The organism is Entomospira culicis, assembly GCF_028748145.1.
Lineage (GTDB): Bacteria > Spirochaetota > Spirochaetia > WRBN01 > WRBN01 > Entomospira > Entomospira culicis.
This window is the reverse complement of sequence record NZ_CP118181.1, coordinates 749,731-864,538: the sequence shown is the minus strand read 5'-3', so window position 1 is coordinate 864,538 and position 114,808 is coordinate 749,731. Positions and strand designations below refer to the sequence as shown.

122 protein-coding genes and 1 other RNA gene (2 of these 123 running past the window's edge) are annotated in these 114,808 nt (G+C 43.1%); 82 read left to right on the top strand and 41 right to left on the bottom strand.

The window, feature by feature from the left end; genetic code table 11:
- The 5 genes from asnS to PVA46_RS04120 all read left to right on the top strand — a co-directional run.
- Positions 1-75, top strand: the end of a protein-coding gene (asnS, locus tag PVA46_RS04140) for an asparagine--tRNA ligase (RefSeq protein WP_167695497.1). 1,320 nt of this gene lie to the left of the window's left edge; 75 of the gene's 1,395 nt are visible here — the last part of the coding sequence; its start codon lies off the left edge, out of view; the stop codon is at positions 73-75.
- 111 nt (positions 76-186) lie between these two features.
- Entirely contained in the window at positions 187-726 is a 540-nt protein-coding gene (locus PVA46_RS04135) for an NTF2 fold immunity protein (RefSeq protein WP_167695496.1), read from the top strand.
- A gap of 23 nt (positions 727-749) precedes the next feature.
- Positions 750-1,109: a hypothetical protein gene (locus tag PVA46_RS04130; RefSeq protein WP_167695495.1), complete on the top strand. Its 360-nt coding sequence runs from the start codon at positions 750-752 to the stop codon at positions 1,107-1,109.
- Between the two features lie 58 nt (positions 1,110-1,167).
- The gene (locus PVA46_RS04125) at positions 1,168-2,055 is read left to right on the top strand and encodes a hypothetical protein (RefSeq protein WP_167695494.1); all 888 of its coding nucleotides are present in this window, start codon (positions 1,168-1,170) and stop codon (positions 2,053-2,055) included.
- Positions 2,056-2,095: 40 nt separating this feature from the next.
- Positions 2,096-2,380, top strand: a complete 285-nt coding sequence (locus PVA46_RS04120) for a hypothetical protein (RefSeq protein ID WP_167695493.1) — start codon at positions 2,096-2,098, stop codon at positions 2,378-2,380.
- Positions 2,381-2,682: 302 nt separating this feature from the next.
- On the opposite strand, the gene PVA46_RS04115 is transcribed toward PVA46_RS04120, so the two are convergent.
- The 5 genes from PVA46_RS04115 to PVA46_RS04095 all read right to left on the bottom strand — a co-directional run bounded on the left by PVA46_RS04115 (position 2,683) and on the right by PVA46_RS04095 (position 6,383).
- Positions 2,683-3,465: an endonuclease/exonuclease/phosphatase family protein gene (locus tag PVA46_RS04115; RefSeq protein ID WP_167695492.1), complete on the bottom strand. Its 783-nt coding sequence runs from the start codon at positions 3,463-3,465 to the stop codon at positions 2,683-2,685.
- 101 nt (positions 3,466-3,566) lie between these two features.
- A complete protein-coding gene (locus PVA46_RS04110; RefSeq protein WP_167695491.1) occupies positions 3,567-4,784 on the bottom strand; it encodes an NAD(P)/FAD-dependent oxidoreductase in 1,218 nt (405 codons plus the stop codon).
- Positions 4,785-4,812: 28 nt separating this feature from the next.
- Positions 4,813-5,361, bottom strand: coding sequence for a YeeE/YedE thiosulfate transporter family protein (locus PVA46_RS04105; RefSeq protein ID WP_167695490.1), 549 nt, complete (start codon positions 5,359-5,361; stop codon positions 4,813-4,815).
- An 86-nt stretch (positions 5,362-5,447) separates the two neighbouring features.
- Positions 5,448-5,675, bottom strand: coding sequence for a sulfurtransferase TusA family protein (locus PVA46_RS04100; RefSeq protein ID WP_167695489.1), 228 nt, complete (start codon positions 5,673-5,675; stop codon positions 5,448-5,450).
- A gap of 15 nt (positions 5,676-5,690) precedes the next feature.
- The gene (locus PVA46_RS04095) at positions 5,691-6,383 is read right to left on the bottom strand and encodes a YeeE/YedE thiosulfate transporter family protein (RefSeq protein WP_167695488.1); all 693 of its coding nucleotides are present in this window, start codon (positions 6,381-6,383) and stop codon (positions 5,691-5,693) included.
- A gap of 337 nt (positions 6,384-6,720) precedes the next feature.
- Here PVA46_RS04095 and PVA46_RS04090 point away from each other — a divergent pair, with 337 nt between their 5' ends.
- From PVA46_RS04090 to PVA46_RS04060, 7 genes are all read left to right on the top strand, one after another.
- Positions 6,721-7,968 (top strand): hypothetical protein, encoded by a 1,248-nt coding sequence (locus PVA46_RS04090; RefSeq protein ID WP_167695487.1) that lies wholly within the window; start codon positions 6,721-6,723, stop codon positions 7,966-7,968.
- Between the two features lie 50 nt (positions 7,969-8,018).
- Positions 8,019-9,143, top strand: a complete 1,125-nt coding sequence (locus tag PVA46_RS04085; protein WP_167695486.1) for an ABC transporter ATP-binding protein — start codon at positions 8,019-8,021, stop codon at positions 9,141-9,143.
- The gene (locus tag PVA46_RS04080) at positions 9,143-10,123 is read left to right on the top strand and encodes a LacI family DNA-binding transcriptional regulator (RefSeq protein WP_167695485.1); all 981 of its coding nucleotides are present in this window, start codon (positions 9,143-9,145) and stop codon (positions 10,121-10,123) included. The genes PVA46_RS04085 and PVA46_RS04080 overlap by 1 nt, the downstream gene beginning before the upstream one ends.
- Positions 10,124-10,192: 69 nt before the next feature.
- Complete coding sequence (locus tag PVA46_RS04075; protein ID WP_167695484.1) at positions 10,193-12,346, top strand: glycoside hydrolase family 3 N-terminal domain-containing protein; 2,154 nt, start codon at positions 10,193-10,195, stop codon at positions 12,344-12,346.
- Positions 12,347-12,404: 58 nt separating this feature from the next.
- On the top strand, positions 12,405-14,546 hold the full coding sequence (locus PVA46_RS04070) for a glycoside hydrolase family 3 N-terminal domain-containing protein (RefSeq protein WP_167695483.1): 2,142 nt from the start codon (positions 12,405-12,407) through the stop codon (positions 14,544-14,546).
- Positions 14,547-14,558: 12 nt separating this feature from the next.
- Positions 14,559-15,119 carry a sugar O-acetyltransferase gene (locus PVA46_RS04065; RefSeq protein WP_167695482.1) on the top strand — a complete coding sequence of 187 codons (561 nt, stop codon included), beginning with the start codon at positions 14,559-14,561 and terminating at the stop codon, positions 15,117-15,119.
- 46 nt (positions 15,120-15,165) lie between these two features.
- A complete protein-coding gene (locus PVA46_RS04060; RefSeq protein ID WP_167695481.1) occupies positions 15,166-16,470 on the top strand; it encodes a glucoamylase family protein in 1,305 nt (434 codons plus the stop codon).
- 42 nt (positions 16,471-16,512) lie between these two features.
- Here the strand turns inward: PVA46_RS04060 and citF are convergent, their stop codons facing one another.
- Genes citF through msrA form a run of 5 tightly spaced genes read right to left on the bottom strand, consistent with a single transcriptional unit; the run spans position 16,513 to position 21,151 of the window.
- Positions 16,513-18,075: a citrate lyase subunit alpha gene (gene citF, locus PVA46_RS04055; protein ID WP_167695480.1), complete on the bottom strand. Its 1,563-nt coding sequence runs from the start codon at positions 18,073-18,075 to the stop codon at positions 16,513-16,515.
- Positions 18,068-18,970, bottom strand: coding sequence for an HpcH/HpaI aldolase/citrate lyase family protein (locus PVA46_RS04050; RefSeq protein WP_167695479.1), 903 nt, complete (start codon positions 18,968-18,970; stop codon positions 18,068-18,070). Before PVA46_RS04050 ends, citF begins: the two co-directional genes overlap by 8 nt.
- The gene (locus PVA46_RS04045) at positions 18,967-19,254 is read right to left on the bottom strand and encodes a citrate lyase subunit gamma (RefSeq protein WP_167695478.1); all 288 of its coding nucleotides are present in this window, start codon (positions 19,252-19,254) and stop codon (positions 18,967-18,969) included. The genes PVA46_RS04050 and PVA46_RS04045 overlap by 4 nt, the downstream gene beginning before the upstream one ends.
- A gap of 10 nt (positions 19,255-19,264) precedes the next feature.
- On the bottom strand, positions 19,265-20,629 hold the full coding sequence (locus PVA46_RS04040) for a 2-hydroxycarboxylate transporter family protein (RefSeq protein ID WP_167695477.1): 1,365 nt from the start codon (positions 20,627-20,629) through the stop codon (positions 19,265-19,267).
- 27 nt (positions 20,630-20,656) lie between these two features.
- Positions 20,657-21,151 carry a peptide-methionine (S)-S-oxide reductase MsrA gene (msrA, locus tag PVA46_RS04035; RefSeq protein ID WP_167695476.1) on the bottom strand — a complete coding sequence of 165 codons (495 nt, stop codon included), beginning with the start codon at positions 21,149-21,151 and terminating at the stop codon, positions 20,657-20,659.
- 140 nt (positions 21,152-21,291) lie between these two features.
- Here msrA and PVA46_RS04030 point away from each other — a divergent pair, with 140 nt between their 5' ends.
- Positions 21,292-24,474: a purple acid phosphatase family protein gene (locus tag PVA46_RS04030; RefSeq protein WP_167695475.1), complete on the top strand. Its 3,183-nt coding sequence runs from the start codon at positions 21,292-21,294 to the stop codon at positions 24,472-24,474.
- Here PVA46_RS04030 and PVA46_RS04025 read toward each other — a convergent pair whose 3' ends face one another.
- The 5 genes from PVA46_RS04025 to PVA46_RS04005 form a co-directional block, all read right to left on the bottom strand.
- Positions 24,475-25,266 (bottom strand): MurR/RpiR family transcriptional regulator, encoded by a 792-nt coding sequence (locus PVA46_RS04025; RefSeq protein ID WP_167695474.1) that lies wholly within the window; start codon positions 25,264-25,266, stop codon positions 24,475-24,477. It lies immediately after the preceding gene.
- Between the two features lie 32 nt (positions 25,267-25,298).
- Entirely contained in the window at positions 25,299-26,981 is a 1,683-nt protein-coding gene (locus PVA46_RS04020; protein WP_167695473.1) for a sugar phosphorylase, read from the bottom strand.
- Positions 26,974-29,595 carry a glycoside hydrolase family 38 N-terminal domain-containing protein gene (locus PVA46_RS04015; RefSeq protein WP_167695472.1) on the bottom strand — a complete coding sequence of 874 codons (2,622 nt, stop codon included), beginning with the start codon at positions 29,593-29,595 and terminating at the stop codon, positions 26,974-26,976. The genes PVA46_RS04020 and PVA46_RS04015 overlap by 8 nt, the downstream gene beginning before the upstream one ends.
- 27 nt (positions 29,596-29,622) lie before the next feature.
- Positions 29,623-31,590 (bottom strand): fructose-specific PTS transporter subunit EIIC, encoded by a 1,968-nt coding sequence (locus PVA46_RS04010; protein WP_167695471.1) that lies wholly within the window; start codon positions 31,588-31,590, stop codon positions 29,623-29,625.
- 114 nt (positions 31,591-31,704) lie between these two features.
- Complete coding sequence (locus PVA46_RS04005; protein WP_167695470.1) at positions 31,705-32,664, bottom strand: aromatic ring-hydroxylating oxygenase subunit alpha; 960 nt, start codon at positions 32,662-32,664, stop codon at positions 31,705-31,707.
- 134 nt (positions 32,665-32,798) lie between these two features.
- Between PVA46_RS04005 and treP the strand changes: the two genes are divergently transcribed.
- The 8 genes from treP (at position 32,799) to PVA46_RS03965 (ending at position 40,631) form a co-directional block, all read left to right on the top strand.
- Positions 32,799-34,202: a PTS system trehalose-specific EIIBC component gene (gene treP / locus PVA46_RS04000; protein WP_274360262.1), complete on the top strand. Its 1,404-nt coding sequence runs from the start codon at positions 32,799-32,801 to the stop codon at positions 34,200-34,202.
- 17 nt (positions 34,203-34,219) lie between these two features.
- Complete coding sequence (locus tag PVA46_RS03995; RefSeq protein ID WP_167695468.1) at positions 34,220-35,875, top strand: alpha,alpha-phosphotrehalase; 1,656 nt, start codon at positions 34,220-34,222, stop codon at positions 35,873-35,875.
- Positions 35,876-35,935: 60 nt separating this feature from the next.
- The gene (locus PVA46_RS03990; RefSeq protein ID WP_167695467.1) at positions 35,936-36,622 is read left to right on the top strand and encodes a hypothetical protein; all 687 of its coding nucleotides are present in this window, start codon (positions 35,936-35,938) and stop codon (positions 36,620-36,622) included.
- An 8-nt stretch (positions 36,623-36,630) separates the two neighbouring features.
- Complete coding sequence (locus tag PVA46_RS03985; protein ID WP_167695466.1) at positions 36,631-37,632, top strand: hypothetical protein; 1,002 nt, start codon at positions 36,631-36,633, stop codon at positions 37,630-37,632.
- A gap of 25 nt (positions 37,633-37,657) precedes the next feature.
- The gene (locus PVA46_RS03980) at positions 37,658-38,155 is read left to right on the top strand and encodes a hypothetical protein (protein ID WP_167695465.1); all 498 of its coding nucleotides are present in this window, start codon (positions 37,658-37,660) and stop codon (positions 38,153-38,155) included.
- A 76-nt stretch (positions 38,156-38,231) separates the two neighbouring features.
- Positions 38,232-38,564, top strand: a complete 333-nt coding sequence (locus PVA46_RS03975) for a hypothetical protein (protein WP_167695464.1) — start codon at positions 38,232-38,234, stop codon at positions 38,562-38,564.
- 68 nt (positions 38,565-38,632) lie between these two features.
- On the top strand, positions 38,633-39,118 hold the full coding sequence (locus PVA46_RS03970; protein WP_167695463.1) for a hypothetical protein: 486 nt from the start codon (positions 38,633-38,635) through the stop codon (positions 39,116-39,118).
- Positions 39,119-39,296: 178 nt separating this feature from the next.
- Positions 39,297-40,631 carry an MFS transporter gene (locus PVA46_RS03965; protein WP_167695462.1) on the top strand — a complete coding sequence of 445 codons (1,335 nt, stop codon included), beginning with the start codon at positions 39,297-39,299 and terminating at the stop codon, positions 40,629-40,631.
- Here the strand turns inward: PVA46_RS03965 and dcuC are convergent.
- Positions 40,628-41,950 (bottom strand): C4-dicarboxylate transporter DcuC, encoded by a 1,323-nt coding sequence (dcuC, locus tag PVA46_RS03960; protein ID WP_274360261.1) that lies wholly within the window; start codon positions 41,948-41,950, stop codon positions 40,628-40,630. The genes PVA46_RS03965 and dcuC overlap by 4 nt on opposite strands.
- Before the next feature lie 110 nt (positions 41,951-42,060).
- Here dcuC and PVA46_RS03955 point away from each other — a divergent pair, with 110 nt between their 5' ends.
- From PVA46_RS03955 to PVA46_RS03945, 3 genes are read left to right on the top strand one after another with little or no spacing between them, the layout of a single operon-like run.
- Positions 42,061-43,569 carry a hypothetical protein gene (locus PVA46_RS03955; protein ID WP_167695460.1) on the top strand — a complete coding sequence of 503 codons (1,509 nt, stop codon included), beginning with the start codon at positions 42,061-42,063 and terminating at the stop codon, positions 43,567-43,569.
- Between the two features lie 16 nt (positions 43,570-43,585).
- Positions 43,586-44,461 carry a patatin-like phospholipase family protein gene (locus PVA46_RS03950; RefSeq protein WP_167695459.1) on the top strand — a complete coding sequence of 292 codons (876 nt, stop codon included), beginning with the start codon at positions 43,586-43,588 and terminating at the stop codon, positions 44,459-44,461.
- Positions 44,462-44,469: 8 nt separating this feature from the next.
- A complete protein-coding gene (locus PVA46_RS03945) occupies positions 44,470-45,378 on the top strand; it encodes a patatin-like phospholipase family protein (RefSeq protein WP_167695458.1) in 909 nt (302 codons plus the stop codon).
- A 129-nt stretch (positions 45,379-45,507) separates the two neighbouring features.
- Here the strand turns inward: PVA46_RS03945 and PVA46_RS03940 are convergent, their stop codons facing one another.
- The 3 genes from PVA46_RS03940 to PVA46_RS03930 all read right to left on the bottom strand — a co-directional run bounded on the left by PVA46_RS03940 (position 45,508) and on the right by PVA46_RS03930 (position 48,087).
- Entirely contained in the window at positions 45,508-46,326 is an 819-nt protein-coding gene (locus tag PVA46_RS03940) for a MetQ/NlpA family ABC transporter substrate-binding protein (protein WP_167695457.1), read from the bottom strand.
- Between the two features lie 78 nt (positions 46,327-46,404).
- The gene (locus PVA46_RS03935) at positions 46,405-47,058 is read right to left on the bottom strand and encodes a methionine ABC transporter permease (RefSeq protein ID WP_167695456.1); all 654 of its coding nucleotides are present in this window, start codon (positions 47,056-47,058) and stop codon (positions 46,405-46,407) included.
- Between the two features lie 18 nt (positions 47,059-47,076).
- The gene (locus tag PVA46_RS03930; RefSeq protein ID WP_167695455.1) at positions 47,077-48,087 is read right to left on the bottom strand and encodes a methionine ABC transporter ATP-binding protein; all 1,011 of its coding nucleotides are present in this window, start codon (positions 48,085-48,087) and stop codon (positions 47,077-47,079) included.
- A 209-nt stretch (positions 48,088-48,296) separates the two neighbouring features.
- Between PVA46_RS03930 and PVA46_RS03925 the strand changes: the two genes are divergently transcribed.
- The gene (locus PVA46_RS03925) at positions 48,297-49,937 is read left to right on the top strand and encodes an alpha-glucoside-specific PTS transporter subunit IIBC (protein ID WP_212603845.1); all 1,641 of its coding nucleotides are present in this window, start codon (positions 48,297-48,299) and stop codon (positions 49,935-49,937) included.
- 1 nt (position 49,938) lies between these two features.
- Here PVA46_RS03925 and PVA46_RS03920 read toward each other — a convergent pair whose 3' ends face one another.
- Positions 49,939-50,547 (bottom strand): thymidine kinase, encoded by a 609-nt coding sequence (locus tag PVA46_RS03920; protein ID WP_167695454.1) that lies wholly within the window; start codon positions 50,545-50,547, stop codon positions 49,939-49,941.
- A 121-nt stretch (positions 50,548-50,668) separates the two neighbouring features.
- On the opposite strand from PVA46_RS03920, the gene PVA46_RS03915 reads away from it, so the two are divergent.
- The 7 genes from PVA46_RS03915 to radA are packed head-to-tail and all read left to right on the top strand — an operon-like array spanning position 50,669 to position 56,550.
- Positions 50,669-51,526 (top strand): phosphate ABC transporter substrate-binding protein, encoded by an 858-nt coding sequence (locus PVA46_RS03915; RefSeq protein WP_167695453.1) that lies wholly within the window; start codon positions 50,669-50,671, stop codon positions 51,524-51,526.
- On the top strand, positions 51,526-52,383 hold the full coding sequence (gene pstC / locus PVA46_RS03910; protein WP_167695452.1) for a phosphate ABC transporter permease subunit PstC: 858 nt from the start codon (positions 51,526-51,528) through the stop codon (positions 52,381-52,383). Before PVA46_RS03915 ends, pstC begins: the two co-directional genes overlap by 1 nt.
- Positions 52,380-53,183 (top strand): phosphate ABC transporter permease PstA, encoded by an 804-nt coding sequence (gene pstA / locus PVA46_RS03905; RefSeq protein WP_167695451.1) that lies wholly within the window; start codon positions 52,380-52,382, stop codon positions 53,181-53,183. Before pstC ends, pstA begins: the two co-directional genes overlap by 4 nt.
- Positions 53,176-53,925: a phosphate ABC transporter ATP-binding protein PstB gene (gene pstB, locus PVA46_RS03900; RefSeq protein WP_167695450.1), complete on the top strand. Its 750-nt coding sequence runs from the start codon at positions 53,176-53,178 to the stop codon at positions 53,923-53,925. The genes pstA and pstB overlap by 8 nt, the downstream gene beginning before the upstream one ends.
- 12 nt (positions 53,926-53,937) lie before the next feature.
- On the top strand, positions 53,938-54,618 hold the full coding sequence (gene phoU / locus PVA46_RS03895) for a phosphate signaling complex protein PhoU (RefSeq protein ID WP_167695449.1): 681 nt from the start codon (positions 53,938-53,940) through the stop codon (positions 54,616-54,618).
- A gap of 6 nt (positions 54,619-54,624) precedes the next feature.
- A complete protein-coding gene (locus tag PVA46_RS03890) occupies positions 54,625-55,149 on the top strand; it encodes an NAD(P)H-dependent oxidoreductase (RefSeq protein WP_167695448.1) in 525 nt (174 codons plus the stop codon).
- A gap of 15 nt (positions 55,150-55,164) precedes the next feature.
- Positions 55,165-56,550: a DNA repair protein RadA gene (radA, locus tag PVA46_RS03885; protein WP_167695447.1), complete on the top strand. Its 1,386-nt coding sequence runs from the start codon at positions 55,165-55,167 to the stop codon at positions 56,548-56,550.
- Here radA and ruvA read toward each other — a convergent pair.
- The 4 genes from ruvA to PVA46_RS03865 all read right to left on the bottom strand — a co-directional run bounded on the left by ruvA (position 56,534) and on the right by PVA46_RS03865 (position 59,476).
- Complete coding sequence (gene ruvA, locus PVA46_RS03880) at positions 56,534-57,115, bottom strand: Holliday junction branch migration protein RuvA (RefSeq protein ID WP_167695446.1); 582 nt, start codon at positions 57,113-57,115, stop codon at positions 56,534-56,536. The two genes, radA and ruvA, sit on opposite strands and share 17 nt — an antisense overlap.
- A gap of 12 nt (positions 57,116-57,127) precedes the next feature.
- A complete protein-coding gene (locus tag PVA46_RS03875) occupies positions 57,128-58,075 on the bottom strand; it encodes a calcium/sodium antiporter (RefSeq protein WP_167695445.1) in 948 nt (315 codons plus the stop codon).
- A gap of 28 nt (positions 58,076-58,103) precedes the next feature.
- The gene (locus tag PVA46_RS03870; RefSeq protein ID WP_167695444.1) at positions 58,104-58,682 is read right to left on the bottom strand and encodes a hypothetical protein; all 579 of its coding nucleotides are present in this window, start codon (positions 58,680-58,682) and stop codon (positions 58,104-58,106) included.
- A gap of 80 nt (positions 58,683-58,762) precedes the next feature.
- Positions 58,763-59,476 carry an NAD-dependent protein deacylase gene (locus tag PVA46_RS03865; RefSeq protein WP_167695443.1) on the bottom strand — a complete coding sequence of 238 codons (714 nt, stop codon included), beginning with the start codon at positions 59,474-59,476 and terminating at the stop codon, positions 58,763-58,765.
- 114 nt (positions 59,477-59,590) lie between these two features.
- Between PVA46_RS03865 and PVA46_RS03860 the strand changes: the two genes are divergently transcribed.
- Positions 59,591-60,934, top strand: coding sequence for a PTS transporter subunit EIIB (locus PVA46_RS03860; protein ID WP_167695442.1), 1,344 nt, complete (start codon positions 59,591-59,593; stop codon positions 60,932-60,934).
- Between the two features lies 1 nt (position 60,935).
- On the opposite strand, the gene PVA46_RS03855 is transcribed toward PVA46_RS03860, so the two are convergent.
- The 3 genes from PVA46_RS03855 to PVA46_RS03845 all read right to left on the bottom strand — a co-directional run bounded on the left by PVA46_RS03855 (position 60,936) and on the right by PVA46_RS03845 (position 63,519).
- Positions 60,936-61,514 carry a GNAT family N-acetyltransferase gene (locus PVA46_RS03855; protein WP_167695441.1) on the bottom strand — a complete coding sequence of 193 codons (579 nt, stop codon included), beginning with the start codon at positions 61,512-61,514 and terminating at the stop codon, positions 60,936-60,938.
- A 42-nt stretch (positions 61,515-61,556) separates the two neighbouring features.
- Positions 61,557-62,864 (bottom strand): NCS2 family permease, encoded by a 1,308-nt coding sequence (locus tag PVA46_RS03850; RefSeq protein WP_167695440.1) that lies wholly within the window; start codon positions 62,862-62,864, stop codon positions 61,557-61,559.
- A gap of 67 nt (positions 62,865-62,931) precedes the next feature.
- A complete protein-coding gene (locus tag PVA46_RS03845) occupies positions 62,932-63,519 on the bottom strand; it encodes a hypothetical protein (RefSeq protein WP_167695439.1) in 588 nt (195 codons plus the stop codon).
- A 160-nt stretch (positions 63,520-63,679) separates the two neighbouring features.
- Between PVA46_RS03845 and nrdE the strand changes: the two genes are divergently transcribed.
- From nrdE to PVA46_RS03830, 3 genes are all read left to right on the top strand, one after another.
- The gene (gene nrdE, locus PVA46_RS03840; RefSeq protein ID WP_167695438.1) at positions 63,680-65,797 is read left to right on the top strand and encodes a class 1b ribonucleoside-diphosphate reductase subunit alpha; all 2,118 of its coding nucleotides are present in this window, start codon (positions 63,680-63,682) and stop codon (positions 65,795-65,797) included.
- 12 nt (positions 65,798-65,809) lie between these two features.
- Positions 65,810-66,883 carry a ribonucleotide-diphosphate reductase subunit beta gene (locus tag PVA46_RS03835; RefSeq protein WP_167695437.1) on the top strand — a complete coding sequence of 358 codons (1,074 nt, stop codon included), beginning with the start codon at positions 65,810-65,812 and terminating at the stop codon, positions 66,881-66,883.
- Positions 66,884-67,058: 175 nt separating this feature from the next.
- The gene (locus PVA46_RS03830) at positions 67,059-67,502 is read left to right on the top strand and encodes a GNAT family N-acetyltransferase (protein ID WP_167695436.1); all 444 of its coding nucleotides are present in this window, start codon (positions 67,059-67,061) and stop codon (positions 67,500-67,502) included.
- A gap of 547 nt (positions 67,503-68,049) precedes the next feature.
- Here PVA46_RS03830 and PVA46_RS03825 read toward each other — a convergent pair.
- Entirely contained in the window at positions 68,050-68,538 is a 489-nt protein-coding gene (locus PVA46_RS03825) for a hypothetical protein (protein WP_167695435.1), read from the bottom strand.
- Positions 68,539-68,662: 124 nt separating this feature from the next.
- Between PVA46_RS03825 and corA the strand changes: the two genes are divergently transcribed.
- The 10 genes from corA to PVA46_RS03775 all read left to right on the top strand — a co-directional run bounded on the left by corA (position 68,663) and on the right by PVA46_RS03775 (position 80,833).
- On the top strand, positions 68,663-69,799 hold the full coding sequence (gene corA / locus PVA46_RS03820) for a magnesium/cobalt transporter CorA (RefSeq protein ID WP_167695434.1): 1,137 nt from the start codon (positions 68,663-68,665) through the stop codon (positions 69,797-69,799).
- Positions 69,790-70,719 carry a LysM peptidoglycan-binding domain-containing M23 family metallopeptidase gene (locus PVA46_RS03815; protein WP_167695433.1) on the top strand — a complete coding sequence of 310 codons (930 nt, stop codon included), beginning with the start codon at positions 69,790-69,792 and terminating at the stop codon, positions 70,717-70,719. Before corA ends, PVA46_RS03815 begins: the two co-directional genes overlap by 10 nt.
- Positions 70,720-70,940: 221 nt before the next feature.
- Positions 70,941-72,185: a M23 family metallopeptidase gene (locus tag PVA46_RS03810; protein WP_167695432.1), complete on the top strand. Its 1,245-nt coding sequence runs from the start codon at positions 70,941-70,943 to the stop codon at positions 72,183-72,185.
- Complete coding sequence (locus PVA46_RS03805; RefSeq protein WP_167695431.1) at positions 72,136-73,446, top strand: mechanosensitive ion channel family protein; 1,311 nt, start codon at positions 72,136-72,138, stop codon at positions 73,444-73,446. Before PVA46_RS03810 ends, PVA46_RS03805 begins: the two co-directional genes overlap by 50 nt.
- Complete coding sequence (locus tag PVA46_RS03800) at positions 73,439-74,551, top strand: LIC_12708 family protein (protein WP_167695430.1); 1,113 nt, start codon at positions 73,439-73,441, stop codon at positions 74,549-74,551. Before PVA46_RS03805 ends, PVA46_RS03800 begins: the two co-directional genes overlap by 8 nt.
- Entirely contained in the window at positions 74,551-75,069 is a 519-nt protein-coding gene (locus PVA46_RS03795; protein ID WP_167695429.1) for a hypothetical protein, read from the top strand. The genes PVA46_RS03800 and PVA46_RS03795 overlap by 1 nt, the downstream gene beginning before the upstream one ends.
- Before the next feature lie 18 nt (positions 75,070-75,087).
- The gene (locus PVA46_RS03790) at positions 75,088-76,023 is read left to right on the top strand and encodes an AAA family ATPase (RefSeq protein WP_167695428.1); all 936 of its coding nucleotides are present in this window, start codon (positions 75,088-75,090) and stop codon (positions 76,021-76,023) included.
- Between the two features lie 125 nt (positions 76,024-76,148).
- A complete protein-coding gene (locus PVA46_RS03785) occupies positions 76,149-77,147 on the top strand; it encodes a DUF58 domain-containing protein (protein ID WP_167695427.1) in 999 nt (332 codons plus the stop codon).
- Complete coding sequence (locus PVA46_RS03780) at positions 77,134-79,140, top strand: transglutaminase-like domain-containing protein (RefSeq protein WP_167695426.1); 2,007 nt, start codon at positions 77,134-77,136, stop codon at positions 79,138-79,140. Before PVA46_RS03785 ends, PVA46_RS03780 begins: the two co-directional genes overlap by 14 nt.
- Position 79,141: 1 nt before the next feature.
- On the top strand, positions 79,142-80,833 hold the full coding sequence (locus PVA46_RS03775; RefSeq protein ID WP_167695425.1) for a tetratricopeptide repeat protein: 1,692 nt from the start codon (positions 79,142-79,144) through the stop codon (positions 80,831-80,833).
- On the opposite strand, the gene PVA46_RS03770 is transcribed toward PVA46_RS03775, so the two are convergent.
- A complete protein-coding gene (locus PVA46_RS03770; RefSeq protein ID WP_274360329.1) occupies positions 80,816-81,700 on the bottom strand; it encodes a hypothetical protein in 885 nt (294 codons plus the stop codon). The genes PVA46_RS03775 and PVA46_RS03770 overlap by 18 nt on opposite strands.
- Before the next feature lie 77 nt (positions 81,701-81,777).
- Here PVA46_RS03770 and ssrA point away from each other — a divergent pair.
- Positions 81,778-82,171: a transfer-messenger RNA gene (gene ssrA, locus PVA46_RS03765) on the top strand.
- A gap of 89 nt (positions 82,172-82,260) precedes the next feature.
- Entirely contained in the window at positions 82,261-83,436 is a 1,176-nt protein-coding gene (locus PVA46_RS03760; protein WP_167695423.1) for a tyrosine-type recombinase/integrase, read from the top strand.
- Here PVA46_RS03760 and PVA46_RS03755 read toward each other — a convergent pair.
- From PVA46_RS03755 to PVA46_RS03745, 3 genes are all read right to left on the bottom strand, one after another.
- Positions 83,429-83,869, bottom strand: coding sequence for a Cap15 family cyclic dinucleotide receptor domain-containing protein (locus PVA46_RS03755; protein ID WP_167695422.1), 441 nt, complete (start codon positions 83,867-83,869; stop codon positions 83,429-83,431). The genes PVA46_RS03760 and PVA46_RS03755 overlap by 8 nt on opposite strands.
- 111 nt (positions 83,870-83,980) lie before the next feature.
- Positions 83,981-84,139 carry a hypothetical protein gene (locus PVA46_RS03750; RefSeq protein WP_167695421.1) on the bottom strand — a complete coding sequence of 53 codons (159 nt, stop codon included), beginning with the start codon at positions 84,137-84,139 and terminating at the stop codon, positions 83,981-83,983.
- Between the two features lie 3 nt (positions 84,140-84,142).
- Positions 84,143-84,550 (bottom strand): hypothetical protein, encoded by a 408-nt coding sequence (locus tag PVA46_RS03745; protein WP_167695420.1) that lies wholly within the window; start codon positions 84,548-84,550, stop codon positions 84,143-84,145.
- A gap of 169 nt (positions 84,551-84,719) precedes the next feature.
- Between PVA46_RS03745 and PVA46_RS03740 the strand changes: the two genes are divergently transcribed.
- The gene (locus tag PVA46_RS03740) at positions 84,720-85,373 is read left to right on the top strand and encodes an XRE family transcriptional regulator (RefSeq protein ID WP_167695419.1); all 654 of its coding nucleotides are present in this window, start codon (positions 84,720-84,722) and stop codon (positions 85,371-85,373) included.
- On the opposite strand, the gene PVA46_RS03735 is transcribed toward PVA46_RS03740, so the two are convergent.
- From PVA46_RS03735 to PVA46_RS03725, 3 genes are read right to left on the bottom strand one after another with little or no spacing between them, the layout of a single operon-like run.
- Positions 85,370-85,723: a hypothetical protein gene (locus PVA46_RS03735; protein ID WP_167695418.1), complete on the bottom strand. Its 354-nt coding sequence runs from the start codon at positions 85,721-85,723 to the stop codon at positions 85,370-85,372. The two genes, PVA46_RS03740 and PVA46_RS03735, sit on opposite strands and share 4 nt — an antisense overlap.
- A gap of 15 nt (positions 85,724-85,738) precedes the next feature.
- A complete protein-coding gene (locus PVA46_RS03730) occupies positions 85,739-86,098 on the bottom strand; it encodes a hypothetical protein (protein ID WP_167695417.1) in 360 nt (119 codons plus the stop codon).
- A complete protein-coding gene (locus PVA46_RS03725; RefSeq protein ID WP_167695416.1) occupies positions 86,099-86,776 on the bottom strand; it encodes a PH domain-containing protein in 678 nt (225 codons plus the stop codon).
- A gap of 192 nt (positions 86,777-86,968) precedes the next feature.
- On the opposite strand from PVA46_RS03725, the gene PVA46_RS03720 reads away from it, so the two are divergent.
- The 15 genes from PVA46_RS03720 to PVA46_RS03650 all read left to right on the top strand — a co-directional run bounded on the left by PVA46_RS03720 (position 86,969) and on the right by PVA46_RS03650 (position 97,560).
- Positions 86,969-88,090 carry a YqaJ viral recombinase family nuclease gene (locus PVA46_RS03720; protein ID WP_167695415.1) on the top strand — a complete coding sequence of 374 codons (1,122 nt, stop codon included), beginning with the start codon at positions 86,969-86,971 and terminating at the stop codon, positions 88,088-88,090.
- Between the two features lie 59 nt (positions 88,091-88,149).
- The gene (locus tag PVA46_RS03715) at positions 88,150-89,019 is read left to right on the top strand and encodes a recombinase RecT (protein WP_167695414.1); all 870 of its coding nucleotides are present in this window, start codon (positions 88,150-88,152) and stop codon (positions 89,017-89,019) included.
- Positions 89,020-89,076: 57 nt separating this feature from the next.
- Entirely contained in the window at positions 89,077-89,769 is a 693-nt protein-coding gene (locus PVA46_RS03710; RefSeq protein ID WP_167695413.1) for a hypothetical protein, read from the top strand.
- Between the two features lie 12 nt (positions 89,770-89,781).
- Positions 89,782-90,489, top strand: coding sequence for an ATP-binding protein (locus tag PVA46_RS03705; protein WP_167695412.1), 708 nt, complete (start codon positions 89,782-89,784; stop codon positions 90,487-90,489).
- Between the two features lie 48 nt (positions 90,490-90,537).
- Positions 90,538-90,948: a hypothetical protein gene (locus tag PVA46_RS03700; RefSeq protein ID WP_167695411.1), complete on the top strand. Its 411-nt coding sequence runs from the start codon at positions 90,538-90,540 to the stop codon at positions 90,946-90,948.
- A gap of 315 nt (positions 90,949-91,263) precedes the next feature.
- Complete coding sequence (locus PVA46_RS03695; protein WP_167695410.1) at positions 91,264-91,521, top strand: hypothetical protein; 258 nt, start codon at positions 91,264-91,266, stop codon at positions 91,519-91,521.
- A gap of 35 nt (positions 91,522-91,556) precedes the next feature.
- Entirely contained in the window at positions 91,557-91,958 is a 402-nt protein-coding gene (locus PVA46_RS03690) for a hypothetical protein (protein WP_167695409.1), read from the top strand.
- Positions 91,958-92,377: a hypothetical protein gene (locus PVA46_RS03685; RefSeq protein ID WP_167695408.1), complete on the top strand. Its 420-nt coding sequence runs from the start codon at positions 91,958-91,960 to the stop codon at positions 92,375-92,377. The genes PVA46_RS03690 and PVA46_RS03685 overlap by 1 nt, the downstream gene beginning before the upstream one ends.
- Before the next feature lie 3 nt (positions 92,378-92,380).
- Positions 92,381-93,352, top strand: coding sequence for a hypothetical protein (locus tag PVA46_RS03680; RefSeq protein WP_167695407.1), 972 nt, complete (start codon positions 92,381-92,383; stop codon positions 93,350-93,352).
- Between the two features lie 118 nt (positions 93,353-93,470).
- On the top strand, positions 93,471-93,920 hold the full coding sequence (locus PVA46_RS03675) for a hypothetical protein (protein ID WP_167695406.1): 450 nt from the start codon (positions 93,471-93,473) through the stop codon (positions 93,918-93,920).
- Positions 93,913-94,497 carry a hypothetical protein gene (locus PVA46_RS03670; RefSeq protein WP_167695405.1) on the top strand — a complete coding sequence of 195 codons (585 nt, stop codon included), beginning with the start codon at positions 93,913-93,915 and terminating at the stop codon, positions 94,495-94,497. Before PVA46_RS03675 ends, PVA46_RS03670 begins: the two co-directional genes overlap by 8 nt.
- An 86-nt stretch (positions 94,498-94,583) precedes the next feature.
- Complete coding sequence (locus PVA46_RS03665) at positions 94,584-95,870, top strand: hypothetical protein (protein ID WP_167695404.1); 1,287 nt, start codon at positions 94,584-94,586, stop codon at positions 95,868-95,870.
- A gap of 329 nt (positions 95,871-96,199) precedes the next feature.
- Positions 96,200-96,790 (top strand): hypothetical protein, encoded by a 591-nt coding sequence (locus tag PVA46_RS03660; protein WP_167695403.1) that lies wholly within the window; start codon positions 96,200-96,202, stop codon positions 96,788-96,790.
- A 2-nt stretch (positions 96,791-96,792) separates the two neighbouring features.
- Positions 96,793-97,014 carry a hypothetical protein gene (locus tag PVA46_RS03655; protein WP_167695402.1) on the top strand — a complete coding sequence of 74 codons (222 nt, stop codon included), beginning with the start codon at positions 96,793-96,795 and terminating at the stop codon, positions 97,012-97,014.
- A gap of 60 nt (positions 97,015-97,074) precedes the next feature.
- On the top strand, positions 97,075-97,560 hold the full coding sequence (locus tag PVA46_RS03650) for a hypothetical protein (RefSeq protein WP_167695401.1): 486 nt from the start codon (positions 97,075-97,077) through the stop codon (positions 97,558-97,560).
- Between the two features lie 63 nt (positions 97,561-97,623).
- Here the strand turns inward: PVA46_RS03650 and PVA46_RS03645 are convergent, their stop codons facing one another.
- Positions 97,624-97,989 carry a hypothetical protein gene (locus PVA46_RS03645; RefSeq protein ID WP_167695400.1) on the bottom strand — a complete coding sequence of 122 codons (366 nt, stop codon included), beginning with the start codon at positions 97,987-97,989 and terminating at the stop codon, positions 97,624-97,626.
- A 1-nt stretch (position 97,990) separates the two neighbouring features.
- Complete coding sequence (locus PVA46_RS03640) at positions 97,991-98,377, bottom strand: hypothetical protein (protein ID WP_167695399.1); 387 nt, start codon at positions 98,375-98,377, stop codon at positions 97,991-97,993.
- Between the two features lie 165 nt (positions 98,378-98,542).
- Between PVA46_RS03640 and PVA46_RS03635 the strand changes: the two genes are divergently transcribed.
- The 10 genes from PVA46_RS03635 (at position 98,543) to PVA46_RS03590 (ending at position 104,870) form a co-directional block, all read left to right on the top strand.
- Positions 98,543-99,352, top strand: a complete 810-nt coding sequence (locus tag PVA46_RS03635; protein ID WP_167695398.1) for a hypothetical protein — start codon at positions 98,543-98,545, stop codon at positions 99,350-99,352.
- A 78-nt stretch (positions 99,353-99,430) separates the two neighbouring features.
- Complete coding sequence (locus tag PVA46_RS03630) at positions 99,431-99,721, top strand: hypothetical protein (RefSeq protein ID WP_167695397.1); 291 nt, start codon at positions 99,431-99,433, stop codon at positions 99,719-99,721.
- Between the two features lie 27 nt (positions 99,722-99,748).
- Positions 99,749-100,594 carry a hypothetical protein gene (locus PVA46_RS03625; protein WP_167695396.1) on the top strand — a complete coding sequence of 282 codons (846 nt, stop codon included), beginning with the start codon at positions 99,749-99,751 and terminating at the stop codon, positions 100,592-100,594.
- Positions 100,591-101,079, top strand: coding sequence for a hypothetical protein (locus tag PVA46_RS03620; protein ID WP_167695395.1), 489 nt, complete (start codon positions 100,591-100,593; stop codon positions 101,077-101,079). Before PVA46_RS03625 ends, PVA46_RS03620 begins: the two co-directional genes overlap by 4 nt.
- 79 nt (positions 101,080-101,158) lie before the next feature.
- Positions 101,159-101,881, top strand: coding sequence for a hypothetical protein (locus PVA46_RS03615; protein ID WP_167695394.1), 723 nt, complete (start codon positions 101,159-101,161; stop codon positions 101,879-101,881).
- Between the two features lie 378 nt (positions 101,882-102,259).
- Positions 102,260-103,609, top strand: coding sequence for a hypothetical protein (locus PVA46_RS03610; RefSeq protein ID WP_167695393.1), 1,350 nt, complete (start codon positions 102,260-102,262; stop codon positions 103,607-103,609).
- A 50-nt stretch (positions 103,610-103,659) separates the two neighbouring features.
- On the top strand, positions 103,660-104,061 hold the full coding sequence (locus tag PVA46_RS03605; RefSeq protein WP_167695392.1) for a DUF261 family protein: 402 nt from the start codon (positions 103,660-103,662) through the stop codon (positions 104,059-104,061).
- On the top strand, positions 104,054-104,314 hold the full coding sequence (locus tag PVA46_RS03600) for a hypothetical protein (protein ID WP_167695391.1): 261 nt from the start codon (positions 104,054-104,056) through the stop codon (positions 104,312-104,314). Before PVA46_RS03605 ends, PVA46_RS03600 begins: the two co-directional genes overlap by 8 nt.
- A 129-nt stretch (positions 104,315-104,443) precedes the next feature.
- A complete protein-coding gene (locus PVA46_RS03595; protein WP_167695390.1) occupies positions 104,444-104,719 on the top strand; it encodes a hypothetical protein in 276 nt (91 codons plus the stop codon).
- On the top strand, positions 104,661-104,870 hold the full coding sequence (locus PVA46_RS03590; protein ID WP_167695389.1) for a hypothetical protein: 210 nt from the start codon (positions 104,661-104,663) through the stop codon (positions 104,868-104,870). The genes PVA46_RS03595 and PVA46_RS03590 overlap by 59 nt, the downstream gene beginning before the upstream one ends.
- Positions 104,871-105,071: 201 nt before the next feature.
- On the opposite strand, the gene PVA46_RS03585 is transcribed toward PVA46_RS03590, so the two are convergent.
- The 3 genes from PVA46_RS03585 to PVA46_RS03575 form a co-directional block, all read right to left on the bottom strand.
- A complete protein-coding gene (locus PVA46_RS03585) occupies positions 105,072-105,566 on the bottom strand; it encodes a hypothetical protein (RefSeq protein ID WP_167695388.1) in 495 nt (164 codons plus the stop codon).
- Positions 105,553-106,827: a hypothetical protein gene (locus PVA46_RS03580; RefSeq protein ID WP_167695387.1), complete on the bottom strand. Its 1,275-nt coding sequence runs from the start codon at positions 106,825-106,827 to the stop codon at positions 105,553-105,555. The genes PVA46_RS03585 and PVA46_RS03580 overlap by 14 nt, the downstream gene beginning before the upstream one ends.
- Positions 106,828-107,102: 275 nt before the next feature.
- Complete coding sequence (locus PVA46_RS03575) at positions 107,103-107,276, bottom strand: hypothetical protein (protein WP_274360328.1); 174 nt, start codon at positions 107,274-107,276, stop codon at positions 107,103-107,105.
- Between the two features lie 125 nt (positions 107,277-107,401).
- Here PVA46_RS03575 and PVA46_RS03570 point away from each other — a divergent pair, with 125 nt between their 5' ends.
- From PVA46_RS03570 to PVA46_RS03545, 6 genes are all read left to right on the top strand, one after another.
- A complete protein-coding gene (locus tag PVA46_RS03570) occupies positions 107,402-108,010 on the top strand; it encodes a phage minor head protein (protein WP_167695386.1) in 609 nt (202 codons plus the stop codon).
- Positions 108,011-108,119: 109 nt separating this feature from the next.
- Positions 108,120-109,175 (top strand): hypothetical protein, encoded by a 1,056-nt coding sequence (locus PVA46_RS03565; protein WP_167695385.1) that lies wholly within the window; start codon positions 108,120-108,122, stop codon positions 109,173-109,175.
- A 44-nt stretch (positions 109,176-109,219) separates the two neighbouring features.
- Entirely contained in the window at positions 109,220-109,897 is a 678-nt protein-coding gene (locus PVA46_RS03560; RefSeq protein ID WP_167695384.1) for a hypothetical protein, read from the top strand.
- 54 nt (positions 109,898-109,951) lie between these two features.
- The gene (locus PVA46_RS03555; protein ID WP_167695383.1) at positions 109,952-110,263 is read left to right on the top strand and encodes a hypothetical protein; all 312 of its coding nucleotides are present in this window, start codon (positions 109,952-109,954) and stop codon (positions 110,261-110,263) included.
- A gap of 95 nt (positions 110,264-110,358) precedes the next feature.
- Positions 110,359-111,465: a hypothetical protein gene (locus PVA46_RS03550; RefSeq protein ID WP_167695382.1), complete on the top strand. Its 1,107-nt coding sequence runs from the start codon at positions 110,359-110,361 to the stop codon at positions 111,463-111,465.
- Between the two features lie 407 nt (positions 111,466-111,872).
- Complete coding sequence (locus PVA46_RS03545; RefSeq protein ID WP_167695381.1) at positions 111,873-112,256, top strand: hypothetical protein; 384 nt, start codon at positions 111,873-111,875, stop codon at positions 112,254-112,256.
- A gap of 33 nt (positions 112,257-112,289) precedes the next feature.
- Here the strand turns inward: PVA46_RS03545 and PVA46_RS03540 are convergent, their stop codons facing one another.
- Positions 112,290-112,532 carry a helix-turn-helix domain-containing protein gene (locus PVA46_RS03540; RefSeq protein ID WP_167695380.1) on the bottom strand — a complete coding sequence of 81 codons (243 nt, stop codon included), beginning with the start codon at positions 112,530-112,532 and terminating at the stop codon, positions 112,290-112,292.
- Between the two features lie 313 nt (positions 112,533-112,845).
- On the opposite strand from PVA46_RS03540, the gene hydE reads away from it, so the two are divergent.
- Both hydE and hydG read left to right on the top strand, forming a co-directional pair.
- Entirely contained in the window at positions 112,846-113,961 is a 1,116-nt protein-coding gene (hydE, locus tag PVA46_RS03535; protein ID WP_167695379.1) for a [FeFe] hydrogenase H-cluster radical SAM maturase HydE, read from the top strand.
- A 2-nt stretch (positions 113,962-113,963) separates the two neighbouring features.
- Positions 113,964-114,808, top strand: partial view of a [FeFe] hydrogenase H-cluster radical SAM maturase HydG gene (gene hydG, locus PVA46_RS03530; RefSeq protein WP_167695378.1) — the 5' portion only. The gene runs 517 nt beyond the window's last position; the window shows 845 of its 1,362 coding nt (coding positions 1-845); its start codon is at positions 113,964-113,966; its stop codon lies off the right edge, out of view.

The window sequence follows — 114,808 nt, the reverse complement described above, 5'->3', positions numbered from 1 at the left end:
ATGTGGGTAACGGGCATGAGCAATATCCGCGACGTGATTCCGTTTCCACGCACCGTAAAACATTGCCAGTTCTAACGTCACATTCATAAAAAAGATCGATGATATTGATGCTTGCCTAGATGGTGAGCATCATTTTCTATTCACGCTATATTATAATGTAAAGGGAGAGGGTGTAAGGGGAGAGGAATGAAAAAGATTTTATGTTTATTTTTAGTGGTAATGGTTAGTATGGGTATATTTGCGCAAGATACCTACCATCCCTATCGCTTAGAAAAAGATGTGGTGGCTAAGGAGCTAGCGCTGTTGTACTTGCGTCATTTTGGTATGGCTATTGAGAATGAGGATGACCCAGATACCTTTGAAGTGATTCTCGATATGGACGAGGAGATCTGGTTTTTTTACTACGAAGGCTTCGAGATGCTACAACTGCATAGCCATGACGCGCGTATCTTGCGGATGGCGGTGTTAGAGGGGAGCGAGTACGAGGCGCAGGTAAAACGCGATGGCTACCTCTATGATCAACCGTTGGCGTTAGCCGTTGCTAGATTAATTTGGGTGGATGTTTATGGTCAACGCGTACTCAACCAAGAACCGTTTCGTGCTAGCCAGCAAGCAAAAATCTGGCTGATTCGTGGTAGTTTACCCACAGGCATGGACGGTGGCGTGCCTTACCTTCGTCTTCGCCAGAGTGATGGTATGATTCTTGGCCATAGGCACGATCAATAGTATGTTGAGAGAAGGGGTATATCATGAAAAAGAGTAGAATACTGATTTTACTGGGCGGTCTCTGTTTAATCCTAGCTTACATTCTATTTAAGGAAAGAGAAGATACACGCGCACTCAAGGTGATATCGCGAGAAGAGGCAAAACGACAAGAGAGTCTCGAACTTTTCCTCTTGCGTGGGTCAGAACTACCCAGCGATATTACCCATGCTTGGCAGGAGCGTCTCACCCAGCTAAGTTCCATCTATAGTAACGAAAAAGGCAGGCACTATAGAAGAATCGCGTTGCATCTCATTGCGCTCAATGGTATGATACTGGTTATTGCTTTTCGGCGCCGGCTTGGCACAAAATTTGGAGATAAAACATGCAAAAGGAATATTGGTTAGTAAATAAATAATAATAAGTTTTATTCATGCCGATATATTATCATGTGAGGAGGAGAAGATGAAAAGAAGTCGTATTTATTGGGTTTTTGGGTTGATGGTTTTATTGATCGGTTGTCAAAAAAGAGTTGTAAATGAACAAGTTAAAGAGGAGATCAAACCTATAGAGATGGTAGTTGATAAAGCAGAGACTATTGTTGTAGATACCTCCATGACAGAGGGACAAATTTTCCTCAATGAGGATGAGATGTTGCTCGCCCTGCAGGGCAGTTGGCTTTGGGTGGATGCACCTAGTAAAGAGATTAATGATTATGCTTGGTTATGGAATACCTCTGCGTACTTTGAGGAGTATAGTTACGGTTTTGTGGTACGCTATTTATTAACCCCAACTTCCATGTTTATAACAAAGTATTTTGGTAAAGTAATGGATTTAGACATGAGTAAATTAGAGATAGATTTAGCTAATAATACCCTTGTTATTGGCTCTTATTATGATGATGAGTATCGCTTGATTTTTCATTTTTTAAGTAAAGAACGCGTGGAGGTGAGTGAACATGGTACGCTTCCTAGTTTATCAACACTTGTAGTTTACGAAGGTCCAACAATTTATGTACCTAATGCAGAAAGTCCAGAAGATATTCTTGTATATGGTTCTGTTCTTCCGTATATTTCTTGGGTATTTTATGACTTAGTAGATGATAATGATGTACGCGCTGAAAGTCCTAATGAGATTAAAGCGCGTCTGAGACTAGAAAATTTTAAATTTAGTATATTTAATCGTTGGTCAAAGGATTTGTCGATAACCAGTTTTATTTTTGATAAAGTAGATGGATTTGCGCATGATGAAAACTATAATGTCTATGATAAGGAGGGTAATTTTTTAATGAATCCCCAGATGATTAGGGAAAATGAAGAACATAACTTACCATATGCTTCTAATATGCAATAAATAAATTAAGTAATATCTTTTATGTATAGAGGATAATCAGATGTTAGAAGAACTTACATATGTTAGCGGGGGATTTTATCTCTTTAGTTTACTTGGCGTGATCAATTTTTATCTTGTTCCGCAAAATTTATATGCCCTCTTTTGGTCTAAGGGTAGGTACGCCAAGGCAACCTTAGAGGCGATGCCTTCTGCTATTACGCGCTATCTGGTGGGTGTGGTGTTGATGGTTGTCGGCTTTCTCTTTTGGATTTTCCATATTGTGATTGGCTTTGAGCTGTATAGCACCACCGTTACTCTCTTCCGTGAGGTATTTTATGCACGATAACGCATCGGAAATTGTTCTGCAGGTGATGGGCGTTGCGGGGCTATTCTTTATTTTCTTTTTAATTTATACTCTTTATCAGAAATTGTATGATAAAGACAAAAAAACATCTCATATTGAGTTTAATCCCGATTTTTTTATTGATGGCACGCTTAGCCCACTTAGGTTATACCTATCGAGGTAATAGACTCACGCCCTTAGCTAAAAACGAGCGCGCTCTGCAAGTTCGGAATAATCTTCTTGCAGTGGGGGTTTTTTTTATTCAAATATTTTTGAGAGAGTTACATGGGCTCTCTCTATTGGGGTTAATAGTTCAGATCAATGTGGACACTTACCGGGTAGTGATCGGAGAGGGAGGTGCCATCGCCTTGTTCGATCCAACGCTCGGGTTTTGTGAAGATGAGGTTCGGATCAATGAAGATATAGTCAATTTTGATAGGATTACCAAGGGTGTGAAACTCGTGGTAGGTGATACCCAGATTCGCTGTAGCATCAACAAGAAAATTATCGCTGGTGAGAAGTTCTACCTCGATGCTATCGGGCGTGGTGTTAAAGTCGCCTAGCAGGATCGCAGGATGGTTGCCGAGATAGTTGTCTAGTTTAATGCGAGATTTAATTAAAGCAATCGATTCTAGGCGTACGTTCTCTACGTTGTGCTCCAAGTGAACATTGTAAAGACGGAAGATTTTCTTACTTTCGAGCTCTTGAAGATAGAGGAGCGTACAGGTACGTGGGCAACACTCGCTCTGCCCAGGAAAGCGACTTGCAGGAATTTCTGGCGTAGGAGAGAGCCAAAAGATCTCCATTTTAATAAGGTTGAATCGATCTTTACGATAGGCAACACAAGTTTGTTCGCCACTAAGATCAACCTCGCGACCAGATCCGAGGATATAATAATCAACAAGGTGCTCTTTAAGCCAGAGAACCACATGGGGTAAGACCTCTTGAAAGGCGATGATATCGGGTGCTTTTTGTAAGATGGTACGCAGGATTAGCTCTTTTCTGTATTTAAATTGATGCTGCCCATCATTGGGCGTGTCGTAGCGTAAATTAAAGGAGACCACGTGCATAGCATACCTCTTTTTCAATGTAAGATTCCTCTATAGTATAAGCCAATTAATAAAAAAAAGCTAGAGGGTTTTGGATAAAAGTGAAAAAAAAGGAGCCATAACTCGACTCCTTTTGCATCTTATTGAATGATATTCTCTAGTGTAGAGCTGGAGATATCTTGACTGAAATGCTTGATTTTATTCTCTTCTAAATAGTAGATTGCTGGGAGATCCTTTGCGCCTAAGCGTCGGGCTAAGCCATCCGATTTGTAGGTGTCTACGCAGGTTACACGGATGTTAGGTTGCTTGGCGCCAAATGCTTCCATCAGTTGTAAATACGATCGGCTGGTGGCATCAGCACCGTTGTAGAGATAGACCAATGATGGTTTACCATGGTTGAGGATCTGCTCTTCATAAACCTCCCCTTCTGCGAGATATTTTTCGCAAGAGTAGCCAGCGATTGCGCCATCCCCTACAGCCGTAGCCACTTGTTTGAGGAATTTTTCACAGACATCACCTGCTGCAAAGACCCCCGCAACATTGGTCTCCATGCGGTCATTTACCAAGATATTTCCACGGGGAGTGAGCGCAATTTTATCCTTAAATAGTTCAGTGTTAGGCAGATAGCCGATAAAGAGAAAGCAACTATCGACAGGCGTGGGAATGAGCTCTTGTGTCTTGGTGTTTTTCAGCACGACAGTCTCAAGGCGCTCCTTGCCCTCATAGGCATGGACGGTGCTATTCCAGATAAATTCCATTTTGGGATTACTCATCGCGGCAGCCTTGGCGATCTCGTTGCAATCCATAATGCCCTCATCGTGCATCACGCTAACGATAACTTTGGTAGCAAACTTGGTGAGGAAAATGCCCTCTTCAATGGCTGAATCCCCACTGCCCACCACCATGACCGTCTTGTCGGTATTGGCAGCCGCATCGCAGGTAGCACAAAAAGATATTCCCTTATCATATAAAAAGATATCTTCATTGAGCGCGCCCGTTAGGCGCGGTTTTCCACCCGTGGTTAGGATGACGGCTTTAGCGACAAAGCGATTACGGAAGGTCTCTACAATTTTTTCTTCGCCAGAGAAGTCAACCGATTGGACGGCTGTTCCTTTGAATTTAACCCCGAATTTTTTGGCTTGCCGATGGAAGAGATCCATCAACTCATGCCCATCGGTGCCATCGGGAAACCCTGGGTAATTTTCGATCTCGCTGGTGTAAGTAGCCAAGCCACCCATCAGCGATTTCTCAATTAAGAGCGTATTTAGCCTTGCTCGTCCACAGTAAATGCCGGCGGTAAGACCCGCCGCGCCACCACCAATGATGATCACATCATAATGTTCAACTTTTTTATCCATTTTTTATCAATCCTCTTTTAAACGTCTATTACATGAAGAATTTGGTGAGCAATTTGCTACCAATATAGGCGCCAACCAACATAAAAGCGGCGAAAACCCAGCCAGAGAGCGACCAAGATCCCAGTGCGGTAAAGAGCGCCCCAATATTACACCCGTTGGCAAGACGCGCGCCATAACCCATCATGAGACCACCAAGAATGGCAGCCACCACTTGACGAAGTGCCTTAATTTGCTTGAGTTTAAATTGAGAAGCAAGTAGGGTAGAGAGGAGTGCTCCAAACATGATGCCTAAGTTACGGATACTACCGCCGTCGTTGAGAAAGCCACCTTCTAGCGTCTTTTGACGTGAGGCAGAGGCAAAATATCCCCAATCCGAAACATCCCCACCCACCAGTTGAAACAACCATGCACCCCAGTTGGCAAATGCACCGGTAACACCCCAGCCACTTTTAAAAATGGCAAAGTGCGCAATCTGAAAGAGACTCAATAAGACGGCTCCAGCAACATAAGTAAGAGGCTCAGAGAGTAGCTTCTTGTAAAATTCATTCTTGGCAAGGTTCTTAAAAAAATTATTCATCGTGTAACGTACTCCTATCGTTAGGTTTTTGGAGGAAGGAGGATAATCCTTAAGATACCCTCCCTCTTTATTTGCGTTAAGAAGAACTATTTCGTCTTCTCAATGACGATGTCCCATTCGCCATCGTCCACATCGTCAATCTCGACGTTGTAGCCTTGGGTACGTGCCCATTCTGGCACATTTTTTACCGCACAGCTGTGGTCAATATGAACAATAAGCACATCGCCTACAGCCATACCTTCCATCTTTTTTTGCGTCTTGATAAGCGGCACAGGACAAGCCTCGCCCATACAGTCTAGTTCATGTTCTTGCATGATTCTCTCCTTTCGTTACTCTCTACTGCCTAACTTTTTTTCTTGCCACTTTACAGCAGCCATATATATCATCAAAATGATACCAAATTGAATCACCACCGCCCAGAACCAGCCTACCGCATGAGGTAGATAGATACGCGGGGCATTGACGTTGAATTTGTCCCAGAATGCGCCCATATCGTGTGCGCCCCAGAGCGAACCAACCACGAAGAAGAAGAGCGAAAGCATCTGCATAACAAAGCCTTCGCCCACACGCATGACGGTACCCGAAGCACAGCCACCGGCGATAACCATCCCAATGCCAAAGACAACGCCACCGACCATCATGGGAAGACCAATCGGGTTGACTCCTGCCATGTCTAACGCACCACCTGCACCAATCTTGATGCCTGCAAATCCAATCGATGTAATAGCGATAGCAACGAGAACCGCACGGGTAATAGAGGTACCCCCACTAATACATGGATCGCGAAAAGAGGCGGTAAAGCAGAATCGGGATCGTTGTAAAATGTAACCGAAAGCCAAGCCAAAGACCCAGTACGTGGCTAATTCAGAAGATTTTCCTTGAAAAAAGATCCCCAAAGCAATGAGTACACCCACGAGCAAAATACCAAAAGGAATCTGACTCTTTTTTGGTTTTTTTGGCGCGCGCGAACGCGAAATGCGAGAGGTTGGGGGAGCGCTTGTAGCTTCTTGGCTAGTAGACATAAATAAACTTCTCCTTGTCATTAAAGTTATTCAAACTTTAGCATTTTTTAGGAAAATAATCAATACTATTTGACGTATAATAAAATTAAGAATTTTACAAATTTTGTGATTATTTTATTTTATTTCTTATTTTTTATGAAAAATTATCCATAAAAGACAAAATAATTAAATATTTATATCAATAATTAATTTTCTAAAAGATTCAGTAATAACACTTATAATGTAGTTATTTTCAGGGAAAATTGTTATGGCTTTGAGTGTTCTTCTCTCTCTTCTCTTTTTTGAAGGACTTGTCTTATTATAGATTTTAAGCTATAATTTTTTTGGGAGCGAGAGAATGAGATTAAAGGTAAGGAATTTTTTTCGTTGGCGCTGGGTTTTTACGGTACTCTTCTGCTGGTGGGTTATTTTGCCAGCATTACGTTATGGCGTGGGTCGTTTGACGCATCGGGGTGCGCCGATAGAAGGCTATCTCCTCTCGATAGGCAGAGAGAGTATGTCCTTTCCCTTTGATTTGCGGATGTTCAACCTAGCCGAAGCCACGCAACAGGACTTCGAGATTAAGGGTAGGGAGAGGCTTAATCTAATTAGACATAAATTTGAGGAGCGTTATCTTTGGGATACGGCGTACCAGCGTTATCTTATGTATCAGCGTGGCGAAGAGCGGGTAGTTGTCGACTTAGAAGGTGGCGAGCAGGCGATCTTTGCGGTACCCGATACGCCGATGGTACAGTTGCTCTCGATGGAGCGCTGGCTCTTGGCAACGATGCGTGAGGGGGAGTTGCATCTCTTTATTTATGATGCACGCGAAGAGGTGGTGCTTGAGACCTTTACGTTGCCTTGGTTTGAGGAGACTCCACCAACGGTGGCTTCGCTGGCATTTTTTTATCAGGAGGATCTCCAACGGATCTTCATTCTGCATAAAAATCAACTTTATTTATACGATAGAACCACGCAAACATGGCAAGATTTTCCCTATCACCTTGTTGCTAAGCACCTGATGAAAGAGCATCAATTTAGCTTGAGTCAGGGTTATCTTGGGGTATACACGCAGGATAATGGGTTGGCATTCTTACACTTAGATACACGGAACATCCGCAATGTTTCGTTTGATATTGAGCAGAAAGATTTGGTGCAAGCGGTGTGGATTAATGAGGATTATTTTATTCTTATTTATGAAGATAAGAAAAAATTAGATCTTTTGACAGATACGTTACTAGCCGATTGGCATCGAATCTTTCGCATGGAACTCTATACCTTTACTGGCGAGAAGATCTTTATGCGCCGTGCCATGACATTAGGGCGCGCTGCTCCTAATAATAAATACTCTCACTATGTACCAGTTGTCTATCACCCCACAGCGTTAGCGAGCGATGTACTCATAGAAATTCATCACTCCAAAATTTATAAAAATCCTAAAAATCGCTCTTATCAATTATTTATAGAAGATGATCGATCCCTTTTCCCTTTCCTTGGCTTTGCTTTTATTCTATTACTGATTACGCTCCTCTTTTGGAATAACTACCTATACGATAAAAAGATGGCAAAGATTAAAAAAATGCTTGACAACGGCTCTCTTCCATGAAATAATAATAGTAAGAGAATCGTTTTTCTTAGAGGGAGAGGGTGAAAAAAATGGGTAGTATTAGATTTGAGCATATTTATAAAAAGTATCCCAATGGCGAGTTGCCGGCGGTAAAGGATTTCAATTTAGCGGTCAAAGATGGTGAATTTATCGTCTTTGTCGGGCCTTCGGGTTGTGGAAAGTCGACCACTCTGCGCATGCTGGCGGGGCTAGAAGAGATCACTTCGGGCGATCTCTACATCGACGATGTCCGCATTAACGATAAAGAACCCAAGGATCGTGATATCGCAATGGTCTTTCAAAGTTACGCGCTCTATCCTCACATGAATGTCTATGAAAATATGGCCTTCGCGCTCAAGTTACGCAAAGTTCCTAAGGATGAGATCGAAAAACGCGTACAAAATGCTGCCGAAATCCTCGCGCTCACGGAATATCTCAAGCGCAAGCCTAAGGATCTCTCGGGCGGTCAGCGACAACGTGTGGCGTTGGGGCGGGCGATGGTGCGCGATGCCAAGATCTTCTTAATGGACGAGCCGTTGAGTAATTTGGATGCCAAGCTGCGTGTCGCGATGCGATCGGAGTTGATCAAATTGCATGATCGTCTCAAGACGACCACTATTTATGTCACGCACGATCAGGTCGAAGCGATGACCATGGCCAATCGTATTGTCCTCATGAAGGACGGCGTGATTCAGCAGATCGGCACGCCTTGGGAGATTTATCACCGTCCGGCCAACACCTTTGTCGCAGGATTTATCGGCTCTCCGGCGATGAACATTCTCCCAGCAACTCTCCAAGCCGATGGCATGCAGGTGGGCGATCTCTCCATCTCTTTGGAGAGCGAGGTGATGAAGATCATCAAAGATGCCATGCCTAGCGAGACTTCCATGCAGTTGGGTATTCGTCCAGAAGATATCAAACTGACACTCAATGCTGATGCTAATCTCGATGATATCGTTACCTTTGAGGGAAAGATCGATTTTGTTGAACTCTTAGGTGCCGAGCAGATTGTTCACTTACAACTAGCTGGGCAAGAAATCCTCGTAAAAGTGGAGAGTGCCTGGCCCGTGACCGCTGGATCTCTCACTAAATTCTATGTAGATAAGCACTACTTGCACCTCTTTATGGCCAGCGACGGCAGTTCTATTATCCATCACATCACGATGCGAGATTAATGCAGATGAAAGAGAAGGCGTTAGTGGGCATCAAGGCAATTGCGCAAGAGGCGGGGGTTGCTATCTCGACCGTCTCTTGTGCGCTGAATAATACGGGCAACCTCTCCACGGCTACGCGCGAGCGTGTCTTGGCGATTGCGCGTCGGCACCACTATCAGCCTAGTTTTGTGGCGAAGAGCCTCAAGCGTCAGCAGACGGGAGTGATTGCGCTCTTACTTGCAAGCTTTGATGGCGAATTTTACAGCGATTTAATTATGGGTGTAGAGAGTAGTCTGCGTGAGGCGGGTTTGGAGCTAATGATCTGCCATGGATCGGGGGCGCAACGGGTGCTTAGTGAGGGGCTTTTTGATGGTCTTATTATTTTAGATGGGCAATTTTCCAATGAAATGATTTTGCGTTTAGTCGAGCGTGGCAAGAAGATTGTGGTGTTGGATCGCCCTTTTCCTCACGCTAGTGTTTCGCAAATATGCTTAAATAATGCGCAGGGCTGTGGGTTTGTCTGGCAAGATTTAATGAAACTCGAAACGGAACGTTTCATTTGCATTACAGGACCTTTGGGCAATTACGATGGTGATCAGCGACGGCTTGCTATAGAAAATTTGAGCAGAGAGCACGCGTTAGCTGTAGATTGGTATGAGGGGAATTTCTCTAAAGAGAGTGGATACCTTGTCGCAAAAGAGATCTTCGGCAAAGTTTCTTCTGGTCTCAAAGTGATCTTTGCCTTTAACGACAATATGGCGTTGGGCGTTTATGAATACATGCGCGAACAGAGCCTCTTTTTTGGGGAAGATGCCGTATTGATTGGGTTTGATGGTCTACAAATTAATCAATACCTCCAGCCCTCCTTGGCGAGCATTGGGTACGATCGACGCTTTTGGGGATATCAGGCAGGCAAGAGTCTTCTCGACCTGCTTGCGGGTAAAGAGTCCATCTCTTTAGAAATCGATACCTATTTGGTTTCGGGAGCATCATGGATTTAGTGTGTAAAATATAGATATATATCATGAAAAAATTGCTAAAAGAAAAACGTTTTTCTAGGAGATAAAGAGATGACACAAGCTGAAATTAAAGCGCTTTTTACGCAGATGACCTTGGCGGAGAAAATTGGGCAGTTGACGCAATTACCCGGACACTTTTACTCAAATGATGGCGAGATTACTGGGCCGATCGCCGAGTTAGGCATTAGCGAGGAGATTGTCCATCAGTGTGGTTCGACGTTGGGCATTTCTGGGGCAGCCGAGGTGATGCGCGTACAGAAAGAGTACTTGGCGAAGAGTCGCCTAAAAATTCCGTTACTCTTTATGGCAGATGTGGTGCACGGTTATCGCACAATTTTTCCGATTCCATTGGCGATGGGTGCATCGTGGAATCTGGAGTTGGCACAGGAGAGTGCGCGCGTGGCTGCTGCGGAGGCGGATGTTGCGGGCGTGCATGTTACCTTTGCTCCGATGGTCGACTTGGTGCGCGATCCCCGGTGGGGACGCGTGATGGAGAGTACGGGGGAGGATTCTTATCTTAATGAAATGTTTGCCCAAGCGATGGTGCGTGGGTTTCAAGGGGAGCATCTGGAGAGTGGTCGGGTGGCAGCGTGTGTCAAGCACTTTGCTGCTTATGGCGCAGCCGAGGCGGGGCGCGATTATAATACGGTTGATATGTCGCGTTTGATGTTGCGCAACCAATATCTTCCTGCGTACAAGGCAGCGATCGACGCGGGAGTTAAGTTGATTATGACCTCGTTTAACACGGTGGAGGGCGTGCCTGCCACGGTGAATCGTTGGTTACTGCGCGATCTTTTGCGCAAAGAGTGGCACTTTGAGGGCACGGTCATTTCAGATTACACTTCGTTGGCGGAGGTGGTTAACCATGGTCTGGCGAGCGATCTGAAAGATGTCGCAGAACTTGGGTTGAACGCGGGATTGGATATCGAGATGAGTTCGCCCAGTTATGTAAAATACTTGGCGCAGTTGGTGGATGCTGGCAAGGTGCGCTTGGCGGATATCGACGAGGCAGTGATGCGCGTGCTTACCTTAAAGAATGAGTTAGGGCTCTTTGAGAATCCTTATCGTGGAGCAAATGTTGAGCTGGAGAGCAAGCTTCATTTTAGCGCCGAACATCAAGCGGTGGCGTTGGCACAGGCGGAGGAATCGTTGGTGTTGCTAAAGAATGAGTCGAACATTTTGCCACTATCTAAAGAGAAAAAAGTCATTTTGATTGGTCCTAAAGCAACGGCGCGCGATCATATTGGCGCGTGGTGTTGGAAGGGCGATAAGCGCGAGACACCTACTATCGAGGAGGCGCTCTTACCTTACTTCCCTAATATGAAGACGGTAGAGGCTACAACGATGGATGAGGATATCGGTATTGCCGATGCGGTGGCACAAGCGAAGGATGTGGATGTGATTATCCTTGCGATTGGCGAGAAGCGATCGTTTAGTGGTGAGGCGCGATCGAAAGCAGATATCACATTGACAGATATGCAGTTAAGATTGATTACGGCACTCAAGCAATTAAACAAACCTATGATTGCGCTGGTGATGAATGGGCGCCCACTCGATCTGCATGGAGTGATAGAGCATGTCGATGCGCTGATGGTCTGTTGGCATGCTGGCACACAGGCGGCTAAGGCGATCGCCAAGACGCTGATGGGGATGAGTGTTCCATCGGGTAAATTGAGCATGACTTTTCCTCACAGCGTAGGGCAGATTCCCGTCTACTATAATGCACTGAATACGGGTAGACCGCTTAAGAATTTCGCGCCGGTGGTGGGCTACTCGGAGGATTACCTCTCGAAATATCTCGATATTCCCAATGCTCCACGCTATCCCTTTGGCTTTGGTTTGAGTTATACGACTTTTGCTTATAGCGATATCACGTTGAGTAAGGCAGCATTTAGCAAGGGAGAGTCAATTACCGCGAGCCTAACCGTTACCAATACGGGGAATTTTGCAGGTAAAGAGGTGGTACAACTCTACATCCGCGACTGTGTGGCGAGCGTATCGCGACCAGTCAAGGAGCTTAAAGGCTTTCAGAAGATCTTCTTAGCCGTGGGCGAGAGCAAGGAGCTTCACTTTACGATTAACGAAGAGATGCTTCGCTACTACCATGCCGACGAGAGTTTTTCCAGCGACGCAGGCGATTTTACGCTCTTTATTGGTACCTCCAGCGATGACGATGCGCGTAAGATTGATTTTTCTTTGGTATAAATCGCGTGAATAAGAAAGGGTGGGGAGAAATTTTTACTTATCACAAAGGAGTATAGTGATGACGCAAGAGGCATTAATTGATTTGTTGAAGCAGATGACGCTAGCAGAGAAAGTGGCGCAGATGTTGCAGTTACCGCCAAGTTTTTTCGATGAGAGTGGCGAGATTACTGGCCCAATGAACGAGCTTGGTATTGATCAAGCTACGGTGGAGAGCGCGGGATCGACATTAGGAATTATGGGGGCGAAACGCCTTAAACGTATTCAGCAGGAGTACTTGGCGAAGAGTCGCTTAAAAATTCCTTTGCTCTTTATGCATGATGTGATCCACGGTTTACGGACGGGGTTTCCCATTCCCTTGGCGATGGGTGCTTCATGGAACGTAGATTTAGCGCGCGAGTCGGCGCGGATCGCTGCCTATGAATCGGCGGTCTCGGGCATTCACTTAACCTTCTCCCCGATGGTTGATTTGGTGCGCGATGCACGTTGGGGACGCGTGATGGAGAGCACCGGGGAGGATGGCTATCTTAATAGTGCATTTGCCAAGGCATTTGTGGAGGGTTACCAGGGCAAGGCGTTAGAAAAATATCGTATTGCTGCCTGTGTTAAGCACTTTGCCGCTTATGGGGCAGCGGAGGCGGGGCGCGATTATAATACGGTCGATATGTCGAGGTGGATGTTGCGCGAGTATTATCTACCGGCGTATAAGGTGGCAATCGATGCGGGTGCAAAGATGGTGATGAGCGCTTTTAACACGATTGACGGCGTGCCTGCCACGGTGAACGATTGGTTAATGAAGGATTTACTGCGCGAGGAATGGGGTTTTGATGGCTTGTTGATTTCTGATTGGGGGGCGCTTTGGGAGGCGGTGGTACATGGCCAGTGTCAGGATAAGAAAGAGGCTGCTCATCGCGCGATAGAGGCAACATTAGATATCGAGATGTGTTCAAGTTGCTATCCCCAGCATCTTTCAACCTTAGTATCGGAAGGAAAAATTAAAGAAGAGCAGATCGATCATGCGGTGCTTCGTATTTTAACGTTAAAGAATGAGTTGGGACTCTTTGAAAATCCTTATCGCGATGCAGATGAGGCGTTAGAGTCGACGGTCTTGCTCTCTGCGGAACACCGTAAAGTCTCTTTAGAACAAGCGCAAGAGTCGATCGTGATGTTAAAGAATGATGCGGACATTTTGCCCCTTCAGGCAACGCAAAAGATCGCGCTAATTGGCCCTAAGGCAACCACGCACGATCTGGTTGGTGCATGGAATTGTGGTGTCTTGCCCGAGGAGGCAGTTACGATTGAGGCGGGCATGCGAGCGCTCTTTCCTCAGATAGAGGTGATGGATGCGGTAAGTTGGGCGGATGAGCTAGACCTTGCTGGCGCGGTGGCGATGGCTTCACGTGCCGATGTGGTGGTGTTGGCACTGGGCGAAGAGGCTAGCATGAGCGGTGAGGCGAAGAGTCGCACGGTAATTGGTCTCTCCGATACGCAACTGAAGCTGATTACTGCGGTAAAGGCGACGGGTACGCCGATTGTCGCATTGATAAGTACGGGGCGCCCGCTCGATTTAAGTGCGATTGTGGAGGATGTTGATGCGATCCTGATTACGTGGTTCTTGGGTAGTGAGGCAGGTAACGCTATCGCGCGTACGCTTATTGGGCAGAATAATCCATCGGGAAAACTACCCATGAGCTTTCCGCGCAGTGTCGGGCAACTTCCGCTCTACTATAATGCGTTCAAAACGGGGCGACCTTCGGAGGATCAATTTGAAATTTATCGCTCCAACTACATCGACGAACGCATCTCGGCGCTCTATCCCTTTGGTTACGGCATTGGTTACAGTCCGTTCCACTACAGCGATATCACCTTAAGCAGTAATACTTTAGATAAGAATAGATCGATTACAGCACGTGTAACGGTTACGAATCAAGGAGAGCATCGTGGTAAGGAGGTGGTTCAGCTCTATCTTACCGATCTCTTTGGTCGCGTCGTACGTCCGATGAAGGAGTTGAAGGGATTTGTCAAGATTGAGCTAGAGGCTGGGATGAGTCAAGAGCTGAATTTTGAGATTAGCGAAGCGATGTTGCGTTTTTATGATAATCGCGGTCATTATGCCAGCGAGTCGGGCGACTTTACGCTCTTTATTGGTGCTTCTAGCGCCGATGATGCGCGTAAGGTTAATTTTTCTTTGGTTGAGGAGTAAAAGGAGGACAAAATGAAGAGTCAATGGCAGAAGATTGCCGATGGCGAGCTGTACGACCCTAACGATCCTGCATTGATCGAGGGGCGGGCGCAATGTAAGGCGAAGTTGCATCAATTAAACCATCAATCGCCAGAGTTACCGCAGTTACCGATTTTAGAAACGCTTCTTGCCAAGGCAGATGCGAAGACCTATCTGGTTGCGCCCTTTTATTGTGATTATGGGCATAATATTCGGGTGGGGAGCAACTTTTTTGCCAATAGTGGCTGTGTCATGCTGGATGGTGCGCCGATTACGATTGGCGACAATGTGATGATCGCACCTAATGTGGGGCTTCACACCGCGACGCATCCCCTCGATGCCAAGACGCGTATGAGTGGGCTAGAGTATGCTTTTCCTATCACCATCGAAGATAATGTCTGGATTGGTGCCGGGAGTGTGATTTTACCGGGGGTTACCTTAGGGAAGAATTGCGTGGTGGGTGCAGGCAGTGTGGTTACAAAGTCGGTACCGGCGAACATGCTGGTGGTGGGTAATCCTGCACGTGTTGTGCGAGAGATTGATAATAATAACTAAATATTTAAATGGTTATTTTATTTTGATATTTATCAAGGAGAAGGTGATGAAAAAATTGTGGATATTCGGGCTAGGCGTTGCCCTGTTTGTAAGCTGTGGTGCGAAGGATGATTCTCATTCTAGCAGTGAGGATCTCTTAATAAGTGATCGGGTGAGTACGCTTCATCCTTTATTACGCGAGGAGAAGCGAGGAAATTTTCGCTATTTTGAGGATTTTACCAATTGGGACGAGAGTAGTGCAGGCTATGGATTGGTGTTAGATCGGGCGAAGGCGAAGGGTGGTGATGAAATTATCGCCAGTATTGCCACGACAGGGCTGGGTTTGACGGCGCTGGTGGTGGGTGCCGATGCAGGGTATATCGCTTTTGATGAGGCCAAGGATAAGGCAGAGAAGATCATCCGTAGTGTCATGGTGATGCCTCGCGTGGAGGGGTGGTACTTTCACTTTGTCCATATTGATACGGGTGAGCGCGAGTGGAATTCGGAGATTTCTAATATTGATACCTCCTTTTTGGTGGCGGGCGCGTTGATTGCTGGGGAGTATTTTGGTGGAGCGGTGGCCGACTTGGCGCAAGAGCTTTATGGGCAAGTCAATTGGGATTGGTTTATTAACAAAGAGCGCGATATGTTCTACATGGCCTATAGTCCCGAGAGTGGTTTTATGGGTGCGTGGGATTTTTATGCTGAACAGTTGATTCTCTATGTTTTGGGCGTGGCCAGTCCTACGCATCCTATCGACCCGATTGTGTACACGACCTTTATCCGCAACGAGCGCGCTTATGGGGAGAATGAACCGTTTATTCACTCTTGGTTTGGTTCCCACTTTACGCATCAGTTTAGCCATGCGTATGTCGATTTTAGAAATAAGCGCGACGCCGATGGGGTGGATTGGTTTGAGAATTCGGTCTTGGCGACAAAAACTACCATTGCGTATAGTCGCGATAATGCGCATTTGTACAAGGGCTGGGATATCGGCTTTGGGCAGAGCGCTGGCGACATTGAGGGTGGCTATAGCGGTTTGATGGGGTTTCCTCCCACGGGCTTTGACGATACTGCTCATCAGAATGATGGCACCTTACCAACAGGCGCGGTGGTGGCATCGATTGTCTTTGATGATGAGGCAACATTCAAGGCGATGAGCTATTATGCGACGATAGCGAGGTTGAATAGTCCCTATGGATTACGATCGAGCTTTAATGCCACGACGGGTTGGGTATCGCCTTATAGCTTGGGCTTGGATTTGGGGTTTAATCTGATGATGATTGCCAATTATGAGAATAACCTGATTTGGGACTTAACCAATCGCATTCCGGCTTTTCAAGAGGGATTACGCAAGTTATCTATTAAGTAAAGAGGAAAAAAGGAGGCTCAAAGGCGAGCCTCTTTATTTGGATTAGGATTTAAGTTGATAGATGAGATCGAGCACAGAACCGTCGCGATATTCCACGATGCCCACGATGCGATCAGAGAATTGCGGACGATCGGGCTTACCGGTTAGCTGTTCAATTTCGGCTTTAAGTTGATGGATCTCTTTAAGGGCAATGCCTGCTTCCAAAAATTTCTCTTTGAGATCTTGGCGGCGCGGATTTACTGCCACCCCACGATCGGTAACGACCACGTCAACGCTCTCCCCCGGAGTACAGATTGTGGTAACCGACTCGACGATAATCGGGATACGCTTACGAATGCTCGGAGCAATGGCGACGGTCATTTTTGCACCAGCAGCGGTATCGGGAGCCCCACCAAGTGCGCCCATAATATAGCCTAGGCTATCGGTGAGTGAGTTAATGTTAAAATTAACGTCAATCTCCGTTGCCCCCAACATCATCATATCTAATTGGTGCGCAACACATCCTTTATTATGGGGATTGGCGTACATACTGGCACTCATTTCCAAGTGATTTGCTGGGTTTTTTGCTAGGGATCGCGCTGCCACTGCATCGAAACTTTGCGTGTCTAACAGGGTTTTAAAGAGTCCCGCTTCCAGCGCATCTACTAGCTGACTGGTAATTCCGCCACTAGCAAAACTTCCAGTAATGCCATGTTCTTTCATATACTCTCCAAGATAGGAGAGCACGGCTAAGGACGCCCCACCAGCGCCCGCCTGAAACGAGAAACCCTCTTTGACTAAGCCACTGGCAATCAATACCTCTGTAACTCTTCTTGCTAAAACAAGATCGTTGGGATTTTTAGTCATAGCTGTTGCGCCTGTTGCGATGAGGTTTGGATCGCCAATGGCATCAACAACGACGACATAGTCGACTAAGGTTTGGTTAATCGAGATAAATCCTGAGAGGGGATAGGGAACTAAATTATCTGTGATAGCGATAACTGTTTTCGCATAGTGCGCATCTGCTACGGGATAACCCATCGCACCGAAGGCATTTTTGCCAAATCGCCCGCTCATGTTGCCCATTTCGTCACAAATGGGGGCGCTAATAAAGGCGACATCGATATTGCTTTGCCCATATTCAATGGCTCTGGCACGCCCCCCGTGGGTACGAAAGATGATCGGGTTTGACAAAAAGCCATGTTTACTGACCTCTTTGCCTATCATCCCTCGGATACCAGAGGTCTCTAGCGCGCTAATCGTACCATCTTTAAAGTAGGTAAGGAGCGTTTCATTTTTGTCGGTAAAGAAACTAGAGACAGCAAGACGTAAGTTTTTAATGCCCAGCTTGGCGATTTCTTGCATGACAAGGGCAGGCACGAAGTCGCCACCACGTAGATGATGATGAAAGCTAATGGTCATGCCATCTTGCAGGTTACTACTTTGAATCGCCTCTTGAATGCTTGCGCGAAGCTTACTTATGCCCGGACGAAAGATCGACTTTGCAGGCATCGTTCTGGTGAGCGCTGGTGCGTCGCTAAAGAGCGTAGTGTAGGGAGTTACACGACCATAACCAGAAATTTCAGTGGGTAAGATGCGCCCACAGGCGTTTGTCAATTTATTCATGGCTAGTCTCCTTCATTTCGATGCCTGCTAAGGTGAGGATACGCATTGCTTTAGCAATGACGGGAATATCAATCATTTGCCCATCTAAACTCAATACACCTCCAGAGATGACATCATGTTGGTTGGCAATATGCATGATGCGTTTGGCCTCTTCAATGTCTTTCGTGCTGGGTGTCCAGACCTGATGGAGGAGGTAAATTTGATTAGGATGAAGGCAACTCTTCCCTGTGAAACCTAGAGCAAAGGCATCGTTAGCTTCGGCAAGAAAGCCCGCGTCATCGTCGAGCTTGGTGTAGCTGGTGTCGATGCACTCTATATTGAAGGTACTGGCAAGCAAAACCATCTGGGCGCGAGCGTGAGCCAAGGCGATGTCGCTACGAGAGACGCCAAGTGTTCGCACAAAATCTTCGGCGCCTAAAGTTATGCCCATGATGCGTGGCGATGCCTGAATGATCTCGGTTGCCATCACGATGGCCTTTGGGGTCTCGAAGGTAGCGAGAATTTCTACAGAGCCGATGGGGCGTTGATATTTCTCTTCTAAACGGGACAATTGTTGATCGATGTAGAGGATATCTTGGGCGCATTCGATCATGGGTGGCCGTAAATATTGTACTCCACTTTTGACGACGACTTCAAGATCATCGAGAAAAAATGGCGTGTGGATGGCATTGGTGCGGATAAAAATCGAGAGATGAGAAAAATCTAACTCGCTGAGCGCAAAGTAAAGGAGATCGCGCGCTTGTGCTTTTTGGTGAAGGGGCACGCTATCTTCGAGATCAAAAATAAGAGCATCTGCACCCAGCTGAGGCGCGGTGTAGAACATTTTGGCTTTATTAGCTGGACAAAAGAGAAAACTTCGACGCAGAGGCTTCTTTTTACTTAGGTATTTACTCATGAGATAACTCCTCTTGCTTGGTCTACGGCACTCTTGACTCGTGCCCGAATCATAAAGTCTAAGGCGCCAAAATCCTGCGCTTTGACCATCGCATGTTCTACTTGCATAGCGCTTAGTTGCTCCAAAATCGCCTGCCTAATGTGTCTACCAAAGAGCGTAGCAAATTGGGCTTCTAGCGTGAGCTGAATGCCTCCAATGTTGGTGAGTTCCACTTCGATATAAATATCACTAGCCTTTTTATTTTCGTTGATATCGGAAAAACCAGCTTGTCCAAGTTGTTGCATGTTTGCGCTCCTAGGATTGTAAATTCATAAAGATAGAGGCGAGAATCAGTACGATGCCACCCCCTAAACGGCTAGAAATTTGCGCAAAACTCATTAATGACATGCGTTTTGCCGCCCCTAATACTGCTAGGTCGCCAGAACCGCCACGGTTTGCCATACATAATCCTGCCGAAATTGCACTCTCCACAAAGTAGAATTTAAAGATCATTCCGCCTAGTCCTGCGCCTAATACCGCGCCAGTTACCACGAAGAGTGAAATAACGAGTGTTCCTACATTAAGTACGGAGAGCAGGTGCCCAATATCGGTGTCTGCCAATCCTACGGCAACCATCAAGAGTAAAAGGAAACGACCAGAAACAAAGTCTTGTAGACGTTTGGTGGCATTGCGTAATTCGACATTAATGAGACCAAAGCCGTTGGCAAGGGCAACAAAGAGGACGGTGTAGGCTAGGTTATGGATTTTGAAACCCATGATATCGGGTAGAATTTTTCGGCTAAAGAGTAATCCTAAAATATAAAAGGAGAGTGCAAGCAGTAAGCCTGCTCCCAGTTGCGCAAGCGTGGGAATACTCTTTTCGTCTTTTTTTGTGCTAGCGGTTTCGGTTTGATTGGATTTGAGCAGTTCGCCGTTACCCGTTAGGCTGGGGAATTTATTACCAACTTGATGCAGCAGCGCCCCAAAAATAATCGCAAAAATATTGGCGATAGTAAGGATTGCGATCGCTTGACTATAATACTCAGACTGTTTGGCTTGGGTAAATGAAAGTAACTCTGGTGAGTTGGCTAAGATTGTACCGGCTTTAATGGCTTTGTCGCCTTGAATTTCGGCGTAAATTTGACTCAAGGGAATCGCGCCCGCACCATTGCCACCGCCCATAATTGGTAAGACATATTGTGCGACGATCTCGCTGGGGCTAAATCCAAAGAGCATACCTATGAGCGAACCCAAGATAACCGCGCCAACAAGACCTAAGAGAATTGTGGGGATATAGCCAGCAATAGCTTTGAGGAGGATGGAGCGATTAACGGCTAAAATACTACCAGTAATCAAAACCGCAATAAAAAAATTGAGAAAATCAACTTCATCGAGATAGTGTTCGGCAATTTCTTTACTCCCTGCTGGCATGAGGTTGTAATAAAGAAGAATCGCTGATCCTAGAAAAGCTAAAACTGCTCCGCCACCAATCCAGGTGTTCCAGATGGGGATACGCTCGCCAATTTCGCCCAAAATAATACCAACAACTAACAAGAATGCCGTACCGCCAATTAATCCCATGGGTAGGATTCCACTATACGCACTACCTAAGACGATGGCTGCGATGACTAAAAAGTATGGCGCGGGCATGCCATAAATTGAGAATGGTTTTTTTTCCATAGCTTCCTCTTTTTGCTAAAATTTTATTTAGGATAATTTATCAAAAATATTTCGATGAATGTGGCAATAAGGAGAGGCGTGGTGTTTGGCGTAGTACTTTTGATGGTATTCCTCGGCGCGATAAAAAGGCATAGCGGGTGAGAGCTGGGTGGCGACGTGGTATTTATGCTTTTTTAGGAGATTGATGATAGCTTGGGCGGTAGCGTGTTCGGTCTCATTTTGGTAGAAGATGACACTTTTATACTGCTCGCCGATGTCAGGACCTTGTCCATCTTCTTGGCTAAAGTCATGAATTTCAAAGAAATACTTGAGGATAGCTTCATACGAAATTTGGTCTGCATTATAAGTAACCTTGAGGGTCTCTTTGTGGGCGGTGGTGCCATATTTTACAATATCATAGTGAGCTTGTTCTTCGTTGTCGCCCATGTAGCCGACTTCGGTTTGCATGACTCCTGCTAGTTGATCGAAGAGCGCCTGCGAGCCCCAAAAGCATCCGCAAGCTAGATATGCTTGTTGTTCCATACTTCACATTATAAAATATCCCAAAGAAAATGTAAAGAGAAATTTAGTTAATATTTAGAAGAATAATTAAATTTAATAAAAATGATTGACAGATAGAAAGTATCATGATAAAATAAAATAGAGTAAAGGGGAGTAATGCAATGCGATGGATGCGTATGTTGGGGAGTCTTTTATTGGTGTTGAGTGTTGTTTCTTGTAGTAAATCTACGAGTAAAAGTTATCTGGCAACGGTTGATATTTTTGGCGCGAGTGATGCCACTAAATTAGAACGGCTTGACGGTGAAGCGCTAATCTATGATGTCGATCGGAGTGATCCACACTTTTATCGCTTTTTAGTAACGGCATCGGGCGATAAGCAGACGCTTCGTGTGGTGGATGAGCAAATTACCTCGATTGGCGCATTTAAAGAGGCGAAAACCTTTGTTATCACTCCCCAGTACCATCATGTCTATTTACAAAAGGCGATGCCTGCCACGCATTATCTCTACCCTAACGCGGAGACGGGAACGCTTGCTTTTGTCGCGGTTAAGGCGACAGGAACGGGGATTAATTTTTTCTATTCTAATGAAATAGACGATGTCGAAATTCCCTTTGGCAACGCGATTGCCGATGTGCCCTTAGGCGCGCTTCTTACCCCTGATGGCGTGAGTGGCGAAGGCATGTATGAAATTCATTTGCGTTCTAACGATCCAGCTTGGGGCGAGGTTAGCTTTGCCGCGCGTCATGACATGGGCGATGGTTTTTATAACGAAGGACGATCGCATACCTGGGCAACGATGTTTATGGAAGATAGCGATCTTGCGGGGGATACAGCGGTACGTTCGCCAAAACTTGCGCGTTACTCGATGCCTGCCATGCCTGCACCTGTCGATTTGGGCGATGGCGCGTATCTTTATACGGTCGATCTCTTTAATTACAATGAAGATAATTTGCCCATGTTGTATGATGCTTCCAAGAAAAAGCGTGCACCTTTGGTTGTTCAGCGATCGATTAACCGCACCAACGGGAATTATCGCATGCAGTTGCGTAGCGACAATCCTGCACTATCCCTCGTGATGTACGAAGGCAAGAGTCCAGCGCAGGTGGGTGCGTTTGGCGATGGCAGCTTTGTCCTTACGCCCGATTACGCACATGTCTACTTTGTGGGTGCTATCGCCAACGACTTTATCAGCTCCACGATTAATCCTATCAATCCACGTATCACTTATTATATGTCGGCAACCGATGATGGGCGGGTGAAACTTTCGGCGATAAAAGATAATCCTCTACCCATAACGCTCTTCTACACTAGCCCCAGCACGCAAGTCGATTTTGCTATTACGGAAGATAACGGCATAGCCAGCGAGATGGGGCTTATGCAGGCTTCTGCATTGCTCCCGAAGGGCGCATCGGCGAAGGGCAAGCACCTCGTATCGATCACTACGCATGCGATTATCGCCCCTGCTAGCGATATCTATTTTAAAGCACGCACAGAAATTAACGAGAGAGATAGCGACCCAACTACACTCTTTGGTATCGAGGCGCATGATGATATAACTGTTGCGCTCAAGCATGCGAGCTTTTATATGCCTCCATATGGCAAGGCGATGGTGGATCGTTCGACCTTGTGGCACTATACCCCTGCTATCCGTGAGCATGAAGGGCAAGTTGGGCATGGTGCATTTGGGTCGGCAAAGCAAGGCAACGCGCGCCTATGGCAGAGTGTGCAGACCACGTTTAATGGTGAGTACACACGGCATCTCTTGCGTTATGATTTTTCCCTCAACGATGCTGAACGTTACCAGTCCGCCTACGTTGATTTACACCACCGTGGCGCTATCCGTATCTATCTTAATGGTGTAGATCTTACGGAATATCAAAATACGGTACAGCATGGGGTTAGCCGCCCATTCAATGAGATGAGCCAGACGACGCGTTTTATCAACTTGCCCAGTGATTTGCTTAAAAATGGCGAGAATAGTTTAACCCTTGAGCTACAGGCGCTCCCCAATGATGATATTCTTTATCTCGATGTGAAGAATTTTACGCTCTTTAATGTTCCTTACGCGCTGGAGCCAACGGTGATGCTCAACCTAAATATCCATCTGGGTGTTGATGCTTCCCAGCGTGGGTTCGCTTGGTCTAGCAGTAGCCCTAGCGCAGGCGTTCTCACCTATTGGCAGGAGGGGCAAGCGCCGATGAGCGTGCCTGCAACGCGTAAACCGATGGAGCGTTTACATGGATTTTTTACGAACCATGTTACATTGACCAATCTCGAAACGGGGGCGACCTACTACTATCAGATAGCGCATGATAACGGTAAGTCTGAAGCGTTGGTTAGTGATATTTACTCCTTTAAAACCGACGCGATGTTAGATAGCTTTGCGTTTGTCTCGGTTACAGACGCGCAGCTGGGCAAGAATGGTATGGTCGAACCTGTAGCGATTGCTTGGCATCGCACGCTGGATCATATCTTAACTAAATGGCCTGAGGCAAGTTTTCTGTTGAGTTCTGGTGATCAAATTGAGCACCCTGATCATCAAAATCAGTATAACCTCTTTTTTACCCATCCGCTGATGACTAAGATACCGATAAGTGTTACCTCGGGTAGCCACGATAAGCACGCGATCTATTTAGAACATTTTAATCTACCTGGAACTCTCACCCCGATTGGCGGTTCGCCCACGGGGGGAAATTACGCCTTTACCTATGGCAAGGTGCTCTTCATGTCGTTAGACACCACTGATCGTACGCCTGCCGATACGTCTAAGCATATTCAGTTTATGCAAGATAGCATCGAGAAATACAAGCGCGAAAATAATGGCGAAGAACCACTATGGAAGATTCTTAACTTTCACTATCTGCCTTATGCTACCACCCGTTATGCCATTCACCCTGTGTTACGAGCGCTACGTGCGGATTTATCACCTGCCCTCTCGGTGCTAGATATTGATGTGGTCTTTAACGGACACGATCATGCCTATGGTCGCACCTTGATGTTGGAAGGAGGCTACAACGCCAACGGGGGTACGCTGGAGGACGGTACGGTTGGCGCAAAACCGATTTGGGAGGGATATATTGCCAATGGAAAGAATCTCTTTGCCGAATTTACCAAGCGACGCGGACAATTTTTCCATCACACAGGGAATGCTGCCTCGTTGGGCTTTAATCCGCTCTACCCCACCGACTACCCCTATCACGCCTACACCGAGCAGAATAATCGGCCATCGGTAACACTGGTGGAGGTAACGCCAGATGCGATCACCTTGCGCGCTTATTATAGCGATGTACCGATTAGCGAAGCCTCAATGTTTGATTCCTTTATTCTCCGTAAAGCACGTTGATTAGCATAAATTTTGGATAATATCGGCAAGATAGAAGAGTTTTAGCTGAAAAGCGCTATAGGAATTTTGGTCGCGATAAGGATTACGGTCGTAGATAGGCAGTACGAGTGTCGCTTCTTGTGCGTAGGTTCCTTTGGGGTTGCCTGTGATAACGACTAAGGGAATCTTAAAGGACTGCGCCTCTTCTAGCTTTTTTTTGATGCTAGGGGTGGTCGCTGAGCGCGAAATAACGATGATGAGATCGCACTTTTTGAGGAGTGTCCAATAAATTTCGCTAGGAAGGTTCATGCTAACCGATTGAATGTTGACCCCTTGAATTTGTAGAGAATAGGCTAGATAGTCGGAGGCAAATTGTGAGAAGCCCACCGATAAAATGATGGTAAACTGGCTCTCTTTAAGCATGGTTAGAAAGGTTGTTAAGGGAGCATTTTTGAGATCTTTAACGAAGTGATCGAGGTTGGTTTTGGTAATACTTTGAATACGTGTAATCTCTTCTGTTATGGGATTTCGGTGCGTAGATTTAGGTAGCACACTCTCTTTAACCTCTTGATAAAAGAGCTCTAATGCAAGTTGCATCTCTTTGTAGCTATGGAGATTGAGTTTGGTGATGAGTCTTGAGATGGAGGCGATGGAGACCGTTGCGTGGTTGGTGAGTTCTTTCATTGTCCAGTGGACGGAGGTGGGAAGATGGGTGAAAAACGCCCGCAAAATTTCCTCTTCGCTGAAACTTAATTGCAGGCGTTTTTCTTGCTCTAGGCGCTCTAAAAGTAGATGTAGAAGATCCTCAGACATTATCTTACCTATCGACACTTTTCGCTTATCCTTTACTCTTTTATCCAGAGAAAGGCATAGGCAGGTAGTTGATTGGTGATCTTTACTTTGGGATCGAGGAGATTGATTCCTTGTGGTATTTCGTTTATAAACTGGGATATATTGGAGACGTTGCTTAGGAAATGGATGCGTTCACCGCTGGTTGTGTTGATGCGAATGAGGTGGATGATGGCGGGATTTTCCTCCTGAAGAATCTCTTGTTGTGCGTAGGGCGAAAAGGCGCTATGTTTTTTTCTTATGGTGATAAGTTTAAGGATTCCCTCAAAAATAGCTTTTTTTCGTGTATCATCTTGGAGCGAGGCGATCAGTTGGTTATACTCGAGTTTTTGGCGATTGATGCGACGGTTAATTTGTGTATCCAGAAAGCCCTGATAGTCATTGCGCGAACCAAGGAGACTATGGTAGTAAATCGCCGGAACGCCCACTATCGAAAGGAGTAAGGCATTTGCATTGAGAATTTTTGCTACATGTAAAGAGTCCTCGTCTTGATCATTAATCAGCGCATCATGATAGTTTATGTTCAACTCATAAACTGATTGCGAACCATCGCTATTGGTTTTATAGGAGACTTTTCCCCCATTGTTTAGGGTTTTTTTAACGAGCTTTTCGATCTCCTGCGTAGAGAGAATTCCTTCTACGGGGCGCATTCCAATGCCGTCATGGCTAGATAAAAAGTTGAAGTAGGTTGCCTCAGAAGAAATCGCTTGAATGTCTTTTGCCCAAGTATTGAATTTGGTGGCATTGTGAGTGGTAAACGTGTGTAAGACCAAGGGTGGTAGCGCAAATTGATAGACCATATGTGCTTCATTGTTTTCTCCAAAGTAAGAGATATTCTCTTGATGAGGGACATTTGTCTCGGTAATAATTTGAACATTAGGTGCATAATGCGTTAGTAATAAACGCCAAAATTGTACAATGGCATGGGTTTGTGGGAGATGAAGAGAAGAGGTTCCACTTTCTCGCCATAAAAAGCCAATCGCATCTAAGCGAATGGAGCTTGCCCCACGTTCGACATAGGTAAGGAGAATATCGCTCATATGCATGAGGAGGGGCGGATAGTGATAGTTGAGATCTACTTGATCTTGACTGAAGGTTGTCCATAAATCTTTCGATCCATTGTTGGTGTTAAAGGCATGAAAGAGGGGCGAGGTACGTGGTCGTACAACGCAACTATAATCGAAACCTGCCTCTTTCTCGATGAAATAGTGGCGATAAGGATGCTCTTCGGCAAGATAACCTTTGAGCCAATCGCTTGATTGAGAGATGTGGTTAACGACAAAATCAAACATGAGTCGATAACGCTTCCCTAAGGTTTGCAGATCGTGCCAGTTACCATACGCAGGATTAATAGCTAGATAGTCTACGACAGAGAACCCGTCATCACTGGTAAAGGGGAAGAAGGGTAGTAAGTGAATGTCTGATATCGTGTTAGCTGTCTGGTCTTCTAAAAACCGATTTAAGGTAAGAAACGGGGATTCATCCTTTGTATAGATACTATCAGCATAAGCAATAAGATAAATATTTTTTTCGCTGATGGCTTCACTTTTATGTATGGTTAGGTTGTCCCATTGGGCAAGATGTTCTTCTAACATTGATTGCAGATTACTGGCGGTTTTTTGTGGATAAATGAAGCATAGTTTCTCCATTAATGCATGTATCAGGGTCGATTTAGTCATGATGACTCTCCTTAGGAATGATTTTGATTGTACAAAAGCTAAAGGGTGAAATTTCTATCTGTTCGATCTCTCTTAACTCTTTTTCTAAGAGATTGCATAGATAGATTTTACCTAGCGAATGATCTATTGAGGTGATTTGCGTTTGTGCTGTTGGGTTAAAGAGTCGGATGACGATGTCTTGCGGATTCTCTTCGCTAGGTTTACAGAGATTCATGATGATAGCGTTATTGTGTAAAGTTAATAGCGTTCTCTTGTTGGGCTGATTGCTCTCTTTTAGCGGAATTTCAAAGCGATCGATACGTTCTTTCAGTGAATTGAGCGTTTGTATTTGATAACTCGTAAGAGGCTGTCGGTAGCGATGGAGGTTAGTATACAGATCGCGAATACTATGGTGTTGCCAACTCACGGCATAGTGGAATTCCATACGTTGGTGCAGTTGCGCATGGGGGGTGTATACGACAGTATTATTGATGCCACTGGCCCGTCCAGGGCGGATGGATAAATCGTCTTTGCCGAGTAATCCTACACTGCGAAATAGCGTAAGAGCGATGCTTTGCTTATCCTCTAAGAGGGAGTACTCTTTGATGCCTTGTGTAAAGATACTACACATGTTCTTTTCTTGTTGAACATAGAGCATATTTTCTAAGCCATAGATGGCTTGTGGTGCTTCTACGTAGCCTAGAGCTTGCCAATTTTCTTGATCGATTTGGGTGAGAGGACGTTCTAAAAAGCTAAAGCCTTGATCGCTGTAGCTGGCAGTGGCGGTGAGATTACTATGAATAATGGCACGTAGACGATGGTTAGATGCTGTATTGTCGATGGTGTGGGTAATTTCTAGGAGGGGATTATCTGCATAGAGGGTGAGCGTGGTGCTAGCTTGAATGGATTGATTGTCGAATGTTTGAATGGTATGGCAGAGAGTGAGTGATTGCATCTCTTTTAAGTGGATTGACTGTTGATAATGATAATCCTGAGAAAGGGTGCTCTTTGGTGAGTTAGCTGGGGCGAAGTCGTAAGAGTCCCCAGTATCCTCTTCATCTTGAAAGTGGATAAAATTGCTTAGGTGTTGATGATTTTTCTTATCAAATAGAGAGAGCGAATGATTTTGTAGTTCAATACGATAGTAAGTATTTTCTATGATTGGTTTGGAATTGTTAGCTAGTGGAGTGGCTCTTGGTTGAGTATTCTGTTCGATGAGATAGCTCGTATAGCCAATCTGGGATGGGTAATCGAGTTTGAGTAGTAATGTATGGCGGTAGTAGGGCGGAAGATGTACTTGTTGATCGCCTTGTGCGGTGCTAACGATTTTGCTACCGCCACTGATCTCTTTTACCTGGATGGTTTCAAAGGATAGTGGGTGTTGCTGAAGATCTTTGATATGAATATGACGATGTTCGCTAAAGAGGGTGAGTTTGTGATGTTGTGCACTTGCACTAGCGTGTGTAAAGAAGAGAAGAAACATCTGTTGATTTGGTGGCGATATTGCATGGCTTATCTCTTTTTTCAGGAGATTAATCGCGCCGTCGCAGAGACGCTTGGCCTGATCGAGTCGATGTATGATTTGATCATTTGTCTCATCGCTATTACAGCCACCTAAGCTATCGTGAGATTGTGCGTCAAAGAGTTTTCGCCAAATTTGATCGATGAGTGTTTTGGGATAGTCGATCTGAATGGTGCTGGCGATGACCCCTAGTGGTTCTAGTTGGTGTAGAAGAAGTTGTTCCACTTGATAGCTCTTATATTTAATGTCATAGCGTTGCGACTTAATGGTTGTATGAATGCGCGAGCGTTGGGATGCTGTAAGTTCGCCATGAATAATATTCGTGATCGGATTATTACGCCAACTCTCCTGCATGAATGTTTCGTAATCGCTCAAGATGAAGGTATACTCTTCTTGCATGCTGTTGAGTTTTTCAATGGTTTGGGGAAAGTGAGCTCTTGCCAAAACTTGATCGCCACCGGCAGGAAGCAGGAGTGCTGGCGTATCTTGGTTCATCTCTTGGAGTTTTTGAAGCATAGGGCGAAGCGTTTCTTGATAGTAGGAGGGGGTACTTTGTAAGAATTTACCAGCCCCATAGCCTAAAAAGAGATTGTTCGTGGGGATGCGTTGCGCATCGGGAGATTGCCAATAGAAATGGAGATTTTTTGCTAAATCTGCCGTACGAATTCCGCGTTGCAAAATTGCCCAATCTATTTCCATTTCTAGGAATATGGCAGGTAAGTAAGCATGTTGACCAAAGACATCAGGGAGATAACCAATATTCATGCTGTGCCCTAGATGGTTCGCGATTCTTTTGCCGTGTAGCAGGTTTCGAATGAGCGACTCGGTGTGAACAAGGAGCGTGTCGCACTGGGTGTACCAAGGGCCGATAAAAAGGCGCTTGGCTTTCACGAGAGCTTCTATACGGGATCGCTCTTGGGGGTAGAGGTATAAAAATTCTTCTATAACCGAACTTTGTCCATCAAATGTATAAGAACTAAATTTTGGATCGCTTTCTAGCAGATCTAACAGATAAGGTAAATTTCGATACAAAATAAGGTTCGAGTCCTCTAGCGTAAAGTACCACTCTCTATCCCAATGCGAGTGTGCAACAACGTGGACAGGTCTTTTCATGTAAATAGATCCTCCTTGTAATAAATTTTAGAGTTGATTCTTTTTGAATTTTTTGAGAAGATAAAATCGAACAAACACATTACTAATGGCGATAAATAAGACGCCTGCTAGTAAGCCAACCAGATAGGCCCACAAGTTTTCTACCAAAGGCCATCCCCAGATTGCCGGTAAGGGGTTCCATTGTACTGCGCCCAAAGCTACGGCGGTAGTAGCCCCGATTATGGCGCCAAGAATATTGAGTGGTATGGTAATGAGGGGATTTTTCAACATAAAGGGAATTGCTCCTTCACTTATGGCGATAAATCCTAGGATAATGGATGAGGAACCCACGATGCGTAGCTCTTCGCTGTAGACATGTCTTCCTACGAGATATTTATCGATAACAGTGGAGAGTCCAAGTCCGATGGGGGGAATTACGATAGCTAATACCCGCCCAGTAAGTGGAAAGATCGCATCGGCGGCTAAACCAATGGCAATAGCTCCGGCGGCTTTATTGATAGGTCCACCTAAATCAAATGCGGTGGCTGCGGCAATGATTGCTACCAGCATTAATTCACTGCCTGTATCAAAAGCACGAATGGATTTCTCCATCCAGCTGTTGAGGGCACCAAATACCGGGTCGACAAAGTAGAAGTTCGCAATAAAGATGATCAACACCGAGATGCCAGGAATGAGAAACATCGGCTTCATGGCGACTAAATTTTTGCTTAATTTAATATGTTGATTCAAAAAGCGTGCAACATATCCAGCAAGTAAACCTAAGAACATTGCTCCGAGGAAGCCTGAGGCGACGCCACTAATACCCCATAGGCTAAAGTGGAGTCCTGCAGCAAAGCTTCCTCCGATAAATCCCGGTACAATACCTTGGCGATCGGCAAGAGAATAGGCGGCATAGGCACCAAAAATAGGATAGATAAAGCGAAAAATCAAGCCACCAAATCGATCAAGATTACCCAGTAAAAGATAAAAGGCGTTCTCGCTTTGGAGAAATTGCCCCATATTATCGATTTGCCCCATAGCCATTGCCGTAAGCTTTGCCAACCCCATCATTAACCCCGCGGCAACAATGACGGGAATCATGTAAGAGATACCGGTCATAATGGCTTGCATCATCTCGCTTAATAAAGAGTGCTTCTTGTTTTGATCCGTATCATTCTCCATCGCCGTAGTTTCTACTCTACCATCAGGGTTGGTGAGTACGCGCGTGATTAACTCTTCAGCATGTTTGAGAGGTTGCGCCACCTTTACGGATATATAGGGAAGTCCCACAAAGCGCTCGATCTCTTTGGGGGCGATGTCGCAGGCAATAATGAGTGCATCTGCCTGTGCAATGAGAGTTTGGGTGTGCTTATCTTCTAAGCCATTAGCGCCCTGTTTTTCTACGAGTATATCTATATCGAGCGCTTTTCCTGCTTTAACGAGCGCCTCGGCAGCCATGTATGTATGTGCGATACCCGTAGCGCAGGCGGTAATAGCTAGAACACGTTTTTTTTGGGATATGGTGGCAGATGATTGCGTTCGGTGTTTGTCTTGGATGTCTATTTTATCGAGTGCGTGAAGAATCTCTTTGGGTGTCGTTCCGTGGATAAGATCATCGATGAAATTTTGGTTGAGTAATGCCGTAGAGAGTGTTGCCAAGAGTTTCATTTGCTCATTGCTTTTTCCTTCTTGAGGAATTGCTAATAAGAAGATGAGTTGTACTTGGTTCTCTTCGTCTAAGCTAGGCCAATCTTTAATGACTTTTTTCGTGCGCATAAAGGCGAATCCGCTCTTTATTACAGCAGAAGATCTCCCATGCGGAATGGCAATACCTTGCTCAAAGCCGGTGGGGGACTCTTCTTCTCGCGTGAAAACATCCTGAAGATATTGTTGCTTATTGCTAATATAGCCTGCTTTTTCTAGTTGATCGGCTAAGTGATCTAATACTTGCGCCCGCGTAGAAGCTTCATGTTCTAATAGAATTAAGCTCTCTTGGGTCATATTGCGTATGTGCATAGGAAAAACTCCTCCATTCTCTATAAGGATAGTATACAGGGGGTATCGCCTATGGTTATAAAGTGAGGAGTTTTTTCTTTTTTTAAAAATTTTGGAAAAATTTAATCATACTCGTTAATATAATTGTTGCTCTTCCCTGCCTTTACGATAGAGAATAATGGGGCTCTCTTGCGGTAGGAGAATTTCACCCATATGATAATCGCTTTTGTCGGGGCGTTGGGTCATCACGACGTCGTGATCTTCTTGGAGGATCTTTTGGCTGAATTGTAGTCCAAAGTGCCTTACGATGGAGCCAAATAAGGGAATTTCGTGGTAGTAGCGCATGTAAATGAGGGTGTGATGTTCGTCGATGGGGCTAAAGGCGAGAACGGCGCGCGCTTTGTTGTAGAGATAATTTTGCCAGATGTTGGGCCAGACAAACTCAAGATGAAAGCGCGAGAAGTCGTGCGCAGGATGCTTTTTGTGATCGACAACTTGTCCGGTATCTTGATGAAAATCGGTCTTGGTGAGAAAGCCTCTTTCATTTTTTTCGAGCATAGGCATGTCGATGACGGTTTTATTTCCGCGTCCAATCGTCTTTTTATGGACAATAGGCACATGGGCAAAATCTAGTTGATTCTCTATACAACGTGTATAGTGGCAATTCCACAAATGTGTAGACTCACGGTAGGGCATGGTATCGGGGAGGTTTTCGAACCACGGTACGGGTGGATAATGTTCTAACGCTTCGCCGTACCATAGCCAGATAAAACCGTGGGCTTCTTGCACCGGCCACGATTTAACGCACATGTTTTTGGGAACTTCGGCGGACAATCCATTGGCGGGAATGGCAGTTGCCTTGCCCTCTTGATTAAAGCGAATGGCGTGAAAAGGACAGGCGATTTCATTCTGTTCGGTGAGTTCTCCATGAGCAAGGCTTGCTCCACGGTGAGGACATTTATTGTCTAGGGCGACGATCGTTTTATCTTTTTGTCTAAAAAATAGAATCTCTTCGCCAAAGCGTCGTTTAAGGAGTGGTTTTTTATATTTAATTTCTTCTGCTGATAAGACAGCGTACCATCGATTTATGTTCATACCATACATAATATATAAAATTTCTTTTCACGTCAAGGATGATTTTTTTTCATACTTTTGCTTTACAAATGGCGCGAGTCGATTTATAATGATATTATGAAAAAAGGAAAAATAATAACAAAGGGAGGGCAATGATGCAATATCAAGATGAGGCACAGTTATTATTGGATGCGGTGGGTGGTAGAGAAAATATCATGAGGGTTACGCACTGTGTAACACGGATGCGATTTGTTTTGCGAGATTTGGCATTGGCAGATAAAGATAAGATTCAAAAGATCACGATGGTTAAGGGACTCTTTGCGCAGGCGGGACAGTTTCAAGTGATTATCGGTAATGAGGTTGCCGATTTTTATCAGACATTCATTGCGCTTGCGGGCATCGAAGAGAGCTCTAAAGAGAGCGTGAAAGAGGCAGCCAAGGATAACATGACGATGCTTCAACGGTTGATGGCGAACCTTGCCGAGATCTTTTCGCCGTTAATCCCTGCAATTATTACGGGTGGATTGATTTTAGGATTTCGGAATGTAATTGGCGATATCGCTTTTTTTGACGAAGGCACCCAGACGTTGGTGGATAAATCGCAATTTTGGTCGGGCGTACACGCCTTTCTTTGGCTCATTGGTGAGGCAATTTTTCACTTTCTCCCCGTAGGCATCACGTGGTCTATTACCCGGAAGATGGGTAGTACGCAAATTTTGGGTATCGTCTTAGGATTAACGCTCACTTCGCCACAGCTTCTCAATGCCTACGCGGTTGCCGGTGGGGCGGAGATTCCTTTTTGGGATTTTGGCTTTGCCAAGATGAATATGATTGGCTATCAAGCACAGGTGATTCCGGCGATGTTGGCGGGGTTTGCGTTGGTCTATTTAGAGCGCTTTTGGCGTAAGATTACGCCCGAGGCAATTTCGATGATCATTGTGCCCTTTTTTGCGCTTGTACCAACGGTTATCTTAGCACATGCGTTGCTTGGTCCTATGGGTTGGATCATCGGATCGGCGATTTCTCAGGTGGTGTATAGTGGCTTGACATCTGCATTTGGCTGGCTTTTTGCGTTGATTTTTGGCTTCTTCTATGCTCCACTGGTCATTACTGGTTTGCATCACATGACCAACGCGATCGACTTACAATTGATGGCTGAATTCGGGGGAACGATGCTCTGGCCGATGATCGCGCTCTCTAATATTGCACAAGGCTCGGCGGTTTTAGCGATGATTATGCTACACCGTCAGGATAAAAAAGAGCAACAAGTTGCCATCCCTGCCACCATATCGGCCTACCTAGGAGTAACTGAACCAGCAATGTTTGGAATCAACCTCAAGTACGGCTATCCCTTTTTGATGGGCATGATTGGCTCAGGATTGGCTGGCTTATTCTCGGTAGCTACGGGAGTCATGGCAAATTCGATTGGGGTCGGCGGGCTTCCGGGAATTCTCTCTATTCAACCTAAGTTCATGTTACTCTTCCTTATCGCAATGAGCATTGCGGTGATTGTCCCACTCATCTTGACATTAGGCTGGTCAAAACGCGTAAAAAATTGATAAAGAAGGATAATGTTATGCATTTTAACAAAATGAGCATTTATCAAATTTACCCTCGCTCTTTTTACGACAGTAATGGCGATGGGGTGGGTGACTTGGCGGGAATTACCGCCAAGCTTGACTATCTAAAAGAGCTGGGAATTGATATGATTTGGATTACCCCATTTTTTCTTTCTCCACAACGAGATAATGGCTATGATGTGGCAGATTATTATCAGATCGATCCGCTCTTTGGAACGATGGCAGATTTTGAGGAACTCTTGGCAAAGGGCAAGGCACTTGGCATCGAATTTATGTTGGATATGGTCTTTAATCACACCTCAACGGAACATGCTTGGTTTCAGTCGGCGCTGGCTGGCGATGAAGCGAAGCAAGCATACTATATCTTTCGTGATGGAGCTGAAATTCCAACCAATTGGCTCTCTAAATTTGGTGGGTCAGCTTGGCAATATGTTTCGCATTTAGATAAACATTATCTCCACCTTTTCGATGTTACTCAAGCCGATCTCAACTGGAAAAATGAAGCCGTTCGTCAAGAGTTAATTAAGGTGATTAATTATTGGATCGATAAGGGAGTGATGGGTTTTCGCTTTGATGTGATTAACCTAATCGACAAGGGTGATTTTATTGACGATAATCATGGAGATGGTCGCAAGTATTACACCGATGGTGTGCGAGTAAATGATTACTTAACTGAATTAAACAAATTGAGTTTCGGGAAAAACCCCACGATGGTTACGGTGGGTGAGATGTCTTCTACCACGATTGAGGCTGCCGTTGGCTATAGTGCGAGGTTAGAGAATCGTTTACGTATGATCTTCAATTTTCATCATTTAAAGGTCGATTATGAGGCTGGAGAGAAGTGGAGTGTTAAGCAATTTTCTTTGGTCGAGCTGAAAAAAATCCTCTTTGATTGGCAGTTGGGCGTACAGGCAGGTGATGGTTGGCAGGCGCTCTTTTGGTCGAACCATGATCAACCGCGGGTGGTTTCTCGTTTTGGCGCCAGTGATCCTGCCTATCGAGTTATTTCGGCAAAAATGCTCGCCAACGCGATGTACTTACTACGTGGTACCCCCTTTATCTATCAAGGGGAGGAGATTGGTTTACCTAACGCGAGTTTTATGGATATTCATCAATATAGAGATGTTGAAACGCATAATTATTATCAAATTTTGCGTGAGAAAGGTCTCGTACATGATGCGGTAATGAAGATTTTAGCGGTGAAGTCTCGGGATCACGGTCGCACCCCAATGCCTTGGTCGGGAGGCGATGCCCACGCCGGCTTTTCCACCACAGAACCGTGGCTAGGTCTCATCGAGGCCTATCGAGACATTAATGTGGAAGATGCATTGCAAGATAATAATTCTATTTTCTATCATTATAAAGAGTTAATTGCTATGCGTAAAGCATATTCGATCATCAGCGAAGGCGAGATCATTCCGCATTTAATGGAGCATTCTCAATTAATGGTGTACGAGCGCAGGCTTTTTCCCCAACGACTTTTAGTGATTACTAATTTTAGTAAGAATAACGTTGCTCTAGATTTATCCACCGTGGCATTAGAGGAATTTTTATTTGGTGATATGCTTTTGCATAATTATACATATAGTGTCGTACAAAATTCTACCCTCCATCTGCGCCCCTACGAGAGCCTCTGCTTTGCATTAATCTAAAAAATAGTAGAGACTTTTTATTGCATAATTACCTAAATTGTGTTATGATTATAGGTAGTTATGGCTAAAAAAAGTTCTTATGATATTGATGCCGATCTTTTTGCGATGCAATATTTTAATTGTTATAAGCAGTGGTATCCCTTACTTAGAGAGATATCGCTCTTATCTAATAAGCTCTTGCTGGAAAAGCAGGTTGATACTAATATGCTACTCGAGATAGATCAGCGGATTTATAATCCCATCTTCGTGCGTAATTCCTTGCTCTTTGCCTATAGCATGTACCAGTGGAGAGAACCCAAGTACTCGCTTGAGCCCATCACCGTGAGTGTAGAGCAACGCAAAGAGGCTATCAGTGCTCCCGAACGTTTCTTTTCGCATCATCTTATCTCTTTTGGAAATTTACACCGCGATCATAATGATTTACTCAATATCGACTTACGCGTAACGCCCAGTTCTGTTAATATGTTGGAGGAGTTAATTCCTTTTAACATATCACACCCACATCAAAACTATTTGGATGGCTTTTTCTTCGAAATTCTCTTTACATATTATGTAGATAGGCAGAATCTCTTTCTTAACGCCTATTTTGAGAATCTTGGAGTTACTAAGTCTCAATGTTTGAAGCGGCAAGATTTTGAGTATATCGCCACCGTATTACAAAATTACGAGCTTCCCAACTATATATTGGCGCATCAATCGGTGGTGAACAATTTACGTAAAGCATTAGCGATGATTAAGGTTAATTAGGAGAGATTATGTCAGCAAAAACAATGATTGAGAGCTTCTTATCCATGAACAACGTGGGGAAGATTGACGAAATTGGCACGAGTGTGATTAATAACGTGAAGCCTATCTCTAACGATATTTTGAGTACCATTTCCAAGCGTACTTATGATGTGGAGAAGCAGCAGCTCACCAGTGTGAACGATCAAGCGCGTGAGGCTTTGGCCTCGTTGGAAGCACCGGCACCCTCTAGCGAGCCTTCGCAGGGATTAATTCCCAAGTTTTTAAGTAAACTCGGGCGCACGCTCTTTACTGGCGAGGCTCCTACTGTTGCTAAAGCCGAACTTAAAGCAATTGACATTACCAATAACTTAGAGAACATGCTTTATAAGGTTGCGGATAATTTGAAAGTTGATGAAAAAGATTTGATGAAATTCAATGCTGCAATTGAGAAAGCTATCAGTGATCTTGATAAAATCAACATGGAAGTACGCAGTGTCATTGAGGGCGGTAACACTATGAACGCCAATGAGGAGACTTGGTCTTCATTACTAGAGAAAAATGCAGATTTAACGACACAGGTGGGAGTCTTTAAGACGATTACCCTCTCGATTGAGAATCAACTTAAGATTAACCGCAACCTCCAGCGTTCCACCAAAAAATCGATTAATCAAATTCTTCCTATTTGGCGATCGGTTGTTGCTAATAGTTTGAGTAGTAGTAGTTTAAATGAGGTTGCCGAGTCTGCGAAACAGACTAATGAAGCACTTGATATGTTTTTGGAGAAGTCGATTAATCAACAACAAGAGCTTGCTAGTACAGTGCGAGAGTTGGAGCAGTCGAAATTGGAGATGCCACGTAAAATTGCCTCTTATTTAGATGTGCTCAATGAGATTCAGAATGAGATTGAGGATATCTATATTCAATCCGAAAAAGATCGTATGGAAAACACCAAGATGTTGCAAGACAAATTGGACTTTTTAAATGCCAAAACCATCGATGTTGAAGTAGAAGAGCAGAATCCTCTGTTGTAAAATTGTCTCTAATAAGGAGTAGCCGATGTCTAGCGATACCCTTGGTGCGACGTTCTCTTATGGTCGCTCCATTTTTGACTTAAGTTCCTATAGTACTAAGGTGCAACTCCTTTTAAGTACGGAAAATATGCCTTATGATGAGCAGTATAAAGAGTTCCTTTTACGTGGGCTTGCCCTGAATCAGCGGGTACTGGAGGCAAAGGCGCGTTATCCGTTGGGGGCGGGGGAAATTTCGGAATTCTACCAAAAATTTTTACTCAAAATCAGCAACCAACCGCTCCATTACGATAAGGCCTCTCGCTTTTTTTCCACGTTGGAAACGATGATCGATAACCTAGCAACATCTGGTCCTATGCACGACGACTCTGATGAGATGGACGAGTTAATTGAGTCTTTGAGCTTTAATTTATCGCGAGTAAAACGTCGTGAAGAGCAAACCAATCGCCTAAAAGATCTTCTCCGTAATGCTGAGATGATGAAACGTGATATCATGGCCGGAACGTTCGATGAGGAGGAGGTGTAATACTTGCAAATGAACGAAGATAAAGAGGAAAAAAAAGAAGCCAAGAAAAATTGAGCCTAGTGAGACTGCTCAAGCTATGTGGGGGTTAGTCGGGTATTTAGGGTCTCAAAAGAAAAAGGAAGAGGAGGAAGAATTTGATCCGTTAGACGTAAATGATGATCTACTGGATGACTCTTTTAGCTTATTTGTAGGGTACTTTATATTGATTTTCATTATAGTACTTTATCTTGGGCTATTTTTTCTCGTGTTGGCTCTGTCTATCTATTTTTTAGATGTAAATTCTCGACTAGGCAGGGGCATTATTTATGTTTTAGGCGTAGCCTTTGCTTTTCCTATTATTTATATCAAGCCATTGTGGTACAAGATAGCCAACTATCTAAAAGAGAAATTTCCTAGCGACCGCAAGTAAGATAAAAATCTCTCTTTATCTTGTTGCGATGATAATTTTTTGATTTTTTTGCGATTTAGGAGGAAGCCTTGGTTTATAGCTTGAGGATTGATAATATTTCGAGTGATACGGTATTAGATCCAAAAAAAGAGGCGCTATTGCACCAATTTACTGATTACCTGCTTAATTTAATGGATAAGGAGATTATGCCTAAAATTCATCCGCATTGGTATGAAGCTTGGCAGGCGCAACTGGCTAGCATCCGTACGATTACCATGGAATTTAGTGGCGCGTTTTGCTATCTTCACTTTGTTGATGCGGAAGTGATAGCGAGTAACTATCCTTTTCCAGGCGTGTCGAGTAAGGGAATCTATCGTACGAGCTTGGATGAATCTTTTTGTCTGAATTATCGGGGCGAACTCTTTGTGGCAGTTGATATTATTTTTGAGAATGGCTATATGATTTATTTTGATATCCACGATTTTGGTAATGAGCGTGAAGAGCTTATTCCTAGCCAGATTGATGCGCTTGAACCGCTCTATAGCTTAGAGCAAGAGATCAAAATACGACAATAAACCAAGAGATGAAGAAGCATATGATAAAGAACGATTTGATTGAGAAAAAGGCTTTTTTATTAGACAGAATAATGCTTATGCATTAAATAATATTCGCTATTTTTATCCAACCAAAAGCCTTGAATATTTTGTAAAAACATGTTATTATCCATAAATAGTTTTAATGAAAGGATCGTCTATGCCAAATAAATTGTTTTATCGTAGTTTTGCGGGAGTGCTCTTGGTGGGGTTATTACAGACCCAAGTAGGAGGGATTATTGGGCAGTATTTGTCGCTTTTTTACACCGATGTTATGCATTTCGACTTAACCTTTGTGAAGTGGGTATTGGTTATTGCGATTATGTGGGACGCACTTAACGAACCGATTGAAGGGCTGATTATTGATAATATTAAGCACACGCGCTGGGGAAAGTATCGTAAAATTAGCTTTTTCGGCAATATTTTTTTGGCAATATTTACCATTGCTCTCTTTTGGATGCCTTTTGGTTGGAGCTTACAGCAAAAGATGGTGTACGCGTTTGTTTTGAATATTTTATGGCGCGTAGCCTACAGCTTTGTTCCTTTAATGCCTTTGACGGCGGGAATTACGGCGAATCCTAGGTTGCGTATCTGGGTGGCGAATGGTCAGCGCCTTTTGATTTTAGGCGTAGGGCTGTTGGTGGCGCAATTTTATCCTGTCGTCAGTTATTTTGGTGAGGCGAGTATGGAGGTTGGATTTCGCTATGCGATTGTGATTTATGTGCTTCCATTGTTTTTATTCTCTTTTTTGGGAAGTTGGTTGATTCGTGAACCACAAAGTAGCGCATCGTTGGAGAAATTTCGTTATCGAGATTTTTTTGGTGTGCTCAAAAAGAATCGTCCTTTTCGCATTTTTTTGATCTTTGCATTGCTCAACAGCTTGATTATGCCCTTTATGAATGTCGGGTTTATCTACTATGTGAAGTATCAGTTGGGCGAAGAGGCGATTGGCGGTCTCTTTCGTCTTGCGATGATTGGCTTTGCTACGGGCGTGGCGTTATCGGGGATTTTGGCGCGTTACGTGGAGCGTAAGATTTTATTAAGTTTAACTTATGCATTACTTATAACGATATTTATTCTCTTTTTCTTCTCGATGCAAGGCATGCAAACGTTGATTTATCCGCTATATGGTGCGATTAATTTATTACTAGGTATTGCTTTGGTGGTGAATTCGACTTTACAGATGGAGATCATCGATTACCATGAATTCTCTTTTCATGAACGTCCGGCGGCGATCATTAGTTCGATTACCCAGTTTATCGAGAAGGCGCAGTGGGCGGTTGCTAGCTGGGTTACCTTGAGCGTTTTAAAGTGGAGTGGCTTTGAGCCAAATGTGGCAATGACGCAAGAGACACTTTGGAGCTTAGCCTTAGTCATCTTTATGTTACCTGCCATTTTCAGCCTTTTTACATTGATTACCTTGCAGTTTTACCCGATAACTTATCGAGAGATGGAGGAAATTGGTCATCATTTTGAACAAAAGCGTAGAGATTAGGAGTGAAGAAAGAGGTGTAAGATCAAAATTCCCCACGCCATAAGTACCGCTGGGTAGGTGCGGTGCATGATGGCGCGCAAGGAGATATCTAACTGTTTGCTGGTAACAATCATGACCGCCGCCAGGATCGAAAAGGTACGGCTGGTGTGCGCGGTAACTTCAAGGAGCGTGGCTAATTTCCACCCCTCAACGCCTGAAATGTCGGCAAAGAGCGGAACAAAAGGCGCTAGACCAAAGTAGAGCGCCAAGCCACTCCCGCTGATGAGCGCTACAAAGATAATGCTCATCATGAGAAGGAAGATTAGGGCAATAGCTGGGAGCTGTTGTGCTTGCATAAGCTGGAGCATTTGCTCGATGATGCCTAGCTCCTTAATGGCTTGGACAAAGAGCCCCGCGCTGATCACGATGGAGCCAACTTGTATTAATCCCGTCGCCATGCCTTGCCAGATGTGAGCCAGATGTTGGGTGGCGATTTTGAGGGATCGGTTAAGAAAGAGGTCTACGATCCAGGCAATACCCAACGCCATAAAGAGCATTGCCATGATATCAACTTCTTGCTCTTTGACGACGAGGGCGTAGAAAGTGAAGAGAATCAAGGGGAGAAAGGGCAACGGCGCAAGAAACCATTGGATTGGCGTAATTGACTCTTCTGTTTGGAAATTTTTTTCTTGTAAATCTAATTTTTGTAATGCTTTATCTTGTCGATACTGCCAGATACCATGCGTGATAGCCATAGCAAAGAGCATCGGTAGGGTGATTGTATAGCTAAGTGCGATATAGTCGTTGATACTAAGATTAAGTGCCTGTGCCGAGAGGTGCGTCTCCACCGCAAGGGGGCTGGGTAGAATACCCGTAGCGCTAACGATAACCGCAGCAATTGCTGGCTTACTGATGCCCACTTTTTTCAGAATCGGATAGAAGGTACTGAGAAGCAATATTGCAAGGGCTGCTGCACTGGTAATCACCAAGGAGAGCAGACTGGCTAAGAGAAAAAGCGCGATGAGCAGGATGTAGGGTTGTCTAAGTTTCATCAACGGCCTACTCACGAGGGTGATAAGCGCTTGATTCGCCCCGATACGTTGCATGTAGTGGCTGTAGCCAAAGAGCATCATAATAATGAGGGCGATATTATGAAAGCTATTTTTTATCGATATTAAAATAATCGCCATCGGATCCTTGTCGATAAGACCCAACAGATGCCCAGCATAAAGCAAGCTTGAGGCTATTAAGATTAACCAAACACTTATCTCTAAACCTCGTATTAATCCTATCACCAAAAGAGATAACGCTACACCTAAGAGTATCATGGATAGATTCATGCTCTTTAGTCTAGCCGATTTGATGCATATGATCAATATCGATGAATATATCCAAGTAGGAAACCGATAATGAGAGGAGAATAACTAAAAAAATAAGAGGCGTAGACTTGGTGAAAAGCATATACATAGGTTTACTAAGCGGGTTATTGTGGCTACAGGCATTGCCCAGTTATGCACTATTTAAGATTGGTTTTATCGACATTTTTCCTACCGTTCGCGCAACTTCGCGTAATTTTACCGATGAGCCTATTGATCGCCTATTTTATACGCAATATCACCTCAATCCTAAGGCGGCGATTGTTGGGATTGACTATGAGATTTACGGGATTCATTTTTTTCTAGCACTTGATTTTATGAAGAATCTCGAAGCCGAGTTTGGTAATATGGCTTGGACGAATATCCCTATTGCCAAGAATCTTCCAGCTGCGGGGAGTAGCAATTTTCCCAGTGAAGGATTTATCGGCTATGAAAATAACCTGCTCTCCACAAGTGTTGGGCGACGACGCGCGCACCTAGGACCCGGCACGCACAGCCTGATGCTCTCCTCACAAACGCCTTATTTTGATGGCGTATGGTTGTCGTTTCATCCGGAAACTCGAGAAAACGAGCGCTTCATCTATACCTTTTTTCTGGCTGCTGATGATACGGCAGCGCTAAAACGACTTTGGGGAAGTTTTGATCCTTATGATAGTGATATCAATCAACCCAATCGCTATCGTCAGCGTACTAAGTTTCTGGCAGTACACCGCATTGGCTATCAATTTGAGCATATTCGCTTTGGTATTGCCGAGAGTTCGGTTATTTACGGTACGCCTCTTACTTTTTTTAACGTCAATCCGGCGATGTTCTGGCATAATACCTATGAGGTTGGGCTCAATGTAACCCTAGGTTTTGATGTGGAAGCCCTTGTTGGCGCAAAGAAGAATGTTCGTGTCTATGGCGAATTCTTGCTCGATGATGTCAAGACCGCGGTAGAAGAAGATGGTAATCCGCATGCCTTTGGCTTGAGCTTAGGTGTTGAGTGGCATTTGTTTGATAATGAGGAAATCTATCTTGGGGCAAATTTTGATTACGATCGTAATACGGTAAGGGAGAGGCGCGCCACTTTTACTCAATCTGGGTTGCGCTTAGGCTTTCAAGCAATATGGGCGACGCCCTATCTCTATAGCCGTGCAGATGATGACCCACTGGGCAAACTGACCTTTCACAACCAATTGCAATTGGGCGTAGGGCACTGGAGCGTCTTGGAGAATTATATCGGTTTTACCTACGGGCCAGATACAATCCTACTAGAACTTCAAGCCAACTATCTAAGCGAACGTTGGAAGATTGATGGCGCTTTTGGTATGCTCTTTTGGGGCAAGCACGGCAGTAGTAACAGTGGCTTTTTGCCTGCTTATCAGGGACCTATGCAGATTGGTGGACTTTTTGATCCACTAAATATAGGGAATAATCTCTTTAGTGGTTTGGAACGGCTTCTGTTGATTCCGAATGTGCGCGTATTTTATGCGATGAAGTCGTGGCTCTCGATATATGGTGGATTTTATTCTGAGTTAGACACCTTGAATTTTTCTCGATCGCGTGCTACACTAGAGAGCGGAGTTGCCATGCGTTTTTAAGTGAGGATGTAAATTCATGAAGCGACAAAAATTTAATAAACTTGGCATTGCCTTAGCTGGTGGTGGTGGACGAGGGGCTTATCAAGTGGGCGTATTTCGTGCCCTCTTAGAGCGTCAACTTTTTGATAAGGCGCAAATATTGGCAGGAACGTCGGTGGGTGCGTTGAATAGTGTCCTCTTTCTGCATCGAGATTTTCATTTGGCAAACTATATTTGGCGCTGTAAAATTGAGCAGGCAATCCTCTATTTAGATAAGGGGCGTTTTCGTCAACCATTGGAGAATTTTTGGGGCGATCAAGGTAGTGATAAATCACTTTTTGAGCAAATTAAAGGGCTTTTTCAGGAGAGTGGCTTTAAGGCAGGGATTTTTAGTCGAGAAGGATTAGTTAATATTTTACGCAACGAAATGGATCTATCGGTTGTAAAAAAAAGTCGCCAAAAAGTTTACGCTACAGCGACACGGGCGAGTAATAAGGTTGTAGAATTCTTTTCATTGAATACACTTAAACCCGATGAGTTGATTAATATTCTTTTGGCATCGAGTGCCTTGCCAGGTATTTTTTCGCGTGAGTATATTAATGGTAAGGAGTATTACGACGGGGGGATTCATCATAATGTGCCTATCGATATCCTTTATCAAGAGGGTTGCGATTTGATTTTGGTGGTGCATCTCTTTCGTACACGGGATAAAGTGGCGCATCATCTCTACCCGAATACGACGATTATTGAACTAACACCGGAATCTTCGCTGGGTGGAATGATGGGAGTGTTGGACTTTTCCTCTCGAAATGTGCACGATTTAATTGGGCGAGGATATACGGACAATATTGATATTTTATCGTCTATAAGTCATCGATTTTTGATTAAAAGTCGCCCAAAATTTTTTAGCTAGAGGTTAGCATGCAACAACGAACGTTTACAAAATTAGGCTTAGCCTTGGCAGGCGGTGGTGGTAAGGGTGCTTATCAGGTGGGAGTTTTTCGGGCACTTATCGAGAGCGGTCTCTTTTCTAAAGTGCAAGCTATATCGGGTACTTCGGTGGGTTCGCTCAACGCGGTGCTCTTTGCTCATAAGGATTTAGCGTTAGCACACTACCTATGGTTATCGGTTATTGAAAAGGAGATTATTCAATTTAATAGTAATAAGTGGAGTAAAGATCTTGCATATTGGAAGGGATTGTGGCAACGCTTTCAAAATGAGGAGCAGAGCTTAAATAGTTTTATCGACTTTATGAAGCGATCGCCTTTACCCTTGGGTATGTTTGATCGTGAGGGGCTCTTACATATTATGCGACAAGAGATCGATTGGTCGGTTTTAATAGAGAGTGGTATCGAGCTTTATGCTACAGCGACAAATGTATCGACCAAGTGTCAGGAGAATTTTATTCTCAATAACCTATCTGTAGCAAAAGTAGAGGATATTTTATTGGCATCTAGTGCTATTCCTGGGGTTTTTAGTCCAGTGCTTATCGACGGGTGTCAATATTATGATGGCGGTCTCTATCAAAATTTACCTATCGACATTCTTTACGAAGCAGGATGTGATCTGATTATTACGGTGCCGTTATTTCGTGCTATCGATAAGGTAAAAGATAAAAAGAAGTACCCTCGCGCTAAAATTATCGAACTAATGCCCGAGCAATCATTAGGAGGAATTAATGGTGTATTAGATTTCTCTCCTAAAAGTGTGCGTGCTTTTATGAAAGCGGGATACGATCAACATATTGAATTGCTTCATGCGATAAGCAAACTTTTTAGAGAAATTCCAAAAGAAAAGGACTCCAATCATGCTGGAACCCTTTTAAGGTAATCACGATACAAATGACAATCATGTTGATTGGCTAGAATTGTGGCATGCACACTCTTCTAACCAAACTATCGGAAGTAATCGAGCAAAGATGAGCATTTTTTTATCTTTAACTCGATTTTTTAAAATATCCTAGTTGTTAATAGGAATGACGGTTCCCTTATACGTGTTATTAATAAAGGTGCTCATCTCTTTTGAGGTGAGTGCACGAATCAGTGCTTGCATTTTAGGGGTATTTTGATTTTCCGCGAGCGCGGCAAGAATGTTGCTATACGGATTATTGAGGCCACTTTCGAGTAAAATTGCATCCTCTAGTGGATTAAGTTGTGCAGTAAGCGCAAAATTTCCATTAATAAGGATAAGCTTCGCCTCGTTATTTTTGTACATGCTTACCAAAAGTTCTGGCGCAACATCGTTACGGATAATAAACTGCTTTGCCATGGAGGTAATATCCTCTAAGCGTGCATTTTCTGAGGTAACATTAGGGTTAAGAGTGATAAGATTAGCCTCTTGTAATAGAAACAAGAGACGCCCTTGATCGCTTGGGGAGTTACTCATGATGATAAGATCACCATCAGAAAGTTGATCGAGCAGAGGCTTTCGCTTGTCGATACGCTGCGAGTAGAGCCCGATGGGTTCGATATGAATTTGCGCCACGGGAATAATCGCACTTTGATTTTCTCGGTTAAATTGATTTAAGAAGGGCTCATGCTGAAAGAAGTTAGCATCCGCTGATCGGGTCAATAATGCACGATTTGGGATATTGTAATCATTCACCTCTTCGATTTTGAGGGTATAACCCTCCTTCTTGAGCATCGGAATGGCTTGCTCCAAGATCACGGCATGCGGAACAGAGCTTGCAACCACTCGGATAACTTTTTCATTCTCTTTCTTCGGACAGCTAATCAATGCTAGCGATGCGAGGATAGCAAACAAAATATTACGTTTCATGTTTATATCTCCTTTCATGTAAAAATAGATAAATAATTAGATGTTTGTGTTATCTCTGTTTTTATACAAAGTTAGTTATTACTCTTTCTTTTTAAGAAATTTTACTACCATATCCCCTAAAAATTGTAAAGCAAAGACCAGTAAAATCATAAGTAACGTTGCTGTATACATTAATGGGAGATTATTTCGTAAAAATCCATGATTATAGGCAGTCGCACCTAATCCACCTGTGCCGATAACGGTAGCGGCGGCGATGAATCCCACCAAGGTTACCAGCGTGATGGTGAAGCCTGCGATGATTGCGGATCTTGCCTCTTGGATGAGAAGCCAGAGCATGCGCGCGCGCGCTAATCCCATCGCCTGCATCGCCTCGATAACACCTTTTGGCACGCCATCCAGAGCAAGATAGACAATGCGCGCAAAAAAGGGTACTACCGCCACAATAAGCGCCGGAAGTGCAGCTTTATACCCTAAAATTGTCCCCATGATATGGGCAGTTATCGGTAACATAATAATAAGAAGGATGACGAAAGGAATGGCGCGTAGAGTGTTGATGATCGCATTGAGGAAGATGAAGGCAGGGCGATGGTAGGCGATGCTTCGTTCTTGGCTGGCGAAGAGGATAATGCCCAAAATTGTCCCTAAAACTAAGGCAAATGCTCCCACAATACCGATGAGTAGGAGCGTTTCGCCAAGAGATTGAAATAAAATGCGCCAATGATTTGCACTCATGAAGATTTCCTTTTTCTGTTAAGATTTCTTTTCAAGAAAGCGTTGGTTTTCCAGTGCATGCACGAGAATGCCTTGCTCGCGCAGATAGGTTATTGCTTGCGATTGCTTATCGCCGATGATTTGTAGATAGAGATAGCCCAAGTGCTCTTCGCCAATCAATAAAACCTTAGCATGAATGATATTAACATCAACATGAAAGGTACGAATCATATGGCTTAGAATGGAATCTTCTTGCAAAATTTTCCCCACATAGATAAGCTGATAGACATTATCGTGCTCAATTTGCACGTCGTAAATAACCGCTTTGAGATAGGTTGCCGTTGTCGGATTATCGATGTGAAGGAAGAGATCGAGCGTGGAGGAGCGGTGGATGACTGCGCCTTCTTCCATTAAGATAACTTCTTGACATAGCGCCATAACCGCCTCAATTTGATGGGTAATAAAAACGATAGTAAGCTTGCGCTCTTGGTGAATGCGACGTAATAATTCGAGAATTTCCTTGGCGCTTTTAGGGTCGAGTGCGCTGGTTATTTCGTCGCATAGTAAATACTTGGGCTCGGTAATAAGTGCGCGCGCAATGCCAACGCGTTGTTTTTCTCCTCCTGAGAGCTGGCTAGGATAGCTATCGATTTTGTGTGGTAATCCTACTTCGTTTAAGACCTTGGTGATACGCTTTTGATGTTGATCTTTGGGTACGCCGACGGCTTGGAGTGCGATGGCGATATTTTGGTAGACGGTCTTTGTTGCAAAGAGGTTAAAGTGCTGAAAGATCATGCTCATTTGGTGACGAATGGGACGCAGTTGTGCATCTTTTAGTTGTTGAATCTCTTGCCCATCGATGAGAACTTTGCCTGAGGTTGGACGCACTAGACCATTAATTAGGCGTAAAAGCGTACTTTTGCCCGCACCGCTCTGCCCTAAAATGCCAGTGATCGAACCATCTGGGATGGAGAGAGAGACTTGGTTGAGCGCGAAAAATGGCTCTTTACGCTGGTCGTAACGTTTCGTTATTTGCTGAAATTCGATCATTTTTTGTCCTACGCACTTAGGTAAATATGAGTGATTATACATTATGTTAAGAAAGATGTCAAGCAAAAGGCAATTTTTTTTCAATAATTAGGCATTTTTTGATTTAATGATACTTTTTATGCAGTAGTGGAAAAATTTTGAGAAAAAAGATTGCGTTATCGCATAAGCCGATCTATAATGAATATAGAAAAGAGTAGGAGGTATTACTTATGAGTGGAGATAATGAGCAAAAACGAAGCACCGTTATCTTTGAAAAGGTACAGAAATTTGGTGCAGCGATGTTCGTCTCGGTTATGCTGTTCTTATTTGTGGGTATTTTACTGGCGGTTATTCAGTCTATCGGCTTTACGATTAAGCAGTTGGGGCTTGAGTCATCCATGGCTTGGTTGTTACAATTTTTGGGGATTTTGGAGAGTGGCGCGTGGGCGGTCTTTATCCACATGTCCATCCTCTTTGCGATGGGTATTCCCATCTCCATGGCGCAAAAAGCGCCGGCGCGTGCGGTTTTGGCAACATTTATCACATATTTAACATTTAACTATTTTGTTGGAGCGATTCTCACCACTTGGCCTGGTATTGCCCCAGCTGTCGACTTTACGCAAAACGTGGGTGGCACCTCTGGTTTAACGATGGTTGCTGGCATTAAGACGTTGGATATGAGCATTATTGGTGGCGTGATGGTTGGTTTTATCATGACGGCGATCCACAATAAATTTTACGACAAAAAGCTGCCCGACTATCTAGGCATCTTCCAAGGCGTGGCGCTAGTGGCAATGATTGGCTTCTTTGTGATGCTTCCATTAGCGTTTGCCGTTGTTTTGGTGTGGCCTGTGGTGCAGTCTGGTATTGCGGGTCTACAGGGCTTTTTGATGGGTGCGGGTAACTTAGGGGTATGGCTCTACACCTTCCTCGAGAAGATTTTGCTTCCGTTTGGATTGCATCACTTTATCTATGGTCCGTTTATCTATGGTCCTGCCGCCGTCGATGGTGGAATCAAGGCTTACTGGATTCAGCACATGACAGAATTTGCTAATAATCCATTACCGCTTAAAGAACAATTTACCGTAGGATTCTCTTTGCATGGTAATGGAAAGGTCTTTGGTTTGCCTGCCGCTGCCTTGGCGATGTATCATACGGCTAAACCAGAGAATCGTAAAGCGATGGCTGGTCTCTTGATTCCCGCGGCCTTAACCGCTTTTTTAACCGGAATCACCGAACCAATTGAGTTCACCTTCTTGTTTATCGCCCCAATGCTCTTTGTGGTGCATGCCTTCTTGAGCGCTACGGCTGCGATGACCATGTATATGGTAGGTGTGGTGGGAGACATGGGAGGTGGTGCGCTAGATATGCTCTCTACCTTCTGGTGGCCGATGCTAATGAGTGATTATCATAAAGGCATCGTCTTTACGCATATCGGCGTGGGATTAGTCTTTACGGTGATTTACTACTTTGTCTTTAGATTCATGATTTTACGCTTCGATTTACCCACACCCGGCAGAGGTGAGAGCGAGACCAAGCTCTACAAAAAGGCCGACTACAAAGAGAAGCAAGCCGTAGGCGGTCAAACTCAAGCCGTAGCGCATGAGCTTGCTGATGGAAAGGGAAGCTTCGCGCAACAAGCACGTGGTTATATGGAAGTACTTGGTGGTAAAGAGAATATCGAGACGGTAACCAACTGTATGACCCGTCTACGCGTGAAGGTTAGGGACGCCTCTAAAGCAGAGCAGAGTGTTGATGCCTTCAAGGCGGTGGGTGCTACCAGTGTGGTTATCAAGGGCGAGAGTTATCAAGTGATTATTGGGATGGACGTGCAGAATGTTCGCGATGAATTTGATAAATTGATGCAATAGCTTATTTGTCTTGTAGCTTAGAGATACATTGATAACAGAGAGCTTCATAGAGATCGCTGCCGCCTTCAATCTTGATGGCATCGTTCTTGGGGTGAAGCTCTTTTAAATGGCTAAATCCCGCCTTTACCTTATATCCACAGCGACTGCAATTGGCTTGATAGTGGGTAATTTTTGTGGCAATCGGTAAGAGGGCGCTGATGGTGGGCCATGCTGTTAGTTGATAGGTGCCATTGAGGCCAAAACAGTGAAACTCGCTCTGTGCATAGGGGTGATTGGCGGGCAGGTTGCTCAAGAGGAGCTGGAGCAAGGGCTCTCTGGCGAAGAAGTGCGTCTCGTCAATAAGCACGACATCAATTTTTTCTTCTGGATAATGCAAAGATTGGAGAAAATCCGCCGTTAATTGCGCATCCTCCAAATAGTGAATCGGCACGTTATCGGGAATATGCGTAACTTTTTGACTCTTCTGCGCATTGACCCTACCAGCCTCGCTCATCGGCGGCAGCCAAAGCTCTACCGTGTGTCCTACGGCAAGCGTTCGGCTTGCTAATTGGTTTAAATGCGAGGTTTTACCACTAAACATCGGGCCTAAATGAAGCTCTACATAATGCATAATCCATCCATCTCCTCAAAGAACAAAGTCAAAAATATTCTCTATTCTAGCCGAAAAAATCGCTTTTGCCTAGTGGCAGTAGCCCCTTGACAAAGTTAGAAAATGTGAGTACGATAAAGGCATGAACGATACGCTCAACCAGAGGATTTCTGTGGATAAAAAAGCGGTTTTTTTCTTGACTTTCCTAGCAATGTTGCTGATCTTCAGTAGTTGTCGTCGTCCTGCTTCAAGCTCGGTAAACATCATTGGATCCACCACGGTTACTCCGCTTATGGAGCGCCTTGTTGCTGTCTATGAAGAAGACAAGGAGCATCGCTTTGACATTCAATCCTTAGGCTCGACCATGGGCGTAAACTCGGTACGAGATGGTCATACCCCCATCGGCATGAGTTCCCGATCACTCACCGATGAGGAACGCACCAAGGGGGTCATCGCCCATCAAATTGCGATTGAAGCGCTTGCCGTTGCCGTAAATTACGATAATCCAATCGACTCTCTCTCTCATCAACAAATCCATGACATTTTTAGCGGAAAAATTACCAATTGGAATCAAGTCGGTGGCTTCGATCGTCCGATTGTCGTCATCTCTCGTGAGGCGGGATCTGGCGCGCGCGCCACTTTTGAGGCGCTACTCAAACTTCAAGAGAATAAAGAGAGCTTGATCGATAGCATCAAACTTCTCATTATTGGCGATGGAACAGGGCAGGTGCGTGCCAATGTTGCCAGCAAGATTGAGGGTATCGGCTATATGAGTGTTGCCGTGGTAGATGGGCAACGTGTCAAGGCAATTCGTATTGATGGATATGCCCCCACCATGGAGAATATTCAGCAGGGATTATATCTTTTAAGCGAACCACTTTATCTGCTGACGCGTGCGGATTCTCCAAGAGAAATCACGCAATTTTTAGAGTGGATTTTATCGCCTGCAGGGCAAGCGGTGGTTGTGGAATTCGGGGCTGTACCGGTGAGGATGCCATAATGTTTAAATATCTAGAACCGATTATTGAGTTTACCTTTAAGCTTGTAGCAGGTCTTATTTTTCTGCTTTTACTAGCTATTATTTATGCCATGATGAGCGAGGGGATTCCTGCCATTAGAGCGATTGGCTTATGGAATTTTCTTTCGGGAACGAAGTGGCAGCCTAGTAATCAAGTTTTTGGCATCTTTCCTATGATTATCTCCAGTTTAGGGGTTACCCTTGGTGCCATTCTGCTGGGAGTTCCGACCGGACTGTTGGTGGCTATCTTTATTAATGAAATTTTACCTCGGCGATTTCGTATTTACCTGATCTCTTTGGTCAACTTAATGGCGGCGATTCCTAGTGTTGTCTATGGATTTTGGGGCGTTGCGGTGATAGTTCCTCAAGTTGCTAAGATTCAACTACCGGGCAATAGTATGTTGGCGGCCATCTTGGTGGTCTCTTTGATGATTGTTCCCACCATGGTCTCGATGAGTTTGAGTGGCTTACGCAGTGTATCTTCTGACGAAAAAGCAGCCAGTTTAGCCTTGGGCGAAGGACGTATGCTTACGGTATGGCGTGTCTGTTTACCACGTATTAGATCCACATTGCAGGCAGCTGTTATCTTAGCATTTGGACGTGCCATTGGTGAAGCAACGGCAGTCGTCTTGGTTGCTGGAAATGCGGTACAGATACCCACCTCTCTCTTTGATTCAGTGCGTACGCTTACCGCCAATACGGTTATGGAGATGGGATATGCAACGGGCTTGCATCGGCAGGCACTTATGGCAACGGGTATGACGTTATTTCTCTTTATTATCCTTGTCAATTTATTGTTATCTTGGTTTATGCGCGAAAAACGAGGAGCTAAATCATGAGCACATGGGGTCGAAAAGTTAAGGTTGGTACGCTCTATGGCTTGGTTGTTCTGGCCTTAGTTATCGTTATTGGATCTCTTGGTTTGATCTTTTTTGATATTATTTTTAATGGTATCAAAAGCATCAATGCAACTTTCTTGAAAGGCGTTATTCCTATCCTCATGAACACGTTGCAGTTGGTCTTTTTTAGTTTGCTCTTTAGTGTCCCTATCGCCTTGATGGCAGTGCTTTATCTTGTCGAGTATGCTAAGTCTGAGGGGTTTGTGCGTATTATACGCTTTGCTTCGGGGATTTTGGCGGGAGTCCCCTCGATTATCTACGGGCTTGTTGGTATGGGGCTTTTTGTCCGGGTGATGGGATTTGGCCTATCCCTTTATGCCGGCTCATTAACGGTAGCGCTTCTTATCTTACCCATGCTCATTCGGATGTTTGAGGATGCCATTAAAGCCGTGCCTTCTACCTATAAGAGTGCTGCGTTAAGTTTGGGCGCTAGTCAATTGCGAGCGCTTTTCACTGTAGTTCTCCCAGCTTCGCGCACTTCATTATTAAGTGCGATTATGCTTGCTCTTGGGCGAGTCGTTGGCGAGACGGCGGCGCTCATTTTAACATTGGGTACGGCAAATGCGGTTATCAAGGGAATTTGGGACTCAGGGCGTACATTGAGCATCAATATGTTTGTTCTTGCCAAAGAGTCAGTCTCTCTAAGTGAGGCTTATGCTAGTGCCTTGGTCTTGCTTTTGGCAGTCTTTCTTATCAACACGTTAGCGAACCTATTAACGGGAGGCAAAGAGCATGCCTGATATTATATCGACGGATTTTAATCTCTTTTATGGCGACTTTCAGGCATTAAAAGGGATCAATATGACCTTAAAAGAGAAGCAATTGACGGCTTTTATCGGACCTTCTGGATGTGGAAAGTCAACATTTTTACGCTCGATCAATCGAATGAATGATCTTATCGAAAACGTGCGTGTTACAGGGACGTTGGAGCTAGGTGATCTCAATATTTTGGAGACGACTAAACTCTCTCTCTTGCGTAAGCGGGTGGGAATGGTCTTTCAAAAACCCAATCCTTTTGCTACTTCGATATATAATAATGTCGCCTACGGCCCGCGAACACACGGGACTAAACAGCGATCTATTTTAGATGATATTGTAGAGCAGAGTTTGAAAAGCGCAGCGCTTTGGGATGAACTTAAAGACAACTTACATAAAAGTGCCCTCTCCCTTTCTGGTGGACAGCAACAACGTTTATGTATCGCTCGCTCTCTTGCGGTGGATCCAGAGGTGTTATTATTGGACGAGCCAACTAGCGCGCTTGATCCTGTCTCTACCGCAAAAATCGAAGAATTACTGGAAGATATTAAGAGCAAACATACTATCGTGATGGTAACGCATAATATGCAACAGGCTGCGCGTATTTCTGATAGGGTAGCTTTTTTTCTCAGTGGTGAACTTATTGAAATGGGCGATACATATCAAATTTTTTCCCAACCGCAAAAGGAGAAGACCAGCGATTATATTACCGGACGATTCGGTTAAAAGGAGAATGACATGCGAAAAAGTTTTATGCGTACATTAAAGGTACTTAATGAGGAAATTAGTAAAATGGCGATGCTCGCCAGCAAGGCGCTAGCACAAGCGATGCAAGCACTCGATGCGCGCGATCTTGCTATCGCAAAGCAAGTGGAAGAAGACGATGAAGCGGTAGATCAATTACAGCTTGTGATTGATAAACACTGTTTAGAGGCATTAATTCGCCAACAACCATTGGCTAAAGATATGCGCTTGGTTCTTGCTACGCTTAAAATGACGGGTGAGTTGGAGCGAATTGGCGATCAGGCGGCGGATATTGCGCATTTGGTGGAGCGAATTATTATGCGAGAATATCAGCATTATAGAATTGATACGCTTCGTAAAATGTATGACATTGCGGTGCAAATGTTGGCGACTTTGCAACATCTCTTTTCTCATCAAAGCGAAGAACTTAGCGACCAAATTGATCGCCTTGATGATCAAATGGATGAGCTATATCGTCAAGCAAGACAAGAACTTAAGGCGATTATGCGTGAAAATGCACAGTATGTGGATGAAGGGGTAACCTATTTGTCGATAGCTAAATATTTTGAAAAAATTGGCGATCATATTACAAATGCATCAGAATGGATTGAGTATGTACGTACGGGGCGATTCGCCAAAGAGCGTCGTGCTTTGGACGATCATTTAGAGGAGTAATTTTTTATGTTACATAATACATTAGTTGTTTTTGGGCATCCAGATTGGCAATCATCGCAGGTGAGTAAAGCGTGGTTTGACCAAATTCAAGCTCACCTTCCACAAGTTAAGTTGCATGTCTTAGATCATGCACACCAGAATGGTCAATTTGATATTGCACAAGAACGTGCTCTTGTGCAGAGTGCGGATAAAATCATCTTGATCTATCCTGTATATTGGTTTGATACACCGTGGCTAATGCAAAAGTGGCTGGAGGATGTATTTACGCGAGATTTTTACTTTGAGCAAAAAGCCATGATTAATAAAGAGTTATGTATCGCAATCTCTTTTGGTGGTAATCACGAGATGTATTCTCTTGGTGGTTTAAATCTTTATCCCATAGAATTTTATCTTTTAAAAATACAGGGATTTGCCCATAAATGTGGGATGCGTTATACTGGACATTATGCCCTAGATAGCGCTCGCTTAGCTAATATCAAGGAGAGGATTGTTGAGACTCAAGATCAATTTTTGTCATGGATTAAAAGTTAAATTTATTTAAATCATATGGCAAAAAGAGAAAAAATACACTTTAAATGTCGATCCTGTGGATATGTACAACTCAAATGGAGCGGGCGCTGTCCTGAATGCGAAGCTTGGAATACCTTGGAAGAGAGTGAAGCGGATACCTCTTTAAAAACGATGGTCTCTCAAGAGAAATTTACGAATCGTATTATCGACTTAATTGATGTCCAAATTGGGCAGACGGCACGTCTTAGCTCTGGATTTAAAGAGGTTGATCAAGTTTTGGGTGGCGGTATCGTTACGGGATCGGCGATGCTCTTGGGGGGTGAACCGGGAATTGGAAAGAGTACGCTTTTGTTGCAGATAGCCTATCACTTTCGGGGGCAGGGCGCGACACTCTATATTAGTGGTGAGGAATCTGCCAGTCAAGTAAAGATGCGGGCGGTAAGGCTGGGGGTGGATCACTCTATGCATATTTATGCAGGTTCTGATTTGGCTGGCGTGCTTCATACTATTAAATCTCTTGCGCCAAAACTCGTTATTATTGATAGTGTTCAGACTCTTTATGATGTAGAGATTGGTCTAACACCAGGTACAGTCAATCAAGTAAAACGTTCGGTTCATGAGATTGTAAGTTATATTAAAATACATGATATTGCCCTTTTTTTAGTGGCGCATGTTACCAAGGATGGTTCGATTGCTGGCCCCAAAGTGATTGAGCATTTAGTCGATACGGTACTTTATTTTGAATCTGGCGAGCAGGATTTGCGCTTATTACGTGCGGTTAAAAATCGTTTTGGTGCAGTGGATGAATTAGGAATTTTTCAGATGACGCAGGTGGGGCTTACCGAAATGAGCATACACTTTTATCAGCAATTCGCCGCGAAGGAGAGTGTGGTGGGCAGTATTATGGTCTCTCTTTTAGAGGGATCAAGAATTTTTATTCATGAAATTCAATCCCTTATCACACCTGCTAAAGGAAATTTCTCGCGTATTTATAGTGAACACATTGATCCTCAACGAGTGGCTCGTATAAGTGCGATTTTAGAAAAGTACCTTAACATAACTTTTTCTGACTATGATATTTATATGAATGTCTCCGGTGGGGTTAAATTGCAAGAACCTACGATTGATTTAGCTATTGCCCTTTCGCTCTACTCCGCAAGATTGAATATTTTACTTCCACATACGTTGGTGGCTTGTGGTGAGTTATCGCTTTCTGGATCGGTGCGCTGGGCATCGCAGTTGAGCAAGCGCGTTCGGGTGAGCGAAGAGTTGGGGTTTACTCATTTTGCCGGAGCGACACTTTTAGCATTACCACTTTCCCATACGTTGGAGGAATTTTCCGATCGTCAACACTCTTTGCGCGATCTTATGCGAGATATCGCGATGTTAGGCAGTCAAAATACGCTTAACTCAATAGGGTAATCGCCTTGCGTAGAATTTCTGCTTCACTGGCGCTTTCTCCGAGATCTTTTCTTACCGAAGACAAAATTTCACTGGCAGATTTTTTATCAAATCCCATACCAACAAGGGGTTGTAATAATTCGTCGTAGGTTATTTTTCCACCAGAATTTTCGCCACTTTCCGCGGATAAATCAAGTTTACCTTTAAGGGCGAGCATCACTTTTTGTGCTGTTTTTGTTCCCAACCCAGGGGCTTTTGCTAATAGTTTGACGTCCGGGGCATTGAGCGCTTCTCGAAAGGCTTTGGGAGTAAAAAAAGTTAAAATTTTGAGTGCTGCTTTAGGGCCAACTCCGTCAACTTTGATGAGTTGAAAAAAAATTTCACGCTCCATAAGTTCTTTAAAACCAAAGAGTTGCATGCTATCTTCCTTGTGGTGAAGATAGGTATAAATTTTTACCTCATCCCCAATTTTGAGCTGACTGAGGGATTGTCCACTCATGGAGAGTTGCCATTCAATCGCGCCCATTTGTAACGATGCACTTTCACCATCTAGGGCGGTGATCTGTCCTGTAATACTTTGTATCATATCTATCCAATCTTAAACTTTTTTAAATAGTAATAAGAGGTATAGAAGGTAGCCTAAGAGAAAAATTGTACCTTCTAGTCGGTTAATACGGTGTTCTTTTTTTCGAGAGATAGAGAAAAGGAGGAGAAAGATGCTAAAAGCAATCATCACAGGAATATCGCGATAGATAATCTCTCTATCAATACGGTAAATAGGCGATATCATACCCGCAACACCCACGACGACTAAAGTATTAAAGATGTTAGATCCAATGATGTTACCCAAAGCCATATCGTGTTGACGTTTGATGGAAGCCATGACCGTGGATGCTAATTCGGGTAAAGATGTACCAAGAGAGACAATGGTAAGTCCAATGACGAGATCACTTACCCCTAAATCTTTAGCCAATAGACTGGCTGCGGAGACAAAATATTTGGCACTTATAACCAGTGTGATGAGTCCACCAATAAGATAAAGAACAGTTCGCCATGAAGGTAAAAGATGTGCAGGTTTCTCTTCATGCATATGAGTTTGACTCTTTTTACTCTGTAATAACGTGTAACTCATATACAGGAGGAAAATCAGCAGTAAGATACCAGCTTCCATTCGGGTGAGTGTGCCATTAGCCATAAAGAAAAAGCTCAAGGCGGAGATACCCAGCAGAATGGGCATTTCGATAAAAAGCGTGGTACGATGAACTAAAATAGGACTAATCAGTGCGGCCAGACCCAAAATAATGCCAATATTTACGATGTTAGATCCATAGGCATTGCCTAGCGCAATTCCCGAGGAGCCATCGACGGCAGCAAAAATGGAGACAATGATTTCTGGGGCGGAGGTGCCAAAGCCAATAATAATGACCCCTACAAGAAGCGAAGACATGCCTAAACGTTTGGCGAGAGCAACAGCGCCATCTATAAAAAAATTTGCTCCAAGAAAGAGGAAAATCAGGGTAGCAATAATAATGAGTATTTGCGTCATCACGGTAGTCAATTCTCCTGAAATAGCGTTATATTTGCATCATTTTGTAGGGATTATAGGGCTCTTGATGGGGATTAGGTAGCTTGAGCGTCGCCCGAAAGGGTGAGTAGATGGTGTTGCGTGCAACAAGATAGAGAATTTCATCAAGATAAATATTAATGGTCGCATGAATTTGCATCGCTTCGTAAGGTTGTAGCGTATCCTTCCAGTAACGATCAAAAATATGATAGCGATAGTGCGTGATATGCTCTTGATGATCCACTGTATAGATATCAAGCCACTCGAGTGTACGCTGACTGATACCAATAAAGAATGCTTCACCGTTGCGTAAGTGATCAATCATTCCCGCAATGAAGAAGTAATTTTTATCTTCTTGTTGGACTGTCTTAGCCAGTTGCGGATAGAGACGAGGAAAACGTAGCTCTTGAATGGGAGAAAATGCCGTAAGATTTCGCGGGTTAGTAAAGGTAAAGTGATAGCGCTTCTTTATTTTATTTAGCTTAAGATTAATGCGATAGCTAGAGAATAACGGCACAATGCTTTGCGCGCGCAATCTCTTTTGTTTACGCAGAGATAGCCAGCTTCCTTTATAGCGATACGACTTCATATACTCTATAGTGTACACATTTTTAAAAAATTTTCTAGTGGAAAGAGCAAAAGATTTGGAGAAAGATGCATTTTTTTGTGTTATAAACGTAAAGACGAGAAGACGTTCCCTAGGGTGTCGGTGATGGTGATGGCCGAGGATGCGTGAGGAACTCTATCTTTATTTATGATAAATAAATTTTTTCCTTGGTGATAATGGAGGAGTCCGGCAGCAGGATAGACCGTAAGTGAAGTGCCACCCACGATAAGGAGATCGGCTTGAGTGATGGCTTGGATGGCGGATTCTAGCACGGTTTCGTTGAGCGACTCTTCATATAATATCACATCGGGCTTGATGATGCCGCCACAATGACAGTGAGGCACGCCTTGGCTATTTAGAATAGCGTCGATGGGGTAGAATTCTTGGCACTGCATACAGTGGTTGCGGTGGACAGAGCCATGAAGTTCGTGGACTTTTTTGTTGCCAGCTAGTTGATGTAAGCCGTCGATATTTTGGGTAACGATGGCTTGAAGTTTGCCCATTGCTTCCAGTTTGGCTAAAAAGGTGTGCGTAATATTGGGCTTTGCATCGAGATAGAGCATCTTTTCTCGATAAAATTGATAGAAAATTTCGGGCTGTTGCATAAAAAAGGTGTGGCTAAGAATCGTTTCAGGGGAGTGGGCATAATGTTGATGGTATAAACCATCGACACTGCGAAAATCAGGAATGCCACTCTCGGTAGAGACGCCTGCGCCGCCGAAAAAAAGGATGGACGAGGCTTCATTCATTGCAAGTTGTAGTTGCTCAATCGACATAAAAAACTCCATTACATGACAATATACAAAAAAAGCGTGCTAAGCATCTATACAAAAATCGATGATTATCTTATAATACTCTATATCGTAAAAAGAGAAAAGAGGGTAGCGAAGATGGATTACGAAATTTTAGCACAAGAGATCCTAAAAGCGTTGGGTGGCGAAGAGAATTTAACGAGCGCGACCCACTGCATGACACGCTTGCGGATGAAAGTGAGAGCGAACGATGTGGTGGGTTGGCAAGAGCTAGAAGCAATTTCGGGGGTGATGAGCGTGGTAAAACAAGCCGATGGCGAGATTCATCTGATTGTGGGCGCAGGACACGCGCAAAAAACCCATACCGCGCTACAGAGTATGCTCAAGAGTACATCGACATCGCCCGAGACCCTCGCGCCAAAAGCTAATGGCGCTTTGGCTGCTATCCAGAGAGACTTAAATAAGATGCTTAAAAAGTTGCACGCCATCTTCATTCCACTGCTACCCATGATGACCCTGTTTGGGATGCTCCACTTTATCACACTACTCTTGCCTGCTTCTATGCTGGAGAGCGCTCCCATGCCGTGGAGTATTTTCCCTTTTCTTTTTTCTACGTTAATGATATTGGGCGTTGCTTTTTATTCCAGTCAAGAGCTAGGCGCACATCCGTTGATGGGTTTTGGCTTATTGGTCTTAATTCTCTTTCTTGTTGACCCTCCAACTGATAGAGCCTTTTTGGGTAATATCTTAATATTAACCTTATTCGGATCGTACTTTATGGCCAAGTTAGGACACTTAGTACGTAAATTTGTGCCAAATGTACTGGATTTACTTCTAAGTAATTTGATTACGCTTTTGATTACTTTACAGGTCGTATTTATTCTTCAACCGTTCGCACTGGGGGGCACGCTTGGTATGAACTGGGTGATCTCTTTTCTTTTTTACGATGCACACTTCATGATTCGTGCTGTGGTGGGTTATCTCTTTGTCGCAACGTTTCTCTGGTTAGTGCGTCGTGGGATACATCATCTCTTTGTGCTCTTTTATGCGATGGAATTTCTTGCCCGTGAGGGGCAAGTCTCGCTCTTTCCCATCTTAGCGATGGCCGGAGCAGGACAGGTGGGCATGGCGATGGCGATCTGGGTTAAGGCGCGGACGACGGGCAATGTGGGGTTGGTTAATCATGTGAAAAAAGCATTACCCATGGCAATGCTCGGCATGGGCGAACCGCTCACCTATAATGTAACGCAACCCACGCCACGCGCATTGCTCTTATCGGGCTTGGGCGCGGGTATCGGCGGAGCATGGATTGCGGTGATGCAGGTAAAAATGGTAGCGTGGGGGGCATCGGGTTGGTTGGGAATCTTCTTATTACGCGATCTCTCGATGATTCGACTCTATGCTATTGGCGTGTTATTCGCTTATGTAGGAGCGTTTATTTTAGGTGTTATCTTTATCAAGCGATGGATGGTGCGCCCCTAGTTTAGAAAGATTCCACAAAAGAGTCAAAGCGATCGGCGTAGGTGCGATAGACGGGCATATCTTCTTGCAGGTTATATTGATAGAGGCGAAAGACGACCTCTTGTTGCTTAATGGGTAGATGCTCTTGATAGCTATAGTGATAGCGCATACCCAGCTTCTGCATCACGCGTCCACTCGCTGGATTGAGGATATCATGCGTTGCGGTAAGAAAGGGCAGAGGGGTCGTTTTGAGGTGCGCTAATAATGCCAAGCCAGCCTCTACAAGATAGCCTTGTCGCCAAAAATCTTGCCGAAGTGCATAGCCCAAGTCGTTGCTATCGCCAAGATTACTCACCTTAATAAAGCCCAACCACGCATTATCGGTACGTCTGACCAGTGCATAGTAATAGGCATCCTGTTGTTGATAGTGCCTAAAAATCACCTCGTGCAGATACTCCTTTGTGGCTTGCATCGATGCGAAAGGATATTGCGGGAGAAAGTGCATCACCGCGGGGTCGCTGTAGAGAGCAAACATGCTGGGTAAATCTTCTTCTAAGAAGGGGCGTAAATGTAAACGTGTTGTCAAGAGATCGGGCATCATGCTTATATGATACCCGATTATGGAGAATTCATCAAGAGATATTTATGTTAAAAAGATATAGCGTGCCAAAAAGAGTAGGGCAAGGAGGACGGTGGCAAGTTTGAGTTGTTTGTGGTTTTTGGTGAGGAGTTTGATAAGGACAAAGCTGATGATTCCAAAGGCTAAGCCATCGCTGATGCTGTAGCTTAAGGGCATAATTAACATCACCAAAAAGGCCGGAAGCGCTTCACTAAAGTCGTGCAGATCGATCTCTAAAATGGGCGAGAGCATCAGCAACCCGACCAAAATCAGTGCTGGACTCGTGGCTGCTGCTGGCACAATCATCAGGAGCGGGGAGAGAAAGAGGCTAATCGTAAAGAGTCCCGCAACCGTTAGCGCCGTAAGTCCAGTTCTTCCTCCCACGCTTACACCCGCAGAACTCTCCACAAACGTGGTTACCGTGCTTGATCCGAACATTGCCCCTACGGTAGTTGCAATGGCATCGGTGAGAAAGATCTCCTTAACGTTGGGAATCGTCCCATCTTTTTGGATAAATTTACCCTTCATTGCCACGCCCATCACAGTGCCGGCGGTGTCAAAGAGGTCGACAAAGAGCATGGTAAAGAGAATCACGGCCATGTCCCAACTAAAAATACGATGCCATTCAAATTGAAAAAAGATCGGTGCAATCGAGGCTGGCATGCTTACCGGTGAGCCAGAAATGGGACTAGTTACGCCCATCGGAATGCCAATAATCGTAGTGAGAACAATCCCGATAAGGATCGCACCTTTAACCTGAAGCGTCATCAAAGCGCCAGTGAGAATCAACCCGATCAAGGCTAGTTGGGCACCATGATTGTGGATAAGATCACCCAAAAAGAGGGGCACCGACTCATTTCCCACCGTAATAATTTGTGCGTTGGTTAAGCCGATAAAGGCAATAAAGAGCCCAATACCGACACTAATTGCCTTACGAATGGTCAGCGGTAGGCTCTCGATGATTGCCTCGCGGATGCGAAAGAGGGATAAAAAGATAAAGATAATCCCTTCCAAAAAGACCGCCGTGAGGGCAAATTGCCAGCTATAACCCATCTTTGCGACGACAGTAAAGGCAAAAAAGGCATTTAATCCCATCCCTGGGGCTAGGGCTAGAGGCATGTTTGCCAAAAATGCCATCAATGTGGTAGCAAAGATGCTCACTAAAATCGTGGTGGTCATGACTGCCTCAAAGGGCATCCCCGTCGCGCCCATGATAGCTGGATTGACGACGATGATATACGCCATGGTCATAAAGGTCGTTAGTCCGGCGATCATCTCCTGCTTAACCGAGGTGTTACGTTTTTGCAAGTGAAACATTTTTTCTAATATCATGCAGATCCTCACTCTTTCTCGATAAAATTTAGGAAAGATTGAATTATAGCAAGATTGAGAAAAAGAGTCAAGTGGATTTCTTATTCCCTTCAGATTTCGCAACATTCCGCGTGAATAAGAGACGAAGTATCAGGATAAAGAGGATACTAAATAAAGTATAGGCAAGGACAGAGAGTATTGTAACAAATAATTCAGGCCCTTGATTGTACTTTAATGCTGCACGTGGGTAGCTAAAGGTTAAATTCATTGCTGATACTTGCTTCGGCGTGAGAGATTTCGCGGTGCGCTCTTTGCTATCAACGAGGTAGTACTCTGTAGGTGTCTCTACAACGACGCAATGTTTTTGCTTGGATACTCTGGCAAAGCGATAAAATTCTGTGACGAGTGTCTCCCCGAATTTATTAGATTTTTCTTGGACAACAAGGTTGTATGGACCATAATCGTATGATGCAAAGCCTCTCTCTTGGGGTTCAATGGGGAGCTCCCCTTTTTGATAGCGTCGATAGAGCTGTTCATTAAAGCCAACCACCAAGCCTGATAAGCGCGTCCCATGATAAATATAATAAAGATCAAATGTAAGATAGAGAGTAAAAAGAAGCCATAAGCCAAAGAGGCTAAGAAGGATAGCTTGTATTATTTTCTGTTTAGGAGTCATGTTGTGATTCTAGCATGAATAAAAAGAAATTTCTAGCGAATTAATTGTGTTTTTATCCCAAAGCCACCCCCTTGCACCTAGATAGCAAATGGGAGTATATTGGCAATATCCTTGAATGCATTAATCTTTGTCTTATTATGAAATCATAAGGGAGGACTCTATGGAACATATAGAGGAGAAGCATCAAGGGGACGTTTGGCTATTGCTTAATAGTCAGTTGGTCGATATGCATCGACAACTAAACAACATACAAAAAGATAGGGACGCCGTGCACTCTTTTTTAGAGGAGCATGTGGCAAATCATACCTATCCTTTTAACTCATTGGCTGGACAATTGCAGTTTATGGTTGCCGAAGGTTACTATGAGCGCGAATTTTTAGCGAAGTATACCTTTGAGCAAATCGAAGCGATCTTTACCTACGCGAAGAAACATTTTCGTGGATTTAAATCATTCACTGCCGTAACCAAGGCCTATCAGGAGTATTTGGTAAAAGAGCGGGCGAGTGGTCGGTATTTGGAGAGCTTTTCTGATCGGCTAAGCATTGTGTCGCTGTATCATGCCGATGGCGATTTTTCGTTGGCTCAAATGATGATCCAACGTCTTATTGCACAAGATTTTATCCCTGCAACGCCTACGCTTTTAAATACTGGGCGCAAACAACGTGGGGAATTTGTCTCTTGCTTTTTGTTGGAGATGGGCGATAGTCTTAATGATATTAATCGCACCATCGATTTTGCCGGACAGCTCTCGAAAGTAGGCGGTGGGGTGGCAATAAATTTTAGCAACATTCGCGCTAGAGGCGAGCCTGTTAATGGTTATGAGGGCGCCTCAAAAGGCATTTTACCGTTAGCCAAAATTTTTGATGTGCTCTTTCGCTATGTGGATCAACAAGGGCAACGACCGGGGGCAGGGGTCATCTACTTGCCTGTCTTTCATGCGGATATTTTAGAATTTTTGAGCGCAAAGAAGATCAATACCGATCAAGATAGTCGACTCACCACGCTCTCTATCGGGGTGATTATGCCAAATAAATTTATCGAACTCTTTAAGGCAAAAGAGCCGATTTATCTCTTTTATCCCCATTCGATTACCTTGGAGTATGGCGTTCCCTTTAGCGAAGTGGTTGCGCATATGGATGAGTGGTACGATCGCTTGGTGAACAATACGCATATCAAAAAACGTTTGGTGGAGCCAGCGTTGGTCATGGAGACGATGGTGCAGAGTTGGTCGCAGAGTGGCTATCCATATCTCTTTTTTATCGACAACGCTAACGCTGTCAATATGATTCCTGGAAGCATCAAGCAGAGTAATCTCTGTACGGAAATTATGCAGGTTGCTACGCTCTCTCATTATGGATTTTATCATGAAAAAGAAGATCGTATCGGTATGGATATTACGTGCACATTGTCTTCGGGGCATGTTGAGTCGATGATGGAGCACGATAGCATTAGGGATACGCTCTATAGTGCAATGCAATTGATGAGTCATGTAACCCAGAAGAGCGCGATGGCGCATGTGCCCTCGATTCATGAAGGAAATGCCAAGCTCCATAGCGTGGGATTTGGTATGATGGGTCTGCATGGCTTTTTGGTGAAGCACAATATGGAGTATGGCAGTGCCGAGACGCTCAATTTTGTGGACTGTTTTTTTAATGCGGTCAATTATTGGTCGCTACGTGCCTCTTGTGATTTGGCGAAGAAGTGGGGCGCGTTCGATGGCTTTGCCGATTCGGGGTATGCCGATGGGCGCTACTTTGTCGATCGTGGGGCGATCTATCCATGTTATCCCCAAGTCGAAGAACTTTTTACGTCAATCACCTCACTGCCCAGCGATGAGGATTGGCAAAATCTTGCACAGGAAGTAAAGGAATTTGGTCTCTATAACGCCTATCGTCTGGCGATTGCCCCGACGGGATCGATTGCTTACATTATGTCGGCAACGCCAAGTGTTACTCCTGTAAAGAATATCATTGAGGAGCGAGTTTATAGTCGATCGCGTACCTTTTATCCTGCGCCACATCTCGATAAGGAGGGCTGTCTGGAGCGATACGCTTCGGCATACGATATTAAAAAGAAGCAGATCATCGATACGCTTGCGGTGATTCAGAAGCATGTGGATCAGGGAATTTCCTTTGAAGTCTGTGTGCATTCCTCATGCTTTCGAGCCACAGATTTAGTCAATACGATGCTCTATGCGCATGCTAAAGGGCTCAAATCGATGTATTACATTCGCATTAACAAGGCACAGTTAGAAGAGTGCTTGGTTTGTCAAATTTAAAAGGAGATTTGCATGAAACCCCAAAATAATCTATTACAACAAAAGGAAGAAGAGCGAGAACGCTTTCATCAATTGATTGGATCTAAGCGTACGGCGGTGAACTGGAACGCGTTACCTAAGGATCACTTTTTGCTTCTTGGATGGGAGCAATTGAAGAGTCAACTGTGGTTCGCCGAAGACGTTGCCATCGCACGCGATAAGGATGATTGGCCTCAACTTTTACCTCACGAGCGCGACTGTTATGTCAAAGGATTGGCCGTTTTAACCATGCTCGATACCTACCAAGGCGACCTCGGCGTAGCAACCATCGCGCTCTCGTTAGACGAAGAGGAGCATCATGCCAAGGCTATTCTCAATTTTATGGGGATGAGTGAAAATTTTATTCATGCCAAGTCTTACTCCAATATCTTTCAAACACTCCTAAGCCCAATCGAGGAGGAAGAGCTCTTTGCTTGGGTCAATACGCAAAAGACACCACAGTCGATTATCAATTTGATTTTACGTCAATATATCTGTCTTAAGGAAGATCTACAAAACCCCATTAAACGCTGGAAGGCGATGGTAGCCTCGGTTTACTTGGAGACGTGGCTCTTCTACTCGGGATTCTTCTATCCGCTCTTTCATGCAGCGCATAGTCGCCTTACCGGAGCCGGCGAGATCATCCACCTAATCATTCGCGATGAACAAGTGCACGGACTCATTATCGGAACACTGGCGCAACCGCTCTATCAATCCTTTAGTCACAAGCTACAAGAAGAGCTTTATGCTTGGGCAATCGATTTTATGAAGGAGCTTTACTTGTATCAAGAGCAGTTGATCCGTGAGCTCTATACGCAGGTGCATTTGGTAGATGAAATTATTTTATTTACGCAATACAACGCCGACAAAGCGCTCAAAAATTTGCGCCTTCCCAGTTACTTTCATGTGCAAGAGGAGCGCATCAACCCGATGGTGATGAACGGGCTCTTAAGTAAGTCCAAAGATGTCGACATGTTTTCGATGGTCGGTAATGGCTACATGCACTCATCCAATGTTACACTGGATGAGAAAGATCTTTTAAAAGATGAAGAAGAGTTTGATTTTTAATTAAGTTAAGTAATAAATATAATCTAGGAGCAAGATCGAAGCTGTCTACTTCTAGATTATAGGACATAACTAGACAGAATTACTATTATGTTTATTCTTCATGTTTTCAAATAAATACTTGACACAAATACAAAAATCGCTTAACCTAACAGAAACAAAAAAGGAGAACGAATTAATGCTAGAACATATCTTCTTGCGTTCATTGGTAAGTGATGATTATAACAAAGGGTATTTGGGTCTTTTAGCAGAGCTCACTGAGGTAAATCAAGAGAAAATTACTCCAGAAATATTTAACGCGTTTGTGGCAAAACTAAATAAAGAACATGTTATCATGGTGATTGAGGATCTTGATGATAAAAAAATTATCGCCAGCGGTACGCTTTTTATCGAACCCAAATTGATTCATGGCGCATCGGCAGTTGGACATATTGAAGATGTCGTGGTTACAAAGTCATTACGCAGTAAACACTTAGGTATGCAGATTGTCGAAAAACTTACAGAGCTTGCCAAGAAGGCGGGCTGTTACAAAGTCATTTTAGATGCGGACGTCAAGAATCAACCGTTCTACCAAAAGTGTGGATTCAAAGAGAAAGAGCGCCAGATGGTGCACTATTATTAGTTACTACACTCTTGCCTAGATAGTGTCGGAAATAACACTGGCACTATCTAGGCAAAGCATCATCGATAAATAATATAGCATAGATTACTCTCCCCTTTCTGCTTGAGGATCTTGGCTGGCTTGCTCCTCTCGCGACCAAATGGTATACTTTTTTCTACGACCAAGCTGAATATAATTAATCGATTCACCTACCTCTATGGGTATATCAAACCTAACTCTTCGTTCACTCTCACTAACCTCCATATCGAGCATAATTTGTATATGCCTTAATAACCACCCGATCCCCTCGCTGCTTTATCTGAATATCGTAGATATGAGAGGGAGCTGATGTACTCACCGTAGCTTTTACGTATACAATTTTATTAACATGATCATATTCGATCTTCGTACGATAAACGAGATTGGGGGTTAAAACAACATCAATAAGGGTAAAGTAAAGAACAGTCATCACCATAAAAAAATAAGTGCCAATGCTCCCACGCTCATACCGATAATCTTAAATATTTTTGTCATTCTTGCCATGTTAGGTCTCCTTATATTCTAAATGTTAGCGGCCTTGTCGCCCTGATTTATAAGATCGATACCAAGTTAATCCCAGCGCGTCAAAGGCAAATTTATCGGTTATCGGGGTGAGTACGTGTGTCTCTATATCAAAATGGTAATAATCAGCACCCGATTTGAGATAGATCGTATCATACTCACTCTTTCGCCACGCATAATGATTGATTTCATCTAAAATATATCTCACACAATTTGCATCAGATATCAGACCAAGCCTAACTAAAGTTCCATCTCTACGACGAGAGTTACTACGATCCAATAAAACTCCTTTATTAGCTAAATAATGATTACATGGTGCGGGATAACCAGACTCTTGTTTTAGCACATAATAAGAACACTCATAGGGAGTATCCAAAACTTTCACTATCATCCATACACTATAACCCAAATAGGCACCAAACGCCAAAACTCCCACCAAAATGATAAGCATTAGATATTTAATTACGCGTTTAATGGTTATATTTTCTTTCTTCATAAAAGTATCTTAGCTGATTGGTACTTTAGTGTCAATATTGAACAAAAACGGTTCACAAAATGATCGAAACATTGTATACTTTAGACGTGTGTAAAAGTGGTCGAAAAGGAGAGAAAGGAGTTGTATGAAAAAGCGAAAGATTCGGCGTAAGCGTGTCATTATTAAAACGGAGCAATCATTGCATGTTAGCCCATCGTTGGTGGTAGATGCTTCGGATATTCAGGGGAAAAATGAGTATTCTCTTATCCGATATGATAGTAACATGAATGCCTTTGAGGAGCTCACCATTGCCAGCGAGGATTTACTTATAGCGCAGGTTCAGAGGCTTCACACGTTAAAAATGGAGAAGCCCTTACAAGATTTCGTCTGGGTAGACGTGCGCGGTATGCAGAGCAATGAGGCGTTGATTAAACGGTTAAGCACGCTCTTTCCTCTGGACCCGATGACGCAAGATAATCTTACCGACGCTACCTTGCGCACTAAGTTGGAAGACTTTGATGATTATGGCTTTTTGACACTACAAGCATTTTATCAATTCTCCAAGAAAAGCGACGTTGCACGCTCGTTTGAGCATGCTAAGGTCTCCATTCTTATTAATAATTGGTTACTTCTCACCCTACAGCACTCCGAGTATGACATCTTTGCTAGCCAGAAAAAGCGCATCTTAAGCTCATTTCGTAAGATACTTCCACGCATCCGCACCGACTTTCTTCTCTACTTTTTACTCGATACCTTAGTCGATCAATACTTTACCCTCATGGATGTGCTAAGCGACGAAATCGAACACTTGAGTAATCTGCTCTTTCGTTCGTATAGTTCAGACTTAATTGAACACATGTATACATTTAATCAATATCTCTTCTTGATTCGCCATGAGGTTGTACCGTTGAGTGAAGTGTTGTTACTCTTGCGTAATGGCCTAATGACCTTTGAGGACGACCAGAGCAGTAAATACTTCGCCAATGTCGGCGATCATGTCCTTAAGCTAGTGGAGAACCTCAATTTTCATCGCGATAGCCTCAATAACTTAATGAATCTTTACTATTCGCTCTCCGATCAAAAGCTCAACCAAATCATGAAGACCCTCACGGTGGTCTCCACAGTCTTTATTCCACTTACCTTTATTGTTGGGGTTTATGGCATGAATTTCGCCAAGATGCCTGAGCTTGAGTGGCAGTATGGCTACATAGCGGTTTGGGGATTAATGATTACCGTTGGCGTAGGCATTACGCTTTATATGAAGAAGAAAAAGTGGATATAATATTTTTCAAAGTAAGATGGGTTCTCTGGGCGATTCTGTTGGGGATCATGGTGCAGATCGGTGCATCGCAGGAGTTGGAGACGATTAAGCGCTTGAGTAAAGAGGATGAAAATTTTCGGCTCTTGCTCAAAGATATCGAAATAAATTATCAGCGTATCGCACAAAAAAAGGAGATTTTACCCCTCAAATTCTACTTTTATCGAACGCAAAAAGGCGAATCACTCTTTACTATCGCCGCCCGACTCAATCTCAACTATGATAGTATTGCAAGCCTCAATCGCCTCGCCTCGCCTGCGCTTTTAGAGGAAGGATTTCTCTTGATACTGCCGAACATTCCCGCGCTATATTTATACAATGAGACGACCGAACCGCTTTTTTTAACCATCAAATCGCGCTTGCATACCGAAGAGCGTATGCCATTTTCAGCGGTTTATTATCATCCAGAAGAGAGGCGCGATTTGCATATTAATGTATACATTAATCAAAAATTTAGCACGCAAGAGCGCTTAACATTCTTAAGTGGCTTCTTTCTCTGGCCCATTACCGGCGAGCGTATCATCACCAGCGACTATGGCCGACGCATCGATCCTATCGCCCACCAAAGTTATCACCATCACAACGGTATCGATTTACGTCTAGCCATGGGATCAGATGTCTTTGCCTCAAGAATGGGACGCGTTCGCTATGTTGGCTACAATGACGTATTAGGTCATCACCTCATTTTACAACACGATCAAGGTTTCGAAACCATCTACGGACATCTCACCCGTAGCATTGTTCAGGTCGGCGAAAATATTCATGCCGGACAAAAAATCGCCATCAGTGGCAATAGCGGCCTCTCCACAGGCCCACATTTACACTTTGAGATAAGAAAATATGGAAAACCTATTGATCCAAAACCTTTTTTCGTGAATAATTAAGCGTAAAGTTAATCACTTTTTTGGTCGAAATCTACATTAGTTATATCTACCTATGTTGCATCGTTCAATCTTACGTGTACAAAATGGAGAAATTTATGGCATTGCCACCAGAAAATAAGTCAAAAAAATCCAATAATATAGAAAAAATCAATCAACCGTGGTATCGCTCCTCTGGTGAAACGCCCACTGCTTCCCCGAAAAAAAGGGGAAAAGATAAAACGATGTTAAGTCAAAGAATTTTCGCACTCTCTCTTTGGGGAAGTATTGCAGGTCTTAGCACGTTGCTTTTTCTTCTCTACCCGCTCTTTACCCGAGAGGTTTCTGCCCAAATTATCATTAGTAATCCGATTCAACATACCTTTGAGGAAGATGCGATTCACTCGACACAAATCGCACTTCGTAACGGAGAAGTGTTAGCTAATGCAATTTTACGCCAACTCCCCAATGCACAAGGTGTCTATCAAGCGGTGGCAACGGTTGGCACTGGCTTCGATCTCCGTCGCATTCCTGTTGGTCAAGAAGTGCTCATCACCTATGCCATGGAAGAGGATACGCCGATTATTCAGTCGCTCTTGCTTAAAGAAAATCGCACGTTGCAAACCACCCAAGCCCTACGCAATACCGAACAAGGCTTTTCTCTTAAACAATTTAGCGAATATATCTTGATGGAACAACAACTTGTCTCGGGTACGGTAACCTCTAGTCTATATGTCGATGGCATCGCTGCTGGCGCACCTGCCAACAAGCTCATGGAGATGTTTGATCTCTTTGCCTTCAATGTTGACTTTCAGCGTGATATTCGCGAAAAGGATCAATTTGATCTTATCTATGAACAGTACTTTGACAGCCATGGTAATGCGGTGCGTTCGGGTAATATTATTGCCGCCAAATTGGTAACGCAACAAGGCGTAAACGAATCTTTCCGTTTTGAATACGAACCTGGGGAGGTTGGCTACTTTAATCGTGATGGTAGTAGCCTGAAAAAAGCTCTCCTTTTGATGCCGGTGCAAGGAGGTCGTCTCACCTCAGGCTACTCTGCGCGTCGCAACCCTGTCTACGGATATAGTGAGTTTCATCCTGCATTAGATTTTGCCGCGCCTAAAGGCACCCCCATCATGAGCGCGGGTGATGGCGTGGTCATTCACCGTGGCTGGGATCCCAAAGGCTATGGAAACTACGTTAAAGTTCAACATAATAATGGCTTGATGACTCTCTATGCACACATGTCATCTTTTGCCGCATCGGCGCCAGTTGGAGCAAGGGTGAAGCAGGGACAAACCATTGGTTATGTTGGTAGTACTGGGATGTCAACAGGTCCTCATGTTCATTATGAAGTTTGGGTCAATGGTGTAAGACGCAATCCCAGAACAATAGTAAACACAATGAGCAGTGGTATTGAGCTTAAAGGAGAACAACTTGAACGATTTAAAGAGCACATTCGCACCGTGGAGCCATATTTTTCCTAATAACAACACGCCCTCGAGCGAACAGTTACTCCAATCCAGCCCTTACTTTATCGGATTTTTTCTGGGGCTGATGCTTCTCTCCCTATGGGTGGCACTTACGCGTCGTCCCCTATTGGCGTTGTCTAAAGAAAAAATGAATAGATATCTAAAATATTTAAGATATACATTCTTTTTTACCTATCTTCTCACGGCAATATTGCTTATTCTTATAGTGTTTATGAACACCAAGATTGTTATCTTGGGATTAATGCTGTTAAGCGTATTGCTAGGGTTTCATTTAAGTATCCTATTTGATAAAATCGCAAAAGAGACTCCGCCTCAAAGTGCTGAGCTCCTCGTTATTGATTATATCTATAAGGGTATAGGATGGCCATTGCGATTACTCTCGATAAGTTATGCGCTACTCCTTTTAATGCAACACTTCGCTCTGCCGGCAACGTTTCTCTTTTATTTAGGCACGACGCAAAAAATATTGATTATTTTCTCTTGGGCGCTCTTTTTGCATCACATGATTAAGCTCTTATATGCCTATATGGTCTCGCCACTGTGCAAAACGCCCTCTACACTGGATATTACCGCTGCGCAAGGGATTTCGCTCTCTTTACGGGCACTCTTAATTGTCCTTGTTTTAGCTTCTATTTTACCAATATTTAGCAAAGAGTCGCTCTCCGCGATTATCGCAGGATTAGGAATTGGTGGCGCGGCAATCGCGTTGGCGAGTCAAGATCTCCTTAAGAATATTTTCGGAGGCTTTACGATTATGTTCGATAAGCCGTTCAAAATTGGCGAACGCGTGCAAATTGATCAAATTGACGGTGTTGTCGAAACAATAGGTTTTCGTAGCACCCGTGTTCGACTCCTTAATGGTCAACTCACGACCGTACCCAATCAGGTCATTGCAAATGTCGCGATCAATAATGTTACCAGCCGACCCAATTTACGACGTGATATCATCTTGCTTCTTTCGCTGGATACGCCTCCCGAAAAAATTCTTCGCTTCATTGAGGCACTGAAGAAGCTTTTTGCGGAAAAATATCCCACACTCACCGATCCAGATTCTCCACCGATGATTTTTTTTGAAGATATTCTATCTACAGGATTTTCCATTAAAATTGTGTATCGACAACTAGATTTAAGCTATAATGTCTATGTGGAGCAAGGTCAAGCTATCAATGTGGATATTTTAGCGTTGCTTAAAGAGATGAACATTGATCTTGCGGTACCTGTAAGAAAAATGCTAACGGAGATGGCAGGTGAGTAAACGATTACGGCTATTATTACTGAGCGGGATATTTTTGTTAAGCTGTAAAGTAAAGGAATATACGCTGGATAGACAGGATTTGTTTCAGCTTCAACTGGGTGTTTTTGAGGATGAAATGGATTTTTTCGATCGTAATCAGATACGACTTACCTCGAGTTCTGGATTTGTGATACAGGATGGATTTTTTTACGTCTATAATAGTAATCTTGGTAAAATTATGAAATTCTCTAATAATGGTGATATTTTATCCTTAATTTATACACCTTCACTCAATATTCCTTTGCAAAAGATCATTCCAGAAGGGACGGTTCAGCACAACTTTTCTCAAATTGAGTTAATTAATGTTGATGCATCTGGTCGAATTTATGTGGTGGATCGAACGCTCACCCAAGAGAAATATAACGCGCGAGGTGCTCATCGGCGTATTATTAAAGTCTTTAGCGATAAAGGGAATTATCAATATTTTTTGGGAGAAAATGGGGTTTCTGGCGAACCGTTTCCTTTCGTGCGAAGCATTCATTTTTCTCTAAAAGATGAGGCGACTATCATTAGTCGGGACGAAGAGAGCTGGTTTATTAATCGATTTTCTAGTCAGGGTGAAGTCGCGTATATTGCCGACCCCATTACCGAAAGCCTCTTCTCCAGCGAGGATTCATCGGTGTATATTAATGAAATTCACCCCTCTCCGCTTAATCCTGATATTCTTTATATCAATACCAGTGATTTTTTGACCTCAACCAATACGATTATCCTTTATCATGTGGTCGATCAAATTATTTTAGATAAGATAAAGATAGAGCCATTGAATCAGACCTTCCCCTACTCGATTTTGGGGAATGACCGAGAAGGGAATATTTATTTTTATGCATTTGATTTTATGAATAGTGTCTATAAAATTCTTCTTTACAGCCCGAAAGGTGGATTAAATAATCTTGAATTAACACAAGAATTTAATTTATTATTACCTATTTCTGATTTCCCGACGCTCCATAGTCAATTATTTTTAGCCACTAATGGCTTAGTTGGGGTCATGAGCATAGAAAATCGCTTTGCACAATTCTCTTGGTGGCGCACGGATCAATACTTTAAAGGAGAGGTATCTTAATGCATAAAAATAGAGAAACACGTGGCATTGGTGAGAGTAATTATTATCATTATACGCCAAAAGATGGCTATTACCATAATCGAGAGCGCCCTTCTCTGCTTACCTTACGCAAACGTTCGAGAAAATTGGTGTTTCTCAATCTCACCTTCATTGTCGTAATTGGTTTTGGGGTTCATTTTTATCAAAAACTGCTACAGCCATCCAGCACACTATCAGAGCAATTAAATCCCTATAATATAAGTACATATTTCACTGGAGAGATTGTAAATATTGATGTAAAAATCTATCGACAGCAAGATGATATGACACGAATATTACCGCTGGTGATTGAATTTTTTTGGGAAGGTGCTGATGAATATTTTGCTCGCTATCAAATAGAAGATGCTAAACTTTGGTCAGCAGAACAAGAGTATCTTAGTCTTAGACATCGAGAGCCGGCAATTGCTGGAGCAACTTTATATGTAAGGATAAAAAGTGGGGTTAACCAAGAAATAACTACGTTAATTCAAACGATCTAAAGGATTTGTTTAATAAAAATGCAAGATATATACAATAAAATCGACCATCTTAAACAAGAGATGAATAATGTTATCATTGGTAAATCTCAATTTATCGATTATCTCTTGGTGGGATTTTTCGCAGGTGGGCATGTACTCATCGAAGACGTGCCAGGACTGGGGAAAACGACTACAGCGAAAGCTTTGGGACATACGATTAGTGGGGCGAAAATTTCACGCATTCAATGCACTCCCGATCTCTTGCCCTATGATATTACTGGTGTCGAATTTTATGATGCAAAAAATCAATCTTTTCGTTTTGAACAAGGGCCTATTTTTGCAGATATTATATTAGCCGATGAACTGAATCGGGCAAATCCGCGTACACAAAGTGCGCTACTAGAAGCCATGGCAGAACGACAAGTAACAATTAGCAACCAAACGCATCAACTTTCTGATATTTTTTTTGTGATTGCCACGCAAAATCCTGTTGATACAGATGCCTCCTATCCATTACCCATCGCAGAATTAGATCGATTTCTCTTTAAACTCACCATGGGTTATCCCTCTTTAGAGGACGAGAAGGTGCTTCTACAAATAGCCTTAACTAAATCTTATTTAGAAAAAGAGGTGCAGAGTATGGACATCACAGAAATTCGAGCCATTAAACAAGCCGTCCATACGATTGAATGTAGTGATGGAATTTTGCAGTTAGTGGCAAAAATCATGCATGACTGTCGAAAACATGAAGAGATCTTACTGGGGCCTTCGCCACGCGCTGCAATACAATTAATTCATGCGGCAAAAGCACTTGCTCTTCTCAAGCATCGCGCATTTGTGATTGATGAAGATATTAAAGAGATTCTTCCGATCGCACTGCCCCACCGAATGAAGGCGCAACATGCACAGAGTGATTTAAGTAAAATTATATTAGATATCTATTCGGCTAATTGGCGGGAGATTTTACGACACTAATGTCTCGCTATAGAAAAATTTCTTTACGATCTCTACACGGCGTTATCTTTATGTTTATCGCCGTGATACTCTTTGTCTTTTCTCTTTTACTAAAATTATTACCACTTTTATTGTGGAGCTCGTTTATGATGGCACTCATTATCAGCCTAATTTTACTCATTCTCATCATCTATCCGCTAACTGTTCGCGCGATGAGAAATTTTACCATAACTGTGCCCCATGTGATTGACAGAGCAGAAGGACAGATCAATATTAACCTAAAATTTAATCATTTTTTACCTAATTTATTATTGTTTATGTATGATATACAATTTGTTTGGCATGAATCTTCTATCAAAGAATTTAGCTATGAGCATCTCATTCTCTTTAAAAAAGAGCAATCCTTGAAGATAAATGTACCCAATAGAGGGGTTTATGAACTATTTATTTCTCTACGATTGATGGATATTTTTGGACTATTTCTTTTTGAATTCCCGCTAGATCACAAAAGTGGAATTATTGTTCCCCTTCCTAAAGCGCAATCTTTAAAAGCTAATTATGAAGTACTCTATGAGGAGCTGAAAAATTCTTATTTAGTTAAATCTGGAAAAAGAGAACGTTCTGAAGCTGATTTTTATGATTTTAAACTATATCAAAAAGGTGATGATGTTCGTTATTTAGATTGGCGACTTTTTGCGCGATTTGGTGAGTTGTATATAAAAAACTATCATTTTTTATCCTATATTAAAAATAATGAGTATATTTTTTCTATTATTCCACCAAGCGTAACAACAGAAGGTGAAATTATTCTGGAAAAAATGTTAAATTTCAGCCAAAGCTTAGCTTATTTTTTCTATCAACAGGATAAAAAATCAATTATATTATGGATAGATTCTCATGCACAAATTAGCAATTTTGGTGATCCATCTATACAAAAACGTTCAGAATTGGCACTCTTATCTACAAGGACGATGAAAGAAATAGGGTTAAAAGCTAATGTCTATTTTTTAGAAGAGTCAAAATTAGGGACTATAATAGAAAAAAATATGCATGAATCGTCAACGTTATTTCTATTTACTCCGCATCAAACGCCACTAAGGTCGCAACTGTGCGGGAATAAGGAGACTTACTATGTCTCATATTAATTTTTTTCTTAGATTAAATATTTTTTTCTATGTATATATGCACGCGATTTATTTCTGGCAAGGGGCTGTCTCATTACCATTAGCATGGTTTCTCTTTTTTTTGAGTTATGCAGTTGCATTTTTTTATAAAAAAGATTTTACTCTAAAAATAAAAGTGATATTTTTACTCGCCTTACCTACAATATTTTTACTTATACGTATCATTTTATGGAGTATAGATTTATGGAGAGTGGCTGACTTTTCGACATTACTCGCAAAGTGGGATCTTACATATATGCCCATGAGAATTCCATTACTTTTTATCTTTTATAGCACAATATTATTTAATAAATCTTTGCGTTATCAAATTTTAGAACTAAGCTTACGCCCCTTTTTATTTTTCATTCTCTTTTGGGATATGCGTAATTTTCACTTAGGAATCTATCCTAATCTTATGACACTTTTAGGAAGTCTATTGCTTTATGGCGTGCTAGAAATAACATTTTTATCTCGGCTTCTCAACTCTAAAGCAGGTCGGAAAAACATGTTTTTTATCGCTATGAAGGTTATTATTTTTTCTTTAATAACATCGCTGTTAGCCTTACCTTGGATCTATAAAAAAGCAAATCCGCACATCAAAATGAAAGAAGGATTACTGACCTCTACTCTAAATAGTTTAGATTTTTCGGATCGTTTACCACTGGAGAGTGATATTTCGCTGGGAAATAAACTTCTTTTTTTGGTAAAAAGCAATGAAATTCTCACTAATGATATATTACTAAAACGATTAACATTGAGCGACTACCATGAAAAAAAAGGATTTACAAGAAATCTTATTATTGATGATTATTTTGAAGCAAAACAAGGAACTAAATTATCTTTTGTTGAGGATTTATCCAAAGATCAGAATATAGAGCAAACTTTAGACTTTTATATTTTACAACTTTCAGAGTATATTATTTTAACCCCATATAATCCAGTTAGCTATGAAAAACTTTCATTTCAAGAGAGACACTCCTTTAAACAAATCTTTCAAATTAAAAGCAATAGACCTCAACTGGAAAAAGAAGATATCTATTTACAGGAGAGCACGCTTCCTAAGAACATGGAATTTGCTGAGTCGGTCTATAGAAATGAGAGTGGAATTTCTCCAGAAATAGCGCGCTTAGCCGAAGATATCACAGTTGGCATTGAGGGTGATTATGCCAAAATGTTAGCGATTCAAGCCTATTTTCATGAAAATTTTTACTATACATTAAATCCTGGAGCGCCTGCTTCAAAAGATCTTTTACACTATTTTCTTTTCGAATCAAAACGGGGATATTGTAGCTATTTCGCCACAGCAATGGTATTGATGGCAAGATCACTGGGCATGAATGCGCGTGTAGCGGGAGGATTTAGACTTTTAGCAGATAATCAATTTTTAGATTTTTATGCAGTTACTGCAGCAGAATCTCATGCTTGGGTGGAAATTTACTTTAATGAAAGTGGCTGGGTAACATTTGATCCAACCTCACCACGTTTATATAATCATGATTTATATCTGGATAACACAAGTGAGATTGCCGAGGAAATTTATCAAGTTATTTACAATATAAATAATTTAAACTTGATTAAAAATCAGGATGGTTTTACGTATATTCATGCTCAACATGAGTTTAAAATAAACTATATCTTTATTTTATATATAGTTATTGCGATAATAATGTTTTTTATTATATCAATTGTCGTAAAAATCATGATTTTTAGAAACATAACGGATCTAAATAAAAAATTAAAAATCTGGATTAATCTTTTAAATTATCCACGTGAACCCGATTGGCGCATGATTTTGTATAAAAATAATAAACATAAAGCAACAGTTTATAAATTATTATTCACGAGGAGTCTTTTAACTGTAGACGAAATTAAAGATATAAAAGATCATTTGTATCAGTGCTATCTTTTTTATAGAAAGCTTCCTATTGATAGACAGGTGATAAAATTCTTAAAACTCCCCATGAGGAAACGATAAGATGATTAATAAAAAACGATTATTAATATTTATTTTATTATTTATTACCCCAATATACCTATTTTCCGTAGATAATTATGCAGAGATAGATAAAAATTTTAAAGATAAATTATCTGTTATGCAGAATTCCAGCGAAGTATACGTAGAGTACGCATTATTTTTATTAGAGCATAACTTTCTGCATGAGGCCATAGAACAGTTACGTAAGGGATTATCTTTTCCAGATGCTGAGGAGAGGGATGTTATGTATTGGTTATCTAAAAGTTATGCAATGATTGGTGCCAATGATTTGGCTCTTTTCTATGCAAAAGAGCATTATGAGAGAAATCAGACGAATGAAGAGGCTCTTTTTGAATATATTTGGTTACTCCACAGAAATTTAAAAACAGAAGAAGCTATTGATTTAGCCCATCTAGCTTACGAAAAAAATACTTATTCTTTTATTTTAGCATCATTTTTAGCCATCTTATATGGAGAAATAAATAAATATGAGCTAGCTATTCATTATTATCAAGACGCAGAAGAATTAGCCTATGTATTAGGAATTGATGATTTGAGCTTAATTTCTAATTATTATAATCAATACTTGTTGGAAATTAATTTTTTACAGTTTAAAAAAGCACAAGAAATTCTAGAAAAAGCATTAGCTATTGATCCTATGAATCCGTTATTATTACGTTCTTTTGGCAATTTTTATCATCAACAGATGAACTTTTCTCTAGCTTTAGCCTACTATCAAGAGAGTGAGCGTCAAGAAATTATTTACACAAAAGAAAAAAAAACGCTTCGTACGCCTCTCTCTAAACTAGAATTATTAACACTATATTTAGATTTTAATCTTATAAATGAAGCCGAATCTATTCGAAAAGAGATAAAACGAGAGAAAGAAAATCGTACTTGGATGCGCGGTTATGGTATTAATCATTACTTTTTTGATGCACTCTGGTATGAAGAAGAGTTGCACTACTGGCTTATTACTAAAGAAGAAAATAAACATAAAATTGCTCGGAATTTTTGGCAACAACTTATACAATATAAAAATAAATTCACTCTCTCAATAGATATTCGTCGGGCACGAACAAAACGTGAGCGTAGTCATTTACTGGCACTAGAGTATGCAAAAAAGAATCAGCATCTGGAAAATAGCGCCTACTATTATCTTATGTTAAATGATAGAAGATTGTTTGTTGGACAATTACCGATCACTAGTCATTCTCCCAAATCTTTATTATATAAAGAAATAGATTATGCAACAAAATATCGAGATAAAACTAAGTTGTTCATGTTACTTGATAATCTACAACTTCCCTATCAAAATAAAGAAAAAGTATTAATAATAAAGAATATATTGATAAATACTAAATTGAAGAAGGGGGAGCATAAAATTCTTATTGAAGAGCTATATCGCCTTACCCCTCACCTCTCACAACCTTTTGGCATGTTTTTTGAGATTGATATGGAAAACATTTCATCTAAAAATCAAAAAAAAATAAAACGCGCGCTTAAAAGAATTGGGGTAAAAGAAGAATCTTCTCCTTTTTTATTAAGGATAGAAGAAGCGGAGGAAGAGTTACGTATTCTTTTATTTGAAGACTCTGTATTAAGGAAAGAGTGGCAAGTGAAGCATTACGGCTATCGCCATTGGCGAATATTGGCAGAAAACATACGTAAGGAATTATTCGCTAGTGTTTAATATCGTGTCTAATTTGTTTATTTCATGGGAAATAACGCTATAATAGCGGTGTGTTGAATGAAGCTGTTTAAGTACAAACGCGTAAGTGTCGCGAGCGCTTTCGAGGTGATCGATGCGCTCATAAAATTGCGCTAGACGAATTTTTGGCCAAATATTTTGAGGAGATAATTCTATTTGCTTTAATAAAATAGACTCAGCTTCATCGAACAATGTAATGCGTTCAAAGGCTCGGGCAAGCACGGCTTTGGAGTTAGCACGTAAGATATCGGCGGCAGATTCCTCGGCATTGCCCATTTCGTCGAAAATAACCGATCGGCGAATAAAATAATTGTGATCAAAATTACCATCATAAGAGAGATCTAAATAGTGTAGCGCCTGCTGATAATCTCCCGTATAACGCGCAGCCTGCAGACCAATCCATGCTACATGAGATTTTAACTCATGGAGATCGGCATTTAGGGCGCGGGCTTTTTCAAAATCTTCTAAAAAAGCGATAGATGCATACTTATCATAGCGCGTGAGCAGGAGATAATTTTGGGCTCGTAAGAGATAGGCTTGAGGATCATTCTCTATAATCATTGTATATTTAGTGAGATCTTCAATAGTTTTAAGTAATTTCTTGCGCAATCCAGTGGTATTACCGCTCCCCTTCTTGCTGAGAATTCGTTGATAACGTAAAGTGGCTCGCTGAAGATAGGCCAAAGCATGGCAACTCTCCAGCTCAATGGCACGACTCAAGAGCTGAATGACCACCTTTTGATGTAAAGGTGAAGGCTTTTTTATCATCAAGTCAAGCGCCAACTGATAATGCTCCTGCGCCGATAGTCTGCCAATAACGAATGTAGATAGTTTCAAATGATACGCCATTAATATAATTATCGACGGATTCTGCTATAAACTCCTTGACCTTTTTCATCTTATCTGGTATATTTATATTGGTATTTGGGGGTGTCAAGGTTTCGACTAGGAGATCGGCTTCCGATTGGTCTGCAAGCAGAGCGCGCAACTCTTAAAACTACGCAACAATTTAAATGCCAAAAAGAATGATACAGTAACCATGAATTTGGGTGCTGCTAACATGGCAATCGCTGCTTAATTTAATATAGCGCGACGGGTCTCTAAACACGCGGTTTTGAGGGAATAGAGACTTGACACATTAACCAAAACTCACGAGATGGAGCAACATGCCTCTACTCTCGGACATTCATAGCATGTTGTAGCCGAATGAGGGTTAGATGGTTTCCCTAACATTTGGCGAACACGTAACAATCATCTAAGCTTGTAGAGGGCTCTTCGGGCACTTTTAGGACGCGGGTTCGATTCCCGCCACCTCCATTTTTTAGAAAAATAAATAGTTATACTGTATATATTTGCAATAACTGTTTACCACCTTTGTTTACCAGCTTATTAACAAAAGGTGATAGAATATGCCACAAATCAAAAAATCAATTAAAGTAAAATGGTTTGCTAACCGTAACAAGTATTACGTTTCTTTTGCACACACGCCTGCGCGTTGGATAGCCAGTGAAATAACCGTGAAGAGTGAGCAAGGTACTAAATTAGCCGAGCAGTGGGCTAAATTACATGAGCATCAACTTTTTGCCGTTCAACCCACAACAGAAACCCTAGCTAATTTTGCTACAGGATTTTTTGATGAAGATCGTGAACTGTATAGGCTCAATATGGCGAAAGGGCGTACGCGCAATGGTAATTATTACAAAACGGGTGCGATTTGGCTTAACAACTACATCCTCCCCTCCTTCGGAGAGCATCCCATTCATACGGTTACGGCAATGGCGATTGATGATTGGTTGCTTAAGATTAGGGGGAAAAATGTGAAAGAGTTATCGAGTGCCTCAAAAAATCGTATTATGGAGGTCTTTCGCTTGGTCATGAGTGAGGCTAAACGCCAACGCTTGATTAGCTACAACCCACTGGACGACATTAAACCCTTCAAAGAAAACTCAAGCCGTGCCATCTTCACCAAGCAAGAGATACAACAACTTTTTCCATCCGATAATGAGGCGATGCTTAGGATATGGCTTACCCCGATGTGGTGTGCGTGGGCTTGCATTATGCGAGATACCGGACACCGTCCCAGCGAGCAGATCGCCTTAACATGGCAAGATTATTATCGTGAAAATGGCATGACTGGTTTCCTTATTAATAAGAAGTATGATGTGGGTTACAAGCAGGTAATCCAAGGAACAAAGAGCGGTAAAGACCGAGCAACGTTGATTAGTCAACAAGCCGTCTATTGGCTAGAACAGTGGCACGGGTTATCGCCTCGTACGCTACCAGAAGATTTAATCTTTTTTAGCTTAGAGGGCAAGAACGATTATATTCAAGTGGAGAGCGCCAACAAACATTTTCGCGCGAGCCTAACCAGAGCAGGCATTGAGATAGACGGACGCACCCAATATTGTCTGCGTCATACGCTAAATACGCAACTCAAATCTATCTTAGGACATAGCGATAAATTACGCGCATTAATGGGTCATAGTAGCGAGAGCATGACCAACAACTACAACCACCCCACCGCCGAACATCTCTTTGGGGAAGTAAGCGAAATGAGTGGCATTATTGAAGGGGTTTTTAAATAGCGTCTTCTAAATAACTTTCACCATTTATCCAACCGTAAGTATGGCGCTGATTGCCATTGTAATACTTGCCACGCACAAATGCAACTCTAATATTAGGAAGGAGGGTTAAATAAATTTCTGCTATACCGCTATGATTAGCCATGCTATGCGAACAATCGGGGGAGACAATATTCCCATAGCTATACAGAATACGGATACTATTTTTGTAGCGTAAAAAGGCGGATACCGTGCTTATTGATTCCGATGTGGAGGTTTTCATACGGACGGTATCGCCCTCAATTTCTATCGTCGCATCTATGGCATGCTCGCTAATACGGCTACAATGATACTCATGCGTTTTTCTTTGGCAAAATTTGCACGCACCACAGGCAAAATAGCTTGATAAAAGCTTGCAGGTAAAAACCAATCTCTGTTCAAAGTAGATATTCTTCATTTTTTCTCCTTGTGTTTTAGGTTTAACTATGCTATCATCACTCATGCGTGGAAACGGTCGCGAGTGTATCTACGACCCACGCTAACGCCTTCTGCATGTAATCATCATCTGCTACCAGCGATCGATAGTAGGCAATTTTTTTTTATCCAACGCGTGCTTATACCTAAAGTAGTGGTACTTGTAGATGCTGTACAGCTCTTTGAGTTCAGGATCAATCGCTCTTAACTCTGTTTCTAGGCGCTTTTTTGCTCCTTTTTGTGGTGTAGACATCTCTTATGCGGTAACCTTGGTACGTTTTTGGTTCTTTTGCTTAGGTAAATCCAATGGCGTACGCTCTTCCCAGTTAATATAACTCCCTCGCTCTTCTTTACTCATCATCACCCACGTTTGGCGATGCTGGGGTGCTGCCTTTGCCCATGCAATCACATTGGCTTGCAACCAACGTCTACGCTTAGGATTAATATCTGGAATACCAAAGTTGGGCAACAACCAAGGGCATTGATTGAGCGTGCCCGTACTAATATTGTAAAAGGCCGCCACCTCTGCCAGCCCCCAATATTCGGGCATGATGCCCAAGCTGGATGCCGTGCTTAAAAAGACATTCAATCTGGCTAGCACCTCGTCCATCTCGCTAAACTTAGTCAACTTCTCGGTCAACTCCTTCACACTGATATGATCCATAACAACCTCCCTAATATTACCATACTAAAAGCATGGTAGTAATCTACTATAGAGATAGTGTACATCACATACAAGAATTAGTCAATACTTATTCAATGAATATGTTGTATAAATATTATAAATGTTGCTATCGATACTTGTAGCATGATACTACACCAGATAGAACGATATGCTTGACTTCTGGCTACGCTTTGACCAGCTAGCAAAAGCACGGGGCTTAATTAATAAAGAGATCTACACGCAAGCAGGTATCGCACCTAATACCTTCTCGCAGTGGCGGCTTAACGACCGCATACCGCCAGCCGATCGGGCGCAAGCCTTAGCCCACGTGCTTGATACCACCGTTGAGTACTTGGTAACGGGGCAAAGTACCCTACCCATGGCTAGCAGTAGCAATCTCCCCATCCTTAAGCCACAGTTAAGCAGTGGTACGCAAGAGCAGTGGCAAGAGGCGATAAACATTGCTGGCTATCTGGATATCTTTAGGTTGGAGGATAAAGCGATCAAGCAATATGCCTTTGTCGCCTCTGGTAGCAGTATGCTGGGCGTAGGCATCGCCGAGGGTGATTATATCATCTTTACCCCCCACAACGCACAAGAGCGCCTACACGATGGCTTATATCTCTTTGCTATCGATGAGGTGGTCTATTGTAAACGCTTAGAGTTTGATCTATTAGCCGACACCATTAAGATTTTTAATATGCGCAGTACCGACCCCAAAGAGGCGGAGTTAGTCCGCACGCTTACCGGCATTCACAGTCAGCCGAATGTTCGCTTACTAGGTCGGGTTACCGGTTGCTATCATGTGCATAGCCACAATTAATCCTGCCAAAAGAGATAGGCTTCTTCAGCATTCTCTAAAACAGAAGAGTGCATTACCCCATATAGCATACCAAGCGTTAGTAACCGATCCGCATGGCTCATCCTTGCTAGGTCTGATTTTATCTCTATAGCTAACTCATAAAGATAGCTAAGGATAGCTTGTTGATGTTCACTAAAAAGAGCTAAAGCTTCAGGGGTCAATGCTTCATACCTGCGGATAATTTCATTCGTTGCTTCCGTTAGGATGATAATTAACTCCACTGGGTTATTATGGTCGTACTTGGGAGCAACTTGCCCCCAAACCACGCTACTCCCGCATAACATCGCAATTAGTAATATCTTTTTCATCATATTTATGCCTCTAGCTTAATGTCCAGAAAAAGAGAAACCCAAGGCAAAACTCGCACCGTTAAAAAAGCCTAACATGTTTACACGTTCGCCATGGCTCATGCTAGCTATCTCGGGTTTAAATGCTAAAGCAAATTCATAAAGAGTATTAAACGTCTCTCTTTGCTCTTTTGTGAGTGAATCAATTACTGATCTCTCCTCCTCGCTAAGCGTAGCAGGATCTGCCAAGATCGTTGCCTCATACATCGTAATGACGTTATCTAATACTTGTATCAACTCAATAATCACTTCAGCATGGTTATTATAGTTAATGGGCATGCGTTGTCCCCAAGCTACAGAACTCCAACAGAGTATCGCAAGTAGTAATATCTTTTTCATTTATGCTTGCTCTAGCTTGCTCATATCAGCAATAACTTTAGGTGGTAACAGTACGTTCTTCGCATTAGGCCAAAAACCCACAATTAAAGCTTTGGCAGTAAAAACACTCACCTTAAAACGTAACAAGACCGCCTTACCTCCACTTTTTTTGCTAAAGAGAAGTGTTCGTTTACCCGTATCCACATGAGCGATATCCTTATATTTAAGCTCTTTAATCGTCTTATCAGTGGCATACATTACAATACGCTTGTCGGTGAGGTAGACGCGCCCCGTTCTAAGGACAACCAAGTCCTTAATCGACTCTTGCTGTGTATAACTATTATCTTCATAAAAGCCATAATTACTTACCCTAAAGCCATTACGTCGTCGTTTGTAGCCAATAACGCGCTCTTCTAGCCATTGCACATGGTGATAAATTTTGTAGAGCTCTTCCTTGCTATCTAAAATGTTTTCTGCGTAACTATCTTTATCCAAAGAGCGCACTTGTTGCTTCTCTACCAACGCTTTTAATTCTAGTAAGTCATCGCGATACTCTCTTTTGTACCTTCTGCTATCCATAATCTTATAGATTATTTTAAAGGGTATTAAAATAATGAAAACCGCCAAACTGATCAACAAACCAAGGAGATAAAATGTGTTAGCCACATCCTTTGCCGATACCGTAGATCTCTTCGCCATAGTTACTATCCTTGGTTAGGTTTGTTTATTTCAATTCAATAAAATTATTATAGCATAAACTTGCAAGGAAAGATAAAAAAATATTTCACAAAAAATCATTGTATAAGTATTAACTAATTCTTATACGTGATATACACTATCTCTATAGTAGATTACTACCATGCTTTTAGCATGATAACAAGGAGGGAAATCATGAATAACCTAGAACTAATCAAAGACAAATACGGCTATCGCCTCAACCACCTAGAACATCGCCACCATGCCGATGGCAGCAAGAAGTGGCACGCCTTACGCCGTGCATACATCGGGGGTAGCGATAGTGCCGCGTTGGCGAATAATTTTGCGCATGAGATTGGCATTTCTTACGTTACCACCTATGCCAGCCCCTTAACCCTTTATCGGGCAAAGACGCAAGAGCAACCCGTTCAAGTGGAGAGTGAAGCCATCGCACGGGGTAAGCGACGCGAAGGCGGTTTACGCGCCATTGCCGCACGCACGATTAAAGCAGAGTTAGGCAAGAAGGTTAAGGTGCGTCGCCAAGCCTACACCTATCTCGCGACGCTAGAGGACATCAACCTAGGTGCTAATCTTGATGGTATCGTTATCGAGAGTGATGGTAGCCTCGCTGGACTAGAAATCAAAACGGGTAATGTCTGGGTGGCTAAGGAGTGGGCAAACGATGGCTTGCCAGCCAATTACTATTGCCAAGTGCAACACTACATGATGGTAACGGGTCTACGAACATTCTACTTGCTTGCCGAGATTGGCGATAGCCTCTTATTGCGTGAGGTTCCGTATAACGAAGCATTTTGTGCTAAGTTGATGTACGAGTACAAAGCCTTTCAAGAGGCGCTAGTCTATGAACAACCGCCGATGCCATTGGGTTTGGCTTGTGAGAACACGGTTCTAACACAAGCTCAAACCTCTAGTAAATACATCCAAGCCGACGATCTCTTGAACATTGTGGAGCAACGCAATGCGCTTGACGAACAGATTAAGCTTTTGGAAGCGCAAAAGGATAAGCTAGATGCACAGCTAAAGCTAGCCATTGGCGAGCATGAGGGCTTAGCCGTTGGTGGCTACCTGATTAGCTACAAACAGAGCAAGGCAAGCATCAGTTTTGATAGTAAGAAGTTTGCGCTAGAGCATGAGGATTTATATCAACGCTATTGTTCCTCAAAAGTAGGCAGTCGACGGTTTTTAGTAAAATACGAACAGAGCAAACCTAGTATTACTGGTGATAACAAGCAGTTTGCTCTCGAGAATGAAGAGTTGTATCAACGCTACTGCCAAGAGTTTCAATTCATGCCATAGGGCAACATGATATGATTATATCTTATCAATACAAAAATGTCAACAAAGGAGAAAAGAAAATGGCAAGTATCACCACCCAAGGGCAGGCAATCCATAAGAGTCCCGTTCACCCCCAAAGTAGCATCTATCAGTTAGCCGATAGTGCCAACATTAAGGCGCGCTTTGAGACCGTGCTTAACAAAAATGCTGGTGCTTATTTAGGCAGTGTCTTAAATGTGGTTAAAAATAATAAGGCATTGGCTGATTGCGAGCCAATGAGCATTATGGGTAGTGCCTTAATCGGGGCAACGCTCAATCTACCTATCGACCCTAACCTAGGCTTTGCCGCCATCATCCCTTACAAGGATAAAGGCATAGCAAAGGCACAATTTCAAATCATGACCAAGGGCTTAATTCAGTTAGCTCAACGTAGCGGACAGTATAAGAACATCGGCGTAAATGCGGTGTATGAGGACGAGTTAAAGAGTTACAACCCGATTTTTGATAAAATTGAAGTGGAGGTGGTAGTCGATGGGTATCGTTCTCAAGGGCGCGACGATAAGATTGTTGGTTACCTTGCTTACCTAGAGTTGCTTAACGGCTTTGAGAAGATTCTCTACAAGAGCATTGCCGAGATTGACGCGCATGGTAAGAAGTTTAGCAAGACCTTTGATTTCAAGGGATCTCCTTGGCAAGCCAACCGCGAAGCGATGCGTCGAAAAACCGTGCTTAAAGAGCTGATTAGCAAGTGGGGCGTAATGAGCATTGATTATCAGATGCAACCGATGCAGACCGCCCTCAAGAGCGACCAAGCGATTATGGATGGTATCGATGATGCAAGCCCTCACTATGTGGATAATCCTAACTACGAGGACACGATTCCAGCACCACCCCAAGAGCAATCAGACGAAGCCAAGCTTTTAGATGACAGCTGGGAGAGTCCTATTTAGCTGGTTGCCCTCCATACGAGGGCATGAATTGAAACAATATGACAAGGAGACATTATTATGGATATCAAAGAACTCTTAGTAAGAGCCGAGAAAGATAGAGCTATCCGCGCGGCGTTACTCATGCTTAAGGACATTGTCCACATGGCAAGCGTATTGGGTGGCATCTGCCACATTAGTGCCGACTACTTCGCTAAGAAGTATAACTACAATCCACGCACCTTCTTTCGCCATAAACGGTGCTTGGTTAAGCATGGCTACATCCGCGAAAAGAGCCGTTGGCAAGTGGAGGTAGTAGATCCTATTGAGGTTAAGCATTGCGACACAAATGTCGCTAAGTGCGACAGTAATGTCGGTTTAAACAACAGTAAGAACTGCGACAAAAATGTCAAAAATCGCGACACTTTTGTCCAAAAGAGCGACACAAATGTCATACAAAAACAAATAAACAAAAAGACAAAGGATAATAGAGAGAGGCAAAACGCCTCTAGCTCCTTCGTCGCCCTCCCCCAAAGCCTCAATCCCTTTGGTAATCTCAAGCTTACGCAAAGCCAACTAGAGGCGCTCACTGCCAAGCACTCCGAAACCGTTCTTCAACACGAACTACCCCGAGTATCCGCATGGCTAGCCAACCAAGAACCAAACAAGTGGCGTAATCACTTTGCAGGACTCACCAACTGGCTTAGCAATGAATTTGGCAAAAAAGCCAAAGCTAACTTCAACCCCTATGCCACATCCGCAGGCAACTGGTAACGGAGGACACTCATGCAATTTTTTAGCACCCTAGAGAAGATCGAACACTTTTGCGATACCTGCCAAGAACGCACCTTGCACTACCGTTTTGCGAGCCAAGTCGCGCCCTTTTGTGCCATCTGTAGCGACCGCCTAGCAACCGCCGACCAGCAACAACAAAGAGAGCTTAGCTATCAGCGCTTCAAGCAAAGTTTGTTATCAGAGACGAGCGTTGAGCTAGAGCATGTCGAGCTTACGCGCAAGGAAGGCAAGCAAGAAGTCATCACCTATGCGCACCAAATTGCGTGTAATAGCCAAAATTGCACCACCAAGCCAAATCTTTTGCTCTTTGGGAGTGTGGGTACAGGCAAGACCACGCATGCGCTCTACGTGGCGTTATACGCCTATCAAAAGTTAGGCATCAAAGCGCAGTATGTCAAGAGCTATGCCTTGGTTGCCAACATTCAGCCCTATCTCAACAGCGCGATGTTGATTATCGACGAGCTACACAAAGCCATTAGGCTCTATGGCGAGAAGCCCAGCGAGCAAGACAAAACCGAGCTGTATAAGCTGGTAGAGCATCGGCGCAACCGTAAGCTACCAACCATCTTCATCAGCAACTACGATAAGGATGGTTTGTTGCCAAGCCTTGGCGAAGAGCTATACGATCGCATCAGCGATAAACATAAAACCATCGGCGTACACTTTTGTGGAGAGAGTTATCGCCAAATTATAGTTTGATATTGTGCAAAATTAAGCAATTCCCCCGACTACCGATAAATGCAATAAATGAAACGCAATAAGCCCAACCTCAAACCAGCAGACTATCACCAACTCTTTACACAAGGGTATAACTATAAACAAGTTGCGGGTAAGTTAGGCGTGCATGCAAGCAGTGCGTTTCGTCAATACACTAAGTGGCAAGCATTGCAAAAAGAGGCGGTTGCGCCCTATTTACCCGATACAAATCTTAATGATATCACCCAGCAGAGCTATAAGGGCTATCAGCAAGCGTGGCTAGAGCAAGATGTGATTGATTATGAGGCACTGCGGATTAAGAGTTTGTGTAATCTGTATAACAAGCTCAATCAAGCGGTTTTGTTAGGCAATACCAAGGAGGTGAAAGCATATACGCTAGCCATCGCCAAGATTAACGAGCCACTTAGCACCTTTGCTAACATCAAAGGCATCAAAAGTTAGATTTGACAGCTTCTTGATTTTGTGCTATACTGATAATATAAAACCCACCTTGCGGTGGGGAAACTCTAAAAGAGTTTTTGAGCTAGAAAGAAAAGTAGCAGGGTGATTGAAGCTACTTTTATTAGTAAACGGTACATCATGTACCTCCAAAGAAGCCCCCGAAAGCTGTCAACAATCGGGGGCAAGTTTATGCCAACCGATGTCAACGACATCACTTATCACTCTTCTTTCTTTATGTTCTAATTCTACTCTATTTTATTTACTTTGTCTATTATCACACACGCAACTTTTTAAGGTGCTGTCGATAGCCTTAGCATGACATTTATCGAGCTTATCGACCCCATCAATGACTACCTCAAGACGAATCAAGTACCACCACTCACCGACGGCGAAGTGCATTACTGGCTTAATCAATACAAAGAGTTAGCCAGCCTAGAGCTAGCTAGCGTGGTGGAGAGTATCCTCAACCGCAGGCAAGGGCGCATCGTTAATACACCGTTACCTCGCGATGGGAGCATTGGCTTTAATGCTAGCACCTTCACCTTTAAATGGGGCGTGGGGGTGGATTTCTGATGTTTGGTCTAAATCTTAAAAGAGATAATTTTATTATGAGCGATGCCGAATTTAAGAAACACTTCCCAGCTAAGGAGGTGGGTATCTTCAACCCCAAACCACTTTACAATCAAGATGTTGATGAGCTGGTGCAGGTTACCACGGGACAAAAGATTCGCTTTACCGCCAACAAGCAGAAGTCAAGCTATTATGGTAACCACAACGAAGCCGACAGCCTCGCCTCGGTCTGGGAAGGTACGCCCTTAGCCGAGTATTTTGAGCGCTGGACAAAAGAGTTTCCGCAATTGGTTTATGAAAAGCCAGCAACCACGCTACAAGATGCCTATCTGGACGTCGCGAAAGCGGTGGGCAGAAGTGGCAATAATCGTTATAGGCACAACCTTTATGCGGTAGGTACGGGGCAAACCTTGAGTGCGATTACCGATAGGAGCGTTTGATGAGCAAGCAACTTATCCAACAGGTGATCGATTATCTAAGCCCTGCCTTGGGTGGTGCGGTGTTGTTACACACCCCCGACATTCAGAGTGTGGCAAGCCTAGAGACGGTTACAGGTGCGTATTACATCACCATTGAGAAGATGAAGAAGAATCCCGACCCCGATAGCTACCAAGTGGAGGTGAGCTTGTTTGTGCCAGCCTCAGACTTTTTTGACTTTGAAGGCGATTTATTGCCCTATAGCTACCTCATTCAAAACCGCACGGCTGACTACAACCGCATCAAGGTAGGTACTAAAGTCTATATGCACCAAGTGATTAGTATGAGAGTAGCTAACGATAGCGAAGCCATTAAGCACCAACAAACTCGTATCAAAGTGAATGGGCGACAGTTTCAAGTCAACATAAAAAAAGGAGAATAAAACATGCCAATATTTATCCCCAGTAATGTCTCACGTAGCAATTTTCGAGCCTTTGTGGTTAAGGTGAGCCAAACCACGCCTTTAGCCCCCGTGCCTAGTCGGGTGGGTAATGTGGTAGTGGTAGGCAGGAGTGAGCAAGCCATCTTAGAACCGATCCGCATAGTTAAGGATGTAGCCATACCCGAGGAGATTAAAGCCATCGCTGACCTTGCCGAGTTTAGCACCTTTGAGAGCTATCTTTATGTTACCGCCGTAGCCGATAGCGACGACCTCAAGGCCGTTTTAACCTCTCTCTACCAAGATATCGATAATTATAGCGTTATCGTCTTGACCCATGCGGTGAGTCAGCTCTTCCTAGAAGCGCAAGCCATGCCCTCCCCTACTATCGCCACCATGCTTACGGTAACCGATGAGAGTGCCGTACCCAAAGGGCTACAGCAAAACGATCATATCGGGGTCTTTTTGGATAGCGATTTAGATGGCAAAGTGGTGATGACGATTACGGCAATGGCACAGCGTCAAAGTGGTAAGCCCACGGCAACCAATCGCATTACCAACCCCAGCTACAAGGGCATCACCAGCACCACAGTTGCCGACTTATTAAGTGCCGAAATGTTTAGCTTTTGGATTAAGAGCCACCAAAAGACTTATCCTTTTGCGCTCTTTGTCGGCGGTAGACAACTCTACACGATACTGTATGAGATGTACGCGATTGAAGCGGTGATGGATGCCATCGCTGAATTGACCAATCAAGGCAATAGCCTAGCCGAAAACTTAGAACTCATGCCAGCTACTATCTTAGCCAGTATTGCTAGCTTTTTGCCGGTGTTAAGTGGCAGTCCGAGCATTCGGGTTGCATCGTTGGATAGTATTAGCCAAAGCGACATGGTGCAGGGCATCATTAGCATCGAAGATATTCAGTTTGGCTTTACCGGTGAGCATCGCCAAACCCGTGTCCACATTACTGCAAGCTAAACATATATATTAATTAAGGAGAATAAATTATGCGACGAGACAGTGCGTTTCAATTCATGCCCGTAGGGCAACATGACCATAGTATAGCATGTTTATATCAAAAAGAGAAGGGGGCAGTATGAGAAGGGACAGTGCCAATACCAACCGCTTTAGTATCAGTTTTCAAGTAGGCAGTTTTATGTACTCACCCACCAGTATGAGTGGTGGTGATATCCAGAACGGATCGAGTATGGCGATTACCAAGGATGGCGGTTATATCTACAACAATGCCAACAGCCCCGATAGTTGCACGGTAACGATTAATGCCATGCCTAGTAGCATCTATAATGGTTTGGTTGGAGTATGGAACGATCAACTTAATGGCGTAAGGCGACTAAAGAAGAGCTTTGTGCATAAAGCCTACTTACACAACGATAGCACGAGAAAGTATACGCAACGCACCTTTAGCGACTTTGTGCTAGCAAGCAAGCCAACGGTGAGCATTCCGCAGTTTGGGGGTGAGCCGACGATAACCTTAACCTTTAGCTTAATCAATGAAGTGAGCGATGAAGGAGCAGACATTGAGTAAACGTCAAGCAAGTATCAATTTAAAGAGCAGTTTAGACGCAAGCCAAGAGGCACGAGAAGCCACGCCTTTAGAGCCAGAAGCAAGAAAAACGCCCACGCTCCTCTTTGATCCGCCTGCGGATTTAACCAAAATGCTCTATATGGTGAAGGTGGTGGGTGGGTTTTTGAATCTCTACATTCACCGCAAGACGCTTAGCACACAAAAAGATCCTGAGCTAGAGCCGTATGGTTTGGCTAATTTGATGATGTTTCATCCCGAGCAGATTTGGCTAGCCGTCTCACAGTATGTGCGCGATGAGTACGGTGTCTACTTAGATGCCTACCGCATCGATGACTTGCCTGTTGATGCGGTTTTTAAGGCGATTTTTGTTTTTGCTGAAGGCATTGTCAAGTTGGATATCGTCAATATGTGGACATATTATTGTAAAGGTTTTGATGAAGATTTGGCTTTACACGTGATGGAGGATGTCGCACGCTTGACCAGCCTAGAGAAGATGATGGCAGACGACCCCAGCAAAGGTCTAGCCCACTTTCTAGGCGAAGTACTCAAGCAAACGGCCACCCGTGGAGTCAAATAATGTCCGCCCTTAGGTTTCAATTCATACCACAAGTGGCAACTAGAAACAGTATAGCATGCCTAGAGCAATATTGCAAGGAGTAAAATATGTCCGCCCTTAGTAGCTTTAAAGTCTTTATCGCCCCATTCTTAGATCGCAATGCGAGCCAAAAAGCCTCCAAAGAGCTAGGCAATGATGTAAAGAGTGAGGTAACCGATGCCACCCGCAACATTAGCCTAGAGATTCAAACCAGCATGCGCAAGATGGGTGGTGCGGTGAGTCGTGGACAGGTGGCAGGACAAGCCATCTTTGCGATGCTCAACCGCATCATAGCCAAGTTTGACGAGATGAAGAGTAGCATCAAAGAGGCAAGCGATAGTTTGGGTGCGATGAATGAAACAGCTGGGGAGCTAGATACCACCGTAGAACGGGTGGCACGGCATGAGCTGACCATGGCATCGGCGGGATTGAGTGGGGGACAACAACAAGCCTATGATCAATTTCTGATGCAAGTACAGCGTGTGATGGAGAGTGGCACAATAGGCAGTGGCGATCGTGAACGCGATATCACCTTTGAAAGCGATGATGTTCTCAACAACGCCCTAGAGATACGTAAGTTATTAGATAGTGGGGAAATTACCCTAGATGACTTAGGCATTGCCGGCAAACAACAAGCACGCTTGCAAAATACCTTCAACGCCCTTAGCACCGAGGATTACTTAGCCTTGTTTAATAGCAGTAGATTTAATGGCGTTAATGGCCTCAATCAAGCCGATGCACGCAACGCTGACCTACAAAATCAACATGCGGTGGCAATGATGTTAGCCGAAGCCCAGCGTATTATGCACGTAGTGGGTAGCGGTAGTCAAAGTATGGTGGCAGAAACACTACAGAGCGAACGAGATAGCTATGCGCGCACGAGTAAATCGCTCAATCAGGATGGCTTTAGTAAAGCGATGGAGACTCAAAAAGCAATGGAGGATATGTTTGCATTGCTAAGCGACACCTTCACCAATTTAGCCGTACACGTCTTGCCTCCGCTCACCACCGCTTTAAACTTTGTAGTAGAGGCGATTGGCAACTTGATAGAGCGCCTGCCTAGTCCTAAGGAACTTGCTAATAATTTAGGATTCAATGCCTACGATGGTAAAGATATCAATATTTATGATCATGTAGAAAGAGGTTTTTTAGGAAGCATTAAAGACTGGGGTTTAGAGAATTTCAATACCCAAGAGCTACAGGCATGGATAGCTTGGTATGAAGGCTTGACTGATCTACAAAAGTTCAATGTGCATGCAAGTAATCCCCGTGTGGGTCAAGGCTATGATGCTATCAAAGAGGAATTAGCACGCAGGCAAGTGGAAGATCTAACCGACAGCACCCATGTGCAATAATGCATTTGACAAAATAGCGCAACCGTGGTATACTGAAGATATAAAAAACCCGCCCTCTGGTAAGGACGGGAACTCTAACCTAATAGAGTTTTTGGATAAAGAAGAAGAGTATCGCCATTATCATGACGATTTTCCCAAAGTGGTACATCATGTACCTCCTTAGTAGCCTCTCGAAAGCGTCAACAATCGGGAGGCTTAGTTTTAGCCAACCACTGCCAACGGCATTCTTCCTACTTCTTTCTTATTGCCATCAGTATAACACAAAAACTTATTTTAAACAATTCTTAAACGCAACTTTTTATCGCTTTGTCGATATGCCAAGTATGGTCATGCAAAAGCAAATATTATTAGCCATCAACGGTATTCCTGTCAACCTACCCCAGCATATTGTTGTTACGCAAAAGATGCAACTCCAGTACAGCACCCACGATAGTGCCAGCGAAGAAGAGCCACATGTAACGCCAATTGTCCGCGCCTTAACCTTGGGCTTAAAGTTTCAGCTAGAGCCAATGCTACGCGTGCAACGCCTCACCTTACTACGCTTGCAAACCCAATTTGAGCTTATCGCCCGATTAAAAGAGCCAACCATCCCCACCACGGGTAGCTGGAATGAAATTGTCTCTAGTAAGCACGTGAGCGACTTTCAACAAGCCAGAGCCAGTGGCTCAAGAAAACAGAGCTTTTTGGGTGCAGTCTCCTTTTTTGCTATCCCCTACATGTTTAGCTTTATGGGGCAAGTTGCTATCATGCCCTTGTGCATCTTAGACCAATATAATTGTGATTATGTTGATGATAACAGTGTGATTATTAGTCTGGTGCTGAAAGAGGCAGGTATGGAGTGGCGAAAGCCCGAAACAGAGGTGCCTCAAGAACCGCCTGTCTCTATCGATGTGGGCAATGCCGGCTTGGTGGGAGGCTAGCCATGAAATTAAATATCACCTATATTCTCTCAACCACCTACAACGTTGTCGTACCTTCTTTGCGCATTAGCATCGGTGAACACCTGCTTTTTATCAAGCACTTTGACGACCCAGCAAAAGCCTATGCGTTGGTTGATGGTGCTTTGGTCAAAGGTCTTGATTACTTTAGCCTTGATGAGAGTAACCTCTGGCTAGAGCTAGGAAAAATTTATTTTAAATATTAGAAAAACTATATTGACAAAATAACTATAATAATTATAATAACTAAAGAGAGGTGATACATTATGTGTAATGTAAGTGATGATATTCAATCAAACATAAAATTTGCGATTGATTCTGGAATTGAATCGTTAAAATTCGATATCGATGCAATTCAGAGCTGGCTAGAAGACTACCCAAAATGTAAAGCCATGGTCGACGTAGATAAATTAAACAAACTGTTAGAAAAAGACGACATCGAAGTCAGCTGGGATAATTCAAAAATGTTTGATGACTATGGCGATACAAATAAGCTTGAAGATTATGTCAATAGTTTAGGAAGTGAGTATAAAAACTATTGTGATATGGTTGATACCATAAAAAAAGCCCACGGAAGTAAAGAAGAATATTCTATAAAATTTCATGATAACAAGCATTATTATTATGTTCACACAGTAAATGGCGTAGATAATAATTACTATTTGGATGAGAACAATGAAACTTTAGATTTTACAAGTTGGTTTAAGATCTATAAATCAAAGGAAGATTTTGGTATCAATATGGATCAATAACGTAAATTGTTTCGGCTAGCTAGGTCGAAACAGCCTTAGTTGCCATTCATTCATGGATGGCAACTAATCATCTTTGAGAAAAGCTAGCACATCATTTTCTGCCTCAATTTTGAGCATACGTACATCGCGCGAGCAATCTAAAAACCATGGGTATTTCTTCGCCATTTTACGAATAATCTTTAAGACAATTAAGTTATCTTGAATGCTCTTATCTTTATAGAAGTAGACCGACCCTTGCTTCCATTCAAAGCCATTTTGCTCTAAGTAGCGTCTTACCAGATAGTAAGCCTTTGTATAGGCACGTTTCACTTTTTCCGTGGTTTGCGCGGGTAAGATAATATCCATGTCTAAATCTCTGGCAATATCATCATCACTACTAAAGTGCTTTTCTAAGCAAGCGGTGTCAAAATCAAAGGTTATCGCATACATATTATTCTAGATCCTCTTTAAGGTCATTCATGACATTTTCACGGCTATACTCTTCAATTTTAAAGATACGAAGATCTTTAGTGCAGGCCACAAACCAAGGATTTTGACGCGCAAAGCGTAGTAAATAACGATAGACGGTATATTGTTCAATTTCATCTGTGCCCTTATAGACATAAACCGATCCTTGAATGCGCTGAAAACCCTTACTATTAAGATAGGTACGAATCGCATTATATGCCCCAGTATAGGCGCGTTGTACATCTGGCTCTAAAGGTTCTTCACCAAAGACAGTTAGCACTTCAGGCTCAATGAGACTTTGCACGCTAGGAATTTTACCATAATTCTCTTTTAAACATTTGGTTTTAAAATCAAAACTGATTGCATACATGCCCACAGTATACCAGCCCTTAACTGTTATGTCAACATTGGATCAACTTTTTTAGTCTAAGTCGATCCTATGCTCATGTGGCAATATAGTTTATTTCAATTCATGCCCATAGGGCAACTAAAATAAGTATAGCATACTTACATCAATAGGAGAAGAGGTTTATGTATGTGGCAATATAAAAGTCAAATCGGCTTACCTTTAGACCCATTATTCTTATCGCTAGGGCATGCAACCTTACCCTATCCACACCAGTTGCTTAAAGACGAAGCATTGGGTGGCTTTAGCGCACCTTTTAACCTCACGCCTTTTCATCCTTATACAATTTTTCAATCATTTAACCTATGGCACTCTAGTAAAGGCGTAAATAGACAAGGCGAAGTACACCAGCAAGCCATCCTCCTCTTTAAAGATAACCTAAGCCAAGCCAACGGTTACAATACCATCCTCCATCATCAGCCAATTTTGGTAGGCGATTTTATTTATAGTAAACAGAGCTATTTTACGGTATTGGCAAGCACGGGGCAGTTTAACGCCAAGCGTAAGCAATGGCAGATTACCGCCGTGTTAAGTAAGCCCTCCCCTTCCCCAAGCATCGCCAGCTTGCCAGAGCCTAGACAATTAACTGCCCTTGATTATAGCTATTATCAAGCTCTGTTATTAGCACTTAACAAGAGCTTTGACGCTGATAGCACCCTAGCCGATGCCATCTTAAGCTTAGCCGATAGCACTAAAAGTTATCTGGATAATATCGTACAATACTTGAGCAGTGCTACCGCAGGTGCAGGCACAGCAGGCACTACCTTAATTCCGCCCATCACCAGCATGAGTACCCTTTGGGATACCGCTTGGCAAAGTGATGTTAAGCAGATCCAAAGCGATAACCAAGCTTCCATTGATGATTATCAAGAGGCAATTGACGAGGTAGAGGAGCAAGAACCACACGGCTTTGATCAGGGCGGGGTTTATGATTCATGACATGTTTCAATTCATGCCCTCGCATCGAGGGTAACATAAGATGATGATAGCACAATTAGACGACAAAGACAAGGAGTTATGACGATGATTCACGACATCAGCAAAGAGCTAGCCAAAGATGGCTTACTCGCGTTTGGCTATTATCCGCAAGACATGACCTATAATACGCTTACCCACGAATACACCAGCGCGGTGCAGGCTAACACCGATTTAAGCATCTTTATTGGTACCGACATCGCGCCCAACTTAGTAGAGAATTTCTTTTGGAATAAGCTATCGTACTTTAATCTACAGCCAGCTAGCCTCACCATCGTTTCAACTCATGATCAAGGCTTTGTCTTGACCAATATTGATTTCATTATAGCATGAGTAAATGAATATGACAAGGAGAAAAACATGTACCTACCCGAGACAGGCTTTACGCCGCAAACCCGAAATGATATGCTCATTACCAGCTTTAATTTTTTTAAGGCGCAAGGCTATGCTGGTAGTTATGAGGAGTTTAGCATCAGCAACACGGCAACGTGGCTAGACGGTAACCTCTTTCCCCTCTTAGATCGTTATCAAGATGAGCTGGTTAAGATTCAGGAGGGCATTTGGAGAACCTTGCATGGCATGTATGGCACGATAGAGCAAGGCGTGGGAAGTGCCTTAAATCCCTTTATGCGTGAGTTAGCTAAGCTTGGCGAAGGTGTTTTTATTAGTACGCCTAACGTAGATGCCAACTTGCCTGCTGGGACAATTGGTATCTACCTAGATCATGCTATTGTCAAGATAGAAACCGACCTAACCAAGGTAGAGGCAACCCTAGCCAATATTGCTTGGCCTGGTATGGTGAGTGTGGTCAGTCAACATGCACCGCAAACCAAAGAGAGCCAAACCTACACGGTTAATGTGGAGTTTATTAATGGTCAGTTCTTTAGCTACGATTTTTACAATCTACACCCAAGCGACTACACCGCGATACACATTCGCATCAATCTTGACTACAAGGCTAATGCTACGCGCTATGAGGATGCTGATCTTATCGATTACATAAGGGAGAAATTACATCATGATTTGAAGATAGGAGCATTTCTTTATGTGGATGCTTACCTAAATCATCTACAATTTCCCAATCTTGCGAATTTGACGTTGCAATGGTCAACGGATACGAATCAATGGCACAGCGTCAACTACCAAACCAAACCTTGGCAACGTTTAAGCATCGCAACGCTAAGCGTGGGAGGATTAACTGCGTGAGTAATAGCACCAGCGATGCAACATTAAATGCTCTAGTAGAGCACATACAAAAGGAGTATCATGCCTATTTGGTAAGAATGCAGGATGTACAATATGATCTCTTTTTCTTAGACCATGCGCACATCGCATATAGGGAGATTTTTCGTAATATGTGGAATAAAGAGACAAGCGATAATCTGATTCAAGCCTTTGCAAATAAAGGAACGATTAATAGCCTCATTTACATTTTACGGGCGATTTTTCATAATGATGTTACCATCCTCATGGCGATGGATAAGCCGAATGAAATTGGTCTTGAGATCAGCAACACCAATCAAGAGACACACCTTGGCTTGGCGGTAGAAGAGCGCGTGATGCAGGCCATTAACGAAGATGTCAACTTGGCTTTGCTCATGCTAAGAGATATTCATATTGGCAGTGTACGGACATTAATTTTAGATTTTTTACCTGCGGGAGTAAAACTTTCTCGCATTAATATTAGTTAAGTTTGTTTCGATTCATGCCATAGGGCAACATACCATGATTATAGCATGATTATATTAAAAATACAAGGAGAATTTTATCATGTCAACCTTTCCCACCCCTAATCGGGCAACAACCATTAATCGATTAAACCAAATTAGCCAAATCGAACTAGAGAACACCGTCCAAGCCAACACGGCAATCGCCCTAGACGATGGCACACCCAGAGCATTTGACCTCAAATACCTTTACCAGCGTATCATTCAATTAGAGCAACGTAGTATCGAGGAGCAATTTCCCCTTGGCTATATCTATGTGCAACTGCCACAGCAGAGCGAGCCAAGCGCGCTTTATCCTAAAGCTAACTGGCAAAATATTAGCGCTACCTATGCAGGACAATTTTTCAGAGTGGAAGGAGGGTTAGCCCATCATTTTGATGGTGGGGTGCAGGCAATGAGTCTACCAAAGCCCACCATTACTACCACCATAAGCCAACCCACCGCGACAACAAGCATGAGTCAACTCAGTGCCACAACGACTATCACCCAAGATGGTCAATCCGTCGTTACATCGATTGGCTACAATAATGAAAAAACGGCTACCGTGGGGGCAAACAACAACAATAAACGACTCACGCATGCATGGGCAAATTACGGAAATCTGACAGGTGTTAAAGCAATGACTAGCATCACGCAACCAAGCCTTACCACGACCATAAGTAAGCCCACCGCAACAACAACCATCGCGACAGCGAATGGTTATGGCGAACGCAACGAGGTCGCGCCTGTCAATCAGACCATCCGCATCTGGCAAAAAATTGGATAATAATCATATTATTTGACAAAATAGCGCAACCATGGTATACTTAAAACAAGAGGCTAGCCCTTGCAACAGAGCTAACCTCTCCTCAACACACTAGTATAGCGGTTGAGTTACTACCAAGAGGAACGTCAAAACGAGAAGTCCCCTTAGTAGGTATTGTAGTAGTGTATACATACAGTACCCCCAAGTAAGCCCCCTCAAATGTTTGCCGCATTCAAGGGGGCAATTTTTATGCCTACCTAAATGCCAACGACATTCGCTATTAGTAGCTTAATTATTATAGCACGCTTCTAAGATTTATGCTATCCTATGCTTGGTTACTCTTGGTCATGAATTGAAACAAATCACGCAACTTTTTTAGGCTCTACCGATAGCTCTAGCATGTTTGATAATTTAGTAACCATGGCAAAGTCGCTTGCGCAGAGCTTTAATAAAGAGAGAATTACGCTCACCTTTGATCTCAATAATCCTGCCGAAATCTTCGCTTATCTCTCATCAGCAGGCATTATTGTGGATAAGAACGGCAATGCCTTTGCACTAGCGCCCTTTCAACTAGAGCTACTCACCTTTATCGAAACTAAGCTCAAGCTAAGCCGCAATGGGCATAAGCTAAAGTGCGTGGTGGCAGGCGCAAGAGGTATCGGCAAGACCGAAGTGGGCACAACCTTTGACACCATCCTCACTATCGCGAAAAACCCAGACCATAAAGAGGTGATCGTCTGCCGAGATGATGAACGCGCAAAAGCAATCCTCAAGACGGTAGAGCGCGGACTCACGCTCTTAGGGGTAGCAACCAAACACCATAATGGTGCGCTCTTTACCTTGAACAATCAAACCAGTACGCCAACGCTTAAAGCACTCACCATTAAGAGCAAGGGCATCCGTGGTACGCACATTAATCGTGTTAAAATTGAAGACCCGTTAGATGAATATAACTGCAAAAGCACCGCCGAGTGCGAACTTGTCTCTTTTATTCTCCATGAGTTTAAAGCCAAGGCAGACTGTACCCTCATCCTCACCAACCTCACCAGCAATCATCCCTCCGACCCGATCCATAACCTCATCCAACATAATGATACCTTACGCCTCTTTATCGATCACCCCGAAGTTGCAAAGCTCCTAGCCATGCGTGGTGTAAGCAAAGAGGAAGAACTAAAGGAGCGTACATTAAGAAGTTGGGGACTCAATTATGAAGGCATTTTTTACCCCGATACCGAGACGATTTTTCATGGCATTAGGCTAACCGATAAAACACACTGCACTTCAGCCATTTACTGCGTCATCGACCCCAGCTTTACCGTGGGCAACGACTACACCGCCATGGCGATTGGCGGTATTAATGAAGATAATCAATTAATTGCCTACCTCTACGGTTGGCAAAAACCTTATCATCAAGTGGTCAATCAGATCGCCGAGTTCATCATCAAGAATCATGTACACTACACCCACTACGAGAGCCAAGATAGCAACCCACATCTGCAAACCTTGCTTAGCAACTATGGCATCAAGAGTAGCTTCTTTCGCTCTACCAAAAACAAAACCGAACGTATCTTGAGCTTAAAACCATTGGTCAACAGCGGGGCAATTGCTATCTCTGATGCCACGCCCATTGAGTTCATTACGCTACTGCGAGAGTGGCATCCCACCACGAAGGGACACGACGATATCCCCGATGTTTTACACATGCTAAAAGAGGTAGTTTATGCCCGTGCTTCCATTCATGACCATTAGTCAACTAAGGTAAGTATACCATTATATCAAATATGACAAGGAGATTTTAAATGGAATTAATTAAACAGACCCATCCTGCCCTAGGCGCGGTGATCCATCGCTGGGGTTGTGTCTTTATGGCATTGCTTGCCATGGTGCAGTGGCTAGCTAGGCGCGTCTTTACACCGCAAGAGGTGCTAGAGATTTATCACGCATGTGTCGCGCGTAACATCATCGGCAATAACTGTTACGTGCATGACAACAACGCCGTGATTGCCTTAGCCTGGCAATTTGCCAAGCAAGAGGGCAAACCTCCCATCGTACAGGAGAAGAGCGGACGTTTTGCACGCTTACAATATCGTACCAGTGTTGGCACTCATTTTGTGATAATCGATAGTAAAAATGATGCATTTTACAACCCAGACCCTAGCCTAAACATTCTTCATGTCGAAGGAGTTCGCTTTTATGGATGAACTACATGAAGAAGAGGATTATGAAGAAGATCATGAAGAAAAGCGTATCATCACGCCAAACCGCATTACCTTAGGTGGGAAGCTCTTAGCCATCATCTTAATCACTCTTGCGATCCTTTTACGGCTCTTCACCAGTCTCGAATTTGTCATGGGTGATATCGTTTGGGCATCGGTTGCCTTGGCGAACATCGGCTTGTTGATTGATGGTAGCCACTTTGTTGGCAATCTCGGCAAAGCATTTGGCAGACATTAATTTATTTTGTAAATCAATAGATAGGAGGTTTATATGTATATCGTAGTAACGGCTTTACTCTTTGGCACGCTGGGCATGGCATCGGGCGTGGTCTTAGATCGGCTCTTTTTTAACAAGTGGTTTTAAGCCATGTGGCGTAAGGTAAAACTTGCATTAGGCATGCTAGGGGGCGCGATTGTCGCCCTCTGGCTTTATGCAACAGCGCACAAGCAGGGGCGCAACAAAGGACGTAAAGAGACAATAAAGGAGGTGCTAGATGCCGAACAAAAGCGTCAAAAAAAGCAAGAAACCATCGACACCATCCATAACCAAGCCATTAAGCAGGCGATGGATGTGGATACGCATAATGCTGTTTCTACTTTTAATCGGCTGTTCAACGACAACGACCATCCACCTAAAGCCTAGCCTACCCCCACGCCCCAGCAAACCGCAGATTACTGCATTAGACGAGGGCGAGGCGGTAGGCTTGAGCAAGGCTGATTTTGTCAAACTGACTAGGTACATTATCTTGCTAGAGGGCTATGCCGATGCCTTAGAGATCGCTTTGCAAGAGTAAAGCAAACGGCGATAGAGTTAGCTAATTATCCTTAAAAAAAGTGCTCATGCAGGCACTAGAGAAAGAACAATATGACAGAAATCAACTACTTATGTTAAAATCTCATCCATTATTTAGAGCAACATTATTATTGTCATCAACCTTAGCCAGAGTTATCGTAATAAATTAGAACCTTCTCGCACAAATTGAGAAGGTTCTAATTTAAGAAGCAGATTGTATCTTTAATTTTGTCAAAACTACCTTCATTATGTTCTTATCCGTTATCTCAATGCCTTGCACTGAAAATAATTCTTTTAAGGCATCATGTATAGCAGATTTGGATGTTAATTTCGTTAATACCGTCGTCATATCAATATAGCCATCCTCACTATCTGGGTGCGGGTACATTGCAAATTTTACGTCTTTAAATGCCTGCTTATCTGGATGCCTTCCATCTATGACATCAGAAAGCACCCAGTAATTCTCTTTTTTACAAGGAATATGAGGCGAATTATCTTTAAACTGACTACGGCAATGCGATGATGGCTGATTATAAGGGCAGTTCATATATTTGTTTTTACTACATTCTTTAAAGAAATTACCACTTTGATCGGCTGACCTAAATTTAAACAATGCTTTTTCACAACCCTTCTCTACGCAATATTCTTTGATTGCCTCATTTACTTGTTCTATGTCATAAAAATTATTGCCACGCATTAAGAATAGAATCTCCCATCATGTAGGAATTAGCCTGTTCTGTATGGCTAAAAGCATCTACTTTAGAAAAAAGTTTATCCAATCCTAGCGCGGGAGTGATTTTGTCTTTTTCTATGTTAGACGGTACTTTTTGTTTAATCTCTCTTTTGAGATTTTTTAATTCTTTTGATAAAGTAGATAACGTATTCAAAGAATCATCATTATTAATCAGCGCATTCTTACTTGCTTTATCCAACATTGAAGTACGCTTGAAATCTTTTTGCATATCTCTATATGATTTACGCACCTCAATTACCCGCAGATTTTCTTTAGCTATGAATTGATTAAGACGTTGTGTGATGTTTTTAACACGAGCATGCTGAATGCGCGCAATGGAGCCATAGCTTATTACAAGGCTTTTGAGTTCATTAAACTCTTCGACAATGCTCTTTAGATGGTCATACTCATATTTGCTCCGCAAAATCCAGCCATTTACATGTGTTTTCTTAATGTCATAGAAGAGGTGTTCAATATCTTTGTCATTTTTAACGGCTTGAAGTCGTTCGAACAACAACTCACTGAGCTTATTGATAACTTCAGTATTAATTGCTCTTTCCATGAAAAATGCTTCGAGTAGATTTCTACTGTTCTCGTCGTCAGAGACACCTATTTCTACGATTTTTTCCTCGACTCCTTGCTGCATTTTAAAAACTCTGTCGAGAGATTTTTCTAAATGATTTTTAAGCAACTCTTTGTGAGAAGCGACATGCAAAATATCCGCTAACAAGATCTTGCCTATCATCTGGTGTGTAAGAGTCTCCCCTTCTGGTTCTGGGTTCTTTTCATACCAGAGGTCAGCGAAAGATTTTAGAGACTCGATTTCTTCTTTATCTAAGCGATGATATCTATCATTAGGCTCATGTTGCTCTTTAAAAAGCAAGCTTGGATAATCATTAATATAGAAAATAAACATCGCAATAGCCACGTCCAATTCTGGGTGTTCAGTGAAAAATGAGTATTCGCAGGCATGAACGGCAAAATACTGAAGACTATCTTTTAAGATGACAAATGTTACAACTCGTTCATCAACAATAGCATTGTCCTTCTTGCGCTTTACACACGTCTTACCGGCGTAAACAATAGAACGATAACCTTCTTCGTTCTCTGGCAGGCTAACCCCTACCGTTTCGATCGTATCCTTAGTATAATCAAGGACGGGAGAGTCATAGCGATATGTCTCTTCGTTTTTCTCTCCACCGTTATTCTCTGCTGGTTCGTTCATTTTATTCTCCATCTCAATTCATGCCCTCGCGTGGAGGGCAATATGCAAAAGTAATCAATAGCCTTAGTATGCTATTACTCCTTAGTACCTTAACATATCCTATTTAAAAAGAGTGTTCTGTTGTAGCTTTATGCTTTTTAAAAACATCTCTTTTTCTTTAGTTTACCATGAAGAGCTTCTTTTTTCAATGTATATTTTTGTTTTTTATATCTTTATATGTTTATATATTTATCGTCTGATAACATTTGAATGCATAGATAAGTAAGTGAAAAATATTATTGAAGTATCTTTAAACTCTCAATAAGACGAAGTTTTTGCTCCTCTAGTGTAGGGTTATCGTAATGATGACTCATTGCCTCTTGACTATGACCCATAAGCACGAATTGAAACCTGATACGAATATTTTTCGGGTTAGGCAGGAGGGGAGTTACCCCTCCACGCGAGGGCAACGAGCATAACACGCAACTTTTTTAGGCTCTACCGACAAGTTAAGCATGTTACGTTTCAACTCATGCCGTAGGGCAACTAGCAATAGTATAGCGCGCTTAGACGAAAAACACAAGAGAGGGAGAGAATGTTAGTAACCCGTAACATTGCCATTCCCATCGGCAATCGCCTCAAACTCTTACGTGCCATGCGAGAACTCAATAAACAGGTCTATAGTGCTAGCTCTATGGATTATAACCTCTTTGATGAACTACCCGATAGTATTTTTGAGGATGCTATTGAGAGCCTCAATGTTAGCATGCAACGCGCCATGCCTAAGCTACGCATTGGGTTGGGTAATGTTAGCGGTGCTAAAAATCAACTTATCCATGCCATGCTTGCCGACGTAGAGAAAGCGCACGCCAATAAGTGGAGTAATCAGCAGGCGTTGCAATATGCCAATCAGCGCGCCGCCTTTAGAGCGACACAAACGCTCAATAAGATGCAAGCCAGCCACAAAGAAGAGATCTATACCAACAATAACATTTTATTTTTTCAATGGCAAAGTAAAGAGGATGATCGCGTAAGAGCAAGACATGCGCATTTAGATGGCATGGTCTTTACTTATGCCCAGCCACCCATTGCTAATCTGCTTACAGGGGAGCGGTTTTTACCGGGGGAAGATTGGGGCTGTAGATGTATTGATATTCCTATCATTGAGGAGTTTCAATTCATGCCCATAGGCAACTATAAGTAGTATAGCATACTTACATCAATTTTACAAGGAGATAATGTATTTCAACTCATGCCCGAGGACAACATAAGATGATGATAGCATGATTGTGTCAAATAGTCAAGGAAATAATATGAATAATATAACATATAATATAGGCATTACCAGTACCGTAAGTAATCACTCCTTATGGCCGACGATTGAACCTGCGAGTAGCATCAGTAACCAGCGCGCCATGAAGATGGCGATGTTAGAGCTTGATCACTTTTTTAACGGTGTCTTGCTTAATATCGATATCAAAAACCCGTTGTTTGGCAGTTATCGCCAATATCCGCATGAGCATGCCAACATCTACCAGCTTGCGGTAACCGCCAAGCAGTTTTTAACCAATTATTTACTCTTGCCTTCGTGCAGATATTATAAAATTAAGGTGAATATTGCCAATCTACCCAAAGAGTATGCCCAGTTTATCGTGGAGAATCTACCCGATAAAGCCCAAGTTTCTTACGAAGTGCTAGCTGATGAGATTGTAGAAGGGCATGCCATGGGCAGTAACTTGAGCGAGCAATTAATCTTCTTTTTCAAACTGCTCATTAATGCGTACGACAATTTAGCCAAAGTGTTGCAAGTAGGTAGCAACCCGATTGTCAAGATTGATGGGTTAATCGACCTCTATAAGCAAGGCTCATCGCATAATAGCCAATGGCTAAGCACGGTAGACGAAATTAATCGCAATATCGTTAAAGATATTTTTACAAGGCAAGTGGGTCTGGTGGATGGTAGCGTACAGATCGACATTTTAAGCCCGAGAGCCAGCAGCAGCTTAGAAGGCATTAAGGATATTATGACGGGTATTGCTATGACGCTCAAAGAGAGCCAAGCCGAACTCTTTGGCGAATCGATCCAAGGCTTTAATAGTGCGGGCAAGTTTGAGGCAGAGAAGAGCAATAAACTAGATGAGATGATGCTCTTTAATGTCTTGATACCCTTTTGTCAGCGGATGGGCATTGATTACCTACCACGCTCTAGCCTCAACCTAGAGCGCATCAATAGCTTTCTCGATATTAAGAGTAAAATTATCGAAAATGCAATTAATCCCGAACTCGCCGAAGAACAAATCATGAGCATTGATCGGGAGATTAATAAACTTCTTGGTCTGGTTTCAACTCATGCCAAGAATGGCAACTAAGGTAAGTATAGCATACTTAGACGAAAAATACAAGGAGAAAAGAAATGGACGATGTTCACACTGGAAGAACAGATCATCTCGAGCATTTACAAACAGGAGCTAGCCAGCTTGATGCAGTTGATACCGCAGGAGGTGCTAAAGATAGCCCTAACCCTCTGGTTCATCCTCAAAATCCTCAAGTGGATGCGCAAGAACCACGTGGGCAGGAGATGGAGGCTTATCGTCAAAAGATTGAAGCGGATCATCAAAAAGCTTTGGAATACCAAGCCAAAGTAACCGCCGAGGGCAAAGCCGACAATTGGCTCAACACCGAGCTAGCCAAACATCTGGAGCTATTGGATGATACGACGAAGCAGGTCATCCAATACGCCTCGAGCAAGAGCTATGCCAGCTTGGTGGAGAAAGAAGCCGAGCTAAAAAGAGAGATTGCCAAAGGCTATCTTAAAGGCAAAGATTATAGCCACCTTGATTTGACCTCGGCACAAAAGAGTCGCATTGAGGCGATGAGCTTTGAGGGCTATCAAGAGTTGCGCGAGGCCGAAGAGAGGCACCATCAACGCCAAGCCACCCAAGAACTCAACAACGGCTTAAAAACCGAAGCCGAACTAAAGCGGATGAGTAGCCACGATAAAGCCATCTACCAAGCGGAACGTCGTGGCTTAGATAGCTACAAAGCCCGCTATGAAAATGCAGTTCATGCCAAGTTTCAATTCATGCCGTAGGGCAACTAGAAACAGTTTAATACATTTAGCAAAAAAGAACAAGGAGAAGATAAAATGTTAGGAACAGCCTATAAAGAGCCCACCCAAATCAGTGAATTTAGCGTAGCATCTGGCTATATCCCCAAGGCAGGCGACATTGTCTATTTAACGGCGAATGGCGTAACCACAGATAAGGCGAGTGGCAATGCGATTGGCGTAGTTGCGGTATTACCCACCACCGTAGCAACAGAGCCGATTAAAACCGTACCCGTCCACATCTGGGGCGAGGTGCGCGTAGCTACCCAAAGCGGTAATGTTGGCGATAGCGTAGCAGGTTTTACCATCACAAGGCGCATCGGCAATCAAGATGTCATCTTGATCTGCTAGCCGTTTCTATTCATGCTATTGGGTTTCAATTCATGCCCGTAGGCAACGAACAATAGTCTAACATAGTTAGACGAAAAGAACAAGGAGAAAATAAAATGAGTTTAGGAACAAACCAACAGAGCATTAAGAAGTATCAGTATAAACCCACGCCGATTATGGTAGACCGCACCTTTCTCGACATGGCCGCCCTTAATGCCGACACCGAACCGTTTCTTGGCACTACCGTTAATTACGAAATGCCCATCAACAGTAGTAGTGAAGATCCCATTGGCGAAGCCGTCCACTTAATCACCAATCAGTTTAAAGCCATATCGGCACAATATCGCGAGAATGGCTTTCGCTCTACCCCCGTGGTGGCAATCGCTAGAGAGAGTACCCAGCGCGGTGCTATCCCTGTCATGAATGAGGCATTTGATCAACAAGTCATCGATACCATGACCAATCAGCTTAACAACGCCCTTGCCAAAACCATGCAAGATAACGCGGTGGCGGTGGGTACGAGTCATGCTATCACGGCGCAAGAGATGGTGAGCGCAATTGTTGCCCAAGCCAATACCGCAACTGCGAATCTTAACCTACCACAAAACATGCCGATAACGCTCTACCTGCCCCGTAAAATGGCAACCTTCCTACGAGGGCAACTGGTGGGCAGTACCGAACAGCTGTGGTTTCATATGCTCTTTCGACAAACGGATAATCCACTCATGATTATTACCCACGATCTTGATAGCCAAAGTGTCTACTTTATGGTAGACCAATTTATCTTCTCTACCTATCGAGCCGAAGCTTTTGTGGAGAAGACTACCGAGATTGGACTTGATCGAGTACGTTATTATAGTTACGTGTTGCCTGCTTTGGATATTCGTAACAACGAAAAGGGCGATGTCTTAGGAGTATTAACCTTTACGGGAACGCTGCCTTTTGCCGGACAAAACCAACCTAGCCAACAACTCCAATCCCTCAACGCTACCATACCTGACAAAATAAACCTAACAGAATTACAAACGGAGCTAGCCGAGGCAAAAGCACAAAAAGAACAAGCTACTTTGGCATTAGAAGCAGAGCGTGTCAAAGCAAGTACCCTACACGCCAAATTAAACCAAAGTAAAAAAGATAGAGAGCTTGCCTTAGAAGCCGAGTTAGCTGAAGTCAAAGCAAAACTAGCCTCCATGGTTTCAACTCACGCCACGGATGGTAACTAGCAACAGAATACCAAAATCACAAGGAGAATGTCTATTTACATATGCCTGCCCTCATATAGAGGGCAGCTTTTATCTCTTTTATCGCAATAGGTAAACATGTTTACTTATTGACAAACGTATATGAATATGCTAACCTATGTACCATAAAAGTAGACAAGGTATTAATGGAATGTAGAGGGATTTTAATAACATATCTTCCCGCCACCTCCATTTTTTAGAAAAATAAATAGTTATGCTGTATATATTTGCAATAACTGTTTACCACCTTTGTTTACTTTGGCACGCCTTCCTCACACTGTTGTTAGCGTGTACAGGTAATAACAATGAAGATGACATAAGATCTAAAAAGCAAAAAATTTGCTGCTATTGCTATAGAAAAAAATATAAAAGTATGTTATAGTTTTTATATGAAAAAAATATCAATTTTTATGTTTTTATTAATTGTGGGTAGTCCTCTTTTCTCTCAAAGTTTTTTTGGTTCTAGTGCTAACACACTTGAAATCAGCTATCCTGGGTTAAACATTAACGATGAAGTTGCTACTGCTGTGGCATTAACCGAGGTGGTAAATAATACGCTTCTCCTTTCTCTTCTTATGGAAGATCCTGAAGTAAGAACAGAGATTTTGAGAGAATTGTCTAGAGCATGCACAAATCTCATTTATGAAGCAATAGAAGAGATCGTAGCTTTAGCGATAGAAATTAAACCAAAAATTACGCGTATGTCCCATATCGAGCGGGTATACTACTTAGGTTACTTTCAAGATATTGCTGTCATGATGCAATACTTTTAATGAAAGCAGTATTAAAAATAAACTAATCTTTATTTAGTTATGGCTATCACTATCCTCTTTATAGCGCTTTAATTCTATTAAGATTTTGAGCTGATTAAAGGTAGGCACAGCTTGCCCTAGCTCCCAGCTTTCAATTTGGGTAATAATATGTAAATGACCTTTGTTGCTGGCATAATAATGATTAAGATTAGCGATAGATAAACCTAAGTGCGCGCGTAGCTCTCTTAGCCTTTCTACTGTTAATCCGTACTCTTCTATGCTCGTAGACTTAACCAATGTCCCCCACTCCTCAATCTAATATACCACGAATGGAGATCTCTTGTATAGATGGTTGTATCCTTTAAGTTACCAATCCTCCCAGCTAGGGAAGGATCGCGCTAGGGTTTGGCGCTATTAGCAACCGCCTTAACTAACGCGATCTCCTCATCAGTTAAGCCATACAAAACAAAGATTAGGGTTTGGTAAAAAAATCCCTGAATCTTAAGCATCATTTAGCAAAATAATGCTCTCTCCCTTGACACACAAAAAGAGAATATTGTACAATAAATACCATCTATGCGCAAGATTATCCCAAGGAGTTGCTCTGTACATGCTTTTCGCTCATTTTGATGACCCAGTAACTCACCCTAGCCATCAAGAGGCGTGGCAATTGGTTGAGCGCATTAACCAAGGCGATAAGCTCACTTACGAGGAATTTCGCTTTCTTATTGCACATCTTCATGCCAGCCAGTTGCCTCATCTTCAAGCCCTCGCCGTGCAAAAACGTAAAGCTGTTTATGGCGATCAGCTCTTTATTCGTGGGTTGATGGAGATCTCCAACATTTGTCATCAAGATTGTTACTACTGTGGTATTCGCGCAAGTAATCGGCAGGTGGCGCGGTACGCCTATCGTTATGAAGAGTTATCGGCGATGATTAACCGTGCCTATGACAAAGGCTATCGCACCATTGTGATGCAAGGTGGTGAGAACGAACACTTTGAACATCGCCAATTTTGCACTTTTTTACGAAATATCACCCAACAATACCCTAACTTAATCATCACCTTATCTTTAGGACAAAAGAGCAAAGAGAGCTATCAGGATTATTACGATGCGGGGGCAAGGCGCTATCTTTTACGCCACGAGAGTGCCGACGCAACGCACTACGCCAAACTTCATCCGCCTAAGCAGACCCTTGCATCGCGCATGGAGTGCTTGACCAACCTCAAGGCGATAGGTTTTCAAACGGGGGCGGGATTTATGGTGGGTAGCCCCTATCAAACCAGCGCAAATTTGGCGCACGACTTGCTTTTTTTACAAGATTTTCAACCGCACATGGTCGGCATCGGCCCTTACATGCACCATCCAGATACGCCTTTTCACGATGCGAGCGATGGACGTTTAGAGCATGTGCTCGCCTGCTATGCCCTTGCTAGGCTCATCGTGCCACAAGCGCTCTTGCCTAGCACGACGGCAACGTCTAGCCTCCATCCACAGGGGCGACTACGTGCCCTACAGTCAGGGTGTAATGTCATCATGATTAACCTCTCGCCCGAGGAGCAACGCACGCAATATAGTTTATATCATAATAAGACATACAAAGGCGATGAGTCGGATGAGTACCTATCGCTCATTGCAGACGATGTCGCCAAGGCTGGTATGGAAATCTGCATGCAACAAGGCAACCATTCGGCATATATCGAGAGCAAAATAATTAAGGAGTAATCATGAGGCATTTTATCGACAAGGATTATATTCATGCACTATTAGCAGAAGCGCAAACGACCTCGGCAAGCGAAATTGATGAAATTTTAACGCGGGCTAGCCTGATGAAAGGGTTGTCGCATCGGGATGTGGCTAAGTTGTTGCAGATCAAAGACGAAGGACAACGTCAAACCATGCGTAACCTTGCGAGTCAGGTGAAAGATAAATTTTACGGCAATCGTCTTGTCCTCTTTGCTCCGCTTTACATCAGTGATTACTGCAAAAATAATTGCACCTACTGTGGCTACCGTCGAGACAATGATTTTGCCAGACGTACGCTTAGTATTGAGGAGATTATCAAAGAAGTTACCATTTTAGAGAAGCTAGGACACAAACGCCTTGCATTAGAAGTAGGCGAAGATGCCGATCACTGTAGTATGGATCACATCATCGAGACGATTGAGGCGATTTATAGCCAGACGGGGATTCGTCGCTTAAATGTGAACATTGCCGCCACCACCAAAGAGAATTATGAACGGTTAAGCAACGCTGACATTGGCACGCTGATTCTCTTTCAAGAGACCTATGACCAAGCGCGTTATTATGAGGTACATCCTGCTTCGCTCAAGGGCGATTACGAGCGTCAATTACTGGCGCATCACCGCGCCATCGAGGGCGGCTTGCACGATGTGGGCGGTGGCGTTTTGCTGGGCTTAAGCGATTATCGCTTTGACATTACCGCCCTTATGATCCATAATGAAGAGCTTCTCGAGCGCTTTGGAATGGAATTTCATACCTTTAGTTTACCACGACTGATGCCCGCCTACAACGTGAGCCTTGATGACTACCCTAATCTGATCAGCGACGA

Excerpts from the sequence above, each read along its gene's own strand:
- PVA46_RS03570 (WP_167695386.1), top strand. The coding sequence starts at position 107,402 with ATGTTAGTAACCCGTAACATTGCCATTCCCATCGGCAATCGCCTCAAA.
- PVA46_RS03980 (WP_167695465.1), top strand. The coding sequence starts at position 37,658 with ATGTCTAGCGATACCCTTGGTGCGACGTTCTCTTATGGTCGCTCCATT.
- PVA46_RS03685 (WP_167695408.1), top strand. The coding sequence starts at position 91,958 with ATGAGCAAGCAACTTATCCAACAGGTGATCGATTATCTAAGCCCTGCC.
- PVA46_RS03720 (WP_167695415.1), top strand. The coding sequence starts at position 86,969 with ATGAATAACCTAGAACTAATCAAAGACAAATACGGCTATCGCCTCAAC.
- PVA46_RS04030 (WP_167695475.1), top strand. The coding sequence starts at position 21,292 with ATGCGATGGATGCGTATGTTGGGGAGTCTTTTATTGGTGTTGAGTGTT.
- PVA46_RS03615 (WP_167695394.1), top strand. The coding sequence starts at position 101,159 with ATGTCAACCTTTCCCACCCCTAATCGGGCAACAACCATTAATCGATTA.
- PVA46_RS03855 (WP_167695441.1), bottom strand. The coding sequence starts at position 61,514 with ATGATGCCCGATCTCTTGACAACACGTTTACATTTACGCCCCTTCTTA.
- msrA (WP_167695476.1), bottom strand. The coding sequence starts at position 21,151 with ATGGAACAACAAGCATATCTAGCTTGCGGATGCTTTTGGGGCTCGCAG.
- PVA46_RS03860 (WP_167695442.1), top strand. The coding sequence starts at position 59,591 with ATGGATTACGAAATTTTAGCACAAGAGATCCTAAAAGCGTTGGGTGGC.
- PVA46_RS04025 (WP_167695474.1), bottom strand. The coding sequence starts at position 25,266 with ATGTCTGAGGATCTTCTACATCTACTTTTAGAGCGCCTAGAGCAAGAA.
- PVA46_RS03825 (WP_167695435.1), bottom strand. The coding sequence starts at position 68,538 with ATGAAGAAAGAAAATATAACCATTAAACGCGTAATTAAATATCTAATG.
- PVA46_RS04120 (WP_167695493.1), top strand. The coding sequence starts at position 2,096 with ATGTTAGAAGAACTTACATATGTTAGCGGGGGATTTTATCTCTTTAGT.
- PVA46_RS03740 (WP_167695419.1), top strand. The coding sequence starts at position 84,720 with ATGCTTGACTTCTGGCTACGCTTTGACCAGCTAGCAAAAGCACGGGGC.
- PVA46_RS03945 (WP_167695458.1), top strand. The coding sequence starts at position 44,470 with ATGCAACAACGAACGTTTACAAAATTAGGCTTAGCCTTGGCAGGCGGT.
- PVA46_RS03770 (WP_274360329.1), bottom strand. The coding sequence starts at position 81,700 with ATGGCGTATCATTTGAAACTATCTACATTCGTTATTGGCAGACTATCG.
- PVA46_RS03775 (WP_167695425.1), top strand. The coding sequence starts at position 79,142 with ATGATTAATAAAAAACGATTATTAATATTTATTTTATTATTTATTACC.
- PVA46_RS03715 (WP_167695414.1), top strand. The coding sequence starts at position 88,150 with ATGGCAAGTATCACCACCCAAGGGCAGGCAATCCATAAGAGTCCCGTT.
- PVA46_RS03730 (WP_167695417.1), bottom strand. The coding sequence starts at position 86,098 with ATGAAAAAGATATTACTACTTGCGATACTCTGTTGGAGTTCTGTAGCT.
- PVA46_RS03990 (WP_167695467.1), top strand. The coding sequence starts at position 35,936 with ATGGCTAAAAAAAGTTCTTATGATATTGATGCCGATCTTTTTGCGATG.
- PVA46_RS03925 (WP_212603845.1), top strand. The coding sequence starts at position 48,297 with ATGAGTGGAGATAATGAGCAAAAACGAAGCACCGTTATCTTTGAAAAG.
- PVA46_RS04070 (WP_167695483.1), top strand. The coding sequence starts at position 12,405 with ATGACGCAAGAGGCATTAATTGATTTGTTGAAGCAGATGACGCTAGCA.
- PVA46_RS03660 (WP_167695403.1), top strand. The coding sequence starts at position 96,200 with ATGCAAAAGCAAATATTATTAGCCATCAACGGTATTCCTGTCAACCTA.
- PVA46_RS04085 (WP_167695486.1), top strand. The coding sequence starts at position 8,019 with ATGGGTAGTATTAGATTTGAGCATATTTATAAAAAGTATCCCAATGGC.
- PVA46_RS04105 (WP_167695490.1), bottom strand. The coding sequence starts at position 5,361 with ATGAATAATTTTTTTAAGAACCTTGCCAAGAATGAATTTTACAAGAAG.
- nrdE (WP_167695438.1), top strand. The coding sequence starts at position 63,680 with ATGGAACATATAGAGGAGAAGCATCAAGGGGACGTTTGGCTATTGCTT.
- PVA46_RS04110 (WP_167695491.1), bottom strand. The coding sequence starts at position 4,784 with ATGGATAAAAAAGTTGAACATTATGATGTGATCATCATTGGTGGTGGC.
- PVA46_RS04130 (WP_167695495.1), top strand. The coding sequence starts at position 750 with ATGAAAAAGAGTAGAATACTGATTTTACTGGGCGGTCTCTGTTTAATC.
- PVA46_RS04065 (WP_167695482.1), top strand. The coding sequence starts at position 14,559 with ATGAAGAGTCAATGGCAGAAGATTGCCGATGGCGAGCTGTACGACCCT.
- PVA46_RS04015 (WP_167695472.1), bottom strand. The coding sequence starts at position 29,595 with ATGAAAAGACCTGTCCACGTTGTTGCACACTCGCATTGGGATAGAGAG.
- PVA46_RS03890 (WP_167695448.1), top strand. The coding sequence starts at position 54,625 with ATGTTACATAATACATTAGTTGTTTTTGGGCATCCAGATTGGCAATCA.
- PVA46_RS03560 (WP_167695384.1), top strand. The coding sequence starts at position 109,220 with ATGGACGATGTTCACACTGGAAGAACAGATCATCTCGAGCATTTACAA.
- PVA46_RS03830 (WP_167695436.1), top strand. The coding sequence starts at position 67,059 with ATGCTAGAACATATCTTCTTGCGTTCATTGGTAAGTGATGATTATAAC.
- PVA46_RS04060 (WP_167695481.1), top strand. The coding sequence starts at position 15,166 with ATGAAAAAATTGTGGATATTCGGGCTAGGCGTTGCCCTGTTTGTAAGC.
- PVA46_RS03750 (WP_167695421.1), bottom strand. The coding sequence starts at position 84,139 with ATGTCTACACCACAAAAAGGAGCAAAAAAGCGCCTAGAAACAGAGTTA.
- PVA46_RS04010 (WP_167695471.1), bottom strand. The coding sequence starts at position 31,590 with ATGCACATACGCAATATGACCCAAGAGAGCTTAATTCTATTAGAACAT.
- dcuC (WP_274360261.1), bottom strand. The coding sequence starts at position 41,950 with ATGAATCTATCCATGATACTCTTAGGTGTAGCGTTATCTCTTTTGGTG.
- PVA46_RS03870 (WP_167695444.1), bottom strand. The coding sequence starts at position 58,682 with ATGAAGTCGTATCGCTATAAAGGAAGCTGGCTATCTCTGCGTAAACAA.
- PVA46_RS03545 (WP_167695381.1), top strand. The coding sequence starts at position 111,873 with ATGAAAAAAATATCAATTTTTATGTTTTTATTAATTGTGGGTAGTCCT.
- PVA46_RS03555 (WP_167695383.1), top strand. The coding sequence starts at position 109,952 with ATGTTAGGAACAGCCTATAAAGAGCCCACCCAAATCAGTGAATTTAGC.
- PVA46_RS03650 (WP_167695401.1), top strand. The coding sequence starts at position 97,075 with ATGTGTAATGTAAGTGATGATATTCAATCAAACATAAAATTTGCGATT.
- PVA46_RS04100 (WP_167695489.1), bottom strand. The coding sequence starts at position 5,675 with ATGCAAGAACATGAACTAGACTGTATGGGCGAGGCTTGTCCTGTGCCG.
- PVA46_RS03655 (WP_167695402.1), top strand. The coding sequence starts at position 96,793 with ATGAAATTAAATATCACCTATATTCTCTCAACCACCTACAACGTTGTC.
- pstA (WP_167695451.1), top strand. The coding sequence starts at position 52,380 with ATGAGCACATGGGGTCGAAAAGTTAAGGTTGGTACGCTCTATGGCTTG.
- PVA46_RS03625 (WP_167695396.1), top strand. The coding sequence starts at position 99,749 with ATGTACCTACCCGAGACAGGCTTTACGCCGCAAACCCGAAATGATATG.
- PVA46_RS03935 (WP_167695456.1), bottom strand. The coding sequence starts at position 47,058 with ATGAGTGCAAATCATTGGCGCATTTTATTTCAATCTCTTGGCGAAACG.
- PVA46_RS03845 (WP_167695439.1), bottom strand. The coding sequence starts at position 63,519 with ATGACTCCTAAACAGAAAATAATACAAGCTATCCTTCTTAGCCTCTTT.
- PVA46_RS03645 (WP_167695400.1), bottom strand. The coding sequence starts at position 97,989 with ATGTATGCGATAACCTTTGATTTTGACACCGCTTGCTTAGAAAAGCAC.
- PVA46_RS03595 (WP_167695390.1), top strand. The coding sequence starts at position 104,444 with ATGTGGCGTAAGGTAAAACTTGCATTAGGCATGCTAGGGGGCGCGATT.
- PVA46_RS03780 (WP_167695426.1), top strand. The coding sequence starts at position 77,134 with ATGTCTCATATTAATTTTTTTCTTAGATTAAATATTTTTTTCTATGTA.
- PVA46_RS03735 (WP_167695418.1), bottom strand. The coding sequence starts at position 85,723 with ATGATGAAAAAGATATTACTAATTGCGATGTTATGCGGGAGTAGCGTG.
- PVA46_RS03755 (WP_167695422.1), bottom strand. The coding sequence starts at position 83,869 with ATGAAGAATATCTACTTTGAACAGAGATTGGTTTTTACCTGCAAGCTT.
- PVA46_RS04050 (WP_167695479.1), bottom strand. The coding sequence starts at position 18,970 with ATGAGTAAATACCTAAGTAAAAAGAAGCCTCTGCGTCGAAGTTTTCTC.
- PVA46_RS03810 (WP_167695432.1), top strand. The coding sequence starts at position 70,941 with ATGTTAAGTCAAAGAATTTTCGCACTCTCTCTTTGGGGAAGTATTGCA.
- PVA46_RS03950 (WP_167695459.1), top strand. The coding sequence starts at position 43,586 with ATGAAGCGACAAAAATTTAATAAACTTGGCATTGCCTTAGCTGGTGGT.
- PVA46_RS04095 (WP_167695488.1), bottom strand. The coding sequence starts at position 6,383 with ATGTCTACTAGCCAAGAAGCTACAAGCGCTCCCCCAACCTCTCGCATT.
- PVA46_RS03725 (WP_167695416.1), bottom strand. The coding sequence starts at position 86,776 with ATGGCGAAGAGATCTACGGTATCGGCAAAGGATGTGGCTAACACATTT.
- PVA46_RS03785 (WP_167695427.1), top strand. The coding sequence starts at position 76,149 with ATGATGGCACTCATTATCAGCCTAATTTTACTCATTCTCATCATCTAT.
- PVA46_RS04090 (WP_167695487.1), top strand. The coding sequence starts at position 6,721 with ATGAGATTAAAGGTAAGGAATTTTTTTCGTTGGCGCTGGGTTTTTACG.
- PVA46_RS03605 (WP_167695392.1), top strand. The coding sequence starts at position 103,660 with ATGGAATTAATTAAACAGACCCATCCTGCCCTAGGCGCGGTGATCCAT.
- pstC (WP_167695452.1), top strand. The coding sequence starts at position 51,526 with ATGTTTAAATATCTAGAACCGATTATTGAGTTTACCTTTAAGCTTGTA.
- PVA46_RS03930 (WP_167695455.1), bottom strand. The coding sequence starts at position 48,087 with ATGATCGAATTTCAGCAAATAACGAAACGTTACGACCAGCGTAAAGAG.
- PVA46_RS03565 (WP_167695385.1), top strand. The coding sequence starts at position 108,120 with ATGAATAATATAACATATAATATAGGCATTACCAGTACCGTAAGTAAT.
- PVA46_RS04075 (WP_167695484.1), top strand. The coding sequence starts at position 10,193 with ATGACACAAGCTGAAATTAAAGCGCTTTTTACGCAGATGACCTTGGCG.
- PVA46_RS03610 (WP_167695393.1), top strand. The coding sequence starts at position 102,260 with ATGTTTGATAATTTAGTAACCATGGCAAAGTCGCTTGCGCAGAGCTTT.
- PVA46_RS03995 (WP_167695468.1), top strand. The coding sequence starts at position 34,220 with ATGCATTTTAACAAAATGAGCATTTATCAAATTTACCCTCGCTCTTTT.
- corA (WP_167695434.1), top strand. The coding sequence starts at position 68,663 with ATGAAAAAGCGAAAGATTCGGCGTAAGCGTGTCATTATTAAAACGGAG.
- PVA46_RS03940 (WP_167695457.1), bottom strand. The coding sequence starts at position 46,326 with ATGAAACGTAATATTTTGTTTGCTATCCTCGCATCGCTAGCATTGATT.
- PVA46_RS03705 (WP_167695412.1), top strand. The coding sequence starts at position 89,782 with ATGCAATTTTTTAGCACCCTAGAGAAGATCGAACACTTTTGCGATACC.
- PVA46_RS03835 (WP_167695437.1), top strand. The coding sequence starts at position 65,810 with ATGAAACCCCAAAATAATCTATTACAACAAAAGGAAGAAGAGCGAGAA.
- PVA46_RS04005 (WP_167695470.1), bottom strand. The coding sequence starts at position 32,664 with ATGAACATAAATCGATGGTACGCTGTCTTATCAGCAGAAGAAATTAAA.
- hydE (WP_167695379.1), top strand. The coding sequence starts at position 112,846 with ATGCTTTTCGCTCATTTTGATGACCCAGTAACTCACCCTAGCCATCAA.
- PVA46_RS04020 (WP_167695473.1), bottom strand. The coding sequence starts at position 26,981 with ATGACTAAATCGACCCTGATACATGCATTAATGGAGAAACTATGCTTC.
- PVA46_RS03920 (WP_167695454.1), bottom strand. The coding sequence starts at position 50,547 with ATGCATTATGTAGAGCTTCATTTAGGCCCGATGTTTAGTGGTAAAACC.
- PVA46_RS03975 (WP_167695464.1), top strand. The coding sequence starts at position 38,232 with ATGTGGGGGTTAGTCGGGTATTTAGGGTCTCAAAAGAAAAAGGAAGAG.
- PVA46_RS03580 (WP_167695387.1), bottom strand. The coding sequence starts at position 106,827 with ATGAACGAACCAGCAGAGAATAACGGTGGAGAGAAAAACGAAGAGACA.
- PVA46_RS03675 (WP_167695406.1), top strand. The coding sequence starts at position 93,471 with ATGAGAAGGGACAGTGCCAATACCAACCGCTTTAGTATCAGTTTTCAA.
- PVA46_RS03875 (WP_167695445.1), bottom strand. The coding sequence starts at position 58,075 with ATGACGCAAATACTCATTATTATTGCTACCCTGATTTTCCTCTTTCTT.
- PVA46_RS03600 (WP_167695391.1), top strand. The coding sequence starts at position 104,054 with ATGGATGAACTACATGAAGAAGAGGATTATGAAGAAGATCATGAAGAA.
- radA (WP_167695447.1), top strand. The coding sequence starts at position 55,165 with ATGGCAAAAAGAGAAAAAATACACTTTAAATGTCGATCCTGTGGATAT.
- PVA46_RS03585 (WP_167695388.1), bottom strand. The coding sequence starts at position 105,566 with ATGCGTGGCAATAATTTTTATGACATAGAACAAGTAAATGAGGCAATC.
- PVA46_RS04135 (WP_167695496.1), top strand. The coding sequence starts at position 187 with ATGAAAAAGATTTTATGTTTATTTTTAGTGGTAATGGTTAGTATGGGT.
- treP (WP_274360262.1), top strand. The coding sequence starts at position 32,799 with ATGCAATATCAAGATGAGGCACAGTTATTATTGGATGCGGTGGGTGGT.
- PVA46_RS03760 (WP_167695423.1), top strand. The coding sequence starts at position 82,261 with ATGCCACAAATCAAAAAATCAATTAAAGTAAAATGGTTTGCTAACCGT.
- PVA46_RS03850 (WP_167695440.1), bottom strand. The coding sequence starts at position 62,864 with ATGATATTAGAAAAAATGTTTCACTTGCAAAAACGTAACACCTCGGTT.
- PVA46_RS03865 (WP_167695443.1), bottom strand. The coding sequence starts at position 59,476 with ATGTCGATTGAGCAACTACAACTTGCAATGAATGAAGCCTCGTCCATC.
- PVA46_RS03665 (WP_167695404.1), top strand. The coding sequence starts at position 94,584 with ATGTCCGCCCTTAGTAGCTTTAAAGTCTTTATCGCCCCATTCTTAGAT.
- PVA46_RS03635 (WP_167695398.1), top strand. The coding sequence starts at position 98,543 with ATGTGGCAATATAAAAGTCAAATCGGCTTACCTTTAGACCCATTATTC.
- phoU (WP_167695449.1), top strand. The coding sequence starts at position 53,938 with ATGCGAAAAAGTTTTATGCGTACATTAAAGGTACTTAATGAGGAAATT.
- pstB (WP_167695450.1), top strand. The coding sequence starts at position 53,176 with ATGCCTGATATTATATCGACGGATTTTAATCTCTTTTATGGCGACTTT.
- PVA46_RS03710 (WP_167695413.1), top strand. The coding sequence starts at position 89,077 with ATGGATATCAAAGAACTCTTAGTAAGAGCCGAGAAAGATAGAGCTATC.
- PVA46_RS03590 (WP_167695389.1), top strand. The coding sequence starts at position 104,661 with ATGCTGTTTCTACTTTTAATCGGCTGTTCAACGACAACGACCATCCAC.
- PVA46_RS03965 (WP_167695462.1), top strand. The coding sequence starts at position 39,297 with ATGCCAAATAAATTGTTTTATCGTAGTTTTGCGGGAGTGCTCTTGGTG.
- PVA46_RS04125 (WP_167695494.1), top strand. The coding sequence starts at position 1,168 with ATGAAAAGAAGTCGTATTTATTGGGTTTTTGGGTTGATGGTTTTATTG.
- PVA46_RS03700 (WP_167695411.1), top strand. The coding sequence starts at position 90,538 with ATGAAACGCAATAAGCCCAACCTCAAACCAGCAGACTATCACCAACTC.
- PVA46_RS03680 (WP_167695407.1), top strand. The coding sequence starts at position 92,381 with ATGCCAATATTTATCCCCAGTAATGTCTCACGTAGCAATTTTCGAGCC.
- PVA46_RS04080 (WP_167695485.1), top strand. The coding sequence starts at position 9,143 with ATGCAGATGAAAGAGAAGGCGTTAGTGGGCATCAAGGCAATTGCGCAA.
- ruvA (WP_167695446.1), bottom strand. The coding sequence starts at position 57,115 with ATGATACAAAGTATTACAGGACAGATCACCGCCCTAGATGGTGAAAGT.
- PVA46_RS03795 (WP_167695429.1), top strand. The coding sequence starts at position 74,551 with ATGCATAAAAATAGAGAAACACGTGGCATTGGTGAGAGTAATTATTAT.
- PVA46_RS03550 (WP_167695382.1), top strand. The coding sequence starts at position 110,359 with ATGAGTTTAGGAACAAACCAACAGAGCATTAAGAAGTATCAGTATAAA.
- PVA46_RS03690 (WP_167695409.1), top strand. The coding sequence starts at position 91,557 with ATGAGCGATGCCGAATTTAAGAAACACTTCCCAGCTAAGGAGGTGGGT.
- PVA46_RS03745 (WP_167695420.1), bottom strand. The coding sequence starts at position 84,550 with ATGGATCATATCAGTGTGAAGGAGTTGACCGAGAAGTTGACTAAGTTT.
- citF (WP_167695480.1), bottom strand. The coding sequence starts at position 18,075 with ATGAATAAATTGACAAACGCCTGTGGGCGCATCTTACCCACTGAAATT.
- PVA46_RS03915 (WP_167695453.1), top strand. The coding sequence starts at position 50,669 with ATGAACGATACGCTCAACCAGAGGATTTCTGTGGATAAAAAAGCGGTT.
- PVA46_RS04045 (WP_167695478.1), bottom strand. The coding sequence starts at position 19,254 with ATGCAACAACTTGGACAAGCTGGTTTTTCCGATATCAACGAAAATAAA.
- PVA46_RS03695 (WP_167695410.1), top strand. The coding sequence starts at position 91,264 with ATGACATTTATCGAGCTTATCGACCCCATCAATGACTACCTCAAGACG.
- PVA46_RS04040 (WP_167695477.1), bottom strand. The coding sequence starts at position 20,629 with ATGGAAAAAAAACCATTCTCAATTTATGGCATGCCCGCGCCATACTTT.
- PVA46_RS03985 (WP_167695466.1), top strand. The coding sequence starts at position 36,631 with ATGTCAGCAAAAACAATGATTGAGAGCTTCTTATCCATGAACAACGTG.
- PVA46_RS03640 (WP_167695399.1), bottom strand. The coding sequence starts at position 98,377 with ATGTATGCAATCAGTTTTGATTTTAAAACCAAATGTTTAAAAGAGAAT.
- PVA46_RS03790 (WP_167695428.1), top strand. The coding sequence starts at position 75,088 with ATGCAAGATATATACAATAAAATCGACCATCTTAAACAAGAGATGAAT.
- PVA46_RS03630 (WP_167695397.1), top strand. The coding sequence starts at position 99,431 with ATGACGATGATTCACGACATCAGCAAAGAGCTAGCCAAAGATGGCTTA.